This is a genomic window from Acidovorax sp. NCPPB 3576, from assembly GCF_028473605.1.
In the GTDB taxonomy this organism is placed as follows: domain Bacteria; phylum Pseudomonadota; class Gammaproteobacteria; order Burkholderiales; family Burkholderiaceae_C; genus Paracidovorax.
On the sequence record NZ_CP097267.1, the window covers coordinates 1,771,211 to 1,882,087 of the forward strand.

Consider the following 110,877-nt stretch of genomic DNA (forward strand, 5'->3'; position numbering starts at 1 on the left):
CTGGCGGCTCGCGCGGCACATGTACCAGGACACGGCGCCCATCCTGCTGGGTTTCACGGTGCTGGCGGCGCTGGTCAGCCTGGTCATCACCCGCATCGTCGTCGTCACGGCGCTGAGCTACGGCCTGTCGCGCTACGCGCTGGAGATGGTCATCCGCGTGCTGGTGCTGGAACTGATCCCGCTCACCGCCGCGCTGTTCGTCGCCATGCGCACCACCATCCCCAACGGCACCCAGCTCGCCCTCATGCGCCAAACCGGCCGCCTGGACAGCCTGCGCCGGCACGGCGCCGACCCGATCCGCGTGGAGCTGCTGCCCCGGGTGGTGGCGGGCATCTACGCCAGCATCACGCTCGCGGCGCTGTCGTGCGTGGTCGCGCTCGCCATGGCCTATTTCGGGGTGTATGGGCTCAACACCGCGGGGCTGCCGAGCTACACGCGCATGTTCGGCCAGGTGTTCACGCCGGCCGTCACGCTGGTGTTCGTGCTCAAGACCCTGTTCTTCAGCCTGGCCGTGGCCCTCATTCCCATGGCGGCGGGACTCTACGAAAACGGCGACGGCCGGGGCCGCCACGGCTCCGAACTGGGCGGGCTCGCGCGCATGTTCGCCGTGCTGCTGCTGATCGAGGTCGCGTCCCTGCTGGGCAATTACTACTAATTCCGTGACCCATACGACGAATGACACCAGCCACGGCCCGCGCTGCGGGCCGTGGCCTCACCGAGGAAACGCTTTCATGTCCGACCCAGACCCCTTTCCCGCCGGCACCTTCGGCCCGTGGGCCAACGGCGGTGCCTGCCATGGCTGAGTGGCCCCCTTCCCACGAAGCGGACGATGCCGCCAGCGAGGCGCTGCTCGAAGCCCAGCGCCCGGTGGCGAACCTGGAGCGCAAGGCCGCGGCGCTGCTCCTGTTCACGCTGGCGCTCATCGTGGGCTCGGCGTTCTACCTGCTGTACGCGCGGGGCGTCTTCGAGCCCACGCAGCGCCTGGTGCTCACGGCCGACGACTCCGAGGGCGTGGTGGTCGGCATGGACATGACGTTTTCGGGCTTCCCCATCGGGCGGGTGCGCGGCATCGAGCTCTCGCCCGACGGCAACGTGCGCATCCTGATCGACGTGCCGCGCAAGGACGCGCACTGGCTGCGCGAGTCCAGCGTGTTCACGCTGGTGCGCGGCATCGTGGGCGGCACCACCATCAAGGCCTACAGCGGCATCCTCACCGACCCGCTGCTGGCCGACGGCGCCGAGCGCCCGGTGCTGCGCGGCGATGCCACGGCCGAGATCCCGCAGCTCATGGCCTCGGCGCGCGAACTGCTGTCCAACCTGCAGGCCATGACGGCCCAGGACGCGGCGCTGGGCGGCACGCTGGCCAACGTGCGCACGCTGACCGAGCGCCTCAACGCCCCCGGCGGCGCGCTCAACGTGCTCATGGGCAGCGAGGCGGATGCCAAAAAGATCACCGCCACGCTGGACCGCACCAACCAGTTGCTGGCCCGCATCGACGGCATGGCCGCCAAGGCCGACCGGCAGGTGTTCGGGGCGGCGGGCGATCCGGGGCTGGTGCCCGAGGTGCGGGCCACGGTGGTGCAGCTCAACGGCCTGCTGGCCGACACCCGCCAGAGCCTGAAAAAGGTCGATGCCGTGCTGGCCGAAGCCCAGGCCATCGGCGCCAATACCCGCGAAGCCACCACGGATCTGGGCACGCTGCGGGCCGAGGTGGAGAGCAACCTGCGCAAGGTGGAGGGCCTGGTCAACGACATCCAGCGCAAATGGCCGTTTGCGCGCGACACGGAACTCAAACTGCCATGAACACGCTGCTGCCTTCGCCGCTTCGGACTTTGCTGCGCGCTGCCGTGCTGCTGCCGTGCGTGGTCTTGTGGGCTTGCTCCAGCAAGCCGCCTGTGCCCGAGTGGCAAATGAATGCCCACGGCGCAGCCCGCAAGGCGACCGAGGCGTACTTGTCAGGCGACACGCGCATCGCACAGCTGGAGTGGGACCGGGCCCGCGCCGAAGTCGCCCGCACCGGCCGGCCCGACCTGCTGGCCCGTGTGGAACTGATGCGCTGTGCCACCCAGGTCGCCAGCCTGGTGGTCGAGCCGTGCACGGCGTTTGAAGCCCTGCGCGCCGACGCCGCCCCGGAGGATCAGGCCTATGCCGATTACCTCGCGGGCACCATCGACAGTGCCACCGCCAGCCGCCTGCCCGAGCCGCAGCGCAGCGCCTGGACGGCCGGCCCGGCATCGCAAGCCGGCATGGCCGATCCGTTGTCGCGCCTGGTGGCTGCAGGGGTGTGGGTGAAAACCGGCCGGGAAACGCCGCAGGTGGTCGATTCGGCCGTGGATGCCGCTTCTGCCCAGGGATGGCGCCGGCCACTGCTTTCGTGGCTGACGCTGGCGGCACAGCGCGCCGATCAAAGGGGCGACCGGACAGCAGCTGCTGCCGCCCGCAGGCGGCTGTCGGTACTGGAGCAGGGAATCAGCGCTGAAAAACGCTGATTCGAATCACGAAAGAAATGAAGGGGGCTGGGGCTGGATGTCGGGGTGCTGCCCCCGAACCGCCTCGGCCAACCCAGGTCAGTTGAGGAAAGATTCTGCGGGAAGAATCTGTTCCAGGTTGCCTGGAAGGTTCACCAGCGAGTCGGCTGCTTGCACCGCTTCGTCCGGCACCAGTGTCATGGCGGTGGCGGCCACCGCGAGAAACACCGTCACCGTAAAGGCTGCGAAAGCGCGGGTTCCGGAATGGATTTTGCGTTTCATGACAGAAGTCCTTCAAGAGGTGGTGGGGCTTGCACGGTGGCGGGATGTGGGGATTAGAACGCTCGCCTTTGGCCCAAGTCTGTCAGACAAGGCCTTTTGGAGCGCGATTGAGACGACAGTTACGGTTGGTTGCGTTCCGCTGGCGCAGACCAGCCGTTGCGGCCGATTCAGCCCGGACTGAGTTGCCGAGCGAGCGCCGACGCAGTGAGCGCTTTGCCGGGCGGCCACTGATCCGCAACCTGGCCGTGCATCCAACAGGCGGAGATGGCTGCTTCAAAGGCCGCATCCGGCGCCGATTTTGCGGCGGCCAGCCGGGCCCCCAGCAGGCCTGCCAGCACATCGCCCGTGCCCCCGGTCGCCAAGCGCGCGTTGCCAGTCGGATTGATGCGGGGCGTCTGCCCAGGCGCCGCGATCACGCTGCCCGAACCTTTCAGCACCACGGCGCAGCCGAACCGCTGGGCCAGCCGGGACGCCGCGCCCAGCCGGTCGGCCTGGATGTCTTGTGTTTCCTGGCCCGACAGCCTGGCCGCTTCCAGGGGATGGGGCGTGAGCACGGTGTGCCAACCCTTCGCGGCGCGCTCCTGCAGCGCCTTCGCCAGGGACGGATCGCCGGCCACGGCATTGAGGGCGTCCGCATCCAGCACCAGCCGGTGCGCCTCGGCCAGGACCCTCGGCAGCACCGCTCGAACGGCCTCGCCGCCGCCGCATCCGCACACTACGGCCCCGTGATCCAGGCGCAACGCGTCGAATCGCCGCAGCATGCACTCTGGCTGCAATGCATCGATGGACAGGTCTCCCTCATCCAGCAGGGCCACCATCACCCGCCCTGCGCCTGCGTGCAGCGCCGCCGATGCCGCCAGGAGCGCCGCTCCGGTCATGCCCATGCCCCGGGCCTGCAGTCCTTCGCCGCCCACCACGGCAACGTCGCCATAACTGCCCTTGTGGCTGGCATGGGCACGGTGAGCGTGCGGGGGCGCTGCAGCCAGCCACGCACAGGGCGCCCACTTTGCCGATCCGGCGCCGAGGTCGTCCAGCCAGACTTGACCGGCCGCATCCCGTCCGTCGCCGGTGAACAGCCCCGGTTTCAAGGTGAGCAGGGCCAACGTGTGCCTTGGGGACACGGCAACGCCCGCCGGCGGCGTCAGTCCGGGCGCGAACTGGCCCGTGTCCGCCGACAGGCCGGAAGGCGTATCCACGCACAGTACGGGGGCGGGGGCGGCATGCAGTCGGGCCAGCAGGTGCTGCACGCGCGGATCGGCAACGCGGGGCTTGCCGCCGCCCGACAATCCGATGCCCAGTAGCGCATCCACGCACACGTCATCGGGGCCCATGCCGGGCGGGGGGGAGTCCGAGAACACCACGCCTGCCATCGTGGCGCGCTGGTAAGACGCAAGGGCATCGGGCGGCACCGTGTCCGGCCGGCCCAGCCATGTCACCGTGACGGCGCGTCCTGCGCGGTGCAGATGAAAGGCCGCCTCCAACCCATCGCCGCCGTTGTTGCCGGCACCGCAGACCACCCATGCGCTGCGAGCGTGGGGCGCGATGGCCTGTGCCAGCCGTGCCACCGCCAATCCTGCGCGCTGCATCAACGTGTGCGGCGGGCACTGCGCTGCCAGGGCCTGTTCGATGCGGCGCGTGGCCAGTGTGTCGAAGAGTGCGCGGGGTTGGTCGCCCGTGATCCGGCGAAGGGAGGGCTCCCGTGTGGCCGCTGCAGGGTGCAAGGAGCGCATGGCGTTGGGTCCGGCTCAGAAACGGCGCAACGCGAAGTGCTGCAAATCCACTTCGGGCGCGCGCTGGGCTATCAGGTCGGCCAGGGCCCGGGCGCTGCCGCACGCGAGTGCATAGCCGCAGCCACCATGGCCCGCATTGATCCACACGCCCGGCAAGCCGCTGGGCCCCACGACCGGCGCGCCATCCACAAGGGTGGGGCGGGCTCCGCGCCACACCTGCACTTGGCCCGACGAAACCTGCACCCCGCCGGGAAACCAGCCGGAAATGGCTTGGTACAGCGTCTGCAGCGTGGGCGCATGGTGCTGGCCGTCGCCCCGGCCCACTTCGGCACCACCGGCGATGCGCACGCGTTGCCCCTGGCGGGTGATCGTCACCCGGTGGAGCGGGTCAATGACCGACCCTTGCGGGGCATGGGAGTCTTCCCGCACCGGGGCGCTGATGGAGTAGCCATGGACTGCCGCGACCGGCAGATCGATGCCCACCGGGCGCAGCAATGCAGTTGCCGCAACGCCGGCGCAGATGACCACGGCGTCGAATCGGCGAGGCAGCGTTTCGCCGGCGATCCGCAGGCCCGCGGGCGCCGCGTCCAGGCCGGTGACCTGGGCATTGAAATGGAACTGCGCGCCACGCTCCTGCGCGGCGTAGCGCAGCATCTGTGCGAACAGCCGGCAGTTGCCGGACTCGCCATCGGGAATATGCAGCGCGCCGATCAGGGGCGTCTCGGGTGACAGCCCCGGTTCGATCTGGCGGGCCGTATCCCCGTCCACGTCATGGATGGCCATGCCCGCATCGCGCATCAGTTGCAGGGCCGGCTGCACATGCGCCAGGTCCTCGACCGTGCGCAGCAGCACGAGCGCGCCGCGGCTGGTTTCCGCGTCCAGCTGCAATTGCTCCGATACCCGCCGCATGTGTGCCTGGCTGTAGCGGCCCAGTTGCTCCAGCGCGGAAAGTGTCATCGAGAGCGCGGGCGAGCGGCCGGCCTTGCGCCAGCGCCAAAGCCAACGCAGCTCGGCCGCCGTCACGCCATGGGCGAGCCGCAGCGTTGCATGGCGTCCCCAGAACCGGGCGCTTTGTTTGCCCCCGATGCCCGGCGCCGCCAAAGGAATGAGGAGGGCGGGCGAAGAAAGGCCCGCATTGGCGAAGCTCGATTCCTCCGCTGCAGCACTGCGTTGTTCGAAAACCGAAACCTCGTGGCCGTCGCCCGTCAGTTCGTAAGCAGTGGTGACGCCGACGATACCGGCGCCCACGATGGCGATGTGCATTTGGTTTCTGAGCTCTTTCAGGCAGCAGCGCTAATGGAGATTGCGCTGTTTGCTACTGTTTTTGTGTTTTCCAGGGAATTTCGTCGGATGGCCACGGGCGCCACCCCCGTCCAGACGGTGGAGCGGGCCGTTTGGGCCGGTCAATATGCCATGCTAGAATCTTTGGGTTTTGCTGGTGGCTGCGCTGTGCGTGGCCGACAACCTGGCAAGACAAATCGCAAACCAGCCCTTTCAAGGTGCTGCCTTCTTCTTGCAAGCCGGCAGTTATTGGGGCTGGATTTTAGACCCAACCTTCGGAGAAATTCTCATGTCCGTCACCATGCGCGAAATGCTGGAAGCCGGTGTCCACTTCGGTCACCAAACCCGTTTCTGGAACCCCAAGATGGCCCCGTACATCTTCGGCCATCGCAACAAGATTCACATCATCAACCTGGAAAAGTCGCTGCCGCTCTTCCAGGACGCGCAAAAGTTCGCCAAGCAACTCACCGCCAACCGCGGCACCATCATGATGGTCGGCACGAAGCGCCAAGCCCGCGAAATCCTCGCCACCGAAGCCCAGCGCGCTGGCGTGCCTTACGTGGACCAGCGCTGGCTGGGCGGCATGCTGACCAACTTCAAGACGGTCAAGACCTCCATCAAGCGCCTGAAGGACATGAAGGCCCAGCTGGAAGGCGGCCTCGATGCCATGAGCAAGAAAGAGCAGCTCACCTTCACCCGCGAAATGCAAAAGCTGGAAAAGGACATCGGCGGCATCCAGGAAATGAATGCATTGCCTGACGCCATCTTCATCATCGACGTCGGCTTCCACAAGATCGCTGTGGCCGAAGCCAAGAAGCTCGGCATTCCGCTGATCGGCGTGGTGGACTCCAACCACTCCCCCGAAGGCATCGACTACGTGATCCCCGGCAACGATGACTCGGCCAAGGCCGTGGCCCTGTATGCCCGCGGTATCGCCGACGCGATCATTGAAGGCCGTGCCAACGCCGTGAACGACGTGGTCAAGGCCGTGGCTGCCGAAGGCTCTGACGAATTCGTGGAAGTGGAAGAAACCGCTGCCTGAAGTCCCGGCCGCGCGACCTGTCGCGAATGAAAGCGGGGCTCCTGGTTAGCCCCCTTTTTTTTAGCCCGAACGCTGTAACGAACTGAACTGACACTGGAGAAAAAGATGGCTGCAATTACCGCAAGCATGGTCGCCGAACTTCGCGCAAAGACCGATGCCCCCATGATGGAATGCAAGAAGGCTCTGACGGAAGCCGAAGGCGACCTGGCGAAGGCGGAAGAGTTGCTGCGTGTGAAGCTGGGCACGAAGGCTGGCAAGGCTGCCGCCCGCATCACCGCCGAAGGCGTGGTCGCCAGCTACATCGACGGCACGACCGGCGGGCTGATCGAAGTGAACAGCGAAACCGATTTCGTGAGCAAGAACGACAGCTTCCTCGCCCTGGCCAAGGCCGCGGCCGAACTGGTGGCCAAGCACAACCCTGCCAACGTGGAAGCCCTGGGTGCCCTGCCTTACAGCCAAGACGGCTTCGGCCCTACCCTGGAAGAAGTGCGCAAGGGCCTGATCGGCAAGATCGGCGAAAACATGTCGTTCCGCCGCTTCAAGAACTTCTCGGGCAACAAGCTGGCTTCCTACCTGCACGGCACACGCATCGGTGTGGTGGTCGAGTTCGAAGGCGACGAAACCGCAGCCAAGGACGTGGCCATGCACATCGCTGCCATGAAGCCCGTTGCACTGACCAGTGCCGACGTGCCTGCCGACCTGATCGAAAAGGAACGCTCGGTCGCCGCTGCCAAGGCTGCGGAAGACAAGGCCAAGGCCGAAGCAGAAGGCAAGCCCGTGCAATCCGACGAGATCGTCAGCAAGCGCATCGAAGGCGGCGTGCAGAAGTACCTGAAGGAAGTGTCCCTGTTCGACCAGGTCTTCGTGAAGGCGGCCGATGGCAAGCAGTCCGTGGGTCAGATGCTCAAGGCTGCCAACACGACGATCAAGGGCTTCACGCTGTACGTGGTCGGCGAAGGCATCGAGAAGAAGGTGGACGACTTCGCTGCTGAAGTGGCCGCCCAGGTGGCGGCAGCCAAGTCTGCCGCTTGATAGACGAATCCATTGCGGCCTCGCGCGCCATTTCATTGACCCACGGAGAAACCCCCATGTCCATTGCTGTACCAGCCCACAAGCGCATTTTGCTCAAGTTGTCTGGCGAGGCGCTCATGGGGGACGATTCCTTCGGCATCAACCGCGCCACCATCGTCCGGATGGTGGAGGAGATCGCTGAAGTCACCCGCATGGGCGTGCAGGTGGCCGTGGTCATCGGTGGTGGCAACATCTTTCGCGGCGTGGCTGGCGGTTCGGTCGGCATGGACCGCGCCACCGCCGATTACATGGGCATGCTGGCGACGGTCATGAACGCGCTGGCGCTGGCCGATGCCATGGACAAGCAGGGCCTGATCGCCCGCGTTATGTCGGCGATCGCCATCGAACAGGTGGTCGAGCCCTATGTGCGCCCCAAGGCCTTGCAATATCTGGAAGAGGGCAAGGTGGTGGTGTTTGCCGCCGGTACCGGAAATCCCTTCTTCACGACCGACACCGCGGCCGCGCTGCGGGGTGCCGAGATCGGTGCCGAGGTGGTTTTGAAGGCGACGAAGGTGGACGGTGTCTACACCGCCGACCCGAAGAAGGACCCCACGGCGACCCGCTACACCAAGCTCACGTTCGACGAGGCCATGTCGCGCAATCTGGGGATTCTGGATGCGACGGCTTTTGCGCTGTGCCGTGACCAGAAGTTGCCGATCCGCGTGTTTTCCATCATCAAGCATGGAGCGCTCAAGCGCGTGGTCATGGGTGAGGATGAAGGCACGCTGGTGTACGCTTGACGGCTGGGTGCGCCATGGCGCGCTCGGCTTCATGCTGAGGAGAAAAATATGACCATTGCCGATATCAAGAAGAACACAGAAACCAAGATGGACCAGTCCATCGTGGCTTTCAAAAACAACCTGTCCAAGATCCGTACGGGCCGTGCCAATCCGGCGCTGCTGGACTCCGTGCAGGTCGAATACTACGGCTCGTTCGTGCCCCTCTCGCAAGTGGCGAACGTGGCGTTGATCGACTCTCGCACCATCAGTGTCCAGCCCTGGGAAAAAGGCATGGGCGCCAAGATCGAAAAAGCCATCCGCGAAAGCGATCTTGGTTTGAACCCGGCCTCCATGGGCGATCTGATCCGCGTGCCCATGCCTCCCATGAGCGAAGAGCGGCGCAAGGAAATGACCAAGCTTGCTCGTAACGAAGGCGAGAGCGCCAAGATCGCCGTGCGCAATCTTCGCCGTGACGCCAACGAAGCGGTCAAGAAACTGGTCAAGGACAAGCTGGCCTCCGAGGATGATCAAAAGCGATCGGAAACCGAGATCCAGAAAGTCACCGACAAGCACATCGCCGAAGTCGATTCGCTGGTGGCCGGCAAGGAACAGGAAATCATGGCGGTCTGATTCCCCGTTCAGGGAATCGATCGTTGTCTTGCATGTCCGCCTCTTCGGTCATTCCGCACCACGTTGCCATCGTCATGGATGGCAACGGCCGTTGGGCCACGCGCCGCTTTCTGCCACGGCTGGCAGGGCATAAACAGGGTGTGGACTCTCTCAAACGCTGTGCGCAGGCTTGCGTGGAAAGGGGCATAGCGGTCCTGACGGTGTTTGCTTTTTCTTCGGAGAACTGGAATCGGCCTGCCGATGAGGTCTCGGGTCTCATGGACTTGCTTGCCAAGGCGCTGTCCCGTGAGGTTCCCCAATTGCAAAAGGACGGGGTGCGGCTGCATTTCGTGGGTGAGAAGGCCGGGTTGTCGGATAAGGTGCGGGCAGGACTGCGCCAAGCCGAATCGGATACCGCGCACAACACCCGCTTGGTCTTGAACGTCTGCTTCAACTATGGCGGCCGCTGGGACATCGCGCAGGCCGCCGCAGCGGTCGCGGCGCGCGGCGAGCCCATCACGGAGGCCAGCCTTCATGCCGCCATGGGGCTGGCGCACGTGCCGGATCCTGATCTGGTGATCCGTACGGGCGGAGAAATGCGCATCAGCAATTTCCTGCTTTGGCAGTCTGCCTATTCCGAGTTCTACTTCAGCGATCGGCTCTGGCCGGATTTCGACGGCAAGGCCTTGGATGAGGCCATTGCTGTCTTCAATGCCCGAGAGCGCCGTTTCGGCAAAACATCCGAGCAAATACTGGCGTCGTCGCCTGCCTCGCTGCAGGTCTGAAAGGGCTTTTCCATGCTTCGACAGCGCGTCATTACTGCCATCGTCCTTCTGGCCATTCTGCTGCCGGCGCTTTTCTATCCCTCCCCCTGGCCATTTGCCACAATCATCCTGGTCTTGATGGCGGCAGGCGCCTGGGAATGGGGCCGGCTCCAAGGGCTGAGCTCAGCTCCTGCCATTGCGGCGGGAGCCGCTTGCGTCGCACTTTGCGCAGCGAGTTGGGCATTGGGCTGGCTGGAGCAACCGCTGGCGTGGCTGTGGACGCTCGGTGGTGCAGCATGGGTGCTTGGCAGCGCATGGATGCTGCGTGCGGGCGTGAAGGGCTGGCCTCAGGTTCCCAGGGCCGTGCGGCTGGTCGGCGGTGTCTTCGTACTTTGGCTGGCTTGGCTCGCCGCAGTGCAAGCTCGCATGGCGGGCATCAATTTTCTGATGTCGATCCTGGTACTCGTATGGGTGGCTGACATCTTCGCGTACTTTGCCGGCCGTGCCTTCGGCTTGCGATTCACAAAGAACAAGCTTGCCCCTTCGATCAGTCCCGGGAAAAGCTGGGAAGGCGTTTGGGGTGGCATGGCTGGCGTATTGGCTCTGGCCGTGGGCTGGGTCATCGCCGATGCATCCGCCAGTGCGCCGGTGGCCAGTTTCTATACCCATCTGTTTGCGCGAGGTTGGTGGCTGCTGCTCTTGGGTGCCGTGTTCATGGCGGCCATGAGCGTGGTCGGCGACCTGACCGAGTCCCTCGTCAAGCGCAGCATCGGCGCCAAGGACAGCAGCGGTTTGTTGCCGGGCCACGGTGGCGTGCTCGATCGCGTGGATGCACTCTTGCCCACGCTGCCGTTGGCCATGATGTTGACCCATTTCGCTTCCGCATGAAACAACGCATCACGGTCTTGGGTTCCACGGGATCCATCGGTACCAACACCCTGGATGTGGTGGCACGCCATCCGGAGCGCTACGAGGTTTTCGCCTTGAGCGCCGCAACGCAGGTCGATTCCATGCTGGCGCAATGCGCGCGCTTTCAGCCCCGCTTTGCCGTCATGGCCAGTGCGCCGCATGCCCGCCTGCTGGAAAGCCAACTCGCGGCGAATGGCTTGGCGACGCGGGTCCTGCAATTCCCGGACGCGCTGGACACCATTGCCTCCCATGAAGAGGTAGACGTAGTGATGGCAGCCATCGTTGGTGCGGCGGGCTTGGGCCCCTGCCTGGCGGCTGCCCGCGCAGGAAAGCGCTTGCTGCTGGCGAATAAGGAGGCGCTGGTCGTGGGGGGCGAAGTCTTCATGTCCGCCGTCCGAGAGGGCGGTGCCACGCTCCTGCCGATCGACAGCGAGCATTCGGCCATCTTCCAGTGTCTGCCGGAGGATTCGCAAACGTGGTCCCGCCGCGTGGACCATATTTTGTTGACCGCATCGGGCGGGCCGTTTCGCACCCGTGCGCCGGCCACGCTGCGCGATGTCACGCCGGAGCAGGCATGTGCCCATCCCAATTTTTCGATGGGGCGAAAGATTTCCGTCGATTCGGCCACGATGATGAACAAGGCCCTGGAGGTGATCGAGGCGCGTTGGCTTTTCGATCTGACTCCGGAGCAGATCAAGGTGGTGATCCATCCGCAGCAGATCATCCACTCGATGGTTCAGTTCGTGGATGCGTCGGTGCTGGCCCAATTGGGAACTCCCGACATGCGTGTCCCAATCGCTTGCGGGCTTGCCTGGCCGGAGCGCATCGAGAGTGGCACCCCTCGGCTGGATTTTTCGACCCTGTCCGCCCTCACCTTCGAAGAAGCCGATGCCACCCGGTTCCCCGGCTTGCACCTGTCGTGGCAGGCCTTGCGTGCGACAAGCGGCACCACGGCGGTGCTCAATGCTGCCAATGAGGTGGCCGTGGCCTCGTTTTTGGAGCGCCGTATCCGGTTCGACCAGATTCATCGGCTGAATCTTGCAACTCTCGAGGCGGTCACGCCCTCCAACCCCGAATCGCTGGGGGCCCTGCTGGCGCTGGATGCCGAAGCGCGGTTCGTCGCTTTGCGCAGTGCGCAGCGGCTGGCCGCCTGAGCGATCGCCTCTGGGCAGAAAGACACCATGTTGCTCACCGTCATCGCCTTCATCGTCGCGCTCGGCGTGCTCATTGCCGTCCATGAATACGGCCACTACCGCGTGGCGGTTGCCTGCGGCGTGAAGGTACTTCGCTTTTCGGTGGGTTTCGGCAAGCCCCTGCTGCGCTGGCAGCCCAAGGGATCGCCGACGGAATTCGTCATCGGCGCTTTTCCCTTCGGCGGGTATGTGCGCATGCTGGACGAGCGAGAGGCCCCCGTCGATGCCCATGAGCGCCACCTGTCGTTCAATGCCAAGCCGCTGCGCTCCCGTGCTGCGATCGTGGCGGCCGGCCCTGCGGCCAATTTGCTGCTCGCTGTGCTGCTTTATGCCGCAGTCAACTGGATGGGTGTGGAAGAGCCGAAGGCGATTCTGGCCAGCCCGGTGCCCGGGTCCGTGGCACAGAAGGCGGGTTTGCAAGGGGGCGAACTTGTGTTGGAAGCGGCCCTGGGCAATGATGAAGCCGAGCCTGTGCGGTCCTTTGAAGATTTGCGGTGGCTTCTGACGCGTGGTGCGCTTGACGGTGCCGATGTCCGCTTGCAGGTGCAGCCATCGCCCGGCGCCCCGCAGCGCCAGATGGTGATGGAGCTCGCGCAGTTCGATGCCCGGGAAGCCGACGCGCAGCTCTTTCGAAAAATCGGTATCGTCGGTCCTTGGACGCGGCCCGTGCTGGGTGAAGTCGTCCAGGGCGGCCCGGCGCAACGCGCCGGACTGCGGCAGGGCGACCTGGTCGTCAAGTTCGGCGCGACCAACGTGGTGGATGGCCAGCAGCTTCGGGAACTCATCCGCGCATCCGTGGGCGGCGGGACGGCGGTCTCTCAGCCTTGGCGCATCGAGCGCGGCGGCCAGATGTTGACGCTGGATGTCCTGCCAGACTTGCACACCGAACCTTCAGGCCCCGTCGGCCGTGTGGGAGCCTTCGTAGGTGCTCAGCCGGAGTTCGTGACGGTGCGCCACGGACCGATCGAGGGCTTGTGGAACGGTGTGGTCCGAACGTGGGAAGTGTCCGCCCTGACCCTTCGCATGATGGGGCGCATGGTCATCGGCGAGGCCTCGCTGAAAAACCTCAGCGGGCCGCTCACCATTGCCGATTACGCGGGGCGTTCCGCCAGCATGGGGCTGACCCAATACCTGGTCTTTCTGGCCCTGATCAGCGTCAGCCTGGGCGTGCTGAACCTCCTTCCGCTGCCCGTTTTGGACGGTGGGCACCTGATGTATTATCTTTGGGAAGGTGTGACCGGCAAGGGCGTGTCCGACGCCTGGATGGAGCGATTGCAGCGCGGCGGCGTGGCGGTGCTTCTCCTGATGATGTCCATCGCCTTGTTCAACGATATCACCCGGCTTTTTGGCTAACCTTTTTGCCGCGCGCGTTCACCGCGCGGTACCAGTTCACTCATGAAAAAACAATTCAATCGCTTGGGCGTGCGCAAGGCCTGTGCCGTGGCCGCCATGGTTTTTGCTGCCAATGCGGCATGGGCCCTGGAGCCGTTCAAGGTGCAGGATATCCGGGTGGAGGGGTTGCAGCGCGTCGAGCCGGGCACGATCTTCGCGTCGATGCCGCTGCGTGTGGGTGACGACTACAACGACGAGAAGGGCGCTGCAGCGATCCGCGCACTGTTTGCGCTGGGGTTGTTCAAGGACGTGCGCCTGGAGGCCAGCGGCAACGTACTCGTGGTGGTCGTTGAAGAACGACCCACCATCGCCGACGTGGATTTCGCCGGGGCCCGCGAATTCGACAAGGACACCCTGAAGAAAGCCATGCGCGATGTGGGCCTGACCGAAGGCCGGCCTTTCGACAAGGCCCTCGCCGATCGTGCGGAGCAGGAGCTCAAGCGCCAGTACATCAACAAGAGCCTGTACGGCGCCGAGGTGGTGACCACGGTCACTCCCATCGAGCGCAACCGCGTCAACCTCACGTTCACCGTGACCGAAGGCGAGCCGGCACGCATCAAGGAAATCCACCTGGTGGGCAACAAGGCGTTCAGCGAATCGACGCTCAAGGGGCTGTTCGATCAGGACACGGGCGGCTGGCTCAGCTGGTACACCAAGTCGGACCGCTATTCCCGCACCAAGCTCAATGCCGACCTGGAAACCTTGCGTTCCTACTACCTGGCGCGTGGCTATCTCGAGTTCCGCATCGACTCCACGCAAGTGGCCATCTCCCCGGACAAGCAAGACATCACGATCACCGTCAACGTGACCGAAGGCCAGCGCTATGTGGTCTCCGGCGTGAAGATCGAAGGCAACTACCTGGACCGCGACGACGAGTTCAAGTCGCTCATCACCATCCAGCCGGGCGAGCCATATAACGCTGACAAGGTGGCTGAAACCACCAAGGCATTCACTGACTATTTCGGCAATTTCGGCTTCGCATTCGCCCGTGTGGAAGCGGTGCCCGAAGTGGACCGTGAGAACAACCGTGTGGCCCTGGTGCTGCGCGCCGAGCCGGCCCGTCGTGCCTACGTGCGCCGCATCAACGTGAGCGGAAACAACCGCACGCGCGACGAAGTCATCCGCCGCGAGTTCCGCCAGTACGAAGCGTCCTGGTACGACGGCGACAAGATCAAGCTGTCCCGCGACCGCGTGGACCGCCTGGGCTTTTTCACCGAGGTCAATGTGGAGACGCAGGAAGTGCCGGGCTCTGTCGATCAGGTGGACCTGGTGGTCAACGTGGCTGAAAAACCCACCGGTTCGCTGCAACTGGGCGCGGGGTTCTCGAGCGCCGAAAAAGTCTCTCTGTCGTTCAGCATCAAGCAAGAAAACGTGTTCGGCTCGGGCAACTATCTCGGGGTGGATGTCAACACCAGCAAGTACCGCCGCACGCTGGTGTTCAGCACCACCAACCCGTATTTCACGCGGGATGGCATCTCGCGCACGCTCGACCTGTACTACCGCACCGACAAGCCGTACGAGGACCAGGGCGGCAACTACGAGCTGATCACCGCCGGTACCAGCGTGCGCTTCGGCATTCCCTTCAGCGAAACGGATACCGTGTTCTTCGGGGGCGGCCTCGAACAGACGCGGATCAAACTGGGCACCAACATTCCTGCCGCGTACCTCGCCTACGCGACGACGTATGGCTCCAGCAGCACCGCGATCCCGCTCACGATCGGCTGGTCGCGCGATGACCGTGATAGCGCGTTGGCGCCCAATTCGGGCCGCTACCAGCGCCTGAACACCGAGTGGTCGGTGGCCGGCGATGCGCGCTATGTGCGTGGCAACTATCAGTTCCAACAGTATGTGCCGCTGAACAAGAAGTTCACCATGGCCTTCAACAGCGAACTGGGCTGGGGCAAGGGCATGAACGGCCGGCCATTCCCGGTGTTCAAGAACTACTATTCGGGTGGCCTGGGTTCCGTGCGCGGTTTCGATCAGGGCACGCTGGGTCCGCGCGACGTGACGGGTGCGTCGCTGGGCGGACCGAAGAAGGTGACGCTCAACGCCGAGTTGATCGCACCGTTTCCAGGTGCAGGCAACGACCGCACGCTGCGCGTGTTCACTTTCGTGGATGCAGGCAATGTGTATGGCGAAGATGAAAAGGTCACCCTCAGCGACATGCGTGTCTCTGCCGGCCTGGGCCTGAGCTGGATTTCTCCGCTCGGTCCGCTTCGCCTCGCTTTTGCGCAACCGGTGCGCAAGTTCGCCGGCGATAGAATCCAGAAACTGCAATTCCAGATTGGAACGTCTTTCTAATGAAATCTCTCTCCCGCCATATTCCCCTCGTTCTCTTGCTGGGCACGCTCGGTGCAGCCGTGCCTGCACAGGCGCAGGAGTTCAAGGCCGGCTTCGTCAACACCGACCGCATCTTCCGCGAAGCCAGCACTGCCAAGGCAGCCCAGGCCAAGCTGGAGCAGGAGTTCTCCCGCCGTGAGAAAGAACTCGTGGAGCAAGGCAACAGCCTGAAGTCCGCCACCGAGAAGTTCGAGCGCGAAGCGCCCACGATGGCCGAAAGCCAGCGCACGGCCCGCCAGCGCCAGCTGGTCGATCAAGACCGCGACTTCCAGCGCAAGCGCCGCGAGTTCCAGGAAGACCTGGGTGCCCGCAAGAACGAAGAGCTGGGCCAGGTGCTGGAACGCGCCAACAAGGTCGTCAAGCAAGTGGCCGAGGCCGAGAAGTACGACGTGATTCTTCAGGAAGCCGTCTACATCAATCCCAAGCACGACATCACCGACAAAGTGATCAAGGCACTGAATGCCGCTGCTGCCACGCCCGCCAAGTGATGGCCGTTGGCTGACGGGGCGCGCGGCGTGAGCCTCTCTCTGGGGCAAATCGTCGATGCGCTGGGCGGCACGCTGGAGGGGGGCGAGAGGGACGGGGAAATTCTCCGTATCGCTCCCCTGGAGTCTGCAGGTCCCGGTGACCTGGCTTTTTTAAGCCATCCGCGCTACCAGCAGCAACTGGCCGCCTCCCGGGCGGCCTGTGTCATTGTGGCGCCTTCGATGCGCGAGGCTGGCCTGGCCCGGGGCGCTTGCATCGTCGCTGACGAGCCCTACGTGTATTTTGCGCGCGCGACGCAGCTATGGAAGCAGGTGCATGCCGTCGCGGTGCCGCAAGGCATTCACCCCAGTGCGGTGGTTGACGGGGGCGCCACGGTCCATCCCACGGCCTTCATCGGCCCGCTGTGCGTGGTCGAGCGCGGCGCGTACGTGGGCGCGGGTACGGTTTTGAAATCGCGGGTGACCGTGGGCGAGGACTGCCGCATCGGCGATCGCTGCATCGTCCATTCCGGCGTGGTGATCGGAGCCGACGGCTTCGGTTTTGCGCCGCAGGGCGGCGAATGGGTGAAGATCGAGCAGTTGGGCGCCGTGCACATCGGCAACGACGTCGAGATCGGCGCCAACACCTGCATCGACCGTGGCGCGCTGGAAAACACCGTCATCGAAGACGGCGTGAAGCTCGACAACCTCATCCAGATCGGCCACAACGTTCGCATCGGTCGCCACTCCGCCATGGCAGGGTGTGTTGGTGTGGCCGGCAGTGCGACCATCGGCGCGCATTGCACGGTGGGGGGCGGAGGCATCGTGCTGGGGCATCTCGAATTGGCCGACCATGTGCATGTGTCTGCCGCAACGGTGGTCACGCGATCGCTGACCCGGCCAGGCCAGTACACCGGCATGTTCCCCATCGACGAAAATGCGAAGTGGGAAAAAAACGCGGCCACGCTCAAGCAGCTTCACAGCCTGCGCGAACGGATCAAGGCCCTCGAACAAACACGAAAAGACGGTTAGACCGCATCTTCCAATGATGGATATCCACCAAATTCTCAAGCTCTTGCCGCACCGCTATCCGTTTCTGCTGGTGGACCGCGTGGTCGAACTCGAAAGGGGCAAGCACATCCAGGCGCTGAAGAACGTCACGATCAACGAGCCGTTCTTCACGGGCCATTTCCCGAGCCGGCCCGTGATGCCGGGTGTGCTCATGCTCGAGGCGCTGGCGCAGGCAGCGGGCCTGTTGTCGTTCGACATGATGGGCGAGGCGCCCGGCGACGACAAGGTGTTCTATTTCGTCGGCATCGATGGCGCGCGCTTCAAGCGCCCCGTAGAGCCGGGCGATCAACTCATCCTGGAAGTGGATCTTGACCGCGTCAAGGGCGGCATCTACAAGTTCAAGGGCCTGGCTCGCGTGGGCGACAGCGTGGCCTGCGAGGCCGAGATCATGTGCACCATGCGCACCGTGGGCTGACGCTGCGAGGGCAGGGCGGCACGTGACCAGCATCATCCACTCCACAGCCATCGTCGATCCCGCAGCGCGGATCGATGCCTCCGCGACCATCGGTCCCTATGCGGTGATCGGCCCGCACGTGACGATCGGTGCGCGCACTTCCGTGGGCGCGCACTGCGTCATCGAAGGGCGCACCACGATCGGTGAGGACAACCGGATTTTCCAATTCGCGTCCCTGGGCGCCGCGCCTCAGGACAAGAAGTACGCCGGCGAGCCCACCGAGCTGCGCATCGGCGACCGCAACACCATCCGCGAGTTCTGCACGTTCAACACCGGCACCGCTCAGGACCGCGGCGTGACCACGATCGGCAATGACAACTGGGTGATGGCCTACGTGCACATCGCCCACGACTGCGCGGTCGCAAACCACACCGTGCTCGCCAACAATGCCACGCTGGCGGGCCATGTGCACGTGGGCGACCACGCCATCATCGGTGGCCTGACGGGCGTGCACCAGTTCACCAAGGTGGGCGCGCACGTCATGGCGGGGTTTGCCAGCCATATCTCGCAGGACGTGCCTCCTTTCATGATGGTGGACGGCAATCCGCTGTCGGTGCGTGGACTGAACCTCGAAGGCTTGCGCCGGCGTGGATTCTCCGCCGACCGCCTGGCCGCCATCAAGCAGGCGCACCGGCTGCTCTACCGCCAGGGCCTCACGCTGGATGCGGCGCGGCAGGCAATTGCCGAGCTACCGTCCCTCCATCCCGAAGCTGCGCCCGACATCGCGCTGCTGCTGGACTTCATTGCCCACTCCTCGCGCGGCATTGCGCGCTGACCGTGATGGCGCCCTCCAACAACCCGACGCCGCGCATCGCGATGGTGGCAGGCGAAACCTCCGGCGACCTGCTGGCTGGCCTGCTGCTCGACGGCTTGCAGGCGCAGTGGCCGGGCGTGGCTGGGCAGGGCATCGGCGGGCCGCAGATGCAGCGGCGGGGCTTCACTGCGTGGTGGCCCAGTGAGCGCCTGGCCGTGCACGGCTACAGCGTCGAACTGCTGCGCCGGCTCTGGGGCATCGTGCAGATCCGCAAGCAATTGCGGCGGCGCCTGCTTGCCGACCCGCCGCAGGTCTTCATCGGCGTGGACGCGCCCGATTTCAACCTGGGGCTCGAGTCCGACCTGCGCGCCGCCGGCGTCAAGACGGTGCACTTCGTGTGCCCTTCGATCTGGGCCTGGCGCGCCGACCGCATCGAGAAAATCAAGCGCAGCGCCGACCATGTGCTGTGCATCTTCCCGTTCGAGCCCGAGCTTCTGGCCCGCCACGGCATTGCCGCGACCTACGTCGGCCATCCACTGGCCAATGTGATTCCCATGCAGCCCGACCGCCAGGCCGCACGTGCGCAACTGGGGCTGGCTGCGGACGACGAGGTGTTGGCCATCCTGCCGGGCAGCCGCTCGGCCGAGGTGGATTACATCGCCGCGCCGTTCCTGCGGGCGGCGGCATTGCTGCACCAGGCGCGTCCGGCGCTGCGCATGGTCATCCCGGCGGTCCCGGCGCTGCGCGCGCGCATCGAGCAGGTGGTGCGCGAGTGCGGCATGGCCGAGGCCGTACAGGTCGTAGAAGGCCAATCGCACACCGTGCTGGCGGCCTGCGACTGCACGCTGATCGCCAGTGGCACGGCCACCCTGGAGGCGGCCCTGTTCAAACGGCCGATGGTGATCGGCTACCACATGCACCCCATCAGCTGGCGCCTCATGCGGCGCAAGCAATTGCAGCCCTGGGTGGGGTTGCCCAATATCCTTTGCGGTGAATTCGTGGTGCCCGAACTGATCCAGGACGCGGCCACCCCCGCGGCGCTGGCTGCGGCCGTCACACAGTGGCTGGACGCGCCCGGGCAATCTCCCGACACGCTTTTGGCGCTGGAGCATCGCTTCACCTCGCTGCACGAAACCCTGCGCCGCGATACCCCCCGATTGGCCGCCGATGCGATCCAGAAAATCCTTGCCGCCTGAACAGGTGGCCCTGCAATGGCATCCCCCGGGCCTCGTCGCTGGCGTGGACGAGGCCGGACGCGGCCCGTTGGCCGGGCCGGTCGTTGCCGCAGCCGTCATTCTCGACGACTTGAATCCGATCGCCGGGCTGGCCGACTCCAAGACGCTGACTGCCGCCCGCCGCGAGGCGCTGTACGACGAGATCCGCGCCAAAGCGCTGTGCTGCGCGGTGGCCGAGGCCAGCGTGGAAGAGATCGACACCATCAACATCTTGCAGGCCACCATGCTGGCCATGCAGCGCGCGGTGCAGGGGCTGCGCCTGAAGCCCGTTCGCGTGCTGGTGGATGGCAATCGGCTGCCCGTTTTGGAAGTGCCGGCGGATGCCATCGTCAAGGGCGATGCGCTGGTGCAGGCCATTTCGGCGGCGTCGATCCTGGCGAAGGTCACGCGGGACCGTTGGTGCGCGCAGTTGCATCTGGAATACCCGCAGTACGGCTTTGCTGGTCACAAGGGGTATGGCACGGCGGAGCACATGGCGGCGCTGCGAGCGCATGGTGCCTGTCCGCAACACCGCCGTTCGTTTTCGCCCGTGGCCGAGGCCCTCGTTCGCGGCCGTGTGGCGGCGGTGCAGGCGGCTAACCTCCCCATGGTGGAGGTTGAGGGCGTGATGCTGCCGCAGGGTGTGGCGAAGGCGGAGTGGCAACCTGCATGACCTCGGACAACGTCACCTTCGTTCAGTCGCGCGACAACGCGTTCGTGAAAGACCTTCGGCGGCTGGCACAGGACAGCAGCGCTTATCGCAAGCAGGGCCGTGTCTGGCTGGAGGGCGACCACCTGTGCCGTGCAGCGCTGGCCCGCGGGGTGCAACCCGCATTCGCCGTCTATGCAGAGTCTTTTTGGCCTCTAGCGCAAGAAGAATACCGGCATGCTGCTATCAAAAATATAGTGATCGCCGACAGCCTCTGGGCCGATGTAAGCGGCCTCGAATCCCCGGCGCACATGGGTTTCGTGCTGGAGATGCCGGCCTGCGCCGCGGCATTGGTGCCAGGGGCGCCCACGGTGGTGCTGGACCGACTTCAAGATGCCGGCAATGTGGGCTCCATCCTGCGCAGCGCCTCGGCCTTCGGATTCGGGCAGATCGCGGCCATCAAGGGCACGGCCGCACTGTGGAGTGCCAAGGTGCTGCGTGCGGGGATGGGTGCCCACTTCGGACTGCGGCTGGTGGAAGGGCTGGATGCAACGGATATTGACGCACTCGGCCTGCCATTGCTGGCGACCAGCTCGCACGGCGGAGAATTTCTGCATGAAGCACTGCTCCCCTGGCCGTGCGGCTGGATCATGGGGCATGAAGGGCAGGGCGTTTCCCTGGCCCTGCAGGAGCGCGCGAGCCGGCTGATCCGCATCGCCCAGCCGGGCGGGGAAGAGTCGCTGAATGTGGGGGCAGCTGCAGCGATTTGCCTGCATGCCAGCGCTGCAAGCGCAAAAGCGAGCCGAATGTAACGATTGGGCGGCAGATGTGCAGGCAACGCCCGGTCAGGTCGTTGTCTGTGCAACCCTTGCGCCTGAAAGCCTGGTAGCGCCAAGCCTCGCGGCCGGCGCTACCTTCGTCCTGCGGCAGGCCCGCCGACGGCCCCAGGGGACGGATCAGGCCATCGCTTCTTCACCGGCCATCAATTCTTCCTTGCGCGCTTGGAGCGTCTCGCGCATGGCCACCAGGTCGAGCTTGCGGGCGGCACGCGCCTTCGGGAAGATCTCGTTGCGTTCTTCCTTCACGTGGTGGTCGATGTACTCGCCCAGCACGGTCACCTTGGCATCGAACATTTCGTCGGCAGCATCGGCCGCCTCGATCTGTGCGATCAAGTCCTTGGCGCTGGCATGTTCCACCTCCGCTTCGGCGATGAGGTCGGTGTCCTTCAAGGCTTCCCGCATGGCGGGGTAGAAAATCTCTTCTTCGATCTGCGCATGCACCGTCAACTCGCGGCAGATCTGGCGCGCCAGTTCGAACCGCTGGGTGGCGGCCGCCTTGGAACGGGACTCCATCAGCGACTCGTATTCCTTGAACATTTTCTTGACGGCGCGGTGGTCGGCGTCGAGCAGGGAACAGGCGTCTCGGGGTGCACGGGTGGTCATGGGAATTCCTTGTTGATCGTGTGGGGAAAGCCATGCTGCACGGGAGGTATGTGCGGTGCCGTAGGACGCCAAGCCACGGACCTGCGCGGTTTTCTCTCAGGCAATCGGTGCTTCGCAGCTGTGCTGGAAAGGCGTCAGGCTGCGCATTTACCGCTTTTTTCAGGTGGGCGCGCTGGCTGCCGAATCCATCGGGTTCGACGGCGGTCGATGAATGAGGCGCTTGAATAGGCAGGCGAAGGCAGCGCCAAAAGAAAAACCCCTGACTCTTGCGAATCAGGGGTTTTCATTTGGTGCCGGAGAGATGAATCGAACACCCGACCTTCTCATTACGAATGGAAAGGTGTGGCCTTATTTTGCTGGTGATTTATGGATATGATGCCTTTATTGGCACATTTTTGGCACAGTCAGCAGCGAGTAGCGTTTTCAATGGCAGCAATCAACAAGCGTGGCCCGTACCAGTGGCGGGCGCAGATCCGTAGGCATGGCTTTCCCCCTCTGAGTAAGACCTTCACGACCAAGGCCGAAGCCGAGGCCTGGGCGAAGATGAACGAGTCGGAAATGGCGCGTGGCGTCTGGGTCAGCAGGGGCGAGGCCGAGGCCACGACACTTCACGAAGCGCTGGAGCGCTACGAGGAAGAGGTGACGCCAGGAAAGAAGAGCGCAGCCGGCGAGAAGTCGTTCTTGCGCATCTGGCGGGCCACCACGATGGCCAAGCGGCCGCTGGCGTCGATCCGCAGTGCGGACGTGGCCAAGCTGCGCGATGTGTGGCTCAAGGAGTACCAGCCGGCCACGGTGCTCCGGCGCCTCGCTGTGTTGTCCCACGTCTTCACCATCGCGCGCAAGGAATGGGGCATGGAGAGCTTGTCCAATCCGGTCGAGCTGGTGCGAAAGCCGCAGCCAGATAACGCCCGTACCCGCCGCATCGCCGTGGAAGTGCCAAAGGCTGATCCTCTGCAAGCGGCTGATGAGCCGGCTCCGCGCAACGCCAGCGAAGGGGAGCTGGAGCGCGTCGTTGCGGCAAGTGGCTCGGTGATGCTGCCTGCGATCATCAAGCTGGCCGTCGAAACGGCCATGCGACGCAGTGAAATCGTGGGGTTGCGATGGGAGCACATCGACCTGGATCGTCGGGTGGCGCATCTGCCAGCAACCAAGAACGGCAACTCGCGTGATGTGCCGCTGTCCTCCCGTGCAATCCAAGTTCTCGCCGATTTGAAAGACGACGGGATCGACGCCAAGGAGGACGGGGAAGAGCCCGGCGAATCAGGCACCGACGACGGGGCAGTGTTCAGCATCCGCAGCGATGCCGTTACAAGGGCCTTTGAACGCGCTGTGACGCGTGCCCGCAGGGGCTACCTGCATGAGTGCAAGGAAAAGCGCCAGAAGCCCGATGCGCGGTACCTCACCGATCTGCGTTTCCATGACCTGCGACACGAAGCCACTTCGCGCTTGGCTGAGATTTTTCCGCTGCATGAACTCACCAAGATCACGGGCCACAAAGACCCGCGAATGTTGATGCGGTACTACCACCCACGCGCCGAAGACTTAGCCAAGAAGTTGAGCTGAGGCGGCGAGGGTCAGGTCCTGCTTGTTGTTGGTGAGCGCCGAGTGGAAGCGCCAAGAATCCTCTTTATTGGTGTTGTGACCCATGGGTTACAATGACAATCTTCGTTGAAAGGGGTTCGGCATGGTCGCTATCCATCCGCAAAAGATCGACGGTAAGTGGCATTCGGGTATCGCCCTGGATTTTCACACCACCAGCAGTACGCCTATTGGTCACAACGAATACGGACATATGCAGTTCGACACGGTAAGGCCGGAAATTGCCGAGCTGCTGTATCAACTCAAGTACAAAGGTAATCAAGCAGCAGCGCAGGGAATTGTCGCCACGGCTGCAGCGTACTTACAGCCGCATCGCACCCGATTCGATTTGATAATTCCTGTGCCGCCGTCGACCGCTCGACCTGTGCAACCCGTCCTCGTAATGGCGAATGGAATTGGCGCGGCGGTTCAACTGCCTGTAATTCAGTGCGTCACTCCTACCCGAGCAACTACACAGCTCAAGGGTGTGACTGACCCTAATGAGAGGAAGGAACTACTAGTTGGCCTTTACGCTGTTGACGCTCGATATACCAGTGGAAAAAACGTGCTGTTGTTCGATGACCTCTTCCGATCAGGTTCTACTATGAACGCTATCACCGACGTGCTTCTTCAACAGGGTCGTGCGGCATCCGTGTGCGTTTTCACTATCACCCGCACCAGGAGCAATCAATGAACACCGTCTTCATCGGGGGGTCACGCCACGTGTCCCGTCTGTCCGCCCAAGTTAAAGAGCGCTTGAATAACGTCATTAACAACGGCCACCAAGTGGTGGTTGGAGACGCCAACGGTGCCGATAAAGCGGTGCAAAAACATCTGCTGGAAGCCCACTACGATAAAGTAACCGTATTTTGCTCCGGCGAGAATCCTCGTAATAATCTCGGCGAGTGGCAGACTCACAATGTGATGCCGCCCAAGGGAGTAAAAGGGTTTCATTTCTACGCCGCCAAGGACCGTGAAATGGCACAGGTGGCGGATTTTGGCCTCATGATTTGGGACGGGAAGAGTCCGGGCACGGTATTGAACGTACTGCGTCTGATTCGTGCTGGCAAAATTTCTGTGCTTATCAATGTCCCAGAACAGACGCCTATCAGCATAAAAACGCCGACGCAATGGGATGAGTTTCTGTCTCACTGCAGCGCAGAGTTGCTTGCAGATTTGCGCGAACGAGCTACTCCGGACGAATGGGAGCCAGATAGCACAAGCGCGCAGCCCAGCTTTTTCGAGGCGTTGGAGTCGCCAGATATCAAACCGATGCCGACGATTGAGTCGGGGCAAACCGAATCGACACTTCCCACGTCAGAGGATGAGTTGGCCGCAAGTCTCAATGCAGCGCTTGCGGCTGGCGATCCTGCCTCCGTCGTCGATGTGCTAGGGAATATAGCGAAGGCCCGTGGGATGACTCAGGTGGCTAAAGACGCCGGCTTGGCGCGCGAGAGCCTATACCGCTCACTCGTGAACGGCGGCAACCCCGAGTTCGCGACAGTACTCAAGGTGATGGCTGCTGTAGGGTTGCGTTTAGAGGCCAACAGGACTCACGTCGGAGCGTAGGTTATTTTTAGCGGCTAAAAATTCAGGGCTGATTCCCTTTGCGCCGTGCACGCTCTCTCTCCGCAATCCCACTTGGCAATACGGCAAGATCGGCGCCGGAGAGGCAGGCTAAGACCTCGCTCAGCCGACGTGTTGACACATGCTTCGGGGGTTCGAAAACATACCCAGCAGCCCGCATGTCGTCCTCGATTTCCTCCGTGATGAAAAATGGCTCTGCTTCTGCGTGCTTGTTCATGTCTTGGCCTCTTGGTGTTGAATCGATTGTCGGCGGCTAAGGTCTGGTCAGTTCATTTGCCATGACCCATGGCAACAGGCGGCGCAAAAGCGGCCAACGGCCGCAGTTTGATATTGGGCGCTTGGGGTCCTAGTGGACCTTCAGTGATTGCCGTAGGCCGGCTTTGGCGGCAAGAAAATCGTGTTTTGTCGCATGCCCGGTTTCGGCCTGGTAGTAGACGATCATCAGCATGTTGACAACCGCCTCAATCAGCGGCGACACATGCAGTGCCATTTCTTGATTCAATAAATCGAAGTCGATTCCTGCGAGCTGCGTAGCCGCTTGCTGAACTGCCTTCGTTGCTTCTGTACTATTCCGAGTTGCCATGATTCACCTCTCCATCAGGTGTTAAGTGGAAGTGCCGGCCGGTTCCACCCGGCCGGTGCGATTTGCTCTTACTGAGGGCGTCCGCTGACGAACGCTGCAACCTCGTCGTCAGCGACGGGAGCCTTGCCAAGACTGTTGCTGTCGAACGCGGCGGCGTCGTGTGACGCACCTTCTTGATCTCGGCTTGCCCGAATCGCGGAAGCAATCTTTCCGCCCGTGGTTTCGCTGATGCGATCAAGAGCCGACTCGCGCATGCTCGCGGCCTTGGCCTTCGCCACGTCCCAGGAACCTTGCGCCAGGTTGCCCGCTGTGCCCGCAGCGATGGTCGCAGCACGGCCCAACATGCTGCCGGTGGAGCGTTGTTCGCCCGGTGCCAGGCCGGTGCCCAGCCCGCCTCCCTTGGCGTCAGAACCTGCGGCCTTGCCGCCCGCGTCGGCCTTCCCTTCGGCACCAGGTGCCGCACCACCGCCGCCCGCGTCCTTGCCCTCGCCGACCGGCGCGCTGCCTTGGCCGCCCGAACCGCCGCCTTCGGAGGCACCACCACCGAAGCCGCCGCCCGAGCTGCTGCCGGAGCCACCGCCCGAGCTGCTGCCGCTGTCCATGCCAGCGAAGACGCTGCCACCGCCCGAGCTGCCGCTGCCAGGTCCTGCAGCTGCTGTAGCGACGCCGCCCATCGTTTCGCCCATGCCACCACCGCCGCCGCCCTCGCTGGAGGCCGCAGAGGCTTTGCTGTAGGCTGCCTTGAGGGCCGATGCACCGCCAGCGGTCGAGGCTGCGCTACCCATCACAGCCGTACCAGCCACGCTTGCTGCGCCTGCGGCCATGGTCGCGGCGCCCATCGCGGCCCCCATGGCCGCACCCGCGCCGAAGTTACCGATGCCACCCGCGCCGCCAACACTTGAACCTGTGATGACGCCGGCGACGAGGGGAGGCACGCGGTTGACCAACATCAGCAACGCCAAGCAAAAAACCAGCATCACTCCCAGCTCTTCAAAGTTCAGCGTGCCCGTGTTCATCTTGGCGTAGAAGCTGGACAGCAGGTCGTTTCCGATGCCAACCAGCAGCACCATCGTCATGATCTGCACGGCCACGCCCAACACGGTCTTGTAGTAGTTGATCGCCATGTCCGAAGTCCACCGCGATCCACCGAACCCCAGGAAGAAGATCCCGGCGTAGGAGAGCAGCCAGCCCGATACAAGGAGGAGCAGCATGTTCACTGCGATAACGGCCAGCAGCAGCAGGATGCCAGCGCTCAAGACCGCGCCAATGAAGCTGTCGATGGGCGACCAGGCTGACAGGTTGCGGATCGCCTGCTTCCAGATCATGAAGCCCACATCGACGATGCTGGACGGCGTGATCGAAGAAAAGCCGGAAGCCTGCTCGCCGATCCGCGCCAGTGACTGGATGATCGAGTTTGCGAAGTTCGGGCCGTTGCGCAGGAGCCAGAGGAAGAAGCCGAAGAACAAAATGAATTTGATGAACTCGGCGAAGAACTCGCCAATATCGGCTTTTCGTAGCGCCATGAAGCCGAACGTGACCACCATCGAGATCATGCCCAACGTCCAGAACAGGAACATGGCGGCGTTCATCACCACCGTTTGCCAGGCCGTGGCGCGCGTGGCGAACTCCGTGACCACCTGATCAAGCATCCCCTGGTTGGTGAGTTGGGCCGATGCGGCTGTGCAGCAGAGCGCGAGGAACGCACCGATCAGCAGCGCCGGCTTTTGCAGTGTTTTCATGGCCTCGCTCCCTTCTGATCTTTCGGGTCGGCCAGCTCAAGCCAGTTCATGGGCTTCTCGGTCGGCGCAATGCTGCCGCCAGTCGGGGATCGCCGCGAGCACAACCCGGCGAAGGTTTCGCGTGCCGCCTTGTCCTCGATCTTCCTGATCGTCTCGATCTGACAGTTGGTGTCGTTGACCTCGGGCATGGGCATGGTGGCCGGCTTGTTGTCGCAGCCGGCCAGTAGCGCCGCTGTGAGGCCGACGAGCAGCATCGTTTTTCTCATGGTGCGCCTCTCTGGTCAGCGGGTCAGTTCGAGCCAGTTTTTGGGACTGCTCGTCTTGCCAATACGGGACTCCGTCGAAGTGGCGTGCGTCGCCTGCTGTCGGGCTTCAAGATCGGCCTCGGCTTGCATCCTGGTCGTGACCGCGTTTTGCTGTGCGATCAACAGGCCGCGAATCTGCAGGAGCTGGTTGGCCTGGTTGCTGGCAAGCTGGTTTGCAAACCCGATGGCCTGCATCTGGCCGCTTGCGCCCTGTGCCGCCGACTGAAGCCGTTCCAGCGTGCGCGAGTCCGAGGCGAGGTTTCTCTGCTGCTGTTCCAAGCCCTTGAACAGCGCATCATTGGCCTTCTTCTGGCTCTCGCTCGCCAGACGCCGGTTCTGTTCCATCGCTGCGCGCTCCGCGTCGCTGCATCCGCTGGCCGAGAAGCAGGGCGAAGATTTGTAGTAGCTCACGTCCTGGAACTTGCCGATGTAGCTGTCCAGGCTGCCGAGCTGGTTCTTGTAGTAGTCAAGCGTGTTGACGGCGTTCATCAATCCACTGATCGTTGACTGCGCCTGATCCCAGATATACGCGGCCGGCGCGACCGTGTTCTGGATCATGTTCTCGTACTGCTGGAGCTGAGTGCGGTACTGCTCGATCTGCTTGAGCGTCTGCGCCACGTTCTCGACGGCCGACATGACGGTCTGTGTCAGGTTGGCCCCGTCGATCACGGGAATGCCTGCAAGCACTGGGGTTGTAACGCCGGGAGCGGCGAGGGCAACCACCATGGCAACTTTAGCCGCTAAATTTTTCGTCTTCATGCTGAACTCTCCTGTTGAAAAGAAATTGGGTCATCGTTTGGAGCGAGGCATAACGACTTCGCGCATGGCCTCATACATTTGATTTTGGTTTTGATCTATTTTTGAAAGCAGTGCGCGAATAGTCGATTCACCGAATCGGCGAGTCCGTACGTCGTCTGTAAGCCAAAGCTTTAGCAGTCCACCTAGCCGCCCTAAATCACCATTTATGCGAGCCAGTTCTTCAACGCGTTTGTTGTCGACAATAGATTTCACCTGATATCCCATTCCTAAATTCCGTAGAAATGTGGAAGTGCTGAGTCCAGTTGCTTTTGCCAGCGATGTGATTTCGTATTTCTCATCTGGCGTCACCCAAACATTAATGGGTGTGTGCCCTTTTCTGGTGGCAGCGGATTTGCGCTCAGGCATGGCTGGTTGCATTTCGGCGGTAGCCGATTGCCTCGCAGAGCAGGACTCCCCGTTGAGCACGAAGTGCGAATAAGGGGATGGCGAAGAACATGAACCGGCTTGCCGGTACATGTACTTCGCCCATCCTGCCCGTACTTTCGCGCCATGAAGTACGCTGTCGCCGCGTCAACTTCATCGCCTCGATCACGCTGCTTAACGAATGCAGCTGGCCTGCAGCGCGAAAATAGCGCTGACTGATCGAAAGTGTTGTGCCAGTAGCATTCAGGCAGCGCATTGATAGTGCATTGACTGAGTAGAAAAAGCGATTCGTCACAGCAGTTCGTCCCTCTTTGGGTTTGGACTGAATGAGAACGAAGTGGATGCATTCGCTGTTTTTGATTGGCTTTGGTTTCTCGTCTTTTTTGTACTTGTGCTTTTCTTGATATGGCGATGAACGTATTTGAGGAACGTTTCATAGCGGAATGAAACTCTCTTTCTTTCTCGCAAATGTTCCCATATGGTTTTCAGCTCGAAGCCGGCATCTATTGCTTCGCGGACATTTTCAGAAACTGCGAGGAAAGACGCCAAGGTCGTAGCATGTGTCGATTTATTTCCTTTGCGCTCACTTAACCATTCGGCTAGATCGTTTCGATAATTTCCCATCACTCAGTTCCTTTTCTGATTAGATCGCCGGTGAGTAATTCGGCAACCGCATCCGTTGGAAAATGAACTCTACGTCCAATGTAAATCTTCCGGCTATTCAAGCTTATGGCCCATTCCTCTGTTCGCATGGCCAGGACCACACGAACTCCTCCAGGCTTGCGTTTCAGAACAACCGCAAGTTCCTCTAAGGTCATTGTTGGTCCGTACTTCTGAAGAAGAAAATCGAGAGGGGTGGTCGCCAAATTCTCACCTGTGACAGTTAATCGAAGTTAATTTCGATGAATTTTGTGCTGGTTTACGTTATATTTCCAGGTAATGGCAGGCGAAATTTACTACCCGGGCAATTTGCCCTAATCATCATGAAGTCGACCGCAGAGATACGCCGGCATATCGCACGCACCACAGCGTTACTTCGCATGCTGTGCGAGCGTGAAGGAATCACATCAATTTACGGGTTTGCAGTGAAATACGATGCGTCGGCGGCGCCCGTGCACTTGACTCGCTATCACGGGAAAAATGGATGGCAGGCGTTATTTAAGGGCGTGCGGCCGTTATCCGCAGCCAGGCTGCGTGCGCTTTCTGCCGTAGAAGCGTGGTCAGATGCAACCACCCTCTATGAGAATGGCCCTGAGAATCTTTGGAGGGCGATGTGGGGGCCGCCCGACCAGCTCCGCCTTGTCATTGCGGACGAGCTAAACGAATGTCGAAGTTTCGATCAAGTTGTCGCTGAATTCGAGGGAGAGTTACTGCTGGCCCACGAATATCGCGCACCGCTGACCCTTGTGCATCTTGCGAAGGCAATTGCACTTTATCGATTGCAATACGAAATTCTCGGGTTGAGTGATGCCGGCGTAAGCGGTGGTGTCGCACAATGCTTGTGCAATGAGGTCTTACAAGCGGAGATGGAGCGCCTGGGAGTCAGGCAAATGGTCAATGAGGAGTTGGCGAAGTTTCACAGAACTGGAGCCAATTACGAATTCACCTCTTTAACTGTGGCTGCTCGATGGGAGGCCGTTGCAGCACGGCTGGATTGGGTCAGTTGAACGCCAAGAAGGGGACGGCAGAGGTGTGCCCCCCTTCAAAAATTTTAGCGGCTAAAGTTCTACCGCCCCCCAAGTGTCAATGAAACAGTAGATCTGACGGCCCTGCGGCTTGGCTACCCATTGTGAGGATTGGGGCCGTCCGCCGCAAGCATAGTTCGAAGCCGCGACTTGTAGCTCTCTACGATCTCTTTAGTCCGTCCTGAACAATTCCCAAGCTGTTGATCTGGCTTGCAGTTCTTCGGTTTGATGGACGCAGGATTTGCAAGGTATGGTTGTTCCAGTACCTGTTTTCTTGCAAATCGCCCCGAGGAGTTCGATGGGTCCGAAGCCTTCACAGCCGCAGAGCGGCGAGTTGTTCATCTCCCGGCTCGACGAGTTGATCAACATGCAGCACCCGCTGGTCCGACTGGCGGCGCTGATCGACTGGGCCGAGATCGAGCGCACGTTCGCGGTGTCGTTCACTTCTGTGCGTGGCCGGCCGGCCTTGCCGCCGCGCTTGGTCGCCGGCCTGCTGTACCTGCAGCACACGTTCGACGCCTCCGACGAAGCCGTGGTCAATACGTGGGTGGAGAACCCGTACTGGCAGTTCTTCTGCGGCGAGACCTACCTGCAGACCGAGGCGCCCATCGATCCGTCGAGCCTGACGCGCTGGAGAAAGCGCATCGGCGAAGAAGGCGTGGAGACGCTGCTGGCCGCCAGCATCGACGCTGCCCGCCAGGGCGGCGTGATCCAGAAGGCCAGTACGCAGCAGGTGATCGTGGACACCACGGTGATGCCCAAGGCCATTGCGCACCCCACCGACAGCCGCTTGCTGGACAAGAGTCGCCAGCACTTGGTCAAGGCGGCCGAGGACAACGGACTGCGGCTGCGCCAGAACTACAACCGGGTGGCCCCTCGGTTGGCCGTGCAGATCGGGCGCTACGCGCACGCCAGGCAATTCAAGCGCATGAAGAAGGCCGTGCGCACGCTGCGCACTCGTGTCGGGCGGGTGCACCGCGAGGTGCAGCGCCAACTGCACGTGCTGCCCGAAGCGGCCAAAGCCAAGGTCCTGGACCTGCTGCAGCGCACAGGTCGCATCCTGACCCAGGCACCCAAGGACAAGAGCAAGCTGTACGCCCTGCACGCGCCCGAGGTGGAGTGCATCAGCAAGGGCAAAGCCAGGACACCCTACGAGTTCGGCGTGAAGGTCAGCATCGCCACCACGCTCAAGGAAGGCCTGGTGGTGGGCATGCGCTCCATGCCGGGCAACCCCTACGACGGCCACACGTTGGCCCAGACGCTGGAGCAGGTGGGCATCCTCACAGGCACGGACAGGCCGCCCGCCACGGCCATCGTGGACAAGGGCTACCGGGGTGTGGAGATCGAAGGCGTGCGCATCCTGCGCTCGGGCCAGAAGCGGGGCATCACGAGGACGCTCAAGGCCATGATCAAGCGAAGAAGCGCCATCGAGCCAGCGATAGGCCACATGAAGATGGACGGCAGGCTGGGTCGCAATCCGCTCAAGGGTGCGCTGGGCGATGCGCTGCATGCGGTGATGTGCGGCGCCGGGCACAACCTGCGCCTGATCCTGGCCGCGCTGCGGCTTTATTGCGTCCGATTCGGGCTGTCCATGCAGGCAGTCATCTCTGCACTGGTCGCAGCACCTGATGACCGCCGACCCGTCTGATGCTGAAAGCAGAATTGTTCAGGGCGGACTCTTTAATCGTAGTTTCTCCGCGCACCCATTTTTCGCAGTCTTGTAATGCCTGAGCGTCTGGCTCATGTCCTTCCATGCGTTGGCTCGCAAGATTGCTGCGGATCGTGGCGCGACGTTCCCATTGTTCGACTGCAGATACGCGTTGGTGAACCATGGCTGATTTTAGCGGCTAAAAATATCTGTTTGGTTGAGACATGAGGGGCGACCACAGGTTCCTAGGTGCTTGCTCATCGGCGTGAGGTTGTTTGAATCCATGGCGGTAATAATAAGAATATTATTATTCTCACCGCTATTGCGGCGAGGTGTGATTGCGCGTCTTATGGATCGGCAAAATCAGGGGCATATCCCCTTGGAGTAAAACCTGCAGGCGTCTGGCCATGAAGCTGTTGCGCCGGGTTCGCCCCTAAAGATATTCACAGCGCGAAGCCGCCCTCTTACAAGCAATAGATATAGGGAAAGCTAAAGGCAAAAACCTTACAGGTTTAGGGGAGGTCCGATTCCGCGAGCTTTTGGGGTCCGATTCCGCGCGTTTTAACTGCGGTGCCGGGGTCGGATTCCGCGCAGAAGGGGGTCGAGTTCCGCGTGGATAACTTCCCCGATCCACAGACTTGCCCACCGGTGTTACGTTCGTTACATCGGTGGCCTGTCAGCAGTGGATAAAAGGCAGCGCGAAGCGTCGGGTTGCGGGGTCCGATTCCGCGTGCGGTCGTGCCCAGCACTGCGCGGCCCTTCATGGTGCGGAAAGAGCGCGCGATGACTGCCCTCCGCAGGCCGGGCTAAGTGAAGGTGCTCAGGTTGGCTTGTACGGAATAGGAGGAGGCGATGGCATTAACAAAAGGCCCCCAGTGACCTGTTTCACCCTGGCTTGCGGGTAGACGGCCAGCGCGTCACGCAAAGCCGGCAGGAACTTCTTCTTGAAGTCCTTGCCTGGCTCTTTGCCTTGATACTCCTGGCCAAACTGGTCGCGCAGATTGGCCCAGTACAGCCGTACCTGGCGTCCGGTGATGCGGTGCAGTCTATCAGCGAGCATCGTGTAGACATCCATTGCCAGTGCCGATCCCCGGAGTGCTGACAAGGCTCTCACGTCGAGGGGCACGGCATGGTTTATCAAGGTCCGAAAATATTCATCCGAGAACGTCACAACGCCTGGCCACAAAGTGGATTGACTGTCGTGAGTGTTCAGCCATGCCTCAAACTTTTTGATGGGCTTACCTTCGTAGGTATACGCCTTTCCGGCAGCATTGAAACCAAGCGTCATGCAGCATGCGGAGAGCGCCTGCATCTGTATGCGAACCACCGTGTAGCCGCCTTTTCTGCCGCCGCTCGTGTCCTTGCCCAAAACTCGCAAGAACTCAGCGGCGCTGTGTCCGACTGGGATTTCAGGCGTCTTATGACGCACGGCGTACGTGTTCATCCAAGCGAGCATGAGGCGCGGTGAAGCCCCGTAGGGGACGATCTGCTGCACAAATTGCTTTCCGTCCCACAGCTTGCCAGCGGCGACGTTCAGTCCAGCACCGCCGCATTGACGCTCGAACTCAAGGGCATCGACCCATTTGCCATCTGCTGTCTTGTGACCGACTTTCGAGCGAGGCAATCCAACTTGGCACATGATGGCATGCATGAATGCCATGTCTTCGCCGCTTGGTCGTTCGTCGGCAATTTTCGCGGCGACGTCGATTACCTTGCCGTCGCGCTTCGGGCGTGCCGCCTTGGACGATACGAGGTCGCGTGCCGGCGAGTAGATCAGCGGCGCGGTGCCGACCTTCTTGTCTGCGCCCTGTTGTGTCAGTGCTTCGACCTGTGTCGCCTGGTCGAATAGATTACTGCCTTGCGGCCCTAACTTCACTGAACGCGTGAACGTGGTTGCGCGCGCTGCTGCGGTCTTTGCTGCCACCTCGGCCGCTGATGTCGGGTCGATGCCGCCTGCGATCAGCTTGTCGCGGTATGCCGTCGCGTTGAAGTGTTCGGCAGTTGTTGGCGTACGTTCCCGCACCGACCGAACAGCGTCGGGACCAATAGGAAAAGCCATTGCTCAGCTCCTCGCAGGAGCAGAGGCTTGCCCGGTTACAGAGGACTGGACGCGCCGCTGTTTCGCCACCTGCTCGGCCTTCGTCGGCCGCCCGCGTCGTTGCGGCGGGCAATCCAGGACTGCAGGCGTTGGGTTCCGCGGCGAAAGCGTGACATGTTGAGCAAGCCACCGCTCAACGTCCTCCGTACGCCAGAGAAGGCGTTTTGTGCCAGGTAGCCGGCACATTGGAGGGAGAGACTTCGGGTTGCGTGTCGCATCGCTGCGAATGCTGGCGACGGACTTATGCAGGCAGGCGGAAAGCTGTTCTACGTTGAGTAGATTGTTCATGGGCGAGACCATTCCGTTCCCGACCGGTCAATGGTGACCGGTCGGGTTCGGATGAGTCCGCGGCCCCGTCCGCTGTTCAGATGATCCGAGAATTTATGCCTAGGGCGACTCGATCAAATTTGCGATAAACAGCTTACGGTGGGGTCGTCCCCCATGGGTAACTCGCTCTCCAGTGGCGCACCGCACCTTGCTTCCGGCCTCATCCTGACCGGCGGCAGCGCGTACTGGCGATTGCTCGAAGCATCTTTTCCTACCTTCCCCCAATCCGCTTATGGGGGAGGACTGCTGAACGGTGCGTGGCTTTCGCTTATGCGGTATGGATGGCTTGCAAGCGATCCATACCAGTTGCTTTTTTCTCGAAGCCGTTTTCAACGCCCTCAGCGCGAGATGAGGGAATGATAGCTGCAAAACGCCGCAATGGCGTGCTCTATGAAGCGCTGGCGGGGGAGCTGGGCTTGGCACAAATCTGGCACACGCAGTGTGCAAAAACGTGCCCATAAAAGCAAAACAACGCACTAACCTGCAAGGGTTAGTGCGTTGTTTTTATTACCAAAAATGGTGCCGGAGAGATGAATCGAACACCCGACCTTCTCATTACGAATGAGCTGCTCTACCGACTGAGCTACACCGGCTAAGACTCAAATTATATATCGGAATGGTAGCGTGTCACGCGCTCCACTTCATTTTTCGAACCCAGCACCACGCTGACGCGCTCGTGCAACTGCGTGGGCTGGATGTCCAGGATGCGCTGCTTGCCGTTGGTGGCGGCGCCTCCGGCCTGCTCGACGAGCCAGCTCATGGGATTGGCCTCGTACATCAGGCGCAGCTTGCCGGGCTTGTTGGGTTCGCGCTTGTCCCAGGGGTACAGGAACACGCCGCCGCGCGTGAGGATGCGGTGCACGTCGGCCACCATGCTGGCGATCCAGCGCATGTTGAAGTCCTTGCCGCGCGGGCCTTCGGTGCCGGCCAGGCACTCGTCGATGTAGCGCTTGACCGGGGTGTCCCAGTGGCGCATGTTGCTCATGTTGATGGCGAATTCCTTCGTGTCTTCGGGAATCCGCACGTTCTCTTCCACCAGCACGAACGAGCCCTGCTCGCGGTCCAGCGTGAACATGGCGACGCCGTCGCCCACGGTCAGCACCAGCGTGGTCTGGGGGCCGTAGATGCAGTAACCCGCGGCCACCTGCTGGGTGCCGGCCTGCAGGAAGTCCTCCGTCATGACACCGGGGTGGCCTTCGGGCTTTTTCAGCACGCTGAAGATGGTGCCGATGCTCACGTTCACATCGATGTTGGAGGAGCCATCGAGCGGATCGAACAGCAGCAGGTACTCGCCCTGCGGATAGCGGTTGGGCACCACGTAGATGCTGTCCATCTCTTCGGACGCCATGGCCGCCAGGTGGCCGCCCCATTCGTTGGCTTCGATGAGCACTTCGTTGGCGATGATGTCCAGCTTCTTCTGGATCTCGCCCTGCACGTTCTCGCTGGTAGCGGTGCCCAGTACGCCGCCCAGCGCACCCTTGTCCACCGCGTGGCTGATGCTCTTGCAGGCGCGGGCGACCACTTCGAGCAGCAGGCGCAGTTGCGAGGGGATGAGGCCGTCCACCCGCTGCTGTTCGACGAGGTAGCGGGTGAGGCTGATGGTTTTTGCCATGGAGAGGATTTCCTTTTTGTTTTATCAGTCGGCCAGCGCGCGGGTGACCACCTCGCGCACGTCGTTGGACAGATCGGGCTTGGCCGCCACGCGGGCGATGGCGTCGCGCGCCGCGCCGCGGTAGGGATCGGCCAGCTTCTTCCAGCGGTCGAGCGCCCGGGCCAGGCGCGCCGCCACCTGCGGGTTGAGCGTGTCCAGCTCCAGCACGCGATCGGCCCAGAACTGGTAGCCCGCGCCGTCCAGGCGGTGAAAGCCCCCGGGGTTGGCGCTGCAGTAGCTGAAGATCACGCTGCGCGCGCGGTTCGGGTTCTTGAGGCTGAAGTCCGCGTGCTTCATGAGCTGCTGCACGGCCGCCAGCACCTGGCCGCCGCGGTCGGGCGCGCCCGCCTGCAGCGAGAACCATTTGTCCAGCACCAGGGCCTCGTCCTTGAACAGGGCATGAAAGCGCGCGAGCGCCGGCTCGGCCAGGGCATGGCCGCTGTACACCAGCGCCGTGAGGGCGTTGAAGCGGTCGGTCATGTTGCCAGCGTCCTTGAAACGCTGGTACGCCTTGCCCGGCCACACGGTGTCGCCCGTGGTGCGGGCCGCCAGGCACAGCATGGACAGCGCCAGGCCCGACAGCGCGCGGCGGCCGGCCGAGATCGCGTCGGGGCGGTAGGCGCCCGTGTCGTGGTGCTGCGCCCAGATGGCTTCCCACTCCGGTTGCAGCGCGACGGCGAGCTGCGCGCGCATCGCTTCGCGCACGGCGTGCACGCGCTGCGGGTCCACCACGTCCAGGTGCTCGGCGATGTAGCCCTCGGAGGGCAGGCTGAGCACCAGCTCCTTGAAGGCCGCGTCCAGCGTCGGATGGCGCAGCACGCCGCGCATGGCCTCGACGAAACTCTCGGGCACGATCTGTTGCTCGATGGGCCCGCCTGCCGGCGGATTGATTGCCTCGTCTGCTATTGTTTTAATAGCGATTCGCAGGGCCAGCCGCTGGCCGGCCTCCCAGCGGTTGAAGGCGTCGGTGTCGTGCGCCAGCAGGGCGAGCAGCTCGGCATCGCTGTAGTCGATGTCCAGCACCACCGGGGCGCTGAACCCGCGCAGCAGCGACGGCACGGGCTGGGAGCCCACGTTCACGAAGGTGAACGCATGGGTGGCCTCGGTCAGCACCACGGTGCGGTCCGCGCCGCCCGCGGCGGCTTCGCCCTCCAGTTGCAGCGGCAAGGCGCTGCCGTCCGCGCCCAGCAAGCCCAGGGCCACCGGGATCACGGCGGGCTCCTTGAGCGGCTGGCCGGGCGTGGGCGCGAGGCTTTGCGACAGCGTGAGCGTGTAGGTGCGCGCGGCGGCGTCGTACACGCCCGTGGCCTGCACGCGCGGCGTGCCGGCCTGCGAGTACCAGCGCTTGAACTGCGGCAGCAGGCGGGCCAGGTCGCTGTCCGGATTGGCATCGGCGATGGCCTGCGCGAAATCGTCGCAGGTGACGGCCTGGCCGTCGTGGCGCTCGAAGTACAGCTTCATGCCGCGCGCGAAGCCTTCGCGGCCCACCAGCGTGTGCATCATGCGCACGACCTCGGCACCCTTTTCGTAGATGGTGACGGTGTAGAAGTTGTTGATCTCGACGTAGCTGTCGGGGCGCACCGGGTGGGCCATGGGGCCGGCGTCTTCCGGGAACTGCGCGGTGCGCAGCACGCGCACGTCCTCGATGCGCTTGACGGCGCGGGCCGAAGGACTGCCCGACAGGTCCTGGCTGAACTCCTGGTCGCGAAAGACCGTGAGGCCTTCCTTGAGCGACAGCTGGAACCAGTCGCGGCAGGTGACGCGGTTGCCGGTCCAGTTGTGGAAGTACTCGTGGCCCACCACGCTTTCGATGTTGCCGAAATCCACATCGGTCGCCGTGGCCTGGCTGGCCAGAACGTACTTCGTGTTGAAGATGTTCAGGCCCTTGTTCTCCATGGCGCCCATGTTGAAGTCGCTGGTGGCGACGATCATGAAGCGCTCAAGATCCAGCGGCAGGCCGAAGCGCGCCTCGTCCCAGGCCACGCTGGCCATGAGGGAATTCATGGCGTGCTCGGTCTTCTCCAGGTCGCCCGGGCGCACGTACACCTGCAGCAGGTGGTCGGCGCCGGAGCGCGAGCGGATGCGCTGCTCGCGCGCCACGAGCTTGCCGGCCACCAGCGCGAACAGGTAGCAGGGCTTCTTGTGTGGGTCCTGCCATTTGGCGAAGTGGCGCGCGCCGTTCGGGCCGTCGTCCAGCGGGCCGTGGTCGATCAGGTTGCCGTTGGACAGCAGCACCGGGTAGGCGGCCTTGTCGGAGCGCAGCAGCACGGTGAAGCTGGCCATCACGTCCGGCCGGTCCAGGAAGTAGGTGATGCGCCGAAAGCCCTCGGCCTCGCACTGGGTGAAGAAGGTGCCCTGGCTCACGTACAGGCCCGACAGCTGCGTGTTCTTGTCGGGCGCGCAGGTGGTGAAGATCTCCAGGTCGAAGGGCTCGTGGCCCTCCGGCAGGTTCTCCAGCACCAGCTGGCCGCCTTCCATCTTGAACGAGGTGCCCGCGCCGTTGACCAGCACGCGCGCCAGGTTCAGGTCGTCGCCATCGAGCCTCAGGGCGCCCGCGGGCACGTCCGCGTTGCGGCGCAGCCGCATCTTGTTGAGCACCCGGGTCTTGGCCGGGTCCAGGTCGAACGTGAGGTCCACCGTGTCGATCCAGAACGCGGGGGCGGTGTAGTCGGCACGGTGGATGGCCGTGGCGTGTCCTTCTCTCATCATGGCTTGGGGCTTTCCGGGCGCTTTACACGCCCTGCTTGAGGGAGGCTTCGATGAAGGCGTCGAGATCGCCGTCCAGCACCTTCTGGGTGGCGGATATTTCGACGTTGGTGCGCAGGTCCTTGATGCGGCTGTTGTCCAGCACGTAGCTGCGGATCTGGTGGCCCCAGCCGACATCGGTCTTGGTGTCTTCCAGCTTTTGCTGCTCTTCCTGGCGCTTGCGCATCTCGAAGTCGTACAGGCGCGAGCGCAGGCGCTGCCATGCCACGTCGCGGTTGCTGTGCTGGCTGCGGCCATCCTGGCATTGAACGACGATGCCGGTCGGAATGTGCGTCAGACGCACGGCCGAATCGGTCTTGTTGATGTGCTGCCCGCCCGCGCCGCTGGCGCGGAAGGTGTCGGTGCGCACGTCGGCCGGATTGATGTCTATCTGGATCGAGTCGTCGATCTCCGGATAGACGAACAGGCTGGCGAAGCTGGTGTGGCGCCCGCCCGAGGAGTCGAACGGGCTCTTGCGCACCAGCCGGTGCACGCCGGTCTCGGTGCGCAGCAGGCCGTAGGCGTATTCGCCCTCGATCTTGATCGTGGCGCTCTTGATGCCGGCCACGTCGCCCGGGGTTTCGTCTTCCACCGTGGTCTTGAAGCCCTTGCGCTCGGCGTACTTGAGGTACTGGCGCAGCAGCATGCCCGCCCAGTCGCAGGCCTCGGTGCCGCCGGCGCCGGCCTGGATGTCCACGAAGCAATTGAGCGGATCGGCCTCGTTGCTGAACATGCGGCGGAACTCGAGCATCTCGATCTCGGGCTTGAGCTTGGCGGTCTCGGCCTCGATGGTCATCAGGCCGTCATCGTCGCCTTCCTCCTTGCTCATGTCGAAGAGCTCGGTGTTGTCGGCCAGCTCGCGCGTGAGCCGCTCCAGCGTGAGAACCACGCCGTCCAGGCTCTTCTTTTCCTTGCCCAGCTCCTGGGCCTTCTTGGGGTCGTTCCAGACCGTGGGGTCTTCCAGCGAGGCGTTTACCGTGCGCAGGCGTTCGAATTTGGCATCGAAGTCAAAGATACCTCCGTAACTCTTGCGTTCGCACGGTCAGGTCGGAGAGGGTGTTGCCGATGAGGTTGATGCGTTCTGCGTCCATGGTGCGTGTCCTGAGTGTTCGGTGGAATAACCGGCGATTTTCTCACGCGATGCGGCGACAGCCCCCAATGCCCTTGGGCGGAACGCAAAACAGGCCATTATTTCAAAAATGATAGCAAGATGCCCTAGTGGAATATGCGCTAGCGGCCTTTTTCATTCAAGGTCGCTCAGGAACGACGCGATCAGTGCCGCCACTGCCCGGGGCTGGTCGTGGTGCAGCATGTGGCCGGCGTCCTGGACCACGGCGGTGCGGCAATCGCGCACGTGGCGCAGGCGGGCGTGGTATTCGGGCAGGTCGTAGCGGTCCTTCCACCACAGGCCCATGCTGTCGTCGCTGGCCTCCACTGCGAGGGTGGGCGCGGTGATGCCGTCGTAGAGGGCCAGCGCTTCCTCCACGCGGTAGATCTGCGAACTGGTGATCTTGTGCGCGGCATCGCCCAGGATGCGCCAGCGGCCCTGCGCGTCGGGCGCAGCCCACTGCCGGGCGAGCCACGCGGCCTTGTCGGCGGACAGGCGCGGGTTGGTCTTGATGAGGCGCTGGGCCACGCCGTCGGCGCTGTCGTAGGCCTTGAGCGATTTTTCGCCCCGCTCCAGCGCCCGGATCTCGTCCATCCACTGCGCGTAGCGCTTCGGGGCCTGGTCGGGCGTGGTGGCCGGCAGGCCGAAGCCTTCCAGGTTGACCAGCCGGCGGATGCGCGCGGGCCGCACGCCGGCATAGGCCATGCACACGTTGCCGCCCATGCTGTGGCCCACCAGATCGACCGGCTGGCCGGGCGCGTAGTGGTCCAGCAGGTGGTCCAGGTCGGCCAGGTAATCGGCGAACACGTAATGGTCGCAGGGCGCGGGCAGGCGGCTCAGGCCGAAGCCCCGCCAGTCGGGCGCGATGACCGTGCGGCCGGCGAAGAACGCCTCTGGCAGCGCATCGACCACGAACTGGTAGGAGGCGCCCACGTCCATCCAGCCGTGCATCAGCACCAGCGGCGGGCGGGAAGCAGAAGGAGAAGCGGAGGTGGCGGAGGGCGGCGCCTCGCCGTTCCAGCGGCGAACGTGGTACTGCAGGGTGCGGACGGGGACGAATTCGCTCTGGGAGGCGCGGGCGGGCTGGTACATCGGCCGATTATTCGCCGCAGGGTGCGGCAGCGTCAGTCAAGGCTGGGACAAGCGGCGGCCCGCTCGCTTTTCGCTCCCGCTGCGGGGGCCTTCGGGCATGCGGCGCGCTCGCTGCGGGAACGGGGAAAATCCATTATTCTGCCCAGCCCATCCGCAGCTTGTAGGTCCTCTCCCCATGCAAAAAATCCCATTGGGCGCCAGCGCGCTCCAGGTCACGCCCATCTGCCTGGGCACCATGACGTTCGGCGAACAGGTGGACGAAGCCACGGCCCACGCCATTCTCGACCGCTCGCTGGAGCGGGGCGTGAACTTCATCGACACCGCCGAAATGTATGCCGTGCCGGCGCGCGCAGAGACCTTTGGCGCCACCGAAACCATCATCGGCCGCTGGTTCGCCAGCCGCCCCGGCGCCCGCGAAAAGACGGTGCTGGCCACCAAGGTGGCAGGCCCGTCGCGCGGCATGCCCTGGGTGCGCGAAGGCAAGGGAATGACCCCGGCCGACATCGTGGCCTCGTGCGACGCCAGCCTGCGCCGCCTGCAGACCGACGTGATCGACCTCTACCAGATCCACTGGCCCGAGCGCCACGTGCCGGCGTTCGGCACGGTGTACTACGACCCCGCCAAGGAAACTTCGGCCACGCCCATCCACGACCAGCTGCAGGCGCTGGCCGGGCTGGTGCAGGCCGGCAAGGTGCGTGCCATCGGCCTGTCCAACGAAACGCCGTACGGCGTGCACGAATTCGTGCGGCTGGCCGAGCAGCACGGCCTGCCGCGCGTGGCCACGGTGCAGAACCCGTACTGCCTCATCAACCGCACGTGGGAAAACGGCATGGACGAGTCCTGCCACCGCCTGGGCGTGTCGCTGCTGGCGTATTCGCCGCTCGGTTTCGGGCTGCTCACGGGCAAGTACGACGCCAGCGGCACGACCGGCGACGGTGCGCCGAAGGGCGCGCGCATCGCCAGCTACGAATCGGTGCGCAAGCAGCGTTGGGGCCGGCCCGAGGCGCTGGAGGCCTCGCGCCGCTACAACGCGCTGGCGCGCGAGCACGGCCTCACGCCCACGCGGATGGCGCTGGCGTTCTGCTACACCAAGTGGCAGGTGGCCAGCACCATCATCGGCGTGACCTCGCTGGCCCAGCTGGACGAAGACCTCGATGCCTGGGGCACCACCCTCTCGCCCGAGCTGCTCGCGGCCATCGATGCGGTCCGCTGGGAACTGCGAGACCCGGCCCTGTGAGCAAGAAGGCCGCCAAGGCCGCCCATGTGAGCGAAACCCCGGCCACCCAGTGGCTGCGGCGCCAGGGCGTGGCCTTCACCGAGCATCCCTACGACTACGTGGAGCACGGCGGCACCGCGCACAGCGCGGCCAGCCTCGGGCTGGACGAGCATGGGGTCGTCAAGACGCTGGTGATGCAGGACCAGGACGCCAAGCCGCTCATCGTGCTGATGCACGGCGATCGCAAGGTGTCCACCAAGAACCTGGCGCGGCAGATCGGCGCCAAGTCGGTCGAGCCCTGCCAGCCCGAGGTGGCCAACCGCCACAGCGGGTACCTGGTGGGCGGCACCTCGCCGTTCGGCACGCGGCGCGACATGCCGGTGTACATCGAGGAGAGCATCCTCGCGTTGCCGCGCATCGCCATCAACGGCGGCCGCCGGGGCTTTCTCGTGCAGATCGATCCGCAGGTGTGCGTGCAGTTGCTCGGTGCAAAGCCGGTGCAGTGCGCGCTGGCAGAATAGGCCGCCCCGCCGAACCGGTGCCGCGCCTTCGAGGCGCCGCCACCCGGCATTTCCTGGCGCCTGCATCCTGAAGGACTCACTACCTTGACCACTGTCTATTGCCTCCTGGCCACCGTGGCCGCCTACCTGCTGGGCTCGCTGTCGTTCGCCGTCATCGTGAGCCGCACCATGGGCCTGAACGATCCGCGCACCTACGGCAGCAAGAACCCCGGCGCCACCAACGTGCTGCGCTCCGGCTCCAAGGCCGCGGCCGTGATCACGCTGCTGCTCGATGCGGTCAAGGGCTGGCTGCCCGTGGTGCTGGTGCAGGCCTTCGGCAAGCCCTATGGCCTGGAGGACGGCACCGTGGCGCTGGTGGGCTTGGCGGCGTTCCTGGGGCACCTGTGGCCCGTGTTCTTCCGCTTCGAAGGCGGCAAGGGCGTGGCCACGGCGCTGGGCGTGCTGGTCGGCATCAGCCCCTGGCTGGGGCTGGCCACGCTGCTGACCTGGGTCATCATCGCCTTCTTCTTTCGCTATTCGTCGCTGGCCTCGCTGGCGGCGGCGGTGTTCGCGCCGCTGTACTACGTGATGTTCGGCGGCGTGCTCTGGTACACCGATGCGACCATCGGCGTGTCCATCGCGGCCATGTCGGCGTTGCTGGTGTGGCGGCACCGCGAAAACATCCGCCGCCTCATGGCCGGCACCGAATCGCGGCTGGGCAAGAAAAAGCCCTGAATCGGCGGGTGGGCGGGCTCGGGCCTGTCGCCCGGCATGGCGTGACGCGGCTTACGGCCGGCCCGGCGTGTTCACCAGCCCCATCAGCCCGCTGCTGTGCTGGGCCGCATAGTGGCCCAGGCGCACCAGCGTGCGGTGGTTGATCTCCACCTTCACCGCCGGCCTTGCCAGTGCCGACTGGATGCGGGGGCGCCCGGTGGCCGTCTGGTGCAGGCGCGGCTGGGCCAGGTGTTCGCCGTCGCGGTCGAGCAGGCTGGCGACCAGGGGAGAGTTGACCTTCTCGCTGCGGCGCAGCACCAGCGCGGTCTCGCCGTTGTCCAGCCGAACGAAGGTGCCGGGCGGGCACAGCCCGACGGCGCGCACCAGCGCATAGGTGACCTCGTCGCGCCGGTCCACGTCCTGGCCCACGATGGCGCGCACCGAATCCGTGGCGCTGCGGCCCGCACGCGACTTGCGCGGGCTGATCATGGCGGCGTAGCGGTCGATGGTGCCCAGGATGCGGTTGAGCCGCTCTTCCGCGGGCATGCCCGCCAGCGGCTCTGTCTCGGTCAGGGGCGCATGGTGCTGCCCCACCACGTCCAGCCAGAGCGGGTCCTTCACGTCCAGTTGCTCCAGCAGGGTCATGCTGCGCAGCGGGTGCGCCTCGATGGCTTCCTGCTGCGCGGGACTGGGCCGCTCGCGCTGGTTGGCCAGTTCGTCCTGCAGCGCGGTCATGCCGATGTTCATGGTGATCGCTGCCCGCACCAGGCTGTCGCGCTCCAGGGAGGGCAGCTGCAGCTCGTGCGCGAGGATGTGGCACAGCGTGCCGCACACCAGGGCGTGCGAGGTGCTGTAGCCCACCGTGGAGGTGGAGGCTAGCTGGAACATGAGGTACAGCGCCGCGTCGATGTCATGCGCCACCAGGTCCTGCAGCCATCGGTCGCACTGGCGCACCTTGGCAGGAAAATCGTGCACCTGCAGGGGCCGCGACAGCAGCACCGCCAGTGCGGATTCCAGGTCCGACCAAAGCCCGAGCAGGTCTTCGTATTCGCTGTCGGACGGCTCGCCGGCGCTGGTGGGGCTGTGGGGCATGGTACGCACGCTACTGGCGTTTTTCCAGCACCATCTGGTCGTTGATGCGGCTCATCTGGAACTCGTTCAGGAAACTGTTGCCCAGCAGCACGAAGGGCATGGCCTGGGGCGTGACGACGGCGTCCACGCCGAGCACCTCGACGTCGCCGATGCGCACCGAATCGAGCTTGATCCGCCAGCCCTGGGCCGTGCCATTGGCCGTGCCCAGCACCACGGGCTGCCCGCTGCGGTAGGCCAGGCCCATGCGGTCCGCCTCGGGCTGGCCGATGGCCACGGTGCTGGCGCCGGTGTCCACCAGGTACTGCATCGGCCGGCCGTTGATGGTGCCGCTGTTCACGAAATGCCCGCGGCTGTCGGAGGTGAGCACCACGCGCTTGCCCGTGCCTGCCCCGCGGCTGCCCACGCTGACCGGGGCCTCGCCCAGGATCAACGTGCGCCGCGCGCCGGCCAGTTCGACCACCGCCTCGTCGCGGCCGACCGAGACCACTTTCACGCCCTGGTGGCTTTCACCCGGGCCCACCCCGCGCGGCGCGCCGCCGTTGACCACGAGCAGCGCCTTGGTGCCCAGAATGCCGGACAGTGCCACCGCCTGGGCGTGCGCCTGCCACGGCGCGAGCACCAGGGCGGCAGCGAGGGGCAGGGCACGCAGGAGCATCGGGGTGGCCGTGGGGTGCGGGGCGTGATGAAGCAGGCAGCGTGAAATGTCAGTCGCGGAAGTTGTCGAACGACAGCGGAATGTCCACCACTTCCTTGCGCAGCAGGGCCATGGCGGCCTGCAGGTCGTCGCGCTTGGCGCCGGTCACGCGCACTTTTTCTTCCTGGATGGCGGCCTGCACCTTGAGCTTGCTTTCCTTCAGGAGCTTCTGGATCTTCTTGGCCAGCTCGCTCTCGATGCCGTTGCGCACCTTCACGACCTGCTTGACCTTGTCGCCGCCGACCTTCTGCGGCTTTTCCATGTCGAGAAAGCGCACATCCACGTTGCGCTTGGTGAGCTTGTTGCGCAGGATGTCTTCCACCTGGGTGAGCTGGAAGTCGGCATCGCCGAACAGCGTGATCTCCTTGTCCTTGAGTTCGATGGCGGCGGATGTGCCCTTGAAGTCGAAGCGGGTGCCGATTTCCTTGGCGGTGTTTTCGACCGCGTTCTTCACTTCTACGAGGTTGGCTTCACAAACGGTGTCAAAAGAAGGCATGGCATCACTCTCGGAAACTGGGGGAGAACCCGGCCGCCAAAAGGGGCCGGGTGCGACAATCCGGCTGATGTTAGTCGAGAAAAACGCTCCCCTGCAGCACTGCAATACCTTCGGCATCGTGGCCCGCGCGCACACGCTGGTGCGCGCCCGCTCGGTCGATGACGTGCGCGCCCTGGTGTCCGACCCGCAGCTGGCGGCCTCTCCCGTCTTCGTGCTGGGCGGCGGCAGCAACATCGTCCTCACCGGCGACGTCAAGCCCGTGGTCCTCAAGATGGAGATCAAGGGCCTGCGGCTGGTGCAGGAAACCCCCCAGGCCTTCATCGTGGAGGCCGGTGCGGGCGAATCGTGGCACGACGCCGTGGCCTGGACCCTGGCGCACGGGTTCCCCGGCCTGGAAAACCTGGCGCTCATCCCCGGCACCGTGGGCGCGGCGCCCGTGCAGAACATCGGCGCCTACGGCGTCGAGCTGCAGGACCGCTTCGAGTCCCTGGACGCCATCGACCTGGCGACGGGCCAGCCGTTCACGCTCGATGCCGCCCAGTGCGCGTTCGGCTACCGCGATTCCGTCTTCAAGCACCAGGCGCCCACCGCCCCCGGGGACGCCGCCGAGGGCAGCGCGCCGCGCGGCATGGGCCTGGCGGGGCGCGCTGCCATCACGCACGTGCGCTTTCGCCTGCCCAAGCCCTGGAAGCCCGTGCTGGGCTACCTCGACCTGGAGCGCAAGCGTGCAGAGGCCGGCGTGGCCGATCCCACGGCGCAGCAGATCTTCGACTGGGTGTGCGAGGTGCGCCGCGCCAAGCTGCCCGACCCGGCCGTGGTGGGCAATGCCGGCAGCTTCTTCAAGAACCCCACGGTCACGCCCGACCAGTGCTCGGACATCATTGCCCGCGAGCCGCGCATCGTGCACTACCCCATGCCCGACGGCACCATCAAGCTGGCGGCGGGTTGGCTGATCGATGCCTGTGGCTGGAAGGGCAAGAGCGTGGGCAAGGCCGGGGTGTACGAAAAGCAGGCGCTGGTGCTGGTCAACCGCGGCCGCGGCGCCGACAGCGTGACCGGCGGCGAGGTGATGACGCTGGCCAAGGCGATCCAGACCAGCGTGTACGAGCGCTTCGGCATCCGGCTGGAGCCGGAGCCGGTGGTGGTCTAGCTTGGCGCTTGCGGCGGGTTCTGCCGCGAAGCGGCTGCGAAAGCCGTCGCCGAGAGATTGCTATTTTATTGATAGCATAAACGGCATGATTTTCTAGGGCATGGGCCTGTTTTGGCTCTGATTTTCCGTGCGGTGGCCCGAACGGGGCGCTCAGGCGCCGGCGCCGCCCGCCGGTGGCGCGCGGAAGGCGACCTGGAACCGGTTCCAGCCGTTGATGGCGACGACGGCCAGCGACAGCTCGACGATCTCTGCCTCCGAGAACTGCGCCGCCACCATGTCATAGACCGCGTCCGGCACGTCTTGCGTGGCGTCCAGGCGGGTCAGCGATTCGGCCCAGGCCAGCGCGGCGCGTTCGCGGGCATCGAACAGGCCGGCTTCGCGCCAGGCGGCCAGCAGGTGCAGGCGCCGGTCGGTCTCGCCATGCTGCCGGGCCACGCCCACGTGCAGGTCGATGCAGAACGCGCAGCCGTTGATCTGCGACACGCGCATCTTCACCAGTTCCTTGAGGGAAAGGGGCAGCGCGCCGGCGCGCAGCTGGTTTTCCAGCGCCATCATGGCTTTCGCGGTGGCGGGATGGTTGTTCATGAGGTCGATGCGGGCGTGTGACATGGGGAGCCTTTCTTGGCGCTGGGTTGGATGAAGGAGCGGTGAGAAAACCGTTGCCCCATGGCGCGGCCCGTACCCGGCGCGGGTGCCATGCCATCGGGAACGGGACAGAAAAAGGAGACCGCGCGGCGGCAGGGCCTACAGCCCGCGCAGCTTGTCCGGGTTCAGCACGGCGTAGATGCCGTGGATGTGCTTGCCGTCGGTCTGCAACGCCAGCGCCACGCGCGGCGTGCCGTCCTCGCGCAGCACCAGGCCCGGCGTGCCGTTGATCTGCACCTCTTGCACGGTGAGGTGGCGCAGGTACACGCGCCACAGGCCCGACGCCAGCCGGGCCAGGGCCCGGGGGCCGCGCACCACCTTAGTGGCGGCCTGGACCTTGCCGCCCGCATCGGGCGTCCAGGTGGCGTCCGGCGCGAAAAGGGCGAGCAGGGCGCCGTGGTCCTGCGTGCGCATCGCATCCATGAAGCGATGCAGCAGGGCCCGTGCGGCGTCCGGCGTGGCGGAAAAGCGCACCTTGTCCTGCCGCACCTGGGTGCGGGCGCGGTGAACCAGTTGCCGGCAGGCCGCCTCGCTGCGGTCCAGCACCGCGGCGATCTCGGCGTAGTCGCTGTCGAACACGTCGTGCAGCAGGAAGGCAGCGCGCTCGTCGGGCGACAGGCGCTCCAGCACCACCAGCAGCGCGATGGACAGATCGGACGCCAGTTCGGCGCGCGCATCGGCCGCCGGCGCGGTGGCGTCGCGGTCCACCCAGGGCTCGGGCAGCCACGGGCCGCTGTAGGCCTGGCGCTCGGTGCGGGTGGCGCGCAGCCGGTCCACGCACAGGCGGGTGACGGTGGCCACCAGCCAGGCCTCGGCCGTCTGCACGCGATCGGCATCGGTGGCCTGCCAGCGCAGCCAGGCATCCTGCATCGCATCCTCCGCATCGGCCCGGCTGCCCAGCATGCGGTAGGCCACGCCCATGAGGCGCGGGCGGTGCCGCTGGAAGGTGGCGGTGTGCGGGTCCGGGGCGGGGAAGGTGTCGGCGTTCATGCCTTCAAGACGGGTGGCCGGGCCGGTTTGTGACAGGAATCTGCCCCGCCTGCCAAAAAAAGAAAACCGCCCGGCCGGGTGGCGGGGCGGTTGCTCTTTTTTTCATAGCTGCCAGCGCATGTCGCAGTAGCGCTGGAGGCCTTTTTGACGCCTGTCGTTACTTCTTCTCGCTGCCGTCGCCCAGCTGCGCCAGCGCGGCATTGCCGCCCAGGGACAGCAGGCCGGCCTGGGCGTACACGCCCAGCTTGTGGCGCGTATCGATGATGTCCAGGTTGCGCATGGTCAGCTGGCCGATGCGGTCGGCGGGGCTGAACGGCGCGTCTTCCACCTTTTCCATCGACAGGCGCTCGGGGGCGTAGGTCAGGTTGGGCGATTCGGTGTTCAGCAGCGAGTAGTCGTTGCCGCGGCGCAGCTCCAGCGTCACCGTGCCGGTCACGGCGCGCGCCACCCAGCGCTGGGCAGTCTCGCGCAGCATGATGGCCTGCGGGTCGAACCAGCGGCCTTGGTACAGCAGGCGGCCCAGCTTCAGGCCGTTCATGCGGTACTGCTCGATGGTGTCTTCGTTGTGGATGCCGGTCACCAGGCGCTCGTAGGCGATGTGCAGCAGCGCCAGGCCCGGGGCTTCGTAGATGCCGCGGCTCTTGGCTTCGATGATGCGGTTCTCGATCTGGTCGCTCATTCCCAGGCCATGGCGGCCGCCGATGCGGTTGGCTTCCAGGATCAGCGCCACGGGGTCGTTGTACTCGACGCCGTTCAGTGCGACGGGCTGGCCTTCCTCGAAGCGCACGGACACTTCCTCGGACTTGACCTGAACATCGTCCTTCCAGAACGCCACCCCCATGATGGGGTTCACGATGCGGATGCCGCTGTTCAGGAACTCCAGGTCCTTGGCTTCGTGCGTCGCGCCCAGCATGTTGCTGTCGGTGCTGTAGGCCTTCTCGGCGCTCATCTTGTAGCCGAAGCCTTCCTTCGTCATGAAGGCCGACATTTCGGCGCGGCCACCCAGCTCGTCGATGAACAGCTGGTCGAGCCAGGGCTTGTAGATCTTGAGCGAGGGGTTGGTGAGCAGGCCGTAGCGGTAAAAGCGCTCGATGTCGTTGCCCTTGAAGGTCGAGCCGTCGCCCCAGATGTGGACGTCGTCTTCCTTCATGGCCGCCACCAGCATGGTGCCGGTGACGGCACGGCCCAGTGGCGTGGTGTTGAAGTAGGTGATGCCGGCCGTGCTGATGTGGAAGGCGCCGGCCTGCAGCGCGGCGATGCCTTCATGGGCGAGCTGCGTGCGGCAGTCCACCAGGCGGGCCTTTTCGGCGCCGTATTCCATCGCCTTGGCGGGGATGGCGTCGTAGTCCGGTTCGTCAGGCTGGCCCAGGTTGGCCGTGTAGGCGTAGGGCAGGGCGCCCTTGTTCTTCATCCAGCGCAGCGCGGCGCTGGTGTCGAGACCGCCGGAGAAGGCGATGCCGACCTTCTGGTTCAGGGGCAGGTTCTGGAGGATGGTGGCCATGTGCGGTGCCTTGCGGTTCAGCCGAAGTGGCAGATGTAGTGGTAGGCGCTGGCGACGCGGATCTCGAACTTCGACTGGCCGGGAACGCTGAATTTCTCGCCCGCGCCGGACTTCACCCACGCGTCGGTGCCGTCGAGCTTGTACTCGCAATCGCCGCCCACGCCTTCCATGATCTCGGGCGCGCCGGTGTTGAAGGTCAGCGTGGCGGGCAGGATCACGCCCACCGATTTCTTCGTGCCGTCCGGAAACGTGATGTTGTGGCTCACGCATTTGCCGTCGAAATACACGTTGGCTTGGGTGGTGACGGACACGCCGTCGATGGTTTCGGTGGTCATGGATGCGCTCGAAAGGAAGAGGAAGGGGGAAAACCGAAGATTCTAGGTTGAACGCTGCGGCCGGCCCCTGTTCCCCGTGCGAGGCGGCGCACTGAAAACGCCAGGCCGAAGGCGCGCCCCACGAAAAAGGGAGCCCGAAGGCTCCCTGCTGGATGCGTTGGCCGTCCCGGCCAGTGGTCCCTTCAGCGCCAGTACGGATCGCGCGGACGAGGTGGGTAGTAGGGGCGGCCGTAGCTGTCGTGGTATTCGATGACCGTGGTGGACGGGGGCGTCACGTAGGCGGGCGGGCCAGGGTAGGTCGATACCACCACGCCCGGCTGGGCGTATCCGCCGGAGTAGGCGGGGGCCGGCGGCGCGCTGGCGATGGGTTGCACGCTGACGGGAATCCAGGCGCCCGGATCGTGCTGCGTGCGGGTGGTGTATTGGCGGCCCGCGTACTCGTAGAGCACGTTGTAGCCCATGGTGCGGTTCTCGTAGTACGTCTGGGTGGAGCAGCGTTGCACGTTCTGGTACTCGGGGCGGGTGCCCTCGATGTTGTTGCCCAGCACGGCCCCGCCGATCAGCCCGATGGCGGTGGCGGCGGCGCGGCCGCTGCCCTTGCCGACCGCGTTGCCGGCGGCCCCGCCGGCGATGGCGCCCAAAACGGCTCCGGCGCCGGTCGGCCGCGATTCGCCGTAGATGGTTTCATTACCGCACACCTGCTGGGGAATGGCCACCTGTTCTGTGATGGGGGTGGCGGAGAGGACGCGGCCCTGTTCCTGGGCGCTGGCACCGGCTGCAACGGCAGCCAGCGCGGTCAACAAGATGATTTTCTTCATGGAGAAGCTCCTTTCGGTCGGTGTACAACGCATCAGGCTGAGAAAAAGTTTAGGGTCGCCGTGTCAAGCCTGCAGCCGGGGGCCGTAAATCTGGGTAAAGATTTGTGCCGTTTCAGGGCTTGGAGCTCGTGGTGGCGGCTTCGTTCCAATCGGCTTCGTTGAAACCCACGGTGATGCGGCCGTCCGCCCATTCCACGACCGGGCGCTTGATGACGCTGGGCTGCGCCTTCATCACCTCGGCGGCGCTGCCCGCGTCGTGCACGGCGGCCTGGGTGTCCGCATCCAGCTTGCGCCAAGTCGTTCCCTGGCGGTTGAGCAGCTTTTCCCAGCCCACTGCATCGGCCCAATGCGGCAGGCGATCGGCCGGAACGCCCTGCTTCTTGAAGTCGTGGAACTGGTGCGCAACGCCCTGGGCGGCGAGCCAGGCGCGGGCCTTCTTGACCGTGTCGCAGTTGGGAATGCCGTAGAGCACGGTGGTGTCCGGGTGGGCAGCGGCTTGGGCGGGGGTACGGGTGGGGGTACTCATGGCGCCGATCATCGTGCAAGCCGCGCTCGGCGACAATCCGGCCCCGTATGCACACCAATTTCGACACCCTGGAAGGCTGGCTCGGCCATTGCGAGCGCCTGCACCCGAAGAACATCGACATGGGCCTGGACCGCGTGCGCGCCGTGGCCCGGCGCATGGATCTGCGGTTCGACTGCCCGGTCATCACCGTGGCCGGCACCAATGGCAAAGGCTCCACCTGCGCCATGCTCGAAGCCGTGGCGCTGCAGTCGGGCTACCGCACCGGGGTGTACACGTCGCCGCACCTGGTGCACTTCGAGGAGCGGTGCCGCATTCACGGCGAGATCGTCGCCGCATCGGATTTGATAGCGCACTTTGCCGCCGTGGAAAGCGCCAGGACCCTGAACGGCGAAGACATTTCGCTGTCGTATTTCGAGTTCACCACGCTGGCGATCCTGCGGCTCATGAGCCTGGCGCGGCTGGATGTGGCCATTCTCGAAGTGGGCCTGGGCGGGCGGCTGGACGCCACCAACGTGATCGACACGGACTGCGCCGTCATCACCAGCATCGACATCGACCACACCGAATTCCTGGGTCCCGACCGCGAATCCATCGGGCGCGAGAAGGCCGGCATCATGCGCACGGGCCGCCCCGTGGTGGTGAGCGATCCCATGGCCCCGCAGAGCGTGCTCGACCATGCGCTGGAAATCGGCGCCGACCTGTGGCGCTTCGGCCATGACTTCAACTTTTCGGGCGACAAGCAGCAGTGGAGCTGGGCCGGGCGGGGCCGCCGCTATGCCGGCATGGCGTATCCCTCCTTGCGGGGCGCCAACCAGCTCGTCAATGCCTCCGGCGCCCTGGCGGCGCTCGAAGCGGTGCGCGACCGGCTTCCGGTCACCGCCCAGGCGGTGCGCAACGGGCTGGCCATGGTGGAGCTGCCCGGGCGCTTCCAGATCGTTCCCGGCCAGCCGACCCTGGTGCTGGATGTGGCCCACAACCCCCATTCGGTGTCGGCGCTGACCGCCAACCTGGACGCGATGGGGTTCTTTCCCACCACGCATGCGGTGCTGGGCGCCATGGCCGACAAGGACCTGGGGCCCATGCTGGCCAAGATCGGCCCGCTGGTGGACCGCTGGTATTTCACCGATCTGCCTACGCCCCGCGCGCAGAGCGCCGCAGGCCTGCAGCAGAAATGGAACGCCCTGCAGATCGTGGCCGGGGGGCGACGCACCGTGCCTACCAGCCTGCACGCGGACCCCCAGCAGGCACTGCAGGCCGCCGTCGATGCCGCGGAGCCGGCTGATAGAATCGTGGTCTTTGGCTCGTTCTACACGGTGGGCGGCGTTCTGACCAATGGAACGCCTCGCCTGCAGGCCAAGCATCTGGGCGCATAAGGTCCGCACGATTCTGCACTCCATGGCATTTTTCAAGTTTCGGTGGCCCGGCAGCAAGGAGCAACCCGACAAACCCGCGGGTAAGCGTTCGCGCAATGCCCAGGCCGAGAGCATCGATGCCATGCGCCGTCGCGCACGGCATCGGCTGATCGGCGCAGCGGTGCTGGTGTTGCTGGGGGTGGTGGGTTTCCCCATCCTGTTCGACACCCAGCCGCGCCCCATCCCGGTCGATATTCCCATCGACATTCCCGATCGCAACAAGGTGGCTCCCCTGGTGGTGCCCGAAGCGGCGCCAGCTCGTCCGGCGGCCCCGGCCCCGGCCATGGCGTCGGCCGGTGGCTTGGCCGAAGGCGAAGAGGTCGTGCCGTCCAGCCGCAACGCGCCCAAGCCGGCGGCGTCTGCGCCGGTCCATGCTCCGGCTCCTGCGCCTGCGGTGGTGTCCAAGCCCGAGGCGCGGGCCGAGCCCAAGCCGGCCCCCCGGCCAGAGCCCAAGCCGCAGGTCCACGAATCGAAGCCGGAACCCAAACCCGAACCCAAGCCCGAAGCCAAACCGCAGCGCTCGGAAGACGCGGCGCGTGCGCGGGCCTTGCTCGAAGGGCGCGATACCCAGCCGGCCGCTGCGGCGGCTTCCAAAAGCGAAGAGGGCCGGCTGATCGTGCAGGTGGGTGCCTTCGCCGATGCCGAAAAGGCCCGCGAAGTGCGCCAGTCGCTGGAGCGCGCCGGTCTCAAGACTTACACCCAGGTGGTGGACACCAAGGACGGTAAACGCACCCGTGTGCGGGTCGGCCCCTATGCCTCCCGCGCCGAAGCGGACAAGGCCGCCGCGCGCGTGAAGGGCCTGGGCCTGTCGGCTTCGGTTCTTGCGCTGTAGCCGGCCAACGGCTCGCGTGCGTGCATGGCATCGCTGGACTGGATTTTCTTGGCGGTGTTGCTGGGGTCCCTGGTGCTGGGGGCTTGGCGCGGGCTGATTTATGAAGTGTTGTCGCTGGCGGGTTGGGTCATGGCCTTTTTCATGGCCCAGTGGTGGGCCGAGGACGTGGGGCGCTGGCTGCCGATTTCCGATTCGGCCGAGTCGGTCCGGCATGCCGCAGGATTTGCCCTGGCATTCATCGGCACGCTGTTCGCCTGTGGATTTCTCGCCTGGTTGGCCAAGAAGCTGATCGAGGCGGTGGGCCTTCGGCCTGTGGACCGCACGCTCGGTGCCGCCTTTGGGGCACTGCGGGGCATGGTGTTACTGCTGGCCGCATCGCTGGTGGTGCTGTGGACCCCTTTGCATGAGGGGCTATGGTGGAAAGAGTCCCAGGCCGCCCCCATGTTGACGGGCATGCTGGAAGTTTTGAAGCCGGCTTTGCCGCCAGCGCTGGGAAGGCATCTGCCTTCATGACAGGAATGCGGAGCCACCCAGGTGGTGCCGCACCAATTTTTTACTGCGGGATCGCCCGCCTTTGGATGGAATGCGAATATGTGTGGAATCGTCGGCGTGGTCAGCACGGCTCCTGTCAACCAACTGGTCTATGACGCTCTGCTGCTGTTGCAGCACCGGGGCCAGGATGCGGCGGGCATCGTCACCCAGCAGGGTCGCAAGTTCTTCATGCACAAGGCCAAAGGCATGGTGCGCGACGTGTTTCGCACGCGCAACATGCGTGCGCTGCCGGGCACGGTCGGCCTGGGTCAAGTGCGCTATCCCACGGCAGGCAACGCCTACAGCGAGGAAGAAGCCCAGCCGTTCTACGTGAACGCCCCCTTCGGCCTGGTGCTGGTGCACAACGGCAACCTGACCAATGCGCAATCGCTGCGCGCGGAACTGTTTTCGACAGACCACCGCCACACCAACACCGAGAGCGACTCCGAAGTGCTGCTCAACGTGTTCGCGCATGAGCTGGAGCGTGCCACTCGCGGTGTACCTCTGCAGACCGAGGACGTGTTCGCAGCCGTGCGCGCCGTGCACCGCCGCGTGAAGGGTTCCTACGCCGTGATCGCGCTGATCGCCGGCCACGGGCTGGTCGCTTTCCGCGATCCCCACGGCATCCGCCCGCTGTGCATGGGGCGCAGCCCGGAAGGCACTGTGATGGTCGGCAGCGAGTCGGTGGCCCTGGAAGGGACCAACCACGTTTTCGAGCGCGATATCCAGCCGGGTGAGGCCGTGTTCATCACGGACGACGGCACGGTGCATGCGCAGCAATGCGCCGATGCGCCGCAGCTCAACCCCTGCATCTTCGAGTTCGTCTATTTGGCGCGTCCCGACTCGGTGCTCGACGGCATCTCGGTGTACCAGGCCCGCCTGAACCTCGGCGAGGCATTGGCCAAGCGTGTGATCTCCACCGTGCCGCCCAACGAGATCGACGTGATCATTCCTATCCCGGAATCGAGCCGGCCGAGTGCAACGCAGTTGGCGCATCTGCTGGGTATTCCATACCGCGAAGGCTTCGTCAAGAACCGCTACGTGGGTCGCACTTTCATCATGCCGGGGCAGGGCGTGCGCAAGAAGTCCGTACGGCAAAAACTCAACGTCATCGCCAGCGAATTCAAGGGCCGCAACGTGCTGCTGGTGGACGACTCCATCGTGCGCGGAACCACCTCGCGCGAGATCGTTCAGATGGCGCGCGATGCAGGTGCCCGCAAGGTGTACCTGGCCAGCGCTGCGCCGCCGGTGCGCTATCCCAACGTTTACGGTATCGACATGCCCACCAGCAGCGAGTTGGTGGCCCACGGCCGCACGGTCGAAGAGGTCCGGCAGTCCATCGGCTGCGATGCGCTGATCTACCAGGACGTCAACGGCATGAAGAAGGCCATCGGTTCCTTGAACGGGCGCATCGAAGGCTTCGACGCGTCGTGCTTCGACGGCGTGTATGTGACAGGCGACATCACCGCGCAGGACATCGCACGGTTGAACGAAGGCCGTGTGGGAGTGGAGGAGCCGCAGGAGGAAGACACCTCCCGCCTGGCCTTGCCCAACGCACAAGACGCTTGATCGCCATTCGCTTGGATCTTCACGCCATGAATTCCCCCTTGAATGCCCGGACCCTTCCCGAAGGCCTGCACCCCGACACGCTGGCGGTGCGCGAAGCCATTCCCCGCAGCGTGTACGGCGAGCATTCCGAAGCGCTGTATCTGAGCAGCAGCTTTGTGCAGCCCGACGCGGCGACGGCGGCGCGCCGGTTTGCCGGCGAGGAAGAGGGCTATACCTACACCCGGACCGGCAATCCCACGGTCACGAGCTTCGAGCGGCGCCTGGCCGCCCTGGAAGGCACCGAGTCCGCGATCGGCACCGCCACCGGCATGTCGGCCATCCTGCTCATGTGCCTGGCGCTGCTCAAGACCGGCGACCATGTGATCTGCTCCCGGTCGATGTTCGGATCGACCATCAAGCTCATCGGCGGAGAGCTGTCGCGTTTCGGTGTGCACACCACCTTCGTGCCACAGACCGATGCGGCCGCATGGAAGGCCGCGCTGCGTCCGGAAACGCGGCTCATGTTTGCGGAAACCCCCACCAATCCGCTGACCGATCTGTGCGACATCCAGGCGCTGGCCGACATTGCCCACGAAGCGGGCGTGCTGCTCGCCGTGGACAACTGCTTTGCCTCTCCCGCCTTGCAGCAACCCGCCAAATGGGGTGCGGATCTGGTCCTGCACTCCGGCACCAAGTTCCTCGACGGACAGGGCCGGGTGATGGCAGGGGCCGTGTGCGGACCCCGCGCGCTCATCGACGACAAGCTCGCGCCCATGATCCGCAGCGCGGGCATGAATCTGTCGCCCTTCAATGCATGGGTGGTGCTCAAGGGCATGGAAACCTTGTCCATCCGCATGAAGGCGCAAAGCGCCAACGCGCTGCAGCTGGCCACCTGGCTCGAATCGCATCCGCAGGTGAGGCGGGTGTACTACCCGGGGCTGGCGTCCCATCCCCAGCATGCGCTGGCCATGCGCCAGCAATCCGGCCTTGGCGGCGCCGTTGTATCGTTCGATGTCAAGGTGAAAGAGGGCGATCCGGCCTCGGCCCGTGCGCAGGCATTCCATGTGATCGATAGCACGCGGGTGTGCAGCATCACGGCCAATCTCGGCGACACCAAGACCACCATCACCCATCCCGCCAGCACCTCGCATGGCCGCCTGACCGAAGAGCAGCGCCAGGCTGCCGGCCTGGGGCAAGGCCTGATCCGCGTGGCGGTCGGGCTGGAACACATCGAAGATTTGAAGGCCGACCTCGCGCGCGGCCTGGATACCCTGCAATGACCGAAGCCAACCTGACCCAGCGCGTTCGCACGCGTTTCGCTCCCTCGCCCACGGGGTTCATCCATCTGGGGAACATTCGCTCCGCCCTGTACCCCTGGGCGTTCGCCCGCGCGACGGGTGGCGATTTCATCCTCCGCATCGAGGACACCGACCTGGAGCGGTCCAGCCAGGCCGCCGTGGACGTGATTCTGGAAGGAATGGAATGGCTCGGCATGCAGCCTGACGAAGGCCCGTTCTATCAGATGCAGCGCATGGACCGGTACAAGGAAGTTCTGGCCCAGTTGCAGGAGGCCGGCCATGTCTATCCTTGCTACATGAGCGTTCAGGAGCTCGACGCGCTGCGCGAACGGCAGATGCAGGCCAAGGAAAAGCCACGCTATGACGGCACCTGGCGTCCCGAGCCTGGCAAGACCCTGCCGGCAGTGCCGCAGGGCGTGCAGCCGGTGCTGCGTTTTCGCAACCCTCTGGGCGGCTCCGTCGTCTGGGAAGACAAGGTCAAGGGACGCATCGAGATCAGCAACGATGAACTTGACGATCTGGTCATTGCAAGGCCGGATGGAACGCCAACGTACAACTTCTGCGTGGTGGTCGATGACATCGACATGGCGATCACGCATGTGATCCGTGGCGACGACCATGTGAACAACACCCCGCGGCAGATCAACATCTTCGAATCCCTCGGCAAGCAGCCGCCGGTGTATGCCCACCTGCCCACCGTGCTCAATGAGCAGGGCGAAAAGATGAGCAAGCGCAACGGCGCCAAGCCCGTCACCCAGTATCGCGATGAAGGCTACCTGCCCGAAGCCATGGTGAACTATCTGGCCCGCCTGGGCTGGAGCCACGGCGACGACGAAATCTTCAGCCGCGAGCAGTTCTTGCAGTGGTTCAATCTCGATCATCTGGGGCGCAGCGCTGCCCAGTTCGACGAAGCCAAGCTGCGCTGGGTGAATGCCCAGCATTTGAAAACCATGGCGGACGACGCGTTGGCCGCGCTCGTGGCGCCGCGGCTGGAACAGCGGGGCGTTTCTGCGGCAGAGCTTGCCGATGGCCGCCTGCCGCGCATCTGTGCGCTGTTCAAGGACCGCTGCGATACGGTCGTGGCGCTGGCTGACTGGGCTTTCGTGTTCTACGGCGATGTCGCTCCCAACCCCGAGGAATACGCCAAACACGTGACCGATGCGGTCTGGCCTGCCATTGATGCATTGGCGCAGGCCCTTGGCACTTGTGCATGGGACAAGGCGGCAATTTCTACGGCGTTCAAGGAAGTGCTGGCGGTCCATTCGCTCAAGATGCCGCAATTGGCCATGCCCGTGCGCGTGTTGACGGTGGGAACGGCCCACACACCTTCCGTCGATGCCGTACTCGAACTCGTAGGCCGCGAAAAAATCGCAGCGAGATTGCGGAAGCCTTAAAAACCTGTCTATAATTCAAGGCTCAGGAAATGATGAAAGTCACAGTGTGAATGTGGTCATTCAGTGGGGGTATAGCTCAGCTGGGAGAGCGCTTGCATGGCATGCAAGAGGTCATCGGTTCGATCCCGTTTACCTCCACCACTGAGAGTTAGAGAACGGTTAGTTCCCAGGTTTTGACCCTATCGTCTAGAGGCCTAGGACATCACCCTTTCACGGTGAGTACCGGGGTTCGAATCCCCGTAGGGTCGCCAAGTTTGTAGCACTTGGCTTGTGTGTATGCACAAGCAAACGCTGCCTGCCAGGAGTGGTAGTTCAGTTGGTTAGAATACCGGCCTGTCACGCCGGGGGTCGCGGGTTCGAGTCCCGTCCACTCCGCCAGTCAACACCCTTGCAGGTCTTGGATATGCAAGGGTTTTTCTTTGGTGAATGCCAAAGAAAGTGGGGGTATAGCTCAGCTGGGAGAGCGCTTGCATGGCATGCAAGAGGTCATCGGTTCGATCCCGTTTACCTCCACCACTGAGAGTTAGAGAACGGTTAGTTCCCAGGTTTTGACCCTATCGTCTAGAGGCCTAGGACATCACCCTTTCACGGTGAGTACCGGGGTTCGAATCCCCGTAGGGTCGCCAAGTTTGTAGCACTTGGCTTGTGTGTATGCACAAGCAAACGCTGCCTGCCAGGAGTGGTAGTTCAGTTGGTTAGAATACCGGCCTGTCACGCCGGGGGTCGCGGGTTCGAGTCCCGTCCACTCCGCCATATGAAAGCCCTCGCAAGTTTTGCTTGCGGGGGCTTTTTCTTTGGCCTTTCTACAGCATGTGCTTTTTGCAGGCGGATCAAGCGTCGATACAGCTGTTGGATAACTTCGGGTCTGCAGAAGCTGAACTGGCTCACAGACTGCCCATTCGTCGAATGCCCGCCCTGCTGCTTCGAGCCACTCCACTCACCAGGGCGCACGCGTACCGGCCATCGAGGGACGTATCGAGCCTGCGGCGACTGACGAGGCCCCTCTGCGATCCTGACGATCCCATCGCTGTCCAGGTATGCCGATTGCCAGGGACCGTTCTATCGCAGCGTTATCAAAATCCCATGAAGCAAGAAGACGCCTTTCAGCGCTCCATTTCCCTGCCACCCACCGCCCATGAAGACGCTCCTGCGCCGGAAGCGCTTTTCGTGGGCCTGCTGCGGGCCATCGGCTGGATCGAGCAGTCCTGCTGCACTGGCGAGACCGCTTCCGTCTCCAAGGACAGCGGATGAGCCCGTCTCGCTGCTGGATCCTTGTGGCGGATGAGGCTGCTGCCTGCATCATCGTGCGCGCGGGGATGTCCGGCCGGCTGGACAAGGTGGGCGAACTGCGATGGGACGAGTGGCCCGCGGACAGCGCCGAGCCAGCGCACGCCGCCTCGGCCCGGCATGCCGGAGGTACTTTCCCGGCGGCTGGCGAAGGCCCGCAGCAGCATCGGCAGGGTGCCGACTTTGCCGAGCGAGTGGCCGAACACCTGAGCGAGGCGGTGCGCGCGCAGCGGTTCGATGCGCTGATCATCATGGCGCCGCTGCGTTTTCTCGGGCTGTTGCGCAAGGCGTTGCGTGTCGAGGTGGCATCGCGGGTCACCCAGGAGATCGGGGAGGAGGTGGCGCAGCTATCCAACGGTGAAATCGCGCAACGGCTCTTCGCAGAGGTGGCCCTCGGCGGATGACCGCGCCGTCGATGCCATCGACCGCGACGTCGTGATCGGCGATGGCCCGGACGGGCCGACTGCGGCACTTTGTCCGGCAGCGGTGCCCATCCGTGCACAATCGCGGCTTTTCGCCCACCCGCTGCCAAAGGATCGCTCCTGCCGCCGCCCGGTCTTGGCACTGCCCTGCCGCGGCAGGCCGGGGCCACGCCGGCCGTGCGTCACCCCGTCATGCCCATCGACCGTTCCCTGCCTCACCCCCAAGCTGGCCCCGCCTCCGCCCGGCTGCAATCCATCGACGCGCTGCGCGGGCTCGTCATCCTGTTCATGCTGCTGGACCACGTACGAGAAACGTTCTTCCTGCACCACCAGGTCGGCGATCCCATGGCGGTGGCGACTACCTCGCCCGACCTGTTCGCGAGCCGCCTGCTGGCCCATGTGTGCGCGCCGGTATTCGTGTTTCTCACGGGGCTGTCCGCCTGCCTGTACGGAGCGCGGCAGGGCGGGGGGCGGGCGTCGGCCTCGGTGTTCCTGCTGCAGCGCGGGCTCTTCCTGGTCGCTCTGGAACTCACCCTGGTGAACTTCGCATGGACCTTCCAGTGGCCGCCCAAGGTGGTGTATCTGCAAGTGATCTGGGTCATCGGACTGAGCATGCTGGCGCTGGCGGGATTGCTTTGGCTGCCGCGCAAGGGGCTGATCGCGCTGGGCATGGCGATCGTGGCAGGGCACAACCTGCTCGACGGGCTGCATTTTCCGGTCGGGCATGCGCTGCACATTCCCTGGGCCGTGCTGCATGACCGCGGCTGGATCGAGGTGAGCGATTCGCTGCGGCTTCGCACCTCGTACCCGCTGCTGCCGTGGATCGGCGTGATCGCCCTGGGTTATGCCGCCGGGCCGTGGTTTCTGCCTTCTGCCGATGCGGGCGCTCGGCAGCGCCGCCTGCTGGCCTGGGGCGCCGGGCTGCTGGCGGGCTTCGCCGTGCTGCGCTGGTGGAACGTATATGGCGACAAGCCCTGGGTGCCTGGCGACACGGCCCTGGCCACCGCGATGTCGTTTTTCAACGTGACCAAATACCCACCCTCGCTGCTGTTCATCGCGCTCACGTTGGGCATCGGCCTGCTCGTGCTGCGGGCGTTCGAACGGCTGCCACCGGGCGGCGGGCTGCGGGTGCTGGCCGTGTTCGGTGCGGCACCCATGTTCTTTTACCTGCTGCACCTCTACGTGCTCAAGCTGCTCTACCTCACTGCCGTGGCCATCTGGGGGACGACCCAGGGCACGTACTTCGGATTCGACGCCATGTGGGCCGTCTGGCTGTGCACGGCCGTGCTCGCCGCGCTGCTGTACCCCGCGGTGAAAGCCTTCGGGGCCTTCAAGGCGCGGCGGCGCGACATCGCCTGGCTCAAGTACCTTTGAGCCGAGACGGGGCTCGCATGGGTGCGCAGCTGGATCAGTGTGGCCGGCCGGAGCCGTCAGGCCGGTTCACCTCGATGGAGACGTGCACCAGTTCCTCGTGCACGCTCAGCAGGCGCTTGAAGAAGTCGGGCGCCACGGCCGGGTCGAGCCAGTCGGCGCCCCATAGCAGTCCCCCGCACAGCGCGGCGATGGCCAGCACCGATGTGGCAGCGTCGGCCACCACGTGCAGGTAGGCCGACCGCAGGTTCAGATCGGCTGGTGTCGTCCCATGGCTGTGGCCGTGGCTTTCATGCGCATGGTGTTCGTGATGCGAGTGGTGCGCGTTGCGCGCGTGCCCGCCGTGCAGTAGCCAGGCGCACGCCAGGTTGACCATCAGTCCCAGCGCAGCCATGAAGACGGCTTGCTCATACTGGGTGAGCGCCGGGGCGAGGAGCCGCTGCACAGACTGGTACACCATGAGCCCAGCCACGAGCAGCAACAGGATGGCGCTGGTGTACCCGCCCAGCACCTCGATCTTCCAGGTGCCGAAGGCGAAGCGGCTGTCGTGCGCATGGCGCCGGGCGGCGGCATACGCCACGGCGGACAGCCCCAGGGCCAGGGCGTGCGAACTCATGTGCCACCCGTCCGCCAGCAATGCCATCGAGCCGAAGGCCCAGCCGCCGACGATTTCCCCCACCATCATGGCGACCGTCAGCACCACCGCCCAGCGGGTGTTGTGCTCGGCCAGAGGATTGCCCTGGCAGGCATGGGGGTACTGCAGCAAATCGCGGCTGTCCGCGGCGCGGTGAATGGCCTGATGGCGCACATGCTGGAAGGCCACATCCTTCAGCACCTGGGCGACCTGCTACCCCCGCACCGAAGCGCGCGCAGGACGTGGCGGCGGTGGCCTCGGCACTGCGCTCCTACCTCAAATAAGCCTGGCACAGGCACTGGAGTCAAGACTGCGCCCGAGGGGCGGCCAATCCTGCGCCCGAGCGACGGATGCCGACCTTGGCGACAATCAGGCCCATGTTTCCTTCGCCCTTCCTTCGCGCCGCCCTCGTTCTGGGCCTTCTCTCGGCCATCGGCCCGTTTGCCATCGACATGTACCTGCCGGCGCTGCCCGACATCGGGCGCAGCCTGGGCGCGCAGGTCGGCGCCGTGCAGTGGAGCCTGACGGCATTCTTTCTCGCCCTGGGCGCGGGACAGCTGTTCTACGGCCCGGTGTCCGACATGGTGGGGCGCAAGCCGCCGCTGTATTTCGGGCTGCTGCTGTTCACCGTGGCGAGCGTGGGCTGCGCTCTGGCGACCGAGATCGAGACGCTGGTGGCGCTGCGCTTCCTGCAGGGCCTGGGCGCCGCCGCCGGCATGGCCATTCCACGCGCCGTGGTGCGCGATCTGCACACGGGCACCGACGCCGCGCGCCTGATGGCGCTGCTGATGCTGGTGTTCAGCGTGTCGCCCATCCTCGCGCCGCTGGCGGGCAGCGCGGTCATCGCGCTCACGGGCTGGCGGGGCGTTTTCTGGTTGGTGGCAGTGGCCGCCATCGCGGGGCTGGCGCTGGTCCATGGTGCGCTGCGCGAGACGCGGCCCGCCGCCGACCGGGTGGAAAGCAGCCTGGGCGGTGCCCTGCGGGCCTACGGGCTGCTGCTGCGCGACCGCCATTACCTGGGCCTGGTGTTCATCGGCGGCTGCGCCATGTCGGGGTTCTTCGTCTATCTGGCCGGCTCGCCTTTCGTGCTCATCAACCACTACGGGCTCACGCCCACGCAGTACAGCCTGGCGTTCTCGCTGAACGCCGCGGCCTTCATCGGATCGTCGCAGTTCACCGGCATGCTAGGCCGGCGCTTCGGCCTGGTGCCGATCGTCAAGGTGGCCGCCAGCGCATCCGGCGTGGTCATGGTGCTGCTGCTGGGCTATTACCTGACGGGTGGCGACCGGTTGCCGGTGCTGATCGCGCTTTATTTCGTGTCCAGCGCCTTCATGGGGCTGGTGATTCCCACCACCTCGGTGCTGGCGCTGGAAAAGCACGGCGCCATCGCTGGCACGGCATCGGCCCTGCTGGGCACGCTGCAGATGCTGACGGGCGCGGCGGCCATGGGCATCGTCGGCCTGTTCGCCACCGGCAAGCCCTTGCCCATGGTGATCGGCATGGCCGCGGGCGCGCTGGTGGGCGTGGCGCTGACCTGGATCACGCTGGCGGGTCATTCTGCCTCCGGGGCCGGGGAGGCGCGGGTTTGAGTGCGGGGCCCAGCGCTGCGGCGGGCCAAAGCGTGCCGACCGCGCCCGACGGCCTGCCACCGGGCGCCCGCGCCCGGGCCATGCTGGTCATCATCCTCGGGCTGGCCGTGGCGGTGCTGGACGGCAGCATCGTCAACCTCGCGCTGCCCGGCATCGCACGCGAGCTGAACGCCGGCGCTTCTCAGGCCATCTGGGTGGTCAACGCCTACCAGATCGCCACGCTGGTCATGCTGCTGCCGCTGGCATCGCTGGGCGAGCGCATCGGCTACCGGCGGGTGTACTTGCTCGGCATGGCGCTGTTCGCGGTGTCGTCGCTCGGGGCCATGCTGGCCACGTCGCTGCCTGCGCTGGTCGTGGCGCGGGCGGTGCAGGGGCTGGGCGCGGCGGGCATCATGAGCGTGAACGCCGCCCTGGTGCGCCTGGTCTATCCGCGCGCCCACCTGGGCCGGGGCATGGCCATCAATTCGCTGGTGGTGGCCACCTCGTCGATGGCCGGGCCCTCGGTGGCGGCTGCGATCCTGTCGTTCGGCTCATGGCCGTGGCTGTTCGCGCTGAACCTGCCGCTGGGCCTGTTCACCCTGTGGCTGGGGCGGCGCGCGCTGCCGTTCAACCCGCCCACCACGCACACGGGCGCGCGGCTCACGGTGCTGGACGTCACGCTCAACATCCTCATGTTCGCGCTCATCTTCATCGGTGGCGAGCAGCTCGGCGTGCGGGGCGAGGCCTCGCGCGCGGCGGCCCCGCTGGGCTGGGCGCTGCTGCTGGCCGGCGTTGCGGTGGGCGGGGTGTATCTGCGGCGGCAGAGGCGCGTGGCCGTGCCGCTGTTTCCCGTGGACCTGCTGCGCATTCCGGTGTTCGCACTGTCGATGGGCGCGTCGGTCGGGGCCTTCTGCGCGCAGATGCTGGCCTTCCTGTCGCTGCCGTTCCTGCTGCTGGAGGCGCAGGGCAGGTCGCACTTCGAGGCGGGCCTGCTCATCACCGCCTGGCCGCTGGCCATCGTGGTGATAGCGCCGTTCGCGGGAAGGCTCATCGGCCGCTTCGCGGACGGCCTGCTGGGCGGCGTCGGCATGGCGGTGTTTGCGTGCGGGCTGATCGCGCTGGCCGTGCTGCCGCCGCAGCCGGGCTTGTTCGACGTGGCGTGGCGCATGCTGCTGTGCGGGGCGGGCTTCGGCCTGTTCCAGTCGCCCAACAACCACACGATCGTGGCTTCGGCGCCGTTGCATCGTTCGGGCGCGGCCAGCGGCATGCTGGGCACCGCGCGCCTGACCGGGCAGACGTTGGGCGCCGTGCTGCTGGCGGGCATCTTTGCCGTCTGGGGGCAGCACGACGGGCAGGGCGAATCGGTGGCGCTGATGGTGGCTGCCGGCTGCGCGGCGTTGGCGGGCGTTTGCAGCGTGATGCGGCTGCGGCACGGCGCCACGGTGCACGCCTGAATCCGGTTTTGGCCTTTTAGCCCGCCAGCGCAATTGATACTAGGGCGTTGTGCTATTAAATTAATAGCATTCCGATGGGGGCATGTTCGATCGCTTGAGGCCTTCGCGCTAACCCAGGGGCGCCACCTGCTCCGCCAGCGTGCGCAAGGTGAGGGGCGCGCACCCTTCGGCATGGTTGCTGACCGTGACGAAAGCGTTCTGGCCTGCGCCGGTCACCCCCGCGATCGTGCGCGACAGCACTTCGTGCACCTCGGGGGCCGGGTGCAGGATGCGGTCGTAGGGGGCGTACAGCTTTTCGGCGTCTTCGTACCCATAGGCGCCATGCACCGGGTTCAGGTTCCAGCGGCACACCAGCGGTCCGGGCCACAGCCGGCGCACCAGGTGCAGTTGCTCCGCCAGCGGCGGCATCTTGGCGTGCAGCCCGATGCAGTAGGTGGCGCCGGCTTCGCGCAGCACGGCGGCAAAGTGCGGCATGAACTCGGGCGACAGCCATTCGGGGTCGCGCACTTCCACGGCCAGCACGCCGTCTGGCGCGGTGGGCGCCAGCGGCAGCTGCGCGAGCAGCATCGTGCGCAGGCGCTCCAGCACCTGCGGCAGCCGGTCGAGTTGCGCCAGCGGCAGGGGACTCAACTGGAACACCAGCGCACCCACCTTGGCGCCCAGGCCTTCGAGCGCCGGCGCCACGAACTCCTGCGTGGCCAGCGCGGCATCCAGGAACGCCGGGTTGGCCTGGCGCCCGCGCCCGTCCTCGCCGCGCACCAGCGCATCGGTCACCAGGCTGGGCGCCTTCACCACGAAGCGGAAGTCATGCGGCACCTGCGATGCGTAGCGCTCGTACTGGCTCACCGTGAGTGGCCGGTAGAAGCTGCGGTCGATGCTCACCGTGCGCATCAGCGGGTGCTGCGCATAGATCGGCAGCCCGTTCTTGGAGAGCGTCTGCTCGGAATGCTCGCCCTCCCATAGCAGCCCCTTCCAGCCCGGATAGGTCCATGACGATGTGCCCATGCGCAGGCGAGGCGGTAGCCGTGCAGCGAGATCGCGCAAGTCGTCGCTCCAGTCGGCCGGTTGAACGGTGCCGCTGCGGCGCACGGCGGGGGCCTTGGGCTCGCCGGCATCGGCCACGGAGGCCGGACGTTTGGCAGGGCGCGCAGGGGATGCGGCAGGCGCCGCGAGCGGTGCGGGTGGAACGGGCAGGTCGCCGAAAAGATCGTCTTGCATGGATGGAGATGGCGGGGGGCGGGAGGCGGGACGCGCAGGCCCTGCACATTGCCGATGTGGGGGCCGTGGCGCGTTCTTCCAGCGCTTCAGTGTTTCCTTTGGTTTGCCCGCATTCACTCCCCCGAAAACAGCCCGCCCTCATTCAGCAGGTCGTAGGCGATCTCGGGGTGCCGGTCCATGCTCTTCTTGATCGCCGCGGGAATGGCCTGCCGGGTCTTGCGGCACAGCCCCCGCTGCTCCAGCACCAGGATGGCGATGCCGCGCAGGCTGCGGACCTCGTTGGGGCTGGTGGTGATGGTGAGGCGGATGCCCAGTTGCGCCTCCAGCCGGTCCTGCATGCGGCGCAGCTCGCCCAGGCTACCCAGGTTTTCCAGCCGCTCGATGAGCCGCTTTTCTTCCTCCCGCGTGAGGCGCAGCACCCGCAGGTCGCCGCTCGGCGCCTGCAGCAGCGCATCGCGGTCGCACACGCACGCGCCTGGCGGGCATTCGGTGCGGACCGGATAGGGAAAGGGCGTCATGGGCTCAGGGTCGGGGGCGTTGGTCGCCATGGTGTGGCGGTGATCTGCGCATTTTAGGGACGCCCCCACGGTCACTGCGCGCTGTACACCAGCCCCGGCCGCGCCCCGTCGAGGTCGTCGGTCTCGCCGTCCTGCACCGGCTCCGTGCCGAACGTGCGCCCCAACGCCACGAAACGGTAGATGCCCTGGCGGTCGGTGTACACGGCCCAGCCGCCGGGCGTGATGGCAATGCCATGCCAGGGGCCGGCGATGCGCGCGTCCACCACGCTGGCCACTTGCTGGCCGTCGGCGGTGCGGTAAACGCGCAGTTCGCCGGTATTGCGCAAAAGGGCGGTGTCGGCAACGCCGTCGGCGGATGGCTCGGCGGTGGCCTCGCGCCGCTGGACCTCGCGCACGGCAAACCGTCCTCCCGGCGCCAGCCGCACGGGGCCGCTGCCTCCATCGGTGGGCGCGGCCAGCCGCACGAAGCGACGCGCGGCGTGATCGGCAAAGCCCGCCTGGGCTTGACCGCCGCCCGAGAATTCCACCAAGGACACATCGCCCGACCATTGGGTGAAGCGTGCAAAGGCCAAGCCCTGGCCGTCTGCATACCCTGCCAGTTCGGCCGAGGCATCGGGCTCCGCCTCGGACGGGCGGGGCACCCACTGGCCGGCCTGCGGCCCACGCACCATGCGCGGCGGCGTGCCGTTGAGCACGTCGAACATTCCCAGGTCCACCTGCTGCCGCAGCGTCCAGTCGGGCAGCGAGAACGTCAGCAGGCGATAGGCTTTCTGCCCATCGGCATCGCTGCGGTAGAACCGGGGCGTTGCGACCAGCTGCACCTGGCGCTCCGCTGTGCCACCCGCGCCATCCGTGGCAGCGGGCCGTGCCAGGCAACTGTCGGGCTTGACGCCGGGAGACGGCGCTGCAGCGACGGCGGGCGGCGTGCCGCTGCGCTCGCTGAGCGCGAACGACGCGACCTTGGCGGGCTGCGCCAGATCGAGTCGGTCCACGGTGCCGTTGCAGTAGATGACGTAGAGAAACCGGGGGCCGGACTGATGGCCTTCGCCGGGAGGCACAGCAGCCGAAACGGCTTGCGCCGTGGATGTCCGCAGACCGCTGGCAGTATCTTGGCCTGCCGAGCAAGCGCCCAGCAGCAGCGCGGCGCAGACCACGGCCAGGGGTGCCGGAAACCGGCCAGGGATTGGCGATGGCGTCATGGAAATCAACGTTCAGGCACGGTCCCAGGTGAAGGGGGCGACCGAGCGGGCCCGCGCCGCGCGATCGCCTGGACCGGCCATGCTCCGAGCCTACACGCTCAGGTACCGCGCCCACAGCCCCCGATCCGCATTGAGCGCCTCGGAATCCCCCTGCCACACCACCCGGCCGCGCTCCAGGATCACGTGCCGATCGGCCAGCCCCATGAGCCGGTGCACGTACTTGTCCACCACCAGGATGGTCTGCCCCGCGGCCTTGAGCGTGGCCAGGCACCACCAGATTTCCTCGCGGATCACCGGGGCCAGGCCCTCGGTGGCTTCGTCCAGGATCAGCAGGCGCGGGTTGGTGGACAGCGCGCGGCCGATGGCCAGCATCTGCTGCTCGCCGCCCGACAGCTGGTGGCCCAGGTGATGCTCGCGCTCCTTCAGGCGCGGGAACACGCCGTAGATGCGCTGCAGGTCCCAGGGCTCGCGCAGGGCGCTGCGGTTGCTGGCGAAGGCCAGCAGGTGTTCGCGCACGCTGAGGTTGGGGAACACGTGGCGGCCCTCGGGCACGATCGCCAGGCCCAGGCGGGCGATGGCGTCGCTCTTCATCGCCCCGATGGCCTGGCCCGCGAAGCGGATGCCGCCGGCCGTGGGGCGCAGCGCGCCCACCAGGGTCTTGATGGTGGTGCTCTTGCCCATGCCGTTGCGGCCGAGCAGGGACACCACTTCGCCCGCGGCGATGTCGAGGTGGATGCCGAACAGCACCTGGCTCACGCCGTAGCCGGCCTCCAGGCCCTGGCAGCTCAGCAGCGGCTCGGCCACGGACGCGGACGCGGGTTCATTGCGCATCGAAGGTGCGGGCGTGCTCATGGCGCGGCCTCCAGGGTTTCGGTGCCCAGGTACACGGCCTGCACTTCGGCGTTGCTGCGGATCTCCTGGGGCGTGCCGCTCGTGAGCACCCGGCCGTACACCAGCACCGAGATGCGGTCGGCCAGGCGGAAGACGGCCTCCATGTCGTGCTCGATCAGCAGCACGGCCATGTCCCGGCGCAGGCTGTCGATCAGCTGCACCATCTGCTGCGATTCCTCCGGCCCCATGCCGGCCATGGGTTCGTCCAGCAGCAGCAGCTTCGGCGCGCAGGCCAGGGCCAGCGCCACGTCCAGCGTGCGCTGGGCGCCGTGCGGCAGGGCGCCGGCGATGCCGTCCATGCGGCCCTGCAGGCCCACGCGCTCGGCCAGCCGGTCGGCGGCCTCGTACAGCCCGCGCGCCTGCGAGCGCGGCTGCAGAAAGCGAAAGCTCGATCCGCTGTGCGCCTGCACGGCCAGCAGCAGGTTGTCGCGCACGGTCTGTTGGGGAAAGATGCGCGTCACCTGAAAGCAGCGCGACAGGCCCTTGGCCACGCGGCGGTGCATGGGCAGGGCGGTGATGTCCGCGCCGTCGAGCAGCACGCGGCCTGCGTCGGGCGCCAGCAGCCCCGAGATCTGGTGGACCAGCGTGGTCTTGCCCGCGCCGTTGGGGCCGATGAGGGCGTGGACCTCGCCGTGCGCCACGGCCAGGCTCACATGGTCGGTGGCCAGCAGGCCGCCGAAGCGCTTGACCAGGCCCTGCACTTGGAACAGGCTCATCGTGCACTCCTTGCGCGCAGGTCCGCCAGCGCGGCCAGGCCCTTGGGTGCGTACAGCGCGGTGGCGATCAGCAGCAGGCCCAGCGGCAGGTGCCAGTAGTCGGTGTGGAGCTTGAGCGCCTCTTCCAGCGCCAGCCACACGGCCGCGCCCAGCGGCCCGCCCCAGCGCCGGCCCAGGCCGCCGATGACGACCATCACGATGAGCGTGGCCGATTGCGTCCAGTGCATCATGGCCGGGCTCACGAAGCTGTTGCCCGTGGCCAGCAGCGCGCCCGCCAGGCCTGCCACCGCGCCGGCCAGGGTGAAGGCGGCCAACTGCAGCAGGTACACCGGATAGCCGAGCGCGCGCATGCGCGTCGCGTTGTCGCGGATGCCCGCCAGCGCCGCGCCGAAGCGCGAGGCCGTGGCCCGGTCCAGCCACCACAGCACCAGTGCCACCAGCGCCAGCACCACCCAGTACAGGGTGGGCTCGTGCATGGCATCCAGGCCCAGGCCGAGCACGGGCCGCAGGGGCAGGGTGTAGCCGTCGTCCCCGCCATAGCTGCGCAGCGAGACGAACACGAAGTACAGCATCTGCGCGAAGGCCAGCGTGATCATGATGAAGTACACGCCCTGGGTGCGCAGCGAGATCGCGCCCACCAGTGCTGCGGCCAGCGCGGCCAGCACCATGGCGGCGCCCCACACCACCCAGGCCGAGGTGGCGCCGGCGTCGCTGAGAACCACCACCGCGTAGGCACCCACGCCCATGAAGCCCGCGTGCCCCAGCGCCACCATGCCGCCGAAGCCCATGATGAAGTTCAGGCTGGCGGCGGCCAGGGCCACGACCAGCACCCGGCGCACGAAGCCGATATAAAAATCCAGCCCCAGGGCCGATGCCACCAGCGGAAACACCGCCAGTGCCGCCAGCAGCGCCAGCGGCAGCAGCGCGCCACGCCAGCGCGGGGTGGCAGGGCGCTGCGGCGGGGAAGAGGGAGTCAGGGAGGCAGCAGACATGTCGCTCAGGCCTTGGCAGAAAACAGCCCCGCGGGGCGAAAGCTCAGAACCGCCGCCATCAGGGCGTACATGGCCACTTCGGCGCACAGCGGTCCTAAGTCGGCGGCCACGGCGGGCGGCAGGGTGGCGCGCAGCAGCAGCGGCAGGAACGCGCGGCCGATGGTGTCCACCAGGCCCACCAGCAGGGCAGCCACGAAGGCGCCGCGCACCGAGCCGATGCCGCCGATGACGATCACCACCAGCGCGGGAATCAAAATGGATTCGCCCATGCCGACCTGCACCGCCATCAGCGGCCCCATGAGGGCGCCCGCGAGGGCCGCCAGGGAGGCACCCAGCACGAAGATGCCGCAGAACACGCGCTGGACGCGCACGCCCATCAGCTCGGCCATCCAGCGGTCCGACGCGCCCGCGCGCACCAGCATGCCCAGGCGGCTGTGGTTGACCAGCAGGTACAGCAGCCCCGCCACCAGCACGCCCGCGCCCAGCACCACCAGGCGGTACGACGGGTAGGGCAGACCGGCGAACAGTTCCACCGGGCCCGAGAGCCAGGCCGGCGTGGGCGCCATGACGGGGGAGGGGCCCCACACCATCTTCACGGCATCGTCCGCCACGAGGATCACGCCGAAGGTGGCCAGCACCTGGGCCAGGTGGTCGCGCCCGTAGAGGCGGCGCATCAGCGTCACCTCCAGCAGGGCCGCCACCGCCACCGTCGCGGCCACGGCCACCAGCACCGCCACGGCGAACGAGCCGCTCTGCACATGCACCGTGGCCGCCACGTAGGCGCCCACCATGAACAGCGAGCCGTGGGAGAGGTTCATCACGTCCATGATCCCGAAGACCAGGGTGAGCCCCGCCGCGATCAGGAAAAGCATGAGCCCGTAGCCCGCGCCGTTGAGCAGTTGTTCGAAGACGAGGATCGGATTCATGGCGCAGCCCCAGTGGATGAGGAGGGGTTCGATGTCATTTCAGGGTTCCATGTCCGCAAGCGACGCGCGCTGCCTTTCAAAACGGGCGCGGCCCCAAGCCAGCAGCCGCCGCGCAAGGGCCGCCCCGCCGCGCTGGCGGCGTCCCCCCTCCGGGGGGAAGGCGCGAAGCGACTCAGGGGGGTGCTTATTTCATACCGCACTGAGCAGAGAACGCATCCCCATAGTTTTCCAGCACCGTCTTGATGGTCTTGTTGGTCACGCGGCCTTCGGCGTCCTTGCCGATGGTGCGCAGGTAGAAGTTCTGCACCGGGTAGTGGTTGTTGGCGTAGCGGAAGTTGCCGCGCACCGAAGGAAACTGCGCCTTGGCCAGCGCCTTGATCAGCGCATCGCGGTCGGCCACCTTGCCGCCCACGGCCTTGACGGCCGAGTCCATGGCGGTGATCACGTCGAAGGCCTGCGCGGCATAGATGGACGGATAGCGCCCGCCGTATTCCTTGCGGAACGCGGCCACGAAGGCCTTGTTGGCCGGGTTGTCCAGGTCGTGCGCCCAGTGCGAGGTGTTGAACAGCCCCAGCATGGGCTCGCCCACGGCGCTGATGACGTCTTCGTCGGCCGAGAAGCCGCTGGTCACCAGCGTGATGTCCTTGGACAGTCCCGCGCCCACGAACTGCTTGATGAAGTTGATGCCCATGGCGCCCGGCAGGAAGAAGTACACGGCCTCGGGCTTGGCGGCGCGCAATTGCGCCAGTTCGGTCGCGTAGTCGATCTGGCCGAGCTTGGTGTACATCTCGTCCACCACCGTGCCCTTGAACTTGCGCTTGAAGCCGTTGATCCCGTCCTTGCCGGCGGGGTAGTTGGGGGCGATCAGCACCATGCGCTTGAAGCCCCGGTCGGCCGCGAACTGGCCGGCGGCCTCGTGGTACTGGTCGTTCTGGTACGCCGTGCCGAAGAAATACGGATTGCACTGCGCGCCCGCCAACTGGCTGGGGCCCGCGTTGTTCGACAGGTAGGGCACCTTGGCGGCGAACAGCGTGGGCGCCACGGCCAGCGCCACGTTGGAGGCGATGGGTCCGGTGAACAGGTCGATCTTCTCGCGCTGCACGAAGCGGTCCACCAGCTGCTTGGCCTGGTCGGGGCTGCCGGCCATGTCGGTCTGCACGAACTGCACGGGCTGGCCGCCGAGCTTGCCGCCCAGTTGCTTGATGCCCAGCGCGAAGCCGTCCCGCACCTCGGCCCCCAGGGCGGCGAACGGGCCGGAGATGTCCAGCGCAATGCCCACCTTGATGGGGGCCTGCTGGGCCAGCACCGGCAGGCTGGCGCACGCGGCCAAGGTGAAGAGGGCCGCTGCCCCGAGTTGGGTGCGAAGCGAGATACCGGAGAGTTGTGCCATTCGTCAGTCCTTATCCATCAACCAAGGAAAACCTGCCAGATCGCTGCAAGTCCAGAGGGGGCAGTGCGGGACCCGGGGGCCCCATTTCGGCGCGCGCCGCCGCTCTCACTGTTGCAATACGCACCGGGAACTTGCGCACCGCCGGGGTCAGGCGCTTTGCGGGGCCTTTCTGGCCAGTGCCGCAGGCTACTGATGCAAGGGGCGTTCCATGCAGCGTGTCTTTTCCGTCGCTGCCGCCATCGACCGCTATGGAAGTGCGTGGAATCGTACAGGCGCAGTGGATGTTCGGGCCTACAGGTCTTCCCTGGCACGCAACGTCGGGCAAACCCTTTGCCGCTGCTACTCGGCGCGCGATGCCAGTAGCAGCGTTCCGTGAGGGGGCGTAGCTACTGGTGAATGCGCTGACCATGGGTGATTGCCGTACCTCCTGCCGTGATCGCATCCGCCACGGGACACCGCCCGGCTCATGCCCATCGTGCGTGCCATGGCCGTGCCTGTCTCTGCGTTCGCCGCTCTGGTAAGAATCAGTAAGACTCAACGGATGCGCTAAAACCAGTGCAAATCCCGCATGGTGGGCTTTTACACTTAGTTCGCGCTGAGGGTCCACTGACTCCACCCGGCAACGCACCGCGTCGGGCCGGGCTGGTAGCGGACCTTCAATGCAGCTTCTATTCAATAAGACGACTCAAGAGGAAAGGGAAAAGAATGCGTAGCGATTCCAATCACAGCGCCTATGTCAGATACCACGAGGGTGATCCGCGAATACCGATCGTGAGCCTGGCTGCGTGCCGAACCCGCGACGAAGCGCGCAAGCGTGAACTGGCACAGGCGATCGACAAGGTCTGCAGGGAAAGGGGCTATTTCCAGGTCGAAGACCATGGTGTATCCGAGGACGTGCTGAAGGCCGCGCAGGGTGCCGTGCTGGATTTCTTCGACCTGCCGCTGCATGAAAAAATGGCGATACATATCGCGCATTCGCCTTATCACCGTGGCTATGTGCCTGCGGGTGGTGAGACGGCCTACGGCAGCACGATCAGGGACATCAAAGAGGCCTTCGACATGGCCCTGGAACTGGATTTGGCCGATCCCGATGTCCAGGCTGGCAAGTTTTTTCATGGTCCCAATGCCTGGCCGGATGCACAGCCGCTGCTGCAGCCAACGCTGTCCCGCTTGTACCGGGAATGGGTTGCCATGTGCGGGAACATCAGCGAACTGTTTGCCATTGGACTCGGTCTTCCGAATACTTATTTCGCCGAAAGGACCACCAAGCCGTTGGCGCAACTGCGTGCAGCGCGTTATCCGTCGCAGCCGCCGGACGACACGGGGGGGGCGATCGGATGCGGCGAACATACCGATTACGGGATCGTCACGGTAATCTGGCAGATGGACAGCGAAGGGCTCGAAGTCTGCGATCCGCAAGGGAACTGGATCCGTGTGCCGCGTATACCCAATACCTTCACCTGTCTGCTCGGGGATGTGACGGGCATGTGGACGAACGATCACTGGCGTGCCACCCCGCACCGCGTTCTGAACGTCTCTGGCGAGATGCGCCATTCGCTCAATTTCTTTTTCGATCCGGACTACGACTGCGTGGTCGAGCCGCTACCGCCCTTTGTGACTGCCGCCAAACCAGCGCTGTACCAGCCCACGACGATGGGCGCCCATCTCATTCAAAGCTTTGACGGTGTATTCGAATACCGCAAGCAAGCCGCTTCTGCCGAAGCAATGGCCTAACCTGAAAGAAAAAAGAATCATGAAAAATATCGTAGTAATCGGCGGCGGGATGCTGGGTCTCTCCATTTCCTTGGAATTGAGCGACCATGGTGTGAATGTGACCAATGTTTTTCCGCGGACCGGCGATACGTTGTCGGCGTCGCGCGCAGCGGGCGCCATGCTCGGGGCATTCGGGGAACTGTCTGCTGACGATGGCGCCGAAGAAATGGCGGAGTTCGATTTTCGTCTCTCGGCCCAGCGCTATTACCCGGCATGGCTCGCTCGGGTTCGCGAACGGTCAGGTGCTCGCGTGTCGCAGGTCGAGGGCACCATCATCATTGCCAATAACCAGGGGGCACGTGATCGCGACTGCATCCGGAGAATGGAGCAAGAGGCGGTCCTTCGCGGCGAGCCGGCCGAGTGGATCGAGCCCAGCGATGTGCCCGGCCTCAAGCCCAGTCCGGTCCATGCGCCAGCGCTTTGCCTGCATTTGAAGAACGAGCACGCCGTCAACTCAGGGGAGCTGCTCGATGCGATGGAACTGGCGCTGGGCCGGTGCAATACGTATCGGCATCTCGACAAGTCGGTCTTGCGGGCAAGCCCCGATGGTCTGTCGTGGGCCGTCGCGCTTTCGGACGGCACCACGCTGGTGGCAGATGCTGTTGTGCTGGCGAATGGTTCCCGCTCGCTCGAGTGCCTCGATCCTTCGCTGGTGGAGGACGCGGCACTGCCTGCATTGAGTTTCGGCAAGGGCGTGTCATGCCTGATCAGCGGCGGCCCGGCGATAGCGCACACCATCCGAACGCCGAACCGCACTTTTGCATGCGGCATCCATTTGGTGCCACGCCCTGAAAGCGGGGAGCTATACCTCGGTGCCACCAACTTCACCGGCGTTGACGAGATGGCAGAACGCAAAGTCCAGCCTGGCGAACTGCACGGCCTATTCGATGAAGCGATCCACCAGATCAACACGGACATTCGCACCAGTCGGATCGAACAGATTCGTGTCGGCTTTCGGCCGATTGCAGCGTTCAAACGCCCTCTTGTTGGCCAGACCCGGGTGCCAAACCTCTACATCGCCACTGGTACGTATCGCAACGGGGTGCTGATGGCACCGCTGGTGGCTGCAATGATCGCTTCGGAACTGGGCCTGTGCGTCTCGCCATACCAGGGCAATCCGTTTTCGGTGCTTACCGAGCAAAAGCAGAACGGCTGGGATGTGGAGCGTTTGCTCGATGTGGGTGTGCGCGATCTCGTGGCGTTCATCCAGGAACCACGCAGCCCGCTACCGTACAGCCGGGCACGCGAACTGGAGACGTATTTGCGCACGCTGCTACAGGCTGCGGTGTACCAGGACGCCAGCGGCGAATCCCTGCATGCCATGATCCAGTCCCGTCTGAAGGAGGCGCCTTTCAACGAGACGGTTCACAAGCTCTTCTATGAAGTCGGGGATCAGGCGCGCAAGCCAGCGGCCGAAACTGCCGAAGTGTGATGTTGTGTGATGGACGGGGCTTTAAAAATCACAGGTGAAGTGCTCACCTTTTGTGCGCGGTTGAAGCCCCGCCGCCGCTTTGCTCCGTTTTCAGGGACGGATGAAGGGGCTTGCATGGGGATGGTCACGGAAAATAAATGACGTGCTTTTCCCGTGAGCCAGGGCTGGCGAAGGCCTTGAAGGCCGACGCCAGCCCCAGCGCTCTGGTTGCATGGCGAATGGGCGCGATTTCACAAAATTTGGCGGAGATGCCGTGTCCAGTCCGAAGAGCGCCTGTGGCACACTCGCCCGCTTTTCCAAAGCCGAGCCCTCGGGAGCGTTTTCAGCATGCAGAAGATCATTCGGCAGATTGCCGCAGAAATCCGGGTCACCGAGCAGCAGGTGGCCTCCGCCGTCGAGTTGCTCGATGGGGGCGCCACGGTGCCCTTCATCGCGCGCTACCGCAAGGAAGTGACCGGCGGGCTGGACGACATCCAGCTGCGCGAACTGGAGGCCCGCCTGTCGTACCTGCGCGAGCTGGAAGACCGCCGCGCCGCGGTGCTCAAGGCCATCGACGAGCAGGGCAAGCTGACCGACGCGCTGCGCGCTGCCATCGCGGGCGCGCCGACCAAGCAGGAGCTGGAAGACCTCTACCTGCCCTTCAAGCAAAAGCGCCGCACCAAGGGCCAGATCGCCCGCGAGTTCGGCATCGAGCCGCTGGCCGACAAGCTCTTCGCCGACCCCACGCTGGACCCGGCCGCCGAAGCCGCCGCGTTCACCCGCCCCCCCGAAGTGCTGGACGACGGCAAGCCGGGCGCCGACTTTTCCACCGTGCCGGCCGTGCTCGACGGCGTGCGCGACATCCTCTCCGAGCGCTGGGCCGAAGACGCCGTGCTGGTGCAGTCGCTGCGCGAATGGCTGTGGGCCGAGGGCCTGCTGCGCAGCAAGAAGGTCGAAGGCAAGAACGAGGCCGATCCCGAGGTCTCCAAGTTCCGCGACTACTTCGAGTACGACGAGCCCATCGGCCGCGTGCCCTCGCACCGCGCGCTGGCCGTGTTCCGCGGCCGGGCGCTCGAAATCCTGGAAGCCAAGCTGGTTCTTCCCGTCGAGCCTGAGCCCGGCAAGCCCAGCATCGCCGAGGGCAAGATCGCCCTGCACCTGGGCTGGAGCCATGCCGGCCGCGCCGCCGACGACCTGCTGCGCAAATGCGTGGGCTGGGCCTGGCGTGTGAAGCTCTCCCTCTCCACCGAGCGCGACCTGTTCGCCCGCCTGCGCGATGACGCCGAGAAGGTCGCCATCAAGGTCTTCGCCGACAACCTGCGCGACCTGCTGCTGGCCGCGCCCGCCGGCCCGCGCGTGGTGATGGGGCTGGACCCGGGCATTCGCACCGGCGTGAAGGTGGCGGTAGTGGATGCGACCGGCAAGCTGGTGGAGACCGCCACCGTGTTCCCGCACGAGCCGCGCCGCGACTGGGAAGGCTCGCTGCACACGCTGGCCAAGCTGGTGGAAAAGCACGGCGTGAATCTGATCGCGATCGGCAACGGCACCGCCAGCCGCGAAACCGACAAGCTCGCCGCCGACCTCATCAAGCTCGCCGCCAAGGCCGAGCGCGCCATCGAGAAGGTGGTGGTGAGCGAGGCCGGCGCGTCCGTCTATTCCGCCAGCGAATACGCCTCGCAGGAGATGCCCGACGTGGACGTGAGCCTGCGCGGCGCCGCCTCCATCGCGCGGCGCCTGCAGGACCCGCTGGCCGAGCTGGTCAAGATCGACCCCAAGAGCATCGGCGTGGGCCAGTACCAGCACGACGTGAACCAGAGCGAGCTGGCCCGCACCCTGGGCACGGTGGTGGAAGACTGCGTGAACTCGGTGGGCGTGGACCTGAACACGGCCAGCGTGCCCCTGCTCAGCCGCGTGTCGGGCCTGTCGGGCAGCGTGGCCAAGGCCGTGGTGCGCTGGCGCGAGGCCAACGGCGCGTTCAAGAGCCGCCGCCAGCTCATGGAGGTGTCGGGCCTGGGCGCCAAGACCTTCGAGCAGAGCGCGGGCTTCCTGCGCATCCGCGGCGGCGAGAACCCGCTGGACATGACGGGCGTGCACCCCGAGACGTACCCCGTGGTCGAGCAGATCATGCAAAAGACCGGCAAGCCCGTGGCTGAGATCATGGGCCGCGCCGACATGCTCAAGACGCTCAAGCCCGAGCTGTTCGCCAACGAGAAGTTCGGCGTCATCACGGTCAAGGACATCCTGGGCGAGCTGGAGAAGCCCGGCCGCGATCCGCGCCCGGATTTCAAGGTGGCGCGCTTCAACGACGGCGTGGAAGACATCAAGGACCTGAAGGAAGGCATGGTGCTGGAGGGCACGGTGAGCAACGTGGCGCAGTTCGGCGCCTTCATCGACCTGGGCGTGCATCAGGACGGCCTGGTCCACGTGAGCCAGCTGAGCCACAAGTTCGTCAACGATGCGCGCGAGGTGGTCAAGACCGGCGACATCGTGAAGGTGAAGGTCATGGAGGTGGATGTGGAGCGCAAGCGCATCGGCCTGTCGATGAAGCTCGATGCCGCGCCGCCGCGCAGTGGCGGCGAGCGGGGCGCCCCGCGTGAAAACCGCTTCGAAGGGGGGGGGCGCGGCCAGCACCCGGCGCCGCGCCGCAGCAACGAGCCCGCGCCCCAGTCGGCCATGGCCTCGGCCTTCGCCAAGCTGCAAGGTAATAAGCGGTAAAAGTTGCGTGGATAATCGCCGGAACCTTACTTCCGGCCGTTCCATGGACCTCATCTCCCTGCTGGGGATTCCCGTTGCGCTGCCGAGCATTCCCCGCGCGGTGGCGCTGCTGATGAACGAGCTGGCCGCGCCCGAGCCCAACCTGCGGCGCGTCACGCAGCTCTTCGGCACCGACCCGGCCATGGCCGCACGGCTGCTGGAAGAGGCCAATTCCCCCGCGTTCCAGGCCCAGCAGCAGATCAGCGGCATTCCCGAGGCGCTGTCGCTGCTGGGTGTGCAGCAGCTGCGCACGCTGGTGGCGTCCGCGCCGCTGGGAACCACCTCGCGGTCGGTGCCGGGCGTCAACCTGCAGCAGTTCTGGCGCTACAGCCTGCACACCGCCAAGCTGGCGCGGTCGCTGGCCGGCAGCGTGCACCACAACCAGATCGCCGCATACACCGCGGGCCTGCTGCACGGCGTGGGCGAGTTGCTGCTGCACCTGGGCAACCCCGAGCGCGTGCAGTCCATCAACCGTTTGGTCGGCCCCTTCGATCCGCGCCGCTCCAAGCTGGAGCAGCGGCTGCTGGGCTATTGCTACTCGCAGGTGAGCGCCGGCATGGCGCGCCGCTGGCAGTTGCCGCAGGTGGTGGTGGATGCCCTGCAGTACCAGAGCGCGCCGTTCGAGAACAGCGTGTACGAGCCGCTGGCCGGCGTGCTGCACCTGGCTGCCTGGCGCGTGCGGGCCCGCGAGGCAGCGCTGGGCGAGAAGGAGCTGGCGGTGTCGTTTCCCGGCGAGGTCGGGCTGGCGCTGGGGCTCGATATCGACATGGTGCTGCAGCAGGACCCGATCGACTGGACCGTGCGCCCCGACCCGGGCGACTACGTGTGAACGCCGCGGCCCGCCGGTGCCCCGGCCGATGAAGGCGCTGCGCATCCACGCGGGACCGCTGGCGCGGGCGCACATCGCCCGGCACGGCCTGCAGCCCGCCGACATCGGCGTGATCCCGGCCGCGGCCGGCGGGCCCAAGGGGCTGGTCCTCGGGCCGCTGGACCGCTTCGTGTTCGGGCACTGGCTGCAAGGCTCTACCCAGCCGGTGCATCTGGTGGGCGCCTCGATCGGCGCCTGGCGCATGGCCACCGCCTGCCTGGATTCGCCCGTGGCCGCGCTGGAGCGGCTGGAGCGCGCCTACATCCACCAGCACTACGCGCCGCCGCCCGGCCGCCAGCGCCCCACGGCTGCGCAGGTGAGCGGGCAGTTCGGGCAGGGGCTGCGCGATTTCTACGCCGGGCAGGTGGGGCCGTTGCTGGCGCACCCGCGCTGGCGGCTGCACATCGTGGCTTCGCGCGGGCGGCACCTGCTGTCGCGCGAGCGCCGCCTGGCCACGCCGCTCGGCTACCTGGGGGCGTTCGCCGCCAACGCGGTGCACCGCCGGGCGCTGGGGTGGTGGCTGGAGCGGGTGGTGTTGTCCGGGCCGGCTGGCGAAGCGCCCGGTGCCGCCATGGCGGCGCTGCCGTTCGCCACCAGCGACTACCCCACGCGGCAGGTGGCGCTGACGGAGGCGAACTTTCTTCCGGCCTTGCAGGCCAGTTGCTCCATCCCCTTCGTTCTGCAGGCGGTGCACGACATTCCGGGTGCGCCGGCCGGCGCCTACTGGGACGGCGGCCTGACCGATTACCACCTGCATCTGCGCTACCGGCCACTGGCGGACATCGAGAAGATGGATGCTATAAAAAATATAGCTATATGCCCTAGTACTGATTGCGCTGGAGGCCAAAAACACTCAGATCCCCCCGGCGCCCTGGTGCTGTACCCGCATTTCCAGCAGAGCGTGGTGCCCGGCTGGCTGGACAAGGGCCTGCGCTGGCGCCACCGCGCCACGCCCGCGCTGGACCGCATGGTGGTGCTGTCGCCGCACCCCGACTGGGTGCGCACGCTGCCGAACGCCAAGCTGCCCGACCGCAACGATTTCCTGCACTACGGCAGCGACCTGGCCGCCCGCGTGCGCGCGTGGAGCGCGGCCACTTCGGCCAGCCGCCAGTTGGCCGACGAGTTCGCCGAATGGCTGCGCCGGCCCGACCCGGCGGTGGTGCTGCCGCTCTGACCTTCGGCCGCCGCTGGCCGGCGCTGGGGCCCCGTGGCTACATCGATTCGGCGAGCATCGCCCGGTAGTCGTCCACGCTGGCCTCGCGCGGGTTGGTCTTGTGGCAGTGGTCGGCCATGGCGCCTTCGATCACGGCGCCGAACAGCGCTTCGGTCACGCCCATCGCGGCCAGGCCCGTGGGCAGCCCCAGCCGCGCGCTCATGTCGCGGATGGCCTCGGGAATGTCGCCCGCGGACGCCAGCCCCATGGCGTGGGCCATGCGCTCCAGGCGCCGGTCTTTCTGCACGGCGGGGTCCTGCGCGTTGAAGCGCACCACGGCGGGCAGGAACACCGCGTTCAGCGTGCCGTGGTGCAGCCGCGGGTTCACGCCGCCCAGGCTGTGGCTCAGCGAATGCACGCAGCCCAGCCCTTTCTGGAACGCCATCGCGCCTTGCATGCTTGCGCTCATCATGTTCAGGCGGGCCTCGCGGTCGCTGCCGTCGCGCGTGGCGCGTTCGATGTGCGCCCAGCCGCGCGTGAGCCCCTCCAGCGCGATGCCGTCGGCCGGCGGGTTGAAGGCCGAGGACATGAAGGTCTCCATGCAGTGCGCGATCGCGTCCATGCCGGTGGCCGCCGTCAGCGCGGGCGGCAGGCCCAGGGTCAGGCCCGGGTCGCAGATGGCCATCTTGGGCACCAGGTGCCACGAGTGGAAGCCAAGCTTGCGGTGGTCGTCCACGATGATGATCGCGCCGCGCGCCACCTCGCTGCCGGTGCCGGCGGTGGTGGGCACGGCAATCAGCGGCACGGCGCGCTCGGTGATGCGCGGCGAGCCGCCCTCGATGGTGGCGTAGTGCGTGAGCGGCCCTTCGTGCGTGGCCGCGATGGCGATGCCCTTGGCGCAGTCGATGGCCGAGCCGCCGCCCACCGCGACGAGGCCGTCGCAGCCCTGGTCGCGGTACACCTGCACGGCGGCGCGCACGGCGGCTTCGGTGGGGTTGGAGGGCGTCTGGTCGAACACGGCCACGGGCACGCCGGCCAGTGCATCCAGCGCGTGCTGCAGCACGCCCGCGGCCTTCACGCCGGGGTCGGTCACCACGAGCGGGCGCGTGATGCCCACGCGGTCGCACTCCTGTTTCAGGAGCTTGATGGCGCCGAATTCGAACTGGATCTGGGTGACGTAGTAGATGAAGGCCATGGTGGATTGCGAGGATGCGCGCAGGGCGCGGTTTGGTTAGCATGCCGGCCAGCCAATCTACAACCGGGAGCCCTCCATGGCCATGCAGCAAACCCTCATCGCCGCCGTGCTGGCGGTCGCCTGTGCGACAACCGCGCAGGCCGAATGCCTGAGCGACGCCCAGGTGGCCGAGATGGCCGCCCATTACTCGGGCAAGACCCCCGCCGCCAACCTGCCTGCCCTGAGCGATGCCGATGCTGCCTGCACCCGCGCCAAGTTCAATGCCTTGCTGGCGCAGCGCCTTGGCAAGGTGGTGGGCTACAAGGCCGGGCTGACCAACCCTGCGGTGCAAAAGCGATTCGGCACCGACAAGCCGGTGTGGGGCAAGCTGTACGAAGGCATGGTGCTGCGCGATGGCGCCGTGGTGGATGCGGCGTTCGGCGCGCGCCCGCTGTTCGAGGCCGACATGCTGGTGCGCGTGAAGAGCGCCGCCATCAACCATGCGCGCACGCCGATGGAGGTGCTGGAGCACATCGACCAGGTCATCCCTTTCATCGAGCTGCCCGACCTGCTGGTGCAGGCGCCGCCGCAGCTCGACGGGGCTGGCGTGGCGGCCATCAACGTGGGGGCTCGGCTGGGCGTGGCCGGCGCCCCCATCGCCGTGCCGCGCCTGCGCGCGGAGCGCTATGCGATGGTCGATGCGCTGCAGAACATGGCGGTGACGCTCACCGATGGCCAGGGCGCGCGGCTGGGTGGCGGCAAGGGCAGCGACATCCTGGGCCACCCGCTCAACGCCGTCGTCTGGCTGGCCGAGGCGCTGGCCAAGGAGGACCTCACCCTGCAGCCGGGCGATCTGGTGAGCCTGGGGTCGTTCTCCGCGCTGCTGCCGCCGCAGCCGGGGCTGGCGGTCACCGCCACCTTCGACGGGCTGCCGGGCGCAGCGCCGGTGCGCGTGACGTTCCGGTGATGCGCTGCCGTTGAGCGAGGGCCGGGAACGCCGGCCCGGGTCTAATGACCCGGCCCGCCTGCCCACGGCCGAGTTGCGGGATGATCGGGCGCTTGTCCTTTTGGCCCTCTCTTCTTCGCCGCCCCGCGCGGCCCGCGACCGTGACATCTTCCGCCCCATCCCCCGCCCGGCTCACCCCGCAGATGCGCAGCGTCATCGACCGCATGGAGCGCGCCGGCCGGCCGCCCCTGCACACCCTGGCCCCGGCCGAGGCCCGTGCCGCCTACGAGGCCGGCGCCGGCGTGCTCGAAGTGCCCAAGGCCGCCCTCGAACGCGTGGAAGACCTGCACATCCCCGCCCGCGACGGCCATGCCCTGCCGGCCCGCCTGTACGCCCCCACGCGCGGTGCGCCGCTGCCGGTGCTGCTGTACCTGCACGGCGGGGGCTTCACCATCGGCAGCGTGGCCACGCACGACGTGCTGTGCCGCGAACTGGCCCGGCTGGCGGGCTGCATGGTGGTGTCGCTGGACTACCGGCTGGCGCCCGAGCATCGCTTTCCCACGGCTTCCAACGATGCGTGGGATGCGCTGGTGTGGCTGGCCGCGCAGGCCCGCGCGCTAGGCGCCGACCCGGCGCGCATCGCCGTCGGGGGCGACAGCGCGGGCGGCACGCTGGCCGCCGTCAATGCCATCCTGGCGCGCGATGCCGGCCTGCCGCTCGCGCTGCAGCTGCTGTTCTACCCCGGCTGCACCGCGCACCAGGACACGCCTTCGCACACTGCGTTCGCCCACGGCCTGGTGCTGGAGGAGCCCGCCATCACCTGGTTCTTCGGCAACTACGTGCGCGGGCCCGCAGACCGCGACGACTGGCGCTTCGCCCCGCTGAACGCGCCCGACGTCGATGGCGTGGCGCCGGCCTGGATCGGGCTGGCCGAATGCGATCCGCTGGTGGACGAGGGCGTGGCGTATGCCGACAAGCTGCGCGCCGCCGGCGTGACGGTCGATCTGGAGATCTACCGCGGCGTGACGCACGAGTTCATCAAGATGGGCCGCGCGATCACGCAAGCCCGGCAGGCGCATGCGGACGCGGCGCAGGCGCTGCGCACGGCGTTCGGGCTGGCCTGAGCGGGGTGGCCGTGCCGGCTCAGCGCTTCTTGCAGGAGGCGGTGATCAGCTTGCGCGCCGGCTCGCCCGGCATGCCGGCGAAAGACACGGGCGCCTCGTCTTCCTTGAATTCCTCGCGGGCCGTCACCGGGCCTTGCCATCCAGGTTCCGCGTAGTAGTTCAGCGCGAGATACCACCCTTTTTGCGTGCCGCAATCGACCACGGCCAAGCCCCTGAACGAGCGGTAGGGGTGCTTGCGGTAGCTCGCGCGCTGGGTGCTGCGCGACACGCGCACTTCCATGGTGAACTGGTTCTGCCAGGGAATCTGCGTGGGATTGATCTGCACCAGGTCGCCCGCCCTGTCATCCGGAAAGCCATGGATCGTGAGCCATTCTTCGTCGGTTTGCGCATGGGCCTGGGCTGCCAGGAGCAGGGCGGCTAACAGGGCAGGGCGCAGGGGGGACACGGAGCCTCCAAGGGTGGGGTGCAAACGGTACAGCGCCGGATCTTAGAGCCTGTTCAAAGTCTCGCTGAGGGTGTGAGAAGCTCGGGAAGTGAGAAAGAGCTATCCCAGCGACATCAGTCGCGAACAATTCGAGACCGTCAAGCCGCTGCTGGAGAGTGCGCGCAGGAAGACTGCGCCGCGCAGGGTGGATTTGTACGAGGTGTTCTGTGCAGTGCTGTACCTGCTCAGAAGCGGTTGCCAGTGGCGCATGCTGCCCGAGGATTTCCCCAAGTGGCGCACTGTGCACGCGTACTTTGCGATCTGGAGTGAGCCGCGTGAGGGTGGCAGCCTGCTTCAGCAGGCTTTAAAAAAATCAGGTTGGCGTGGTCCGAGAGAGACTGGGGCGCAGCGCCTGCAGCGCGTTCTTGATCGTGGACGCGCAGAGCGTGAAGAACACGGACACGGCGGCCTCGAAGGGCTATGACGCGGGCAAGAAGGTCTCCGGCATCAAGCGCCACATTGCAGTGGACACCCAAGGACTGCCGCATGCCATTGCGGTGACCACAGCAGAGGTGACGGACCGCAAAGGGGCCTTGCAGGCACTGCAGCGCTGCAAACCAGCTCTGGGTCGGATGCAAACCCTGCTGTGTGACAGCGGCTATGTGGGTAAACCTTTCGCTCAGGGCGTCCAAGACATTCTGGGCGGACATGTCAGGGTGCAGATTGCCAAGCGCAGTGAACTGCATACGTTCAAGGTGATGCCCCAACGCTGGGTGGTTGAGCGTAGTTTTGCATGGCTGGAGAAGAACCGGCGGTTGTGGAAGAACTGCGAGAGACTGCTCAACACCAGCCTGCAGTTGATTCACCTGGCGTTCTTGGCGCTACTGCTCAAAAGACTTTGAACAGGCTCTTATGCGATCCACGTCGCCCCGCAATGACCTGGATCAAGGCCGCAAAGCCGCATCAGGGTAATCCTGCGAAGGGGCGCGCCGCTGCGCTCCCTAAAATCTGTTGCACTGCAAACCATCAAATCATGGTGCCCCGCGCACCCCAGGAGCCCGCTGTGCCAGAAACAATGTCCCCCCCAACCCCCTCGACCGCACAGCAGAGGATCATCAAGAAGTACCCCAACCGCCGGCTGTACGACACCTCCACCTCCACCTACATCACCCTGGCCGAGGTCAAGCAGCTCGTGATGGCGGGCGAACACGTGGTGGTGCGCGACGCCAAGACCAGCGAAGACCTCACGCGCAGCATCCTGCTGCAGATCATTCTGGAAGAGGAAGCCGGCGGCGCGCCCATGTTCACCGAGGCCGTGCTGGCCAACATCATCCGCTTCTACGGCCACGCCATGCAGGGCTTCATGGGCGCCTATCTTGAAAAGAACGTGCAGGTGTTCACCGACATCCAGACCAAGATGGCCGAGCAGTCCAAGGGCATCACCCCCGAGATGTGGTCGCAGTTCATGAACCTGCAATCGCCCATGTTCAAAGGCGTCATGGGCAGCTATGTGGACCAGTCCCAGGCCATCTTCACGCAGATGCAGGAGCAGATGCAAAAGCAGACCGAGCAGATGCTGGGCGCCTTCGGTATCAAGCGCTGAAAAGCGCGCCGCGCGGCCCGCCGAAAGGCCCTGCGGCCAGAACTGGGACAATAGGGGGATGAGCGAAGTACTCTCCCCCACGAAAATCCCCAAAGTCGGCTTCGTCAGCCTGGGCTGCCCCAAGGCCTTGACTGACTCCGAACTGATCCTCACGCAACTGAGCGCAGAGGGCTACCAGACCTCCAAGACCTTCGAAGGTGCCGACCTCGTCATCGTCAACACCTGCGGCTTCATCGACGATGCGGTCAAGGAAAGCCTGGACACCATCGGCGAGGCGCTGGCCGAGAACGGCAAGGTCATCGTCACCGGCTGCCTGGGCGCGCGCTCCGGCGAGGGCGGCGGCAACCTGGTGCGCCAGATGCACCCCAGCGTGCTGGCCGTCACCGGCCCCCACGCCACGCAGGAGGTCATGGATGCCGTCCACCTGAACCTGCCCAAGCCGCACGATCCTTTCATCGACCTGGTGCCGGGCAGCTTCGGCGTGGCGGGCATCAAGCTCACGCCCAAGCACTACGCATACCTCAAGATCAGTGAGGGCTGCAACCACCGCTGCACCTTCTGCATCATCCCCTCGATGCGCGGCGACCTCGTCTCGCGCCCCATCGGCGACGTGCTGAGCGAGGCCAAGGCCCTGTTCGAAGGCGGCGTGAAGGAACTGCTGGTCATCAGCCAGGACACCTCGGCTTTCGGCGTCGATGTGAAGTACCGTACCGGCTTCTGGGACGGCAAGCCCGTCAAGACCCGCATGCTGGAGCTGGTGCAGACGCTGGGCGAAATCGCCGAGCCCTACGGCGCTTGGGTGCGCCTGCACTACGTGTACCCGTACCCGAGCGTCGATGAGGTGATTCCCCTCATGGCGACGGGCAAGGTGCTGCCGTACCTGGACGTGCCGTTCCAGCACAGCCACCCCGACGTGCTCAAGCGCATGAAGCGCCCCGCCAGCGGCGAGCGCAACCTGGAGCGCATCCAGCGCTGGCGCGAGGCCTGCCCCGAGATCGTCATCCGCAGCACCTTCATCGCCGGCTTTCCGGGCGAGACCGAAGAAGAGTTCCAGCACCTGCTGGACTTCGTGCGCGAGGCGCAGATCGACCGCGCGGGCTGCTTTGCCTACAGCGACGTGAACGGTGCGGTGGCCAACGAACTGCCCGGCATGCTGCCAATGGAATTGCGGGAAGAACGCCGCGCGCGCTTCATGGCCGTGGCAGAGGAAGTGTCCGCCGCCAAGCTGCGCGGCCGGGTGGGTGCCACCATGCAGGTGCTGGTCGATTCCGCACCGGCGCTGGGCCGCAAGGGCGGCACCGGCCGCACCTATGCCGATGCGCCGGAGATCGACGGCGTGGTGCACCTGTTGCCGCCCGAGAAGATCAGCAAGACGATGAAGGTGGGCGAGTTCACCCGGGCCCGCATCGTCGGCACGCAGGGGCACGATCTGGTCGCAGTGCCGATCTGATTCAGCCCCTGGGCTGTGCAGCGGCCGCCCGCCAAGGCGGGCGCCGAGGACCCCAAGCACCGTCACGGAGCGGGGCCACGCGGGGGAGGGCTAGTTGGTCGGATACGCCGTCAACAAGATCCACTGGCCTTTGACCACTTCGAAATCGAGCTGGATGTTGGAGAACTGCGATTTCGTTTTGGCCGTGCATTCGCCTTTGGCGTTGGCGGCCGTGCAATTGAAGCCGCCGATCAGGTCCTTTTTCAGCACGCTGTAGACCGTCACCTTCTGCCGGGCATGTGCGCCCGAGCAATCGACGGCGTCGCCCTTGTATTTTTTCGGGTCCTGGTAGTTGTTCCAGAAGCCGCTGTATTCCGCGACGCTGGAGAACAAGGTCTTGTCTTTCTGGCTGGAGCCAGCCGGAGGCGTCGCACCGAAGATGTGCTGGTTGAGGTGGCCGCCAGCCGCGTTGTTACTGGCCGAGACAGCGCTTTGCTGCACGGAAGTCATGGCGCGGCATTCGGCGGCGTTGGCCGGGCGGCTGAGGACGGGTGCCACGATCAGCATGGCCATGGCAGAGAGCGCGAAAGGGGTCTTGAAAAAGCGGGCTGTATGCATTCGGGGCTCCTTGGGGTGTTCGCATTGCGAGGGCGCTACCGGAGGGTTTTCGAAGATGCCAGGCCCCGCGTTCAGGCGCCAATTCTTTGGCTGCTGGAGGTTGCGGTGCCGGCCGGTTTTTGCACCGTTTCTTCCACCGTTCCGGTCATTGGATTTTCGGGAAGGGCTCGGCGCGGCGCTCTGAAGATTGCATGAATCCTCCTGAATTTCGCTGAAACCAGCCCTTGCGCCTGAGCCTGTGCATGCCGGGGTCCGATTTCACCGCCTGTTGGCGCGCGCAGCGGCACGGTTCGCTGTGCGTTTATCGCTGCGCTGTGCGAGGCGAAGCCATCCGCCATCCAAAGTTCATCCCCGCCACGGCGACAAGAATGGCGGCCGCTCCGCCAACCTGCACCAGGCTCAGCCGATGACCGAATGCCCACGCATCCACCAGGATGGCAACGATGGGATAGATGAACGACAGGACGCCCACCATCGACGTCGATATCTTTTGAATGGCGCTGTACAGCAGCGTGGACATCAGGCCGGTATGGACGAATCCAATGGCCAGCAGCAAGCTCCACGGATGAATGCCCGCCCCGGCACTGGGCCAAGTGGCGAAAGGAACGAGCAGCAGCGTGCCGACGATCAGCTGGATCAGGACGATCAGCCGTGGCGCCATGCCGATGAGGCTTTTGGTGATGGCTGCGGCAATGGCATAGAAAAACGCGGCGGCCAGCGCCAAGCCGACGCCGCCCAGGTAATGGGAGGGATGCAGGCCGAACTCCCGTCCGCCGACGACGATGAGCACGAGACCGCCAAACGCCAGGCCCAGCCATCCGCCTTGCGAGGCCGTCAGCTTTTCTCGGAAGAGCAGGGCTCCGAACCCGGCCAGGATGAACGGCTGGACGTGGTAAGTCACGGTGGCCACCGCGATCGATGCCTGCGAATAGGCCGCAAACAGGAGGCCCCAACTGGCCGCCAGGGCGACACCGCCGAGCGCGGCCTTAACCATCTGCTTTTTGCTGATATCCCGGCTGCATGACGGGCCCGAAAGCAGGCAGGCGGCCACCATGGCCACCGCCCCGAACGCGCACCGCCAGAAGACGACCGAGGCGGCAGGCATGTCGGTTTCGAGGACGAACCAGCCGACCGTTCCGGCGATGATCATGGCGGCAGTCATCTCCCACGTTCCTGCAGTCTTGGAGTTCATAGGTTTTCGCGTTGTGGATGGCCCGCCTTCAGGCGCCCCGGCTGAAAGGACGGTTTGTTTTTTAAAAAGAACGAGTGAACGTTATGATGAACAGCGCGCGATTGTTCGTCAAGTCGAACGATTGTTCTTTATGTTGATTAATCCATCATGCCAAATCCAGTGCCCAGCAGTCCTTCGCCCATCAGCCTTCTGGCCGCAGCCGTCCGGCGCGAGCGAGAGCGCCTGGGTTGGTCCGTATCGGAACTCGCCAAACGCGCCGCAGTCGCTAAATCGACGCTTTCTCAGCTGGAGGCGGGGGTCGGCAATCCGAGCCTGGAGACGCTCTGGGCATTGGCGACCGCGCTGGATGTGCAAGTCACGCAATTGATTGCCCAGCCCAGGACCCATGTGCAGGTCATCCGCGCCAACGAAGGCGTGGCGCTGACTTCGGAGCAGGCGAACTACGTGGCGACCCTCCTGGCGGTTTGCCCGGCGGGGGTCCAACGCGATCTGTATCGCGTCGCCGTCCAGCCCGGGCCACCCCGTACCTCCGAGCGCCACTTGCCGGGCACGGTCGAACACATCGTGCTGTGCAGCGGGCGAGCCCGGCTGGGGCCGGTCGGGCACGTGGTGGATCTGGGCCCGGGCGACTACGCCAGCTATTCAGCGGATGAGACCCACGTGTTCGAAGCGCTGGAACCGCACACCACCGCGGTCATGCTGATCGAACACACATGACGCTGGATGGGGGCCGCCATCCGCGGCAGCCCGGTTCTTCGATGCCATTGGAATGAAAAAAGGGCACCGGCCGAAGCGGGTGCCCTTTTGGGTCTGTGGATCCGGGTCGATCAGACGCGCTTGCGGTATTCGCCCGTGCGGGTGTCGATTTCGATCTTGTCGCCCTGGCTCACGAACAGGGGCACGGGCACTTCGAAGCCGGTGGCGATCTTGGCGGGCTTGAGCACCTTGCCGGACGTGTCGCCCTTGACGGCGGGTTCCGTCCAGGTGACTTCGCGTTCCACGCTGGTGGGCAGTTCGACCGAGATGGCCTTGCCGTCGTAGAACACCACTTCGACGGTCATGCCGTCTTCCAGGTAGTTCAGTGCGTCGCCCATGTTCTCGGCTTCGACTTCGTACTGGTTGAACTCGGTGTCCATGCAGACGTACATCGGGTCGGCGAAGTAGGAGTAGGTGCACTCCTTCTTGTCCAGGATGACGTTGTCGATCTTGTCGTCGGCCTTGAACACGTTTTCGGTGCCGAAGTTGCCGATCAGGCTCTTGAGCTTCATGCGGACCGTGGCGGCGCCGCGGCCACCGCGTGCGTATTCGGTCTTCAGGACGACCATCGGGTCCTTGCCGTGCATGATCACATTGCCGGCGCGGATTTCTTGAGCGATTTTCATAGCAGATTGCTGGGCTGGGGTTGAAGCCGCTCTACGCGCCGGGGCGCTGCGGGCGCTGCCTGAGGGGTGCAGCGCAAGGTCCGAGCGCCAGCGCATGTTCCGCGGCGGGATGCGCCGGCTGGTCACTTCGTCAGAAAGTGCCGCCTTGGGTTGGCGCAAAACCGTGGATTTTAGCTTTTTTCGGCCACGAACCCCAGCAATTGGGTCAACAGATCGTCCTGTGCGAGCAGCCGCGCGCGCGCCGCCTGCACCGTGGCGCGCCATTCCTGCAGCGTGGCGGCGTCCAGAGCGGGCAGGGCGCCGCCGTGTTCGAGGCCGTTCCACAGCGCATGGAACCGCCGTAGCGAGGGCGGGGCCTGCAGCCAGTCCAGGAACGCATGCAGCTTGGCGTGGTGGGCTTGATCGCCTTGCGGATAGATGTGCCACACGAAGGGCTGGCCGGCCCACAGGGCGCGCACCAGCGAGTCCTCGCCGCGCACGCAGTTGAAATCGCAGGCCCAGAGCATCTCGTCGAACGCCGGCTGGGGGCAGGGTGCGAGGTATGAAATCGATAGCAGACTGCCGGCGTCTTCATTGCGCTGGAGGCTATTTTGGCCCTGATGGTCCAGCGCCTGAACGGCCGCCGCTGCGCGGCCGGGGGTGACGAGCAGGTGGGCGCCGGCATGCGGCCGCAACTGGTCAAGCAGCAAGGGCAGTGCGGGCGGCTCGTAGCAAAACAGCGAAACGGCGAAGGCCCCGGCCGCCACGCCGTGGCGGGCACGCCAGCCGGCGCGGTCGAAGGCGGCCTGGCGGGCCAAGAGCCCCGGCTCGCGCAGCAGCCCGCCCGTGCCGCCGGTGAAGCCGGGGTAGAAGAACCAGCGCGTGCAGCCCGCGCCGGGGCCGGACATCAGCAGGGAGGGCAGGCGATGGCTGCGCTCCACATAGCTTTCGGCGCTGAGGTACTCCAGGTTGATCCAAAGGCATTTTTGGCCTGATGCCCTAGTGGAATATGCCATGGATGCTATGAAATTAGGAGCAATCTCGCAGCCGAACGCCTCGATGACCACATCGCCCGGGCCGTCGGGCGGGGCCTGCGCAGGCCAGGGCAGGACCTGCACGCCCGGTGCGCCGGCGGGGGCCATCCAGGCCAGGGCGGTGGCGTCGTCCGTCCACAGGCGCACGGCGTGGCCGCGGGCGGCCAGGTCGGCGGCGAGGCGCCAGCACACGCCGATGTCGCCGTAGTTGTCGATGACCTGGCAGAACAGGTCCCAGCGCAGGGGGTAGGCCATGGGGTGGGCAGGGCTCATGCGTCGCCCCCGGCCGGCGCCCGCAGGTGCTCCACCAGCAGCTGCGCCACGCGCGAGAGCGGCTCGCCGGACCGCACGCACAGCGACAGCTGCCGGTGCGACCACGGCTCGGCCAGGGTGATGGGCCGCAGGGCCAGGGTGCCGCGGTACAGCTGGGCGCTGCCGCGCGGCAGCACGCCCACGCCCAGGCCGGCGGACACCATGAGGCACAGCGCGTCGTAGCTGGTCACCTGGATGCGCAGCTTGAGCGGCAGGCCCGCCTCGGCCGCCGCGCGGGTGAGCTGGTTGTTGATGGCGCTGCCCGGGTGCACGCCCACGAAGTCGAACGGCAACGCGTCGGCCAGCCGCACCGAGCGCCGCCGCGCCAGCGGATGGCCGGCGGGGGCGATCAGCACCAGCTCGTCGGTGCGGTAGGGCAGCAGGGCGACGCGCTCGCCGTAGCTGCCGTGGTTGAGGATGCCCACGTCCGCCGCGTTCTCGGCCACCGAATGGGCGATGGCGGTGCTGATCTGCTCCTGCAGCCGCACCTGGACCTGCGGGTGCGCGGCCATGAAGGCCGGCAGCTCGGCCGGCAGGAACTGGGTGATGGCCGAGATGTTGGCCACCACGCGCACGTGGCCCCGCACGCCGGCGCGGAAGTCCCGCATCTGCAGGGCGATGCCATCGAGCTCGTTGAGCACGCCGCGCGCCATGTTCAGCAGCGCATAGGCGGCGTCGGTGGGCGCGGTGCCGCGGTTGCTGCGGCTGAACAACTCCACCTGCAGCGTGCCCTCCAGCTCGGCCAGCCGGCGGCTGGCGGCCGACGGGGCGATGTGCTCGCGCGCCGCGGCGCGGGCGATGGCGTTTTCTTCCATCACCGCGACGAACAGGCGCAGGGAGATCGGGTCCAGCTTCATGGGCGCCGATGGTAATGCGCCAGCGCATCGGCCATGCCGGTTTGCGATGGCGGCGTCGCGCATCGGGGTTTTGCGGCGGGCAGGGCGCGCGGCATGATCCGCGCCATTCGAACCAAGGGAAGCGACAGGAATGACGACGACGACGGAAACGACAGCAGCCCCCGCCGCCCTGGCCGGGGTGCGGGTGATCGAGATGGGCCAGTTGATCGCCGGGCCGTTTTGCGGCAAGACGCTGGGCGAGTTCGGCGCAGACGTGGTGAAGATCGAGGCGCCCGGCGCGGGCGATCCGCTGCGCAACTGGCGGTTGATCAAGGAGGGCACCTCGGTGTGGTGGCAGGTGCAGTCGCGCAACAAGCGTTCGCTGGCGCTGGACCTGCGCCAGCCGCAAGGGCGGGACATCGCGCGCCGGCTCATCGCCGAGGCCGACGTGCTGATCGAGAACTTTCGCCCCGGCACGCTGGAAGACTGGGGCATGTCGCCCGAGGCGCTGCATGCGCTCAACCCCGGGCTGGTGATCCTGCGCATCTCGGGCTACGGGCAGACCGGCCCCTACCGCGACCTGCCGGGCTTCGGAATGATCGGCGAGGCGATGGGTGGCCTGCGCCATCTGACGGGCGAGCCCGGCCGCGTGCCGGTGCGGGTGGGCGTGTCCATCGGCGACACGCTGGCGGCGCTGCACGGCGCCGTGGGTGTACTGACGGCGCTCTACCACCGCAAGGTGAACGGCGGCCAAGGCCAGGTGATTGACGTGGCGCTGCACGAAGCCGTATTCAACGTGATGGAGAGCCTCATTCCCGAGTACAGCGCCTTCGGTGCCGTGCGCGACGCGGCGGGCAGCGCGCTGCCGGGCATCGCGCCGTCCAACGCGTATCCGTGCACCGATGGCTGGGTGCTGGTGGCAGGCAATGGCGACAGCATCTTCAAGCGGCTGATGGAGGCCATCGGCCGGCCTGATCTGGCGGCGGCGCCCGACCTGGGCAGCAATGCCGGGCGGGTGGCCCGGGTGGCGGAGATCGACGCGGCCATCGGCGAATGGACGGCCGGGCGCACCGTGCAGGCGGTGCTGGAGGGCCTGGGGGCCGCCCGCGTGCCGGCCGGCAAGGTGTACACGGCGCAGGACATCGCCGAAGACCCGCACTACCGCGCCCGCGACATGCTGCTGCCGCAGACCACGCGCGACGGCTATGTGGTCGAGGTGCCGGGCATCGTGCCCAAGCTGTCGGGCACGCCGGGCACGATCCGCTCCAGCGCGCCGCACCTGGGCGACGACACCGATGCGGTGCTGGCCGAGGCGGGCCTGACCGCCGAACAGATCGCGCTGCTGCGCAGCAAGGGGGTGATCCAATGACCGCGACTCGGAACCCGTCGAACGGGCCGGACGAAACAGGCCAAGCCCGCGCTGGCGTGTGGAGCGGCAACGGCCGCCGCATCCACCTGCAGGAAGTGGGAACGCGCGACGGCCTGCAGATGGAGCAGGCCTTCGTGCCCACGGCGGACAAGATCGCGCTGGTCGATGCGCTGTCGGCGGCGGGCCTGTCGAAGATCGAGGTGACGGCGTTCGTCTCGCCCACGGCGATACCGGCGCTGCGCGATGCCGAGATCGTCATGCGCGAGATCGCGCGCCGCCCCGGCACGGTGTACAGCGCGCTGGTGCCCAACGTGCGCGGCGCCGAGCGCGCCATCGAGGCGCACACCGACGAGCTGAACCTGGTCATGTCCGCCAGCGAAACGCACAACCTGGCCAACCTGCGCATGGCGCGGGCGCAATCATTCGCGGCGCTGGCGCAGGTGGTGGCCACGGCCCAGGCGGCCAGCGTGGCGGTGAACGTGTCGCTGTCGTGCGTGTTCGGCTGCCCCATGGAGGGCGATGTGGCGCAGGAGGACGTGTTCGGCTGGGTGCAGCGCTTCGCCGACCTGGGCGTGCGCGGCATCACGTTGTGCGACACGACCGGCATGGCGTATCCGACCCAGGTGGCGGGGCTGACCGCTGCGGCCCGCGCGCGCTGGCCGGGGGTGGATTTCACGCTGCACTTTCACAACACGCGCGGCATGGGGTTGGCGAACGTGCTGGCGGCCATCGGTGCGGGGGCGGACCGCTTCGACGCGTCGCTCGGCGGATTGGGGGGCTGCCCCTATGCGCCGGGCGCCTCGGGCAACGTGTGCAGCGAAGAGATCGTGCACGCGCTGCAGCTGATGGGCTACGACACGGGCGTGGACCTTTGCGCGCTGATCGCCGCGGCCGGGCGGCTGCCCGGCCTGATCGGCCATGACATTCCCAGCCAGATCGTGAAGGCCGGTCGGCGGCTGGACCTGCATCCGGTGCCCGACGGATTCGATGCGATCCGCGAACGGGCCCTGGCCCGCGACGCGGCCTGAGCGCTTCGGACCGCTGGCAAAAAAGGCTGCGATCCCGCAAGAGACAACGCATTGCAAAGAAGGAGACAAAACATGGGTATGCATTTCCTTTCCCGGCGCACGGCGCTGGCCGCGTTGCTGTGCAGCGCAGCGGGCACGGCCATTGCACAGGCTGGTTACCCCCAGCGCGCGATCACCCTCGTGGTGCCGCAGCAGGCCGGCGGCGCCAACGACGCCATTGCGCGCGTGGTGGCGCAAAAGCTGTCGGAGCAGCTGGGGCAGCCGGTGGTGGTGGACAACCGCCCCGGCGCCGGCGGCAACGTGGGCACGGCCGCCACGGCCAAGGCCAAGCCGGACGGCTACACGCTGCTGCTGACCGCTGACAGCGCGCAGGTCATCAACCCCTGGCTCTACCAGCACACGGGGTTCGATCCGGTGAAGGATTTCGAACCGGTGGCACCGCTGGCCACCGCAGGCTATGTGCTGGTGGCCAACCCGGCGTTTCCCGCGTCCAACGTGGCCGAGCTGGTGGCGCTGGCCAAAGCGCACCCGGGCCAGTACGCCATCGCCTCGGCGGGCAACGGCACGCTCAACCACCTGATCGGCGAGATGCTGCAAAAGACCGCAGGCATTTCCTTGCAGCATGTGCCGTACAAGGGCTCTGCCGCAGCCGCCACCGATGTGGTGGGCGGGCAGGTGCCGCTGTCGGTGCAAAGCCTGCCGTCCTCCATCGCGTTCATCAAGGCCGGCAAGCTCAAGGTGCTGGGCGTGGTGAACACGCGGCGCGTGGCGGCGCTGCCGGACGTGCCCACCATCGGCGAGACGCTGGCGGGTTTTGGCCAGACACCCTGGTACGGGCTCTTCGCGCCGGCCGGAACCCCGGCCACCGTGGTCGCGCGGCTGCAGGCCGAGGTGGCCCGGGCACTGGGCCAGAAAGACGTGGCCGAGCGGCTGGCCGCCGTGGGGTGCGAGCCCTACCAGGGCAGCCCGGCCCAACTGGCGGCATTGGTGCGGGACGACCTGGCGCGCTGGGGCCGGCTGGTGAAAGACACCGGGGCCAAGGTGGATTGATGGCGGGCGGGCTCGCCCGTGCGGCCACGGGCAGGGCGCAATCAGGCACTGCAGCACTTTTTTTGAATTTCTAAAAACCAAGGAGACACGGCATGACACCGACAACGATCACCCTCGCCACCCCCGCAATCACTCGCACCGTGAACCGAACCGCCACCCGCCGCCGGGCTGCGGTGGCCATCGCGCTGGCTACGGCGTTCGCAGGCACGGCCTGGGCGCAGGGCGGCTACCCGACCAAGCCGGTCACGCTGGTGGTGCCCACCGCCGCGGGCGGCACCACCGACCTGTCCGCGCGCATGCTCGCGCAGGCCCTGGGGCCGGTGCTGGGCCAATCGGTGGTGGTGGACAACAAAGGAGGAGGCAACGGCAACATCGCCGCCAGCGTGGTCAAGCGCGCAGAGCCCGATGGCTACACGCTGCTCATGCAGTACTCGGGCTACCACGTGATCTCGCCGCTGCTCACCCGGCAAAAGCAGTGGGAGCCGAGCGACTTCCAGCCGATCGCCAACGTGTTGTCGGCGCCGCAGATCATCGTCGTGCGCGACGGCCTGCCGGTGAAGACCCTGGCCGAGTTGATCGCCTATGCCAAGGCGCACCCCGGCAAGCTCAACTACGCGTCGTCCGGCAACGGCTCGCTGCAGCACGTGACCGGCGCCATGCTGGAGCAGCAGGGCGGCGTGAAGATGGTGCACGTGCCTTACAAGGGCACAGGCCCGGCGCTGCAGGATCTGCTGGGCGGCCAGGTGGACCTGACCTTCGGCACCGCACCGCCGTTCATGCCCCACATCCAGGCCGGCAAGCTGCGCGTGCTGGCGGTGACGGGCAAGGAACGACTGGCCAGCCTGCCGGACGTGCCCACCACGGCCGAGGCAGGCTACCCCAAAGTGGATGCGACCTCGTGGTTCGCGCTGTTCGCACCGGCCCACGTGCCGAAGGCGGTGGTGGACAAGCTGGTGGCCGACGTGCGCACCGTGGTGCAGAACCCCGCATTCCAGCAAAAGGCCCTGGAGCAGGGTGCCACCGCCGACTACCAGGGACCGCAACCGCTCGCCGAGCGGGTGAAGGCCGATCTGGCCAACTGGGCGCAGGTGGTGAAGGCCTCCAAGATCGAGGCGGACTGATCGTTCCTCGCACCTCGGGCCGCCCGCTGAGGGCCCGCCAGCCATCGAAGCCCTGCGCCGCGCGCAGGGCTTTTTGCTTTGCGCGCCGCGCTTTGCGCGCCGCGCTGTGCGCCGAGGCAGCGGGAGAGTGGCCGTGACAACGGGACCCGTCATGCGCTTGTAAAAATTCTTTGAATGATTGAATTTTTTCTTTAATATGACGGTGTTGTAAATTTTTTATCAAAAGCGGTCGAACGCTTTTCCGCCACCCGACGCCTGTCCCATGTCCGCTATTCCCGACCCGAGCATCGAAGCCCCGACGATCGCCATCCGCATCGGGCGGGTGCGTCCCACGCTCACGCGGTCGCACCAGCAGATGGCGGACTACGTGCTGGCCCACCCACTGCAAGCAGCCACGATGCCGATCGACGAGTTGGCGGCAGCGGTGGGGGTGTCCATTGCCACGGCCAACCGGTTCGCACGGGCGATTGGCCTGGACGGCTACCCCATGCTGCGGGCCGAACTGGTGCGCGGCTTCGAAGCCATGCTGGCGCCCATCGAGAAGATGCGCATCAAGCTGGAAAAGCCCAGCAGCATCGGCGACGTGTTCGCCGCCGCGCTGGAGGAAAGCCAGCGCAACATCGCCGCCACGCGCGAGGCACTGGACCCGGCCGCGTGCGAAGCCGCGGTGCAGGCCATCGTGGGGGCGCGGCGCATCTACCTGGCCGGCTTCGGCGCCAGCGGCTGGCTCGCCGGTCTGCTGCAGCGCGGTCTGGATGCGCATTGCGACGGCGTGCACCTGCTGGCCGGGGTGGCGGGTGCGTCCTACGGCGCTCGGCTTCTGCCGCGCATGGGCGAGGAAGACCTGTTCATCGCCATCAGCTACCCCCGCTACCTGACCGACACCGTCGTGCTGGCCCAGGGCGCCTTCGAGCGCGGCGTGCGCGTGCTGGCACTGACCGACGGGCTGCAGTCGCCCCTGGTGCCCTTTGCCCACGGCTGCCTGTTCGCGCAGACCGAAAACCAGTACGCGGCCAATTCCGAATCGTCGGCGCTGGCCATGATCGAGGCGCTGACCAGCGCCGTGGCGCACCAGGCCAAGGAGTCGGTGAAGACCGCGGCGCGCATGACCGAGGCGGTGCTGCCCTGGCTGCATGACAGCTCGCGCACGCGGCTGGCGCCTCGCTCGGCCGACGCCGCCAAGAAGCCCGCGGCCAAGGGGAATGGCCGGGCCTGAGCGGCGGCCGCATCCATCGCTCCCCGATTGCTTTTCGCCTGGCCGATTCGTTCCCATTCACTTCGCTGACCGGTTCGCCGCTTCTCCCATGACCGTTTTTCCGTCTCTTTCAGGCCGTCCCGTTCCGGTGATCGCCATCCACGGCGGTGCCGGAACGCTGAGCCGCGCGCAGATCGACGCCCGGCAGGAGCGGGCCTACCACGGCGTGCTGCAGGACGTGCTGCGCGCCGGGCAGGCGGTGCTGCAGCAGGGCGGGTCTGCCGCCGATGCGGTGTGCACGGCCGTGCAGCTGCTGGAAGATTGCCCGCTGTTCAATGCCGGGCATGGCGCGGTGTTCACCGCCGATGCGACCCACGAGCTCGATGCCGCGCTGATGGAGGGCGCCACGCTGGCGGCAGGCGCGGTGGCCGGCGTGCGCCACGTGCGCAACCCCATCCTGGCGGCCCGTGCGGTGCTGCGCCAGGGCCAGCATGTCCTCATGGCGGGCGAGGGCGCCGAGCGTCTGGCGCGCGATGCGGGGCTGGTCATGGTCGAGCCCCATTACTTTTCGACCGAAGCCCGGCGCGCCCAGTTGCAGGCCGCGCAGGCCGGCCAGTCGGGCGCGGTGCTGGACCACGACGGGGCTGCCGCGCTGGCCGGCCTGTCGGGCCGCGCGCTGGACGAAGACCGCAAGATGGGCACCGTGGGCGCGGTGGCGCTGGACGCCCAGGGCCACCTCGCGGCAGCCACTTCCACGGGCGGCATGACCAACAAGCGCCCCGGCCGCGTGGGCGACAGCCCGCTCATCGGCGCGGGCACCTATGCGGACGACCGCACGGCCGCCGTGTCGTGCACGGGCCATGGCGAAGCCTTCATCCGCGTGAGCGCGGCGCACGACATCTGCGCGCGCATGGCCTACGGCGGCGCCTCGCTGGAAGCAGCGGTCGATGCCGTGGTGCATGGCGCGCTGCCGGCGGTGGGCGGCACCGGGGGGCTGATCGCGGTGGACCGCCACGGCAACGTATGCCTGCCATTCAACACCGAAGGCATGTACCGCGGCCTGGCCCGCGTCGGCCATGCGGCCGAGTCCTTCATCTTCCGCACGCCGGATGCCTGAAGCCCCATAGGCCGACGCATCGAACGATCGAATTTCCTATTCCTGTCCTGCCATGAATCCAACCCCTTCGAGCGCGACGCCGTCCCTTGCCCTGCCGGAGCACCGCGTGCTGGCCGTGGACGATCTGACCATCCGCTTCGCCAATTCCGAGCGCACGGTGGATGCCGTGCGCAACCTGTCCTTCCACGTGGACCGGGGCGAGACGCTGGCCATCGTGGGCGAGTCGGGCTCGGGCAAGTCGGTCACCTCGCTGGCGCTGATGCGGCTGGTGGAGCACGGCGGCGGAAAGATCGTGGGCGGCTCGATCGCGCTGCGCCGCAGCAGTGGCCAGGTGCTGGACATGCGCCGCGCCAGCAACGCCACGTTGCAGTCGGTACGCGGCGCCGACGTGGCCATGATCTTCCAGGAGCCGATGACCTCGCTCAACCCGGTGTTCACCGCGGGCGAGCAGATCGCGGAATCCATTCGCTACCACCAGGGCAAGGACCGTGCGGCCGCGCGCGCCGAGGCGCTGCGCATGCTGGAGCTGGTGCGCATCCCGGAGGCGCGCAACGTGCTGGACCGGTTTCCGCACCAGCTGTCGGGCGGCATGCGCCAGCGCGTGATGATCGCCATGGCGCTGTCGTGCAAGCCGCAGCTGCTGATCGCCGACGAGCCCACCACGGCCCTGGATGTGACCATCCAGGCGCAGATCCTGCAGCTGATCCGACAGCTGCAGGAGGAGATGCGCATGGGCGTGATCTTCATCACCCACGACATGGGCGTGGTGGCCGAGGTGGCCGACCGCGTGCTGGTCATGTACCGCGGCGACAAGGTGGAAGAGGGGCCTTCCGCGCAGATCTTCGCTACCCCTCAACACACCTACACGCAGGCGCTGCTGTCGGCCGTGCCCAAACTGGGCGCCATGCAGGGCACGGACCTGCCACGGCATTTCGAACTGCTGCGCCCTACCGGCGATGCGGCAACGGTGCCCACGCTGCAATCCACGCCCATCGACACGCGACCCGAAGGCGCCCAGCCCATCCTGCGCGTGAAAGACCTGGTGACCCGTTTCGACCTGCGCTCGGGACTGTTCAACCGCGTCAAGCGGCGCGTGCATGCGGTGGAGAAGGTGAGCTTCGACCTCTATCCGGGCGAGACGCTGGCGCTGGTGGGCGAATCCGGTTGCGGCAAGTCCACCACGGGCCGCTCGCTGCTGCGGCTGGTGGATAGCCAAAGCGGTGCCATCGAGTTCGGCGGGCGCAACATCCTGGATCTGCCCACGAGCGAAGTCCAGGCGCTGCGCCGAGACATCCAGTTCATTTTCCAGGACCCGTTCGCGTCGCTGGACCCACGCCTGACCGTGGGCTTTTCGATCATGGAGCCGCTGCTGGTGCACAAGGTGGCCAGCGGCCGGCAGGCCCAGGAGCGCGTGGACTGGCTGCTGGAAAAGGTGGGCCTGCCGCGCGACTATGCGCAGCGCTACCCGCACGAGTTCTCGGGTGGCCAGCGCCAGCGCATCGCCATCGCACGGGCGCTGGCGCTCAATCCCAAGGTGGTGGTGGCGGACGAATCGGTCTCGGCCCTGGATGTGTCCATCCAGGCGCAGATCGTCAACCTGATGCTGGACCTGCAGCGCGAACTGGGCGTGGCGTTTCTTTTCATCTCGCACGACATGGCAGTGGTCGAGCGCATCAGCCACCGCGTGGCGGTGATGTTCCTCGGCCAGATCGTGGAGATCGGGCCACGCCGCGCGATCTTCGAGAACCCGCAGCACGCCTACACCAAGAAGCTCATGTCCGCCGTGCCCGTCGCCGACCCGGCGCGCAGGCACCTCAGGCGCACGCTGCTGGAGGGGGACATCCCCAGCCCCATCCGCGCGGTGGGCGACGAGCCCGTGGTGCTGCCGATGGTGCAGGTGGGCCCCGGCCATTTCGTGGCGCCGCAAGGGGGTTGATGTTTCCAATCCAATCGACCTTCAGCGCTTGTCTGACAAGCGAAAGCAGCTATCCATTTTGAAAACCCCTGATCTTTTCCACACCGGAGTTCAACCATGAAGAAAGCTTCTACCCGCCGCATCGCCTTCAGCCTGCTGGCCCTGGCCATGTCCGGCTCCGCGCTGGCCGCCGGCAACGCCGTGCTGGCCATCTACCAGCAGCCCGAGACGCTCGACCCCTACAACACCAACACGACGATCACCACGGCCGTGACCAAGAGCTTCTACGAAGGCCTGTTCGCGTTCGACAAGGACATGAAGGTCAAGAACGTGCTGGCCGAGAGCTACGAAGTGTCGAATGACGGCCTCGTCTATACCTTCAAGCTGCGCTCGGGCGTCAAGTTCCACGACGGCACCGACTTCAACGCCGCCGCGGCCAAGGCCACCCTCGACCGCGTGATGAACCCCGAGAACCGCCTGCTGCGCGCCAACCAGTTCAATCGCGTCGCCAAGGTCGAGGCCGTGAACCCGACCACGCTGCGCATCACGCTCAAGGAGCCCTTCGGCCCCTTCATCAACGCGCTGGCCCACGCCTCGGCCGCGATGATTTCGCCCGCCGCGCTGGCCAAGTGGGGCAGCAAGGACATCGCCTTCCACCCGGTAGGCACCGGCCCGTTCGAGTTCGTCGAATGGAAGCAGACCGAGGCCATCGTGGGCAAGAAGTTCGCGGGCTACTGGAAGAAGGGCTACCCCAAGGTCGATCAGGTCACCTGGAAGCCTGTGATCGAGAACAACACCCGCGCCGCCATGCTGCAGACGGGCGAGGCCGACTTTGCCTTCACGCTGCCCTATGAGCAGATCGCCACGCTCCAGAAGAGCGACAAGGTCACGGTGGTGTCCGCGCCGTCGATCATCCAGCGCTTTCTCACCTTCAACATGCTGCAAAAGCCGTATGACAACCCCAAGGTGCGCGAAGCCATCGGCTACGCCATCAACAAGGAAGCGCTGGCCAAGGTGGCCTTCAACGGCCATGCCTTCCCGGCCCAGGGCTTCGTGCCGCAGGGCGTGGAATATGCGGTGAAGATGCAGCCCATTCCCTACAACGTGGCCAAGGCCAAGGAACTGCTGAAGGAAGCGGGCTATCCCAACGGTTTCGAATCCGTGCTGTGGAGCGGCTACAACAACACCACCAGCCAGAAGGTGATCCAGTTCATCCAGCAGCAGTTGCAGCAGGTCGGCATCAAGGTGTCTGTGCAGGCGCTGGAGCCCGGCCAGCGCGCCGAGCAGGTGGATTCATGGCCCGATCCCAAGACTGCCAAGGTGCGCCTGTACTACATCGGCTGGTCTTCCTCCACCGGCGAGGCCGACTGGGCGCTGCGCCCCCTGTTCTCCACGGAGTCCTGGGCGCCGAAGCTGGCGAACTACGCCTTCTACAGCAACCCCGTGGTGGACGAGTCCATCGCCAAGGCGCTGCTGACCACCAACGGCGCCGAGCGCGCCGCGCTCTACAAGACCGCGCAGGAGCAGCTCGCCAAGGACCTGCCGCGCATCCCGCTGGTGACGGAGGACGTGCTGTACGCCCACGCCAAGCGCCTGTCCGGCGTGCACGTGATGCCCGACGGCAACATCAACAGTGACGAGATCGACCTGAAATAACAGGCCAAGGCAGCCCCGCGCGCTGATCTGGCGTGCGCGGGCTGCTCCTGTTTTCATCAAAAACACATCGCTGCGCCCGCAGCGCCGCACCCATGCTGAACTACTTTCTCAAACGACTGCTGGGACTCTTGCCCACGCTGCTGATCGTGGCTGTGCTGGTGTTCCTGTTCGTCCACATGCTGCCCGGCGACCCCGCGCGCCTGGCGGCGGGCCAGGACGCCGACGAGGCCGCCGTCGCGGTCGTGCGCCACGACCTGGGCCTGGACAGGCCGCTGCCCGAGCAGTTCGTGCACTTCTTCACGCGCATGGTGCAGGGCGACTTCGGCAAGTCCATCCGCACCGGCCGCACGGTGGCGGCCGAGATCAGCGAGCGCTTCATGCCCACGCTGGCGCTCACCGTCACCAGCATGGTCTGGGCGGTCATCTTCGGCATGGGCATCGGCATCATCTCGGCGGTGTATCGCAACCGATGGCCCGACCGGCTGGGCATGACGCTGGCGGTGTCGGGCATCTCGTTTCCCGCGTTCGCTCTGGGCATGGTGCTGATGCAGGTGTTCTCGGTCAACCTGGGCTGGTTGCCCACGGTGGGTGCGACAAGCTGGCAGCACTACATCCTGCCCTCCATCACGCTGGGGGCGGCCGTCGCCGCGGTCATGGCGCGCTTCACCCGCGCGTCGTTCGTCGAGGTGGTGCAGGAAGACTTCGTGCGCACGGCGCGCGCCAAGGGGCTCAACGAGCGCCTCGTGATCTTGAAGCATTGCCTGCGCAATGCGCTCATTCCCGTCATCACCATGATGGGGCTGCAGTTCGGCTTTCTGCTGGGCGGCTCCATCGTGGTGGAGGCCGTCTTCAACTGGCCGGGCCTGGGCCGCCTGCTGGTGGATGCCGTGACCATGCGCGACTACCCCGTGATCCAGACGCTGGTGCTGCTGTTCTCGCTGGAGTTCATCCTCATCAACCTGGTGGTGGACATGCTCTACGGCTTCATCAACCCCACCATCCGCTACAAGTGACGATGGCGTCCGGCATCCCATCCAACGAACACGAAGAGACGCTATGACCACGCCCTCCATCCCCACGCCTCCCGATGCCGCGCAGTTGGCAGCCGCCTCGCTGGCACCGGCCGCTGCCAGTTCCGGCGCGGTGCGCACTCCCTGGCGCGAGTTCTGGCGCAAGTTCAAGAAGCAGCATGTGGCCATGGTGGCCCTGGCCTTCGTGCTGCTGCTGGTGCTGGTGGCCGTGCTGGCACCCGTGCTGGTGCCCTACGACGCCGAAGGCTTTTTCGACTACGAGCGGCTGAACGAGCTGCCGTCGGCCGTTCACTGGTTCGGTGTGGACCCGCTGGGGCGCGACATCTTCAGCCGCATCCTGATGGGTGCGCGCATTTCGCTGGCGGCGGGATTCCTGTCGGTGCTCATCGGTTGCCTGATAGGCACGGCCCTGGGCCTGCTGGCGGGCTACTACGAGGGCTGGTGGGACCGCGTGGTGATGCGCATATCGGACGTGCTGTTCGCCTTCCCCGGCATCTTGCTGGCGCTGGGCGTGGTGGCCATCCTGGGCAGCAACATGACGAACGTCATCGTGGCCGTGGCGGTGTTCAGCGTGCCGGCTTTCGCACGGCTGGTGCGTGGCAACACGCTGGTGCTCAAGCAGATGACCTACATCGAATCGGCCCGCAGCATCGGTGCGTCGGACTGGACCATCATCGTGCGGCACATCCTGCCGGGCACGATTTCCTCGATCGTCGTGTACTTCACGATGCGCGTCGGCACCTCGATCATCACGGCGGCCAGCCTGTCGTTCCTGGGCATGGGCGCGCAGCCGCCCACGCCGGAGTGGGGCGCGATGCTCAACGAAGCGCGTGCCGACATGGTGAACGCCCCGCACGTCGCGCTGTTCCCCAGCCTTGCGATCTTCCTGACCGTGCTGGCCTTCAACCTGTTGGGGGATGGCCTGCGCGACGCTCTCGACCCGAAGATCGACCGGCAGTCATGAAGTCTTCTTCGCCCGGCAACGCCGCGGCTTTGGTGCCGCCGCGCATCGGCAGCCTGTCGGCAGGGCCGCTCGATGCCATCACCGATGTGGCGGGCGTGACGGTGGGCCATGCGACGCGCGATGACGGGCCGGTGCAGACCGGCGTCACCGTGATCCATCCGCATGGCCTCGACCCTTATCGCCACAAGGTGCCGGCAGGCATGGCGGTGATCAACGGCTTTGGCAAGAGCGTGGGCCTGGTGCAGTTGGCGGAGCTGGGGCAGTTGGAGACCCCTATCGCATTGACCAACACCTTTTCCGTCAGCGCCATGGCCCAGGCCCAGATCCGGCAGTGCATCGAGGCCAATCCGGAGACGGGCAGGGCCTTGCCTACGGTCAATCCGCTGGTGCTGGAGTGCAACGACGGTTTTTTGAACGACATTCAGCGCATGGCGCTGGACGGGCCCGACTACCTGGCGGCATGCAGCAGCGCGGGTGCGCGCATCGCCCAAGGTTCGGTAGGTGCGGGCCGGGGGATGTCGAGTTTCCAGCTGAAGGGCGGCATCGGCACGGCATCGCGCCGGGTGCCGTTGCGCCAAGGCGGCATTTGCACGGTAGGTGCGCTGGTGCTGGCCAACTATGGGCTGCTTCCCCACTTGGTGTGGGGCGGCAAGGCCATCGGTGCCGAGGTAGCCACCTTGCTGGACGACATGGCGCGCGCCGAGTCCGAGGAAACGGAACGTGGGTCCATCATCATGGTGCTGGCCACCGATGCACCGCTGGATGCCCGCCAATTGAACCGCCTGGCCTTGCGCGCAGGTGCAGGACTTGCCCGCACCGGCTCCGTCTATGGCCATGGCAGCGGTGACATCGCCCTTGCGTTCTCCACGGCCTACACCATGCCTCATCAGCCGTGCCAACCCATGCCAGCCATACCGATGCTGCACGAAACCCTGCTGGACGGCCTGTTCCAGGCAGCGGCCGACAGCGTGGAGCAGGCCATCGTCCATGCCCTGTGGCATGCCGAGCCCGTCACCGGTCGGGAGGGGAACCACCGCCCCGCGTTGCGCGGGTTGCTGTCCCGCCTGCCCGCATCGATTTCTTGAAGACCCCTCCATGAAAATTCTCATTTCCGTCGATATCGAAGGCGTCGCGGGCGTCTATCACCCGGAGCAAGTGCGGCCCGGCAATCCTGAATACGAGCGCGCTCGACGCCTGATGGCGTCCGAGGCCAACGCGGCGATCGCCGGCGCCTTCGATGCCGGCGCCTCCGAGGTCTATGTGAACGATTCGCACGGCGGTTTTAGGAACATGCCGCCCGATCTGCTCGACGAACGGGCGCAGGCCATCCAGGGCAAGCCCCGCTACCTGAGCATGGTGGCGGGCGTGGAGCTGGGCATGGACGGCGTCTGCCTCATCGGCTATCACTCCCGGGCCCAAGGGCGCGGCATTCTGGCCCACACCATCAACAGCTTCGCCTTCGCGCGGATCGCATTCAACGGCCAGGAGCTGGGTGAGGCGGGGATCTATGGCGCGCTGGCTGGCGCCTACGGCGCGCCGGTGCTCATGGGTTCGGGTGACGATGTGTTCATCGCGGAAACCCAGCCGCTGTTTCCCCAGGCCCGGTTCGTTCAGACCAAGCGGGCAACGGGCCAGACGAGCGGCATCAGCCTGTCGCCAGCGCAGTCCTGTGCCGCCATCCGGGCGGGCGTGGCGGCAGCCGTGCTGGATCGCGCTGCCGTGCCGCCTTTTCGCATCGAGGGCGAGATTCTGGTGGACGTGCAGGCCCAGACGCCGGCCTTGGCCGATCTGTTCTGCCAGTGGCCGACGCTGGAGCGCGTGGCCTCTGATGCCGTGCGCTTTCAGGCATCCGACACCGAGTCGGCGGTGCGCATGGTCAATTGCCTGTCGGCCATGTCGAGCATGCTGCGATGACCGGCGAACCACATTCACATTCCTTTGGCGCGCCTGCGAAGGTGGGCATTCTGGCGGGAATGGGGCCCGCGGCGGGTGTGGATTTCGCCCGCCTGTTTCTCAAGGCGTCCGAGCGCTGGCTGCAGGAGCATGGCTTGGCCGTTCAGGATCAGGCATTCCCCGAGCACTGGATGGCGCAGGTCCCGGTGGCGGACCGGTCTCGCGCGCTCAGCGATGCAAGCGCACCGCAGCCATTGGACGAAATGGCGCGGGTTCTGCGGCAACTCTCGGCCGTGGGCGCCCGCGCGGTGGCCATCTCGTGCAACACCGCGCACGCCTGGCACGCCGCACTGCAGGAGCGGGTGCCGTCCGTGGACCTGCTGCACATCGCGCGGGAGACCGCCACCGAACTGCAGCGGCGGGGCATCCGCCAAGTGGCGTTGCTGGCCACGCAAGGCACGTACGGCATGGGCCTGTATGACACCGTGATGGCGCACCATGGCATCGAATGCGTGATTCCCGAGCCATCCGAGCGCGAGGAACTCATGCAGGGCATCTACCAAGGGGTCAAGGCCGGCAACTTGGCGTTGGCGCAAGCATCCTTTACATGCGTAGGCAGGCAGTTGCGTGGGCGCCATGGCGATGGCATCGCCCTGATCATGGCTTGCACGGAAATCCCGCTGGCTTTGCCCCATGCCCCGGAAGCGGAAGGCTGGACGTTGATCGACCCCTCCGAAATCCTGGCCATGGCACTGGCCCGCAAGGCCTACGAAGGACACGCCGGGCACTGATCCGGCAGGGCTTGGCCGTTGGGGCCGCGATGGAGCGCAGAGTCTGGCCACAATAGCGCCATGTCCGATGTGCATTCCCCCGAACTCCTCGCGCAGGTGGCCGCGCTGCCGCCCCTGCCGGGGGTCTACCGTTATTTCGACGCGCAAGGCGCATTGCTCTACGTGGGCAAGGCGCGCAATCTCAAGAAGCGCGTCTCCAGCTACTTCACCAAGACCCATGGCGGCACGCGGATCGGCCACATGGTGGGCAAGATCGTCCGGCTGGAGACCACCGTGGTGCGGTCCGAAGCCGAAGCGCTGCTGCTGGAAAACAACCTCATCAAGTCGCTGAATCCGAAGTACAACATTCTGTTTCGGGACGACAAGAGCTATCCCTATCTCAAGATCACGGGTGTGGCTCCCAAGGATGGCACTGGAGAAGTGCCGGGCCAACTTTTCCCGCGCATGGCGTACTACCGCGGCGCCATCGACAAGCGCCACCGCTACTTCGGCCCCTATCCGGGCGCCTGGGCGGTGAAGGAAACCATCTTGCTGCTGCAGAAGGTGTTTCGCCTGCGTACCTGCGAAGACACTGTGTTTGCCAACCGCACCCGGCCCTGCCTGCTCTACCAGATCAAACGCTGTACGGGACCCTGCGTGGACCTGATCTCGCCCCAGGCCTACGCCAGCGATGTCGCCCATGCCGAGGCCATGCTGCGGGGCGAGACGCAAGAGTTGCTGAGGTCGATGGAGGCCCGCATGATGGACCACTCCGCCCGCCTGGAGTTCGAGCAGGCGGCCGATGTACGCAACCAGATCACCGCGCTGTCGCGTGTGCTGCATCAGCAGGCCATTGAAACCGTGTCCGACAAGGACGTGGACATCTTGGCCGTGAAGGTGCTGGGTGGACGCGCCTGTGTGAATCTGGCGATGGTGAGGGGAGGGCGGCACCTTGGCGACCGAGCCTACTTTCCGGTGCATGTGGAGGACGCTGCAGCCGTGTTCCAGGCTGAGGAGGCGGCAGACGATGCCGAGGCCGCCGGTGCGGACGGCTCTCCTGAAGGCGGGGCGGGCGCTGAGTTGGCAGGTGCTGCGGGGGGAGCGGGAGGGCCTGCCCAGGCAGTGCGCACAATGCTTGCGCGCTCCATCGAGGTGCAGGTGCTCGAGGCCTTCATCGCCCAGCACTACATTGGCGTGCCGGTCCCGCCCACCCTCATCGTGAGCGAACCCGTTGACCGCGCGCTGATTGATGCGCTGTCGCAACAAACCGGCGTGCGTGTGACTGCCGTGCACCAGCCGCGAGAGCAGCGCCGCGCATGGCTGGACATGGCCCAGAAGAATGCGGACATCCAGCTCGCGCGCCTGTTGGCCGAGGAGGGCTCGCAGCAGGCGCGCACCCGTGCCCTCGCTGAGGCGCTGGACTTGAGCGAAGAGGAGCTTGATACGCTCAGGATCGAGTGCTTCGACATTTCGCATACAGCGGGCGAATCCACTCAGGCTTCTTGCGTGGTGTTCCATCACCACAAGATGCAGAGTAGCGAGTACCGGCGCTTCAAGATCGACGGCATCACGGGCGGCGACGACTATGCCGCCATGCGGCAGGTGCTCATGCGCCGCTACAGCAAAGTGGCCGAGGCGCAGCGCGAGGCCGGAGGCGCAGAGCCCGCGCCAGGGCAGGCCCGTTTGCCCGACCTGGTGCTAGTGGACGGCGGCAAGGGCCAGGTCAGCATGGCGCGCGAGGTGTTCACCGAACTCGGCCTGGATCTCAGCCGCATCGTCGGCGTCGAAAAAGGCGAGGGCCGCAAGGTCGGGCTGGAAGAACTGGTATTTGCCGATGGGCGCGAAAAGGTCTATCTGGGCCGGGACTCGGCCGCGCTGATGCTGGTCGCGCAGATCCGCGACGAGGCCCACCGTTTTGCCATCACTGGCATGCGTGCGGCGCGGGCCAAGGTGCGCGTGGGCGGGGGGCAGCTGGAAGAGATTCCAGGCGTCGGGCCAAAGAAGCGGGCGCGGCTGCTGCAGCGCTTTGGCGGCGTGCGCGGCGTGGCGGCCGCCAGCGTGGAGGACCTGATCACGGTGGAAGGCATTTCGCGCGACCTGGCCGAGGAGATCTACCGCGCGTTGCGTTGACTGGATTGGCCCCGGTGGGCGATGGTGGCCGAACGGACATGACACAATCGCCGCATGTTCCTGACCATCCCCACCATCATGACCTGGACGCGCATCGTCGCGATACCTTTGATCGTCGGGGTGTTCTACGCGCCGCTGGAGCCAGCCACACGCAATCTCATCGCCACGGTCA

At 65.7% G+C, this 110,877-nt stretch carries 111 protein-coding genes and 7 tRNA genes (2 of these 118 only partly in view); 72 read left to right on the forward strand and 46 right to left on the reverse strand.

Annotated features, from left to right (window positions below; genetic code table 11):
* The 3 genes from M5C98_RS08130 to M5C98_RS08140 form a co-directional block, all read left to right on the forward strand.
* Positions 1-655: the 3' portion of an MlaE family ABC transporter permease gene (locus tag M5C98_RS08130; RefSeq protein WP_272552094.1), read on the forward strand. The gene continues 149 nt to the left of window position 1, outside the view; the window shows 655 of its 804 coding nt (coding positions 150-804); its start codon lies off the left edge, out of view; its stop codon occupies positions 653-655.
* A gap of 140 nt (positions 656-795) precedes the next feature.
* Positions 796-1,803, forward strand: a complete 1,008-nt coding sequence (locus M5C98_RS08135) for an MlaD family protein (RefSeq protein WP_272552095.1) — start codon at positions 796-798, stop codon at positions 1,801-1,803.
* Positions 1,800-2,489, forward strand: a complete 690-nt coding sequence (locus M5C98_RS08140) for a hypothetical protein (protein ID WP_272552097.1) — start codon at positions 1,800-1,802, stop codon at positions 2,487-2,489. The genes M5C98_RS08135 and M5C98_RS08140 overlap by 4 nt, the downstream gene beginning before the upstream one ends.
* Before the next feature lie 78 nt (positions 2,490-2,567).
* Here the strand turns inward: M5C98_RS08140 and M5C98_RS08145 are convergent, their stop codons facing one another.
* The 3 genes from M5C98_RS08145 to M5C98_RS08155 form a co-directional block, all read right to left on the reverse strand.
* On the reverse strand, positions 2,568-2,750 hold the full coding sequence (locus M5C98_RS08145) for a hypothetical protein (RefSeq protein WP_272552098.1): 183 nt from the start codon (positions 2,748-2,750) through the stop codon (positions 2,568-2,570).
* A gap of 167 nt (positions 2,751-2,917) precedes the next feature.
* Complete coding sequence (locus tag M5C98_RS08150; RefSeq protein WP_272552099.1) at positions 2,918-4,480, reverse strand: NAD(P)H-hydrate dehydratase; 1,563 nt, start codon at positions 4,478-4,480, stop codon at positions 2,918-2,920.
* 15 nt (positions 4,481-4,495) lie between these two features.
* Complete coding sequence (locus tag M5C98_RS08155; protein ID WP_272552100.1) at positions 4,496-5,743, reverse strand: FAD-dependent oxidoreductase; 1,248 nt, start codon at positions 5,741-5,743, stop codon at positions 4,496-4,498.
* Between the two features lie 307 nt (positions 5,744-6,050).
* Between M5C98_RS08155 and rpsB the strand changes: the two genes are divergently transcribed.
* The 16 genes from rpsB (at position 6,051) to M5C98_RS08235 (ending at position 21,218) form a co-directional block, all read left to right on the forward strand.
* Positions 6,051-6,803 (forward strand): 30S ribosomal protein S2, encoded by a 753-nt coding sequence (gene rpsB / locus M5C98_RS08160; protein ID WP_272552101.1) that lies wholly within the window; start codon positions 6,051-6,053, stop codon positions 6,801-6,803.
* Positions 6,804-6,908: 105 nt separating this feature from the next.
* On the forward strand, positions 6,909-7,835 hold the full coding sequence (gene tsf, locus M5C98_RS08165) for a translation elongation factor Ts (protein WP_272552102.1): 927 nt from the start codon (positions 6,909-6,911) through the stop codon (positions 7,833-7,835).
* Positions 7,836-7,891: 56 nt separating this feature from the next.
* On the forward strand, positions 7,892-8,614 hold the full coding sequence (gene pyrH / locus M5C98_RS08170) for a UMP kinase (RefSeq protein ID WP_272552103.1): 723 nt from the start codon (positions 7,892-7,894) through the stop codon (positions 8,612-8,614).
* Positions 8,615-8,662: 48 nt separating this feature from the next.
* Positions 8,663-9,223 carry a ribosome recycling factor gene (gene frr, locus M5C98_RS08175; protein WP_272552104.1) on the forward strand — a complete coding sequence of 187 codons (561 nt, stop codon included), beginning with the start codon at positions 8,663-8,665 and terminating at the stop codon, positions 9,221-9,223.
* Between the two features lie 32 nt (positions 9,224-9,255).
* Entirely contained in the window at positions 9,256-9,987 is a 732-nt protein-coding gene (uppS, locus tag M5C98_RS08180) for a polyprenyl diphosphate synthase (RefSeq protein WP_272552106.1), read from the forward strand.
* Between the two features lie 12 nt (positions 9,988-9,999).
* Positions 10,000-10,854, forward strand: coding sequence for a phosphatidate cytidylyltransferase (locus M5C98_RS08185; protein WP_272552108.1), 855 nt, complete (start codon positions 10,000-10,002; stop codon positions 10,852-10,854).
* A complete protein-coding gene (gene ispC / locus M5C98_RS08190; RefSeq protein WP_272552109.1) occupies positions 10,851-12,029 on the forward strand; it encodes a 1-deoxy-D-xylulose-5-phosphate reductoisomerase in 1,179 nt (392 codons plus the stop codon). Before M5C98_RS08185 ends, ispC begins: the two co-directional genes overlap by 4 nt.
* Positions 12,030-12,056: 27 nt before the next feature.
* Positions 12,057-13,421: an RIP metalloprotease RseP gene (gene rseP, locus M5C98_RS08195; protein ID WP_272552111.1), complete on the forward strand. Its 1,365-nt coding sequence runs from the start codon at positions 12,057-12,059 to the stop codon at positions 13,419-13,421.
* Positions 13,422-13,463: 42 nt separating this feature from the next.
* Positions 13,464-15,761 (forward strand): outer membrane protein assembly factor BamA, encoded by a 2,298-nt coding sequence (gene bamA, locus M5C98_RS08200; RefSeq protein WP_272552112.1) that lies wholly within the window; start codon positions 13,464-13,466, stop codon positions 15,759-15,761.
* Positions 15,761-16,288 (forward strand): OmpH family outer membrane protein, encoded by a 528-nt coding sequence (locus tag M5C98_RS08205; RefSeq protein ID WP_272552114.1) that lies wholly within the window; start codon positions 15,761-15,763, stop codon positions 16,286-16,288. Before bamA ends, M5C98_RS08205 begins: the two co-directional genes overlap by 1 nt.
* 27 nt (positions 16,289-16,315) lie before the next feature.
* Entirely contained in the window at positions 16,316-17,296 is a 981-nt protein-coding gene (gene lpxD, locus M5C98_RS08210) for a UDP-3-O-(3-hydroxymyristoyl)glucosamine N-acyltransferase (protein WP_272552115.1), read from the forward strand.
* Positions 17,297-17,309: 13 nt separating this feature from the next.
* Complete coding sequence (gene fabZ / locus M5C98_RS08215) at positions 17,310-17,750, forward strand: 3-hydroxyacyl-ACP dehydratase FabZ (protein ID WP_272552116.1); 441 nt, start codon at positions 17,310-17,312, stop codon at positions 17,748-17,750.
* 22 nt (positions 17,751-17,772) lie between these two features.
* Positions 17,773-18,564, forward strand: coding sequence for an acyl-ACP--UDP-N-acetylglucosamine O-acyltransferase (gene lpxA / locus M5C98_RS08220; protein ID WP_272552117.1), 792 nt, complete (start codon positions 17,773-17,775; stop codon positions 18,562-18,564).
* A 5-nt stretch (positions 18,565-18,569) separates the two neighbouring features.
* Complete coding sequence (gene lpxB, locus M5C98_RS08225) at positions 18,570-19,739, forward strand: lipid-A-disaccharide synthase (protein WP_272552118.1); 1,170 nt, start codon at positions 18,570-18,572, stop codon at positions 19,737-19,739.
* Entirely contained in the window at positions 19,711-20,430 is a 720-nt protein-coding gene (gene rnhB / locus M5C98_RS08230; protein WP_272552119.1) for a ribonuclease HII, read from the forward strand. Before lpxB ends, rnhB begins: the two co-directional genes overlap by 29 nt.
* Positions 20,427-21,218: a TrmH family RNA methyltransferase gene (locus tag M5C98_RS08235; protein WP_272552121.1), complete on the forward strand. Its 792-nt coding sequence runs from the start codon at positions 20,427-20,429 to the stop codon at positions 21,216-21,218. The genes rnhB and M5C98_RS08235 overlap by 4 nt, the downstream gene beginning before the upstream one ends.
* Positions 21,219-21,362: 144 nt before the next feature.
* Here the strand turns inward: M5C98_RS08235 and M5C98_RS08240 are convergent, their stop codons facing one another.
* A complete protein-coding gene (locus M5C98_RS08240) occupies positions 21,363-21,854 on the reverse strand; it encodes a hemerythrin domain-containing protein (RefSeq protein WP_272553203.1) in 492 nt (163 codons plus the stop codon).
* Between the two features lie 420 nt (positions 21,855-22,274).
* Here M5C98_RS08240 and M5C98_RS08245 point away from each other — a divergent pair, with 420 nt between their 5' ends.
* Entirely contained in the window at positions 22,275-23,411 is a 1,137-nt protein-coding gene (locus M5C98_RS08245; RefSeq protein WP_272552123.1) for a site-specific integrase, read from the forward strand.
* Between the two features lie 121 nt (positions 23,412-23,532).
* Complete coding sequence (locus M5C98_RS08250) at positions 23,533-24,120, forward strand: ComF family protein (RefSeq protein WP_272552124.1); 588 nt, start codon at positions 23,533-23,535, stop codon at positions 24,118-24,120.
* Positions 24,121-24,140: 20 nt separating this feature from the next.
* On the opposite strand, the gene M5C98_RS24775 is transcribed toward M5C98_RS08250, so the two are convergent.
* Positions 24,141-24,722: an antitoxin MazE-like protein gene (locus M5C98_RS24775; RefSeq protein ID WP_442867245.1), complete on the reverse strand. Its 582-nt coding sequence runs from the start codon at positions 24,720-24,722 to the stop codon at positions 24,141-24,143.
* Here M5C98_RS24775 and M5C98_RS24780 point away from each other — a divergent pair.
* Positions 24,699-24,995 (forward strand): addiction module antidote protein, encoded by a 297-nt coding sequence (locus tag M5C98_RS24780; protein WP_272553205.1) that lies wholly within the window; start codon positions 24,699-24,701, stop codon positions 24,993-24,995. The two genes, M5C98_RS24775 and M5C98_RS24780, sit on opposite strands and share 24 nt — an antisense overlap.
* Before the next feature lie 22 nt (positions 24,996-25,017).
* Here M5C98_RS24780 and M5C98_RS08260 read toward each other — a convergent pair whose 3' ends face one another.
* From M5C98_RS08260 to M5C98_RS08300, 9 genes are all read right to left on the reverse strand, one after another.
* A complete protein-coding gene (locus M5C98_RS08260; RefSeq protein WP_272552126.1) occupies positions 25,018-25,230 on the reverse strand; it encodes a hypothetical protein in 213 nt (70 codons plus the stop codon).
* A gap of 129 nt (positions 25,231-25,359) precedes the next feature.
* The gene (locus tag M5C98_RS08265; RefSeq protein ID WP_272552127.1) at positions 25,360-25,596 is read right to left on the reverse strand and encodes a type I toxin-antitoxin system ptaRNA1 family toxin; all 237 of its coding nucleotides are present in this window, start codon (positions 25,594-25,596) and stop codon (positions 25,360-25,362) included.
* A 68-nt stretch (positions 25,597-25,664) separates the two neighbouring features.
* Positions 25,665-27,335, reverse strand: a complete 1,671-nt coding sequence (trbL, locus tag M5C98_RS08270; protein WP_272552129.1) for a P-type conjugative transfer protein TrbL — start codon at positions 27,333-27,335, stop codon at positions 25,665-25,667.
* The gene (trbK, locus tag M5C98_RS08275) at positions 27,332-27,601 is read right to left on the reverse strand and encodes an entry exclusion lipoprotein TrbK (RefSeq protein WP_272552130.1); all 270 of its coding nucleotides are present in this window, start codon (positions 27,599-27,601) and stop codon (positions 27,332-27,334) included. The genes trbL and trbK overlap by 4 nt, the downstream gene beginning before the upstream one ends.
* 15 nt (positions 27,602-27,616) lie before the next feature.
* Entirely contained in the window at positions 27,617-28,399 is a 783-nt protein-coding gene (gene trbJ, locus M5C98_RS08280) for a P-type conjugative transfer protein TrbJ (RefSeq protein ID WP_272552132.1), read from the reverse strand.
* 30 nt (positions 28,400-28,429) lie between these two features.
* Positions 28,430-28,804 (reverse strand): conjugal transfer transcriptional regulator TraJ, encoded by a 375-nt coding sequence (gene traJ, locus M5C98_RS08285; protein WP_272552133.1) that lies wholly within the window; start codon positions 28,802-28,804, stop codon positions 28,430-28,432.
* Positions 28,797-29,117 (reverse strand): hypothetical protein, encoded by a 321-nt coding sequence (locus M5C98_RS08290; protein ID WP_272552134.1) that lies wholly within the window; start codon positions 29,115-29,117, stop codon positions 28,797-28,799. Before M5C98_RS08290 ends, traJ begins: the two co-directional genes overlap by 8 nt.
* Positions 29,114-29,446, reverse strand: coding sequence for a TraK family protein (locus M5C98_RS08295; RefSeq protein WP_272552136.1), 333 nt, complete (start codon positions 29,444-29,446; stop codon positions 29,114-29,116). The genes M5C98_RS08290 and M5C98_RS08295 overlap by 4 nt, the downstream gene beginning before the upstream one ends.
* Entirely contained in the window at positions 29,446-29,688 is a 243-nt protein-coding gene (locus M5C98_RS08300) for a hypothetical protein (RefSeq protein ID WP_272552137.1), read from the reverse strand. The genes M5C98_RS08295 and M5C98_RS08300 overlap by 1 nt, the downstream gene beginning before the upstream one ends.
* A gap of 36 nt (positions 29,689-29,724) precedes the next feature.
* Between M5C98_RS08300 and M5C98_RS08305 the strand changes: the two genes are divergently transcribed.
* Positions 29,725-30,489, forward strand: a complete 765-nt coding sequence (locus M5C98_RS08305; protein WP_272552138.1) for a hypothetical protein — start codon at positions 29,725-29,727, stop codon at positions 30,487-30,489.
* 316 nt (positions 30,490-30,805) lie between these two features.
* On the forward strand, positions 30,806-32,155 hold the full coding sequence (locus tag M5C98_RS08310) for an IS5 family transposase (RefSeq protein WP_272547823.1): 1,350 nt from the start codon (positions 30,806-30,808) through the stop codon (positions 32,153-32,155).
* Here the strand turns inward: M5C98_RS08310 and M5C98_RS24785 are convergent.
* The 7 genes from M5C98_RS24785 to M5C98_RS08340 all read right to left on the reverse strand — a co-directional run bounded on the left by M5C98_RS24785 (position 32,109) and on the right by M5C98_RS08340 (position 41,176).
* A complete protein-coding gene (locus M5C98_RS24785) occupies positions 32,109-32,339 on the reverse strand; it encodes an antitoxin VbhA family protein (protein WP_442867246.1) in 231 nt (76 codons plus the stop codon). The genes M5C98_RS08310 and M5C98_RS24785 overlap by 47 nt on opposite strands.
* Before the next feature lie 636 nt (positions 32,340-32,975).
* Positions 32,976-34,214: a replication protein RepA gene (locus M5C98_RS08315; protein WP_272552139.1), complete on the reverse strand. Its 1,239-nt coding sequence runs from the start codon at positions 34,212-34,214 to the stop codon at positions 32,976-32,978.
* A gap of 883 nt (positions 34,215-35,097) precedes the next feature.
* A tRNA-Thr gene (locus tag M5C98_RS08320) sits at positions 35,098-35,173 on the reverse strand.
* 11 nt (positions 35,174-35,184) lie between these two features.
* Positions 35,185-36,192 carry a class 1 fructose-bisphosphatase gene (locus M5C98_RS08325; protein ID WP_272552140.1) on the reverse strand — a complete coding sequence of 336 codons (1,008 nt, stop codon included), beginning with the start codon at positions 36,190-36,192 and terminating at the stop codon, positions 35,185-35,187.
* A 24-nt stretch (positions 36,193-36,216) separates the two neighbouring features.
* Positions 36,217-38,937, reverse strand: a complete 2,721-nt coding sequence (gene pepN / locus M5C98_RS08330) for an aminopeptidase N (protein ID WP_272553206.1) — start codon at positions 38,935-38,937, stop codon at positions 36,217-36,219.
* A 25-nt stretch (positions 38,938-38,962) separates the two neighbouring features.
* A protein-coding gene (gene prfB, locus M5C98_RS08335; protein WP_272552141.1) for a peptide chain release factor 2 occupies positions 38,963-40,067 on the reverse strand; the annotation gives its coding sequence in 2 pieces (ribosomal slippage) (positions 38,963-39,985 and positions 39,987-40,067; 1,104 coding nt in all).
* 152 nt (positions 40,068-40,219) lie between these two features.
* Positions 40,220-41,176, reverse strand: coding sequence for an alpha/beta fold hydrolase (locus M5C98_RS08340; RefSeq protein ID WP_272552142.1), 957 nt, complete (start codon positions 41,174-41,176; stop codon positions 40,220-40,222).
* A 175-nt stretch (positions 41,177-41,351) separates the two neighbouring features.
* Between M5C98_RS08340 and M5C98_RS08345 the strand changes: the two genes are divergently transcribed.
* The 3 genes from M5C98_RS08345 to plsY all read left to right on the forward strand — a co-directional run bounded on the left by M5C98_RS08345 (position 41,352) and on the right by plsY (position 43,627).
* Positions 41,352-42,413, forward strand: a complete 1,062-nt coding sequence (locus M5C98_RS08345; RefSeq protein ID WP_272552143.1) for an aldo/keto reductase — start codon at positions 41,352-41,354, stop codon at positions 42,411-42,413.
* Positions 42,410-42,913 carry an aminoacyl-tRNA deacylase gene (locus M5C98_RS08350; protein WP_272552144.1) on the forward strand — a complete coding sequence of 168 codons (504 nt, stop codon included), beginning with the start codon at positions 42,410-42,412 and terminating at the stop codon, positions 42,911-42,913. The genes M5C98_RS08345 and M5C98_RS08350 overlap by 4 nt, the downstream gene beginning before the upstream one ends.
* 84 nt (positions 42,914-42,997) lie before the next feature.
* Positions 42,998-43,627: a glycerol-3-phosphate 1-O-acyltransferase PlsY gene (gene plsY / locus M5C98_RS08355; RefSeq protein WP_272552145.1), complete on the forward strand. Its 630-nt coding sequence runs from the start codon at positions 42,998-43,000 to the stop codon at positions 43,625-43,627.
* Between the two features lie 51 nt (positions 43,628-43,678).
* On the opposite strand, the gene M5C98_RS08360 is transcribed toward plsY, so the two are convergent.
* From M5C98_RS08360 to M5C98_RS08370, 3 genes are read right to left on the reverse strand one after another with little or no spacing between them, the layout of a single operon-like run.
* A complete protein-coding gene (locus tag M5C98_RS08360; protein WP_272552146.1) occupies positions 43,679-44,698 on the reverse strand; it encodes an HD-GYP domain-containing protein in 1,020 nt (339 codons plus the stop codon).
* Positions 44,699-44,708: 10 nt separating this feature from the next.
* Complete coding sequence (locus M5C98_RS08365; protein WP_272552147.1) at positions 44,709-45,353, reverse strand: retropepsin-like aspartic protease family protein; 645 nt, start codon at positions 45,351-45,353, stop codon at positions 44,709-44,711.
* A gap of 49 nt (positions 45,354-45,402) precedes the next feature.
* Positions 45,403-45,888: a YajQ family cyclic di-GMP-binding protein gene (locus M5C98_RS08370; protein ID WP_272552148.1), complete on the reverse strand. Its 486-nt coding sequence runs from the start codon at positions 45,886-45,888 to the stop codon at positions 45,403-45,405.
* A gap of 67 nt (positions 45,889-45,955) precedes the next feature.
* Here M5C98_RS08370 and murB point away from each other — a divergent pair, with 67 nt between their 5' ends.
* Positions 45,956-47,038, forward strand: coding sequence for a UDP-N-acetylmuramate dehydrogenase (murB, locus tag M5C98_RS08375; RefSeq protein WP_272552150.1), 1,083 nt, complete (start codon positions 45,956-45,958; stop codon positions 47,036-47,038).
* Between the two features lie 150 nt (positions 47,039-47,188).
* Here murB and M5C98_RS08380 read toward each other — a convergent pair whose 3' ends face one another.
* From M5C98_RS08380 to M5C98_RS08405, 6 genes are all read right to left on the reverse strand, one after another.
* On the reverse strand, positions 47,189-47,647 hold the full coding sequence (locus M5C98_RS08380) for a carboxymuconolactone decarboxylase family protein (protein WP_272552152.1): 459 nt from the start codon (positions 47,645-47,647) through the stop codon (positions 47,189-47,191).
* A gap of 135 nt (positions 47,648-47,782) precedes the next feature.
* Positions 47,783-48,673 carry an RNA polymerase sigma factor SigJ gene (sigJ, locus tag M5C98_RS08385; RefSeq protein WP_272552153.1) on the reverse strand — a complete coding sequence of 297 codons (891 nt, stop codon included), beginning with the start codon at positions 48,671-48,673 and terminating at the stop codon, positions 47,783-47,785.
* A gap of 157 nt (positions 48,674-48,830) precedes the next feature.
* The gene (gene argG, locus M5C98_RS08390) at positions 48,831-50,174 is read right to left on the reverse strand and encodes an argininosuccinate synthase (RefSeq protein ID WP_272552155.1); all 1,344 of its coding nucleotides are present in this window, start codon (positions 50,172-50,174) and stop codon (positions 48,831-48,833) included.
* A 17-nt stretch (positions 50,175-50,191) separates the two neighbouring features.
* Complete coding sequence (gene ppnP, locus M5C98_RS08395; protein ID WP_272552156.1) at positions 50,192-50,509, reverse strand: pyrimidine/purine nucleoside phosphorylase; 318 nt, start codon at positions 50,507-50,509, stop codon at positions 50,192-50,194.
* Positions 50,510-50,691: 182 nt separating this feature from the next.
* On the reverse strand, positions 50,692-51,327 hold the full coding sequence (locus M5C98_RS08400; protein WP_272552158.1) for a glycine zipper 2TM domain-containing protein: 636 nt from the start codon (positions 51,325-51,327) through the stop codon (positions 50,692-50,694).
* A 112-nt stretch (positions 51,328-51,439) separates the two neighbouring features.
* Positions 51,440-51,853, reverse strand: a complete 414-nt coding sequence (locus tag M5C98_RS08405; protein WP_272552159.1) for an ArsC family reductase — start codon at positions 51,851-51,853, stop codon at positions 51,440-51,442.
* 47 nt (positions 51,854-51,900) lie between these two features.
* On the opposite strand from M5C98_RS08405, the gene folC reads away from it, so the two are divergent.
* From folC to M5C98_RS08480, 15 genes are all read left to right on the forward strand, one after another.
* Positions 51,901-53,226, forward strand: coding sequence for a bifunctional tetrahydrofolate synthase/dihydrofolate synthase (gene folC / locus M5C98_RS08410; protein ID WP_272552160.1), 1,326 nt, complete (start codon positions 51,901-51,903; stop codon positions 53,224-53,226).
* A gap of 22 nt (positions 53,227-53,248) precedes the next feature.
* Positions 53,249-54,097: an SPOR domain-containing protein gene (locus M5C98_RS08415; RefSeq protein WP_272552162.1), complete on the forward strand. Its 849-nt coding sequence runs from the start codon at positions 53,249-53,251 to the stop codon at positions 54,095-54,097.
* 24 nt (positions 54,098-54,121) lie between these two features.
* A complete protein-coding gene (locus M5C98_RS08420) occupies positions 54,122-54,610 on the forward strand; it encodes a CvpA family protein (protein WP_272552163.1) in 489 nt (162 codons plus the stop codon).
* Positions 54,611-54,688: 78 nt separating this feature from the next.
* Positions 54,689-56,197, forward strand: coding sequence for an amidophosphoribosyltransferase (purF, locus tag M5C98_RS08425; protein WP_272552164.1), 1,509 nt, complete (start codon positions 54,689-54,691; stop codon positions 56,195-56,197).
* Positions 56,198-56,223: 26 nt separating this feature from the next.
* Complete coding sequence (locus tag M5C98_RS08430) at positions 56,224-57,456, forward strand: O-succinylhomoserine sulfhydrylase (RefSeq protein WP_272552166.1); 1,233 nt, start codon at positions 56,224-56,226, stop codon at positions 57,454-57,456.
* A complete protein-coding gene (gene gltX / locus M5C98_RS08435) occupies positions 57,453-58,868 on the forward strand; it encodes a glutamate--tRNA ligase (protein ID WP_272552167.1) in 1,416 nt (471 codons plus the stop codon). Before M5C98_RS08430 ends, gltX begins: the two co-directional genes overlap by 4 nt.
* 65 nt (positions 58,869-58,933) lie before the next feature.
* Positions 58,934-59,009, forward strand: a tRNA-Ala gene (locus tag M5C98_RS08440).
* Positions 59,010-59,043: 34 nt separating this feature from the next.
* Positions 59,044-59,119 (forward strand) — tRNA-Glu (locus tag M5C98_RS08445).
* A 50-nt stretch (positions 59,120-59,169) separates the two neighbouring features.
* Positions 59,170-59,246: transfer RNA gene (locus M5C98_RS08450), tRNA-Asp, on the forward strand.
* Between the two features lie 62 nt (positions 59,247-59,308).
* Positions 59,309-59,384 (forward strand) — tRNA-Ala (locus M5C98_RS08455).
* A 34-nt stretch (positions 59,385-59,418) separates the two neighbouring features.
* Positions 59,419-59,494: transfer RNA gene (locus tag M5C98_RS08460), tRNA-Glu, on the forward strand.
* 50 nt (positions 59,495-59,544) lie between these two features.
* Positions 59,545-59,621: transfer RNA gene (locus M5C98_RS08465), tRNA-Asp, on the forward strand.
* Positions 59,622-59,951: 330 nt separating this feature from the next.
* Positions 59,952-60,119 carry a hypothetical protein gene (locus M5C98_RS08470; protein WP_272552168.1) on the forward strand — a complete coding sequence of 56 codons (168 nt, stop codon included), beginning with the start codon at positions 59,952-59,954 and terminating at the stop codon, positions 60,117-60,119.
* On the forward strand, positions 60,116-60,559 hold the full coding sequence (locus M5C98_RS08475) for a host attachment protein (protein ID WP_272552169.1): 444 nt from the start codon (positions 60,116-60,118) through the stop codon (positions 60,557-60,559). The genes M5C98_RS08470 and M5C98_RS08475 overlap by 4 nt, the downstream gene beginning before the upstream one ends.
* Before the next feature lie 210 nt (positions 60,560-60,769).
* Positions 60,770-61,951 (forward strand): DUF1624 domain-containing protein, encoded by a 1,182-nt coding sequence (locus M5C98_RS08480; protein ID WP_272552170.1) that lies wholly within the window; start codon positions 60,770-60,772, stop codon positions 61,949-61,951.
* A gap of 34 nt (positions 61,952-61,985) precedes the next feature.
* Here M5C98_RS08480 and M5C98_RS08485 read toward each other — a convergent pair whose 3' ends face one another.
* Positions 61,986-62,741: a cation diffusion facilitator family transporter gene (locus M5C98_RS08485; RefSeq protein WP_442867277.1), complete on the reverse strand. Its 756-nt coding sequence runs from the start codon at positions 62,739-62,741 to the stop codon at positions 61,986-61,988.
* Here M5C98_RS08485 and M5C98_RS08490 point away from each other — a divergent pair.
* From M5C98_RS08490 to M5C98_RS08500, 3 genes are all read left to right on the forward strand, one after another.
* Positions 62,697-63,107 carry a metal-sensing transcriptional repressor gene (locus M5C98_RS08490; RefSeq protein WP_272552171.1) on the forward strand — a complete coding sequence of 137 codons (411 nt, stop codon included), beginning with the start codon at positions 62,697-62,699 and terminating at the stop codon, positions 63,105-63,107. The two genes, M5C98_RS08485 and M5C98_RS08490, sit on opposite strands and share 45 nt — an antisense overlap.
* Positions 63,035-64,171: a multidrug effflux MFS transporter gene (locus M5C98_RS08495; protein ID WP_272553209.1), complete on the forward strand. Its 1,137-nt coding sequence runs from the start codon at positions 63,035-63,037 to the stop codon at positions 64,169-64,171. The genes M5C98_RS08490 and M5C98_RS08495 overlap by 73 nt, the downstream gene beginning before the upstream one ends.
* Positions 64,172-64,251: 80 nt before the next feature.
* Complete coding sequence (locus tag M5C98_RS08500) at positions 64,252-65,604, forward strand: MFS transporter (RefSeq protein WP_272553210.1); 1,353 nt, start codon at positions 64,252-64,254, stop codon at positions 65,602-65,604.
* 108 nt (positions 65,605-65,712) lie between these two features.
* On the opposite strand, the gene M5C98_RS08505 is transcribed toward M5C98_RS08500, so the two are convergent.
* From M5C98_RS08505 to M5C98_RS08540, 8 genes are all read right to left on the reverse strand, one after another.
* Positions 65,713-66,822, reverse strand: a complete 1,110-nt coding sequence (locus M5C98_RS08505; RefSeq protein ID WP_272552172.1) for a DUF72 domain-containing protein — start codon at positions 66,820-66,822, stop codon at positions 65,713-65,715.
* Positions 66,823-66,935: 113 nt separating this feature from the next.
* Positions 66,936-67,340 carry a hypothetical protein gene (locus M5C98_RS08510; RefSeq protein WP_272553212.1) on the reverse strand — a complete coding sequence of 135 codons (405 nt, stop codon included), beginning with the start codon at positions 67,338-67,340 and terminating at the stop codon, positions 66,936-66,938.
* Between the two features lie 71 nt (positions 67,341-67,411).
* The gene (locus M5C98_RS08515) at positions 67,412-68,539 is read right to left on the reverse strand and encodes a hypothetical protein (protein ID WP_272552173.1); all 1,128 of its coding nucleotides are present in this window, start codon (positions 68,537-68,539) and stop codon (positions 67,412-67,414) included.
* Between the two features lie 90 nt (positions 68,540-68,629).
* Positions 68,630-69,391: an ABC transporter ATP-binding protein gene (locus M5C98_RS08520; protein ID WP_272552174.1), complete on the reverse strand. Its 762-nt coding sequence runs from the start codon at positions 69,389-69,391 to the stop codon at positions 68,630-68,632.
* Positions 69,388-70,146, reverse strand: a complete 759-nt coding sequence (locus M5C98_RS08525) for an ABC transporter ATP-binding protein (RefSeq protein WP_272552175.1) — start codon at positions 70,144-70,146, stop codon at positions 69,388-69,390. Before M5C98_RS08525 ends, M5C98_RS08520 begins: the two co-directional genes overlap by 4 nt.
* Positions 70,143-71,138 carry a branched-chain amino acid ABC transporter permease gene (locus tag M5C98_RS08530; RefSeq protein WP_272552176.1) on the reverse strand — a complete coding sequence of 332 codons (996 nt, stop codon included), beginning with the start codon at positions 71,136-71,138 and terminating at the stop codon, positions 70,143-70,145. Before M5C98_RS08530 ends, M5C98_RS08525 begins: the two co-directional genes overlap by 4 nt.
* Before the next feature lie 5 nt (positions 71,139-71,143).
* Positions 71,144-72,064 (reverse strand): branched-chain amino acid ABC transporter permease, encoded by a 921-nt coding sequence (locus M5C98_RS08535; protein WP_272552177.1) that lies wholly within the window; start codon positions 72,062-72,064, stop codon positions 71,144-71,146.
* A 184-nt stretch (positions 72,065-72,248) separates the two neighbouring features.
* Complete coding sequence (locus tag M5C98_RS08540; RefSeq protein ID WP_272552178.1) at positions 72,249-73,454, reverse strand: ABC transporter substrate-binding protein; 1,206 nt, start codon at positions 73,452-73,454, stop codon at positions 72,249-72,251.
* A 705-nt stretch (positions 73,455-74,159) separates the two neighbouring features.
* On the opposite strand from M5C98_RS08540, the gene M5C98_RS08545 reads away from it, so the two are divergent.
* The 5 genes from M5C98_RS08545 to M5C98_RS08565 all read left to right on the forward strand — a co-directional run bounded on the left by M5C98_RS08545 (position 74,160) and on the right by M5C98_RS08565 (position 81,434).
* Positions 74,160-75,188 (forward strand): isopenicillin N synthase family dioxygenase, encoded by a 1,029-nt coding sequence (locus tag M5C98_RS08545; RefSeq protein WP_272552179.1) that lies wholly within the window; start codon positions 74,160-74,162, stop codon positions 75,186-75,188.
* A 19-nt stretch (positions 75,189-75,207) separates the two neighbouring features.
* On the forward strand, positions 75,208-76,659 hold the full coding sequence (locus M5C98_RS08550) for an FAD-dependent oxidoreductase (protein WP_272552180.1): 1,452 nt from the start codon (positions 75,208-75,210) through the stop codon (positions 76,657-76,659).
* A 327-nt stretch (positions 76,660-76,986) separates the two neighbouring features.
* The gene (locus M5C98_RS08555) at positions 76,987-79,353 is read left to right on the forward strand and encodes a Tex family protein (RefSeq protein WP_272552181.1); all 2,367 of its coding nucleotides are present in this window, start codon (positions 76,987-76,989) and stop codon (positions 79,351-79,353) included.
* Between the two features lie 43 nt (positions 79,354-79,396).
* Complete coding sequence (locus M5C98_RS08560) at positions 79,397-80,221, forward strand: HDOD domain-containing protein (protein WP_272552182.1); 825 nt, start codon at positions 79,397-79,399, stop codon at positions 80,219-80,221.
* Positions 80,222-80,249: 28 nt separating this feature from the next.
* On the forward strand, positions 80,250-81,434 hold the full coding sequence (locus tag M5C98_RS08565; RefSeq protein WP_272553214.1) for a patatin-like phospholipase family protein: 1,185 nt from the start codon (positions 80,250-80,252) through the stop codon (positions 81,432-81,434).
* Positions 81,435-81,471: 37 nt separating this feature from the next.
* Here M5C98_RS08565 and M5C98_RS08570 read toward each other — a convergent pair whose 3' ends face one another.
* Positions 81,472-82,608, reverse strand: coding sequence for an iron-containing alcohol dehydrogenase (locus M5C98_RS08570; RefSeq protein WP_272552183.1), 1,137 nt, complete (start codon positions 82,606-82,608; stop codon positions 81,472-81,474).
* A 76-nt stretch (positions 82,609-82,684) separates the two neighbouring features.
* Here M5C98_RS08570 and M5C98_RS08575 point away from each other — a divergent pair, with 76 nt between their 5' ends.
* On the forward strand, positions 82,685-83,554 hold the full coding sequence (locus M5C98_RS08575) for a 2-keto-4-pentenoate hydratase (RefSeq protein WP_272552184.1): 870 nt from the start codon (positions 82,685-82,687) through the stop codon (positions 83,552-83,554).
* A gap of 182 nt (positions 83,555-83,736) precedes the next feature.
* On the forward strand, positions 83,737-84,657 hold the full coding sequence (locus M5C98_RS08580; RefSeq protein ID WP_272553216.1) for an alpha/beta hydrolase: 921 nt from the start codon (positions 83,737-83,739) through the stop codon (positions 84,655-84,657).
* A 19-nt stretch (positions 84,658-84,676) separates the two neighbouring features.
* Here M5C98_RS08580 and M5C98_RS08585 read toward each other — a convergent pair whose 3' ends face one another.
* Positions 84,677-85,102: a surface-adhesin E family protein gene (locus tag M5C98_RS08585; RefSeq protein WP_272552185.1), complete on the reverse strand. Its 426-nt coding sequence runs from the start codon at positions 85,100-85,102 to the stop codon at positions 84,677-84,679.
* Positions 85,103-85,190: 88 nt separating this feature from the next.
* Between M5C98_RS08585 and M5C98_RS08590 the strand changes: the two genes are divergently transcribed.
* The 3 genes from M5C98_RS08590 (at position 85,191) to rimO (ending at position 88,134) form a co-directional block, all read left to right on the forward strand.
* A protein-coding gene (locus M5C98_RS08590) for an IS5 family transposase (RefSeq protein ID WP_272548219.1) occupies positions 85,191-85,983 on the forward strand; the annotation gives its coding sequence in 2 pieces (ribosomal slippage) (positions 85,191-85,450 and positions 85,449-85,983; 795 coding nt in all).
* 173 nt (positions 85,984-86,156) lie between these two features.
* Positions 86,157-86,684 (forward strand): polyhydroxyalkanoate synthesis repressor PhaR, encoded by a 528-nt coding sequence (phaR, locus tag M5C98_RS08595; protein WP_272552186.1) that lies wholly within the window; start codon positions 86,157-86,159, stop codon positions 86,682-86,684.
* A 58-nt stretch (positions 86,685-86,742) separates the two neighbouring features.
* A complete protein-coding gene (rimO, locus tag M5C98_RS08600) occupies positions 86,743-88,134 on the forward strand; it encodes a 30S ribosomal protein S12 methylthiotransferase RimO (protein ID WP_272552187.1) in 1,392 nt (463 codons plus the stop codon).
* Positions 88,135-88,224: 90 nt separating this feature from the next.
* On the opposite strand, the gene M5C98_RS08605 is transcribed toward rimO, so the two are convergent.
* Together M5C98_RS08605 and M5C98_RS08610 are read right to left on the reverse strand one after the other, a co-directional pair.
* Complete coding sequence (locus M5C98_RS08605) at positions 88,225-88,686, reverse strand: hypothetical protein (protein WP_272552188.1); 462 nt, start codon at positions 88,684-88,686, stop codon at positions 88,225-88,227.
* A 346-nt stretch (positions 88,687-89,032) separates the two neighbouring features.
* Positions 89,033-89,923 carry a DMT family transporter gene (locus M5C98_RS08610; protein ID WP_272552189.1) on the reverse strand — a complete coding sequence of 297 codons (891 nt, stop codon included), beginning with the start codon at positions 89,921-89,923 and terminating at the stop codon, positions 89,033-89,035.
* 147 nt (positions 89,924-90,070) lie between these two features.
* On the opposite strand from M5C98_RS08610, the gene M5C98_RS08615 reads away from it, so the two are divergent.
* Positions 90,071-90,640: a helix-turn-helix domain-containing protein gene (locus M5C98_RS08615; RefSeq protein WP_272552190.1), complete on the forward strand. Its 570-nt coding sequence runs from the start codon at positions 90,071-90,073 to the stop codon at positions 90,638-90,640.
* 110 nt (positions 90,641-90,750) lie between these two features.
* On the opposite strand, the gene efp is transcribed toward M5C98_RS08615, so the two are convergent.
* From efp to M5C98_RS08630, 3 genes are all read right to left on the reverse strand, one after another.
* Positions 90,751-91,305: an elongation factor P gene (efp, locus tag M5C98_RS08620; RefSeq protein ID WP_272552191.1), complete on the reverse strand. Its 555-nt coding sequence runs from the start codon at positions 91,303-91,305 to the stop codon at positions 90,751-90,753.
* A 170-nt stretch (positions 91,306-91,475) separates the two neighbouring features.
* On the reverse strand, positions 91,476-92,591 hold the full coding sequence (gene earP / locus M5C98_RS08625; RefSeq protein WP_272552192.1) for an elongation factor P maturation arginine rhamnosyltransferase EarP: 1,116 nt from the start codon (positions 92,589-92,591) through the stop codon (positions 91,476-91,478).
* Positions 92,588-93,487 carry a LysR family transcriptional regulator gene (locus M5C98_RS08630; RefSeq protein WP_272552193.1) on the reverse strand — a complete coding sequence of 300 codons (900 nt, stop codon included), beginning with the start codon at positions 93,485-93,487 and terminating at the stop codon, positions 92,588-92,590. Before M5C98_RS08630 ends, earP begins: the two co-directional genes overlap by 4 nt.
* Before the next feature lie 130 nt (positions 93,488-93,617).
* On the opposite strand from M5C98_RS08630, the gene M5C98_RS08635 reads away from it, so the two are divergent.
* From M5C98_RS08635 to pgsA, 15 genes are all read left to right on the forward strand, one after another.
* Positions 93,618-94,835, forward strand: coding sequence for a CaiB/BaiF CoA transferase family protein (locus M5C98_RS08635; protein WP_272552194.1), 1,218 nt, complete (start codon positions 93,618-93,620; stop codon positions 94,833-94,835).
* Positions 94,832-95,863 carry a hydroxymethylglutaryl-CoA lyase gene (locus M5C98_RS08640; protein ID WP_272552195.1) on the forward strand — a complete coding sequence of 344 codons (1,032 nt, stop codon included), beginning with the start codon at positions 94,832-94,834 and terminating at the stop codon, positions 95,861-95,863. Before M5C98_RS08635 ends, M5C98_RS08640 begins: the two co-directional genes overlap by 4 nt.
* Before the next feature lie 72 nt (positions 95,864-95,935).
* Positions 95,936-96,913 carry a Bug family tripartite tricarboxylate transporter substrate binding protein gene (locus M5C98_RS08645; RefSeq protein WP_442867247.1) on the forward strand — a complete coding sequence of 326 codons (978 nt, stop codon included), beginning with the start codon at positions 95,936-95,938 and terminating at the stop codon, positions 96,911-96,913.
* A 92-nt stretch (positions 96,914-97,005) separates the two neighbouring features.
* Positions 97,006-98,034: a Bug family tripartite tricarboxylate transporter substrate binding protein gene (locus M5C98_RS08650; protein WP_272552196.1), complete on the forward strand. Its 1,029-nt coding sequence runs from the start codon at positions 97,006-97,008 to the stop codon at positions 98,032-98,034.
* Positions 98,035-98,296: 262 nt separating this feature from the next.
* Complete coding sequence (locus M5C98_RS08655; RefSeq protein WP_272552198.1) at positions 98,297-99,250, forward strand: MurR/RpiR family transcriptional regulator; 954 nt, start codon at positions 98,297-98,299, stop codon at positions 99,248-99,250.
* An 88-nt stretch (positions 99,251-99,338) separates the two neighbouring features.
* Positions 99,339-100,346 carry an isoaspartyl peptidase/L-asparaginase family protein gene (locus M5C98_RS08660; RefSeq protein WP_272552199.1) on the forward strand — a complete coding sequence of 336 codons (1,008 nt, stop codon included), beginning with the start codon at positions 99,339-99,341 and terminating at the stop codon, positions 100,344-100,346.
* Positions 100,347-100,398: 52 nt separating this feature from the next.
* Positions 100,399-102,282 carry a dipeptide ABC transporter ATP-binding protein gene (locus M5C98_RS08665; RefSeq protein ID WP_272552201.1) on the forward strand — a complete coding sequence of 628 codons (1,884 nt, stop codon included), beginning with the start codon at positions 100,399-100,401 and terminating at the stop codon, positions 102,280-102,282.
* A gap of 96 nt (positions 102,283-102,378) precedes the next feature.
* The gene (gene gsiB / locus M5C98_RS08670; protein WP_272552203.1) at positions 102,379-103,917 is read left to right on the forward strand and encodes a glutathione ABC transporter substrate-binding protein GsiB; all 1,539 of its coding nucleotides are present in this window, start codon (positions 102,379-102,381) and stop codon (positions 103,915-103,917) included.
* Between the two features lie 92 nt (positions 103,918-104,009).
* Complete coding sequence (gsiC, locus tag M5C98_RS08675; RefSeq protein WP_272552204.1) at positions 104,010-104,930, forward strand: glutathione ABC transporter permease GsiC; 921 nt, start codon at positions 104,010-104,012, stop codon at positions 104,928-104,930.
* A gap of 43 nt (positions 104,931-104,973) precedes the next feature.
* Positions 104,974-105,912: a glutathione ABC transporter permease GsiD gene (gsiD, locus tag M5C98_RS08680; protein ID WP_272552206.1), complete on the forward strand. Its 939-nt coding sequence runs from the start codon at positions 104,974-104,976 to the stop codon at positions 105,910-105,912.
* On the forward strand, positions 105,909-106,997 hold the full coding sequence (locus M5C98_RS08685) for a P1 family peptidase (RefSeq protein ID WP_272552208.1): 1,089 nt from the start codon (positions 105,909-105,911) through the stop codon (positions 106,995-106,997). The genes gsiD and M5C98_RS08685 overlap by 4 nt, the downstream gene beginning before the upstream one ends.
* Before the next feature lie 10 nt (positions 106,998-107,007).
* Positions 107,008-107,826, forward strand: a complete 819-nt coding sequence (locus tag M5C98_RS08690; RefSeq protein ID WP_272552209.1) for a M55 family metallopeptidase — start codon at positions 107,008-107,010, stop codon at positions 107,824-107,826.
* Complete coding sequence (locus M5C98_RS08695; RefSeq protein ID WP_272552210.1) at positions 107,823-108,596, forward strand: aspartate/glutamate racemase family protein; 774 nt, start codon at positions 107,823-107,825, stop codon at positions 108,594-108,596. Before M5C98_RS08690 ends, M5C98_RS08695 begins: the two co-directional genes overlap by 4 nt.
* 60 nt (positions 108,597-108,656) lie before the next feature.
* Entirely contained in the window at positions 108,657-110,705 is a 2,049-nt protein-coding gene (gene uvrC, locus M5C98_RS08700; protein WP_272552211.1) for an excinuclease ABC subunit UvrC, read from the forward strand.
* 54 nt (positions 110,706-110,759) lie between these two features.
* Positions 110,760-110,877, forward strand: partial view of a CDP-diacylglycerol--glycerol-3-phosphate 3-phosphatidyltransferase gene (gene pgsA / locus M5C98_RS08705; RefSeq protein ID WP_272552212.1) — the 5' portion only. 452 nt of this gene lie beyond the right edge of the window; the window shows 118 of its 570 coding nt (coding positions 1-118); it begins with the start codon at positions 110,760-110,762; the stop codon falls past the right edge of the window.

Excerpts from the sequence above, each read along its gene's own strand:
- M5C98_RS08135 (WP_272552095.1), top strand. The coding sequence starts at position 796 with ATGGCTGAGTGGCCCCCTTCCCACGAAGCGGACGATGCCGCCAGCGAG.
- M5C98_RS08140 (WP_272552097.1), top strand. The coding sequence starts at position 1,800 with ATGAACACGCTGCTGCCTTCGCCGCTTCGGACTTTGCTGCGCGCTGCC.
- M5C98_RS08145 (WP_272552098.1), bottom strand. The coding sequence starts at position 2,750 with ATGAAACGCAAAATCCATTCCGGAACCCGCGCTTTCGCAGCCTTTACG.
- M5C98_RS08150 (WP_272552099.1), bottom strand. The coding sequence starts at position 4,480 with ATGCGCTCCTTGCACCCTGCAGCGGCCACACGGGAGCCCTCCCTTCGC.
- M5C98_RS08155 (WP_272552100.1), bottom strand. The coding sequence starts at position 5,743 with ATGCACATCGCCATCGTGGGCGCCGGTATCGTCGGCGTCACCACTGCT.
- rpsB (WP_272552101.1), top strand. The coding sequence starts at position 6,051 with ATGTCCGTCACCATGCGCGAAATGCTGGAAGCCGGTGTCCACTTCGGT.
- tsf (WP_272552102.1), top strand. The coding sequence starts at position 6,909 with ATGGCTGCAATTACCGCAAGCATGGTCGCCGAACTTCGCGCAAAGACC.
- pyrH (WP_272552103.1), top strand. The coding sequence starts at position 7,892 with ATGTCCATTGCTGTACCAGCCCACAAGCGCATTTTGCTCAAGTTGTCT.
- frr (WP_272552104.1), top strand. The coding sequence starts at position 8,663 with ATGACCATTGCCGATATCAAGAAGAACACAGAAACCAAGATGGACCAG.
- uppS (WP_272552106.1), top strand. The coding sequence starts at position 9,256 with ATGTCCGCCTCTTCGGTCATTCCGCACCACGTTGCCATCGTCATGGAT.
- M5C98_RS08185 (WP_272552108.1), top strand. The coding sequence starts at position 10,000 with ATGCTTCGACAGCGCGTCATTACTGCCATCGTCCTTCTGGCCATTCTG.
- ispC (WP_272552109.1), top strand. The coding sequence starts at position 10,851 with ATGAAACAACGCATCACGGTCTTGGGTTCCACGGGATCCATCGGTACC.
- rseP (WP_272552111.1), top strand. The coding sequence starts at position 12,057 with ATGTTGCTCACCGTCATCGCCTTCATCGTCGCGCTCGGCGTGCTCATT.
- bamA (WP_272552112.1), top strand. The coding sequence starts at position 13,464 with ATGAAAAAACAATTCAATCGCTTGGGCGTGCGCAAGGCCTGTGCCGTG.
- M5C98_RS08205 (WP_272552114.1), top strand. The coding sequence starts at position 15,761 with ATGAAATCTCTCTCCCGCCATATTCCCCTCGTTCTCTTGCTGGGCACG.
- fabZ (WP_272552116.1), top strand. The coding sequence starts at position 17,310 with ATGATGGATATCCACCAAATTCTCAAGCTCTTGCCGCACCGCTATCCG.
- lpxB (WP_272552118.1), top strand. The coding sequence starts at position 18,570 with ATGGCGCCCTCCAACAACCCGACGCCGCGCATCGCGATGGTGGCAGGC.
- rnhB (WP_272552119.1), top strand. The coding sequence starts at position 19,711 with ATGCGATCCAGAAAATCCTTGCCGCCTGAACAGGTGGCCCTGCAATGG.
- M5C98_RS08235 (WP_272552121.1), top strand. The coding sequence starts at position 20,427 with ATGACCTCGGACAACGTCACCTTCGTTCAGTCGCGCGACAACGCGTTC.
- M5C98_RS08245 (WP_272552123.1), top strand. The coding sequence starts at position 22,275 with ATGGCAGCAATCAACAAGCGTGGCCCGTACCAGTGGCGGGCGCAGATC.
- M5C98_RS08250 (WP_272552124.1), top strand. The coding sequence starts at position 23,533 with ATGGTCGCTATCCATCCGCAAAAGATCGACGGTAAGTGGCATTCGGGT.
- M5C98_RS24780 (WP_272553205.1), top strand. The coding sequence starts at position 24,699 with ATGCCGACGATTGAGTCGGGGCAAACCGAATCGACACTTCCCACGTCA.
- M5C98_RS08260 (WP_272552126.1), bottom strand. The coding sequence starts at position 25,230 with ATGAACAAGCACGCAGAAGCAGAGCCATTTTTCATCACGGAGGAAATC.
- M5C98_RS08265 (WP_272552127.1), bottom strand. The coding sequence starts at position 25,596 with ATGGCAACTCGGAATAGTACAGAAGCAACGAAGGCAGTTCAGCAAGCG.
- trbL (WP_272552129.1), bottom strand. The coding sequence starts at position 27,335 with ATGAAAACACTGCAAAAGCCGGCGCTGCTGATCGGTGCGTTCCTCGCG.
- trbK (WP_272552130.1), bottom strand. The coding sequence starts at position 27,601 with ATGAGAAAAACGATGCTGCTCGTCGGCCTCACAGCGGCGCTACTGGCC.
- trbJ (WP_272552132.1), bottom strand. The coding sequence starts at position 28,399 with ATGAAGACGAAAAATTTAGCGGCTAAAGTTGCCATGGTGGTTGCCCTC.
- traJ (WP_272552133.1), bottom strand. The coding sequence starts at position 28,804 with ATGCCTGAGCGCAAATCCGCTGCCACCAGAAAAGGGCACACACCCATT.
- M5C98_RS08295 (WP_272552136.1), bottom strand. The coding sequence starts at position 29,446 with ATGGGAAATTATCGAAACGATCTAGCCGAATGGTTAAGTGAGCGCAAA.
- M5C98_RS08305 (WP_272552138.1), top strand. The coding sequence starts at position 29,725 with ATGAATTTTGTGCTGGTTTACGTTATATTTCCAGGTAATGGCAGGCGA.
- M5C98_RS08310 (WP_272547823.1), top strand. The coding sequence starts at position 30,806 with ATGGGTCCGAAGCCTTCACAGCCGCAGAGCGGCGAGTTGTTCATCTCC.
- M5C98_RS24785 (WP_442867246.1), bottom strand. The coding sequence starts at position 32,339 with ATGGTTCACCAACGCGTATCTGCAGTCGAACAATGGGAACGTCGCGCC.
- M5C98_RS08315 (WP_272552139.1), bottom strand. The coding sequence starts at position 34,214 with ATGGCTTTTCCTATTGGTCCCGACGCTGTTCGGTCGGTGCGGGAACGT.
- M5C98_RS08325 (WP_272552140.1), bottom strand. The coding sequence starts at position 36,192 with ATGGCAAAAACCATCAGCCTCACCCGCTACCTCGTCGAACAGCAGCGG.
- pepN (WP_272553206.1), bottom strand. The coding sequence starts at position 38,937 with ATGAGAGAAGGACACGCCACGGCCATCCACCGTGCCGACTACACCGCC.
- M5C98_RS08340 (WP_272552142.1), bottom strand. The coding sequence starts at position 41,176 with ATGTACCAGCCCGCCCGCGCCTCCCAGAGCGAATTCGTCCCCGTCCGC.
- M5C98_RS08345 (WP_272552143.1), top strand. The coding sequence starts at position 41,352 with ATGCAAAAAATCCCATTGGGCGCCAGCGCGCTCCAGGTCACGCCCATC.
- M5C98_RS08360 (WP_272552146.1), bottom strand. The coding sequence starts at position 44,698 with ATGCCCCACAGCCCCACCAGCGCCGGCGAGCCGTCCGACAGCGAATAC.
- M5C98_RS08365 (WP_272552147.1), bottom strand. The coding sequence starts at position 45,353 with ATGCTCCTGCGTGCCCTGCCCCTCGCTGCCGCCCTGGTGCTCGCGCCG.
- M5C98_RS08370 (WP_272552148.1), bottom strand. The coding sequence starts at position 45,888 with ATGCCTTCTTTTGACACCGTTTGTGAAGCCAACCTCGTAGAAGTGAAG.
- murB (WP_272552150.1), top strand. The coding sequence starts at position 45,956 with ATGTTAGTCGAGAAAAACGCTCCCCTGCAGCACTGCAATACCTTCGGC.
- M5C98_RS08380 (WP_272552152.1), bottom strand. The coding sequence starts at position 47,647 with ATGTCACACGCCCGCATCGACCTCATGAACAACCATCCCGCCACCGCG.
- sigJ (WP_272552153.1), bottom strand. The coding sequence starts at position 48,673 with ATGAACGCCGACACCTTCCCCGCCCCGGACCCGCACACCGCCACCTTC.
- argG (WP_272552155.1), bottom strand. The coding sequence starts at position 50,174 with ATGGCCACCATCCTCCAGAACCTGCCCCTGAACCAGAAGGTCGGCATC.
- ppnP (WP_272552156.1), bottom strand. The coding sequence starts at position 50,509 with ATGACCACCGAAACCATCGACGGCGTGTCCGTCACCACCCAAGCCAAC.
- M5C98_RS08400 (WP_272552158.1), bottom strand. The coding sequence starts at position 51,327 with ATGAAGAAAATCATCTTGTTGACCGCGCTGGCTGCCGTTGCAGCCGGT.
- M5C98_RS08405 (WP_272552159.1), bottom strand. The coding sequence starts at position 51,853 with ATGAGTACCCCCACCCGTACCCCCGCCCAAGCCGCTGCCCACCCGGAC.
- folC (WP_272552160.1), top strand. The coding sequence starts at position 51,901 with ATGCACACCAATTTCGACACCCTGGAAGGCTGGCTCGGCCATTGCGAG.
- M5C98_RS08415 (WP_272552162.1), top strand. The coding sequence starts at position 53,249 with ATGGCATTTTTCAAGTTTCGGTGGCCCGGCAGCAAGGAGCAACCCGAC.
- M5C98_RS08420 (WP_272552163.1), top strand. The coding sequence starts at position 54,122 with ATGGCATCGCTGGACTGGATTTTCTTGGCGGTGTTGCTGGGGTCCCTG.
- purF (WP_272552164.1), top strand. The coding sequence starts at position 54,689 with ATGTGTGGAATCGTCGGCGTGGTCAGCACGGCTCCTGTCAACCAACTG.
- M5C98_RS08430 (WP_272552166.1), top strand. The coding sequence starts at position 56,224 with ATGAATTCCCCCTTGAATGCCCGGACCCTTCCCGAAGGCCTGCACCCC.
- gltX (WP_272552167.1), top strand. The coding sequence starts at position 57,453 with ATGACCGAAGCCAACCTGACCCAGCGCGTTCGCACGCGTTTCGCTCCC.
- M5C98_RS08470 (WP_272552168.1), top strand. The coding sequence starts at position 59,952 with ATGAAGCAAGAAGACGCCTTTCAGCGCTCCATTTCCCTGCCACCCACC.
- M5C98_RS08475 (WP_272552169.1), top strand. The coding sequence starts at position 60,116 with ATGAGCCCGTCTCGCTGCTGGATCCTTGTGGCGGATGAGGCTGCTGCC.
- M5C98_RS08480 (WP_272552170.1), top strand. The coding sequence starts at position 60,770 with ATGCCCATCGACCGTTCCCTGCCTCACCCCCAAGCTGGCCCCGCCTCC.
- M5C98_RS08490 (WP_272552171.1), top strand. The coding sequence starts at position 62,697 with ATGGGGGTACTGCAGCAAATCGCGGCTGTCCGCGGCGCGGTGAATGGC.
- M5C98_RS08495 (WP_272553209.1), top strand. The coding sequence starts at position 63,035 with ATGTACCTGCCGGCGCTGCCCGACATCGGGCGCAGCCTGGGCGCGCAG.
- M5C98_RS08500 (WP_272553210.1), top strand. The coding sequence starts at position 64,252 with ATGCTGGTCATCATCCTCGGGCTGGCCGTGGCGGTGCTGGACGGCAGC.
- M5C98_RS08505 (WP_272552172.1), bottom strand. The coding sequence starts at position 66,822 with ATGCAAGACGATCTTTTCGGCGACCTGCCCGTTCCACCCGCACCGCTC.
- M5C98_RS08510 (WP_272553212.1), bottom strand. The coding sequence starts at position 67,340 with ATGACGCCCTTTCCCTATCCGGTCCGCACCGAATGCCCGCCAGGCGCG.
- M5C98_RS08515 (WP_272552173.1), bottom strand. The coding sequence starts at position 68,539 with ATGACGCCATCGCCAATCCCTGGCCGGTTTCCGGCACCCCTGGCCGTG.
- M5C98_RS08520 (WP_272552174.1), bottom strand. The coding sequence starts at position 69,391 with ATGAGCACGCCCGCACCTTCGATGCGCAATGAACCCGCGTCCGCGTCC.
- M5C98_RS08525 (WP_272552175.1), bottom strand. The coding sequence starts at position 70,146 with ATGAGCCTGTTCCAAGTGCAGGGCCTGGTCAAGCGCTTCGGCGGCCTG.
- M5C98_RS08530 (WP_272552176.1), bottom strand. The coding sequence starts at position 71,138 with ATGTCTGCTGCCTCCCTGACTCCCTCTTCCCCGCCGCAGCGCCCTGCC.
- M5C98_RS08535 (WP_272552177.1), bottom strand. The coding sequence starts at position 72,064 with ATGAATCCGATCCTCGTCTTCGAACAACTGCTCAACGGCGCGGGCTAC.
- M5C98_RS08540 (WP_272552178.1), bottom strand. The coding sequence starts at position 73,454 with ATGGCACAACTCTCCGGTATCTCGCTTCGCACCCAACTCGGGGCAGCG.
- M5C98_RS08545 (WP_272552179.1), top strand. The coding sequence starts at position 74,160 with ATGCGTAGCGATTCCAATCACAGCGCCTATGTCAGATACCACGAGGGT.
- M5C98_RS08550 (WP_272552180.1), top strand. The coding sequence starts at position 75,208 with ATGAAAAATATCGTAGTAATCGGCGGCGGGATGCTGGGTCTCTCCATT.
- M5C98_RS08555 (WP_272552181.1), top strand. The coding sequence starts at position 76,987 with ATGCAGAAGATCATTCGGCAGATTGCCGCAGAAATCCGGGTCACCGAG.
- M5C98_RS08560 (WP_272552182.1), top strand. The coding sequence starts at position 79,397 with ATGGACCTCATCTCCCTGCTGGGGATTCCCGTTGCGCTGCCGAGCATT.
- M5C98_RS08565 (WP_272553214.1), top strand. The coding sequence starts at position 80,250 with ATGAAGGCGCTGCGCATCCACGCGGGACCGCTGGCGCGGGCGCACATC.
- M5C98_RS08570 (WP_272552183.1), bottom strand. The coding sequence starts at position 82,608 with ATGGCCTTCATCTACTACGTCACCCAGATCCAGTTCGAATTCGGCGCC.
- M5C98_RS08575 (WP_272552184.1), top strand. The coding sequence starts at position 82,685 with ATGGCCATGCAGCAAACCCTCATCGCCGCCGTGCTGGCGGTCGCCTGT.
- M5C98_RS08580 (WP_272553216.1), top strand. The coding sequence starts at position 83,737 with ATGCGCAGCGTCATCGACCGCATGGAGCGCGCCGGCCGGCCGCCCCTG.
- phaR (WP_272552186.1), top strand. The coding sequence starts at position 86,157 with ATGTCCCCCCCAACCCCCTCGACCGCACAGCAGAGGATCATCAAGAAG.
- rimO (WP_272552187.1), top strand. The coding sequence starts at position 86,743 with ATGAGCGAAGTACTCTCCCCCACGAAAATCCCCAAAGTCGGCTTCGTC.
- M5C98_RS08605 (WP_272552188.1), bottom strand. The coding sequence starts at position 88,686 with ATGGCCATGCTGATCGTGGCACCCGTCCTCAGCCGCCCGGCCAACGCC.
- M5C98_RS08610 (WP_272552189.1), bottom strand. The coding sequence starts at position 89,923 with ATGAACTCCAAGACTGCAGGAACGTGGGAGATGACTGCCGCCATGATC.
- M5C98_RS08615 (WP_272552190.1), top strand. The coding sequence starts at position 90,071 with ATGCCAAATCCAGTGCCCAGCAGTCCTTCGCCCATCAGCCTTCTGGCC.
- efp (WP_272552191.1), bottom strand. The coding sequence starts at position 91,305 with ATGAAAATCGCTCAAGAAATCCGCGCCGGCAATGTGATCATGCACGGC.
- earP (WP_272552192.1), bottom strand. The coding sequence starts at position 92,591 with ATGAGCCCTGCCCACCCCATGGCCTACCCCCTGCGCTGGGACCTGTTC.
- M5C98_RS08630 (WP_272552193.1), bottom strand. The coding sequence starts at position 93,487 with ATGAAGCTGGACCCGATCTCCCTGCGCCTGTTCGTCGCGGTGATGGAA.
- M5C98_RS08635 (WP_272552194.1), top strand. The coding sequence starts at position 93,618 with ATGACGACGACGACGGAAACGACAGCAGCCCCCGCCGCCCTGGCCGGG.
- M5C98_RS08640 (WP_272552195.1), top strand. The coding sequence starts at position 94,832 with ATGACCGCGACTCGGAACCCGTCGAACGGGCCGGACGAAACAGGCCAA.
- M5C98_RS08645 (WP_442867247.1), top strand. The coding sequence starts at position 95,936 with ATGGGTATGCATTTCCTTTCCCGGCGCACGGCGCTGGCCGCGTTGCTG.
- M5C98_RS08650 (WP_272552196.1), top strand. The coding sequence starts at position 97,006 with ATGACACCGACAACGATCACCCTCGCCACCCCCGCAATCACTCGCACC.
- M5C98_RS08655 (WP_272552198.1), top strand. The coding sequence starts at position 98,297 with ATGTCCGCTATTCCCGACCCGAGCATCGAAGCCCCGACGATCGCCATC.
- M5C98_RS08660 (WP_272552199.1), top strand. The coding sequence starts at position 99,339 with ATGACCGTTTTTCCGTCTCTTTCAGGCCGTCCCGTTCCGGTGATCGCC.
- M5C98_RS08665 (WP_272552201.1), top strand. The coding sequence starts at position 100,399 with ATGAATCCAACCCCTTCGAGCGCGACGCCGTCCCTTGCCCTGCCGGAG.
- gsiB (WP_272552203.1), top strand. The coding sequence starts at position 102,379 with ATGAAGAAAGCTTCTACCCGCCGCATCGCCTTCAGCCTGCTGGCCCTG.
- gsiC (WP_272552204.1), top strand. The coding sequence starts at position 104,010 with ATGCTGAACTACTTTCTCAAACGACTGCTGGGACTCTTGCCCACGCTG.
- gsiD (WP_272552206.1), top strand. The coding sequence starts at position 104,974 with ATGACCACGCCCTCCATCCCCACGCCTCCCGATGCCGCGCAGTTGGCA.
- M5C98_RS08685 (WP_272552208.1), top strand. The coding sequence starts at position 105,909 with ATGAAGTCTTCTTCGCCCGGCAACGCCGCGGCTTTGGTGCCGCCGCGC.
- M5C98_RS08690 (WP_272552209.1), top strand. The coding sequence starts at position 107,008 with ATGAAAATTCTCATTTCCGTCGATATCGAAGGCGTCGCGGGCGTCTAT.
- M5C98_RS08695 (WP_272552210.1), top strand. The coding sequence starts at position 107,823 with ATGACCGGCGAACCACATTCACATTCCTTTGGCGCGCCTGCGAAGGTG.
- uvrC (WP_272552211.1), top strand. The coding sequence starts at position 108,657 with ATGTCCGATGTGCATTCCCCCGAACTCCTCGCGCAGGTGGCCGCGCTG.